This is a genomic window from Paraburkholderia sp. WS6, assembly GCF_030464835.1.
Classification (GTDB): domain Bacteria; phylum Pseudomonadota; class Gammaproteobacteria; order Burkholderiales; family Burkholderiaceae; genus Paraburkholderia; species Paraburkholderia madseniana.
The window spans coordinates 1-114,603 of record NZ_JALQCK010000002.1 but is presented as its reverse complement, the minus strand read 5'-3'; the positions used below and the strand labels follow the sequence as shown (position 1 = coordinate 114,603).

Annotated in this window: 101 protein-coding genes and 2 pseudogenes (1 of these 103 only partly in view); 69 read left to right on the top strand and 34 right to left on the bottom strand. The window is 61.8% G+C overall.

Going from position 1 to position 114,603, the window contains the following annotated elements; all coding sequences use genetic code 11:
* A protein-coding gene (locus M0D64_RS03045) for a tetratricopeptide repeat protein (RefSeq protein ID WP_266256561.1) crosses the window boundary here: on the bottom strand, window positions 1-314 show its beginning. Its footprint begins 1,276 nt before the window's first position; the window shows 314 of its 1,590 coding nt (coding positions 1-314); its start codon is at window positions 312-314; its stop codon lies off the left edge, out of view.
* An 87-nt stretch (window positions 315-401) separates the two neighbouring features.
* Window positions 402-1,106, bottom strand: a complete 705-nt coding sequence (locus M0D64_RS03040) for a helix-turn-helix transcriptional regulator (protein ID WP_266256560.1) — start codon at window positions 1,104-1,106, stop codon at window positions 402-404.
* Between the two features lie 156 nt (window positions 1,107-1,262).
* Here M0D64_RS03040 and M0D64_RS03035 point away from each other — a divergent pair, with 156 nt between their 5' ends.
* The 4 genes from M0D64_RS03035 to M0D64_RS03020 all read left to right on the top strand — a co-directional run bounded on the left by M0D64_RS03035 (window position 1,263) and on the right by M0D64_RS03020 (window position 6,986).
* Window positions 1,263-2,642, top strand: coding sequence for an MFS transporter (locus M0D64_RS03035; RefSeq protein WP_266256559.1), 1,380 nt, complete (start codon window positions 1,263-1,265; stop codon window positions 2,640-2,642).
* Window positions 2,643-3,246: 604 nt separating this feature from the next.
* Window positions 3,247-4,617 carry a group II intron reverse transcriptase/maturase gene (gene ltrA, locus M0D64_RS03030; protein ID WP_266256558.1) on the top strand — a complete coding sequence of 457 codons (1,371 nt, stop codon included), beginning with the start codon at window positions 3,247-3,249 and terminating at the stop codon, window positions 4,615-4,617.
* A 529-nt stretch (window positions 4,618-5,146) separates the two neighbouring features.
* Window positions 5,147-5,551, top strand: coding sequence for a nuclear transport factor 2 family protein (locus M0D64_RS03025; protein WP_266242450.1), 405 nt, complete (start codon window positions 5,147-5,149; stop codon window positions 5,549-5,551).
* Between the two features lie 19 nt (window positions 5,552-5,570).
* On the top strand, window positions 5,571-6,986 hold the full coding sequence (locus M0D64_RS03020) for an FAD-binding oxidoreductase (protein WP_266256557.1): 1,416 nt from the start codon (window positions 5,571-5,573) through the stop codon (window positions 6,984-6,986).
* A gap of 104 nt (window positions 6,987-7,090) precedes the next feature.
* On the opposite strand, the gene M0D64_RS03015 is transcribed toward M0D64_RS03020, so the two are convergent.
* Entirely contained in the window at window positions 7,091-7,927 is an 837-nt protein-coding gene (locus tag M0D64_RS03015) for an IclR family transcriptional regulator (RefSeq protein ID WP_266256556.1), read from the bottom strand.
* 218 nt (window positions 7,928-8,145) lie between these two features.
* Between M0D64_RS03015 and M0D64_RS03010 the strand changes: the two genes are divergently transcribed.
* The 4 genes from M0D64_RS03010 to M0D64_RS02995 all read left to right on the top strand — a co-directional run bounded on the left by M0D64_RS03010 (window position 8,146) and on the right by M0D64_RS02995 (window position 14,194).
* On the top strand, window positions 8,146-9,807 hold the full coding sequence (locus M0D64_RS03010) for a GMC family oxidoreductase (protein WP_266256555.1): 1,662 nt from the start codon (window positions 8,146-8,148) through the stop codon (window positions 9,805-9,807).
* Window positions 9,808-10,013: 206 nt separating this feature from the next.
* Window positions 10,014-11,318: an MFS transporter gene (locus tag M0D64_RS03005; protein ID WP_266256554.1), complete on the top strand. Its 1,305-nt coding sequence runs from the start codon at window positions 10,014-10,016 to the stop codon at window positions 11,316-11,318.
* 144 nt (window positions 11,319-11,462) lie between these two features.
* Window positions 11,463-12,452 carry an AAA family ATPase gene (locus M0D64_RS03000; protein ID WP_266256553.1) on the top strand — a complete coding sequence of 330 codons (990 nt, stop codon included), beginning with the start codon at window positions 11,463-11,465 and terminating at the stop codon, window positions 12,450-12,452.
* A complete protein-coding gene (locus tag M0D64_RS02995; RefSeq protein ID WP_266256552.1) occupies window positions 12,452-14,194 on the top strand; it encodes a cobalt chelatase in 1,743 nt (580 codons plus the stop codon). Before M0D64_RS03000 ends, M0D64_RS02995 begins: the two co-directional genes overlap by 1 nt.
* Window positions 14,195-14,222: 28 nt before the next feature.
* Here M0D64_RS02995 and pta read toward each other — a convergent pair whose 3' ends face one another.
* From pta to tauA, 6 genes are all read right to left on the bottom strand, one after another.
* On the bottom strand, window positions 14,223-15,260 hold the full coding sequence (gene pta, locus M0D64_RS02990) for a phosphate acetyltransferase (protein ID WP_266256551.1): 1,038 nt from the start codon (window positions 15,258-15,260) through the stop codon (window positions 14,223-14,225).
* A 160-nt stretch (window positions 15,261-15,420) separates the two neighbouring features.
* Window positions 15,421-17,223 (bottom strand): sulfoacetaldehyde acetyltransferase, encoded by a 1,803-nt coding sequence (xsc, locus tag M0D64_RS02985; protein WP_154563284.1) that lies wholly within the window; start codon window positions 17,221-17,223, stop codon window positions 15,421-15,423.
* A gap of 169 nt (window positions 17,224-17,392) precedes the next feature.
* Entirely contained in the window at window positions 17,393-18,850 is a 1,458-nt protein-coding gene (gene phnY, locus M0D64_RS02980; protein ID WP_266256550.1) for a phosphonoacetaldehyde dehydrogenase, read from the bottom strand.
* A gap of 104 nt (window positions 18,851-18,954) precedes the next feature.
* A complete protein-coding gene (locus M0D64_RS02975) occupies window positions 18,955-19,875 on the bottom strand; it encodes an ABC transporter permease subunit (protein ID WP_154563280.1) in 921 nt (306 codons plus the stop codon).
* A complete protein-coding gene (locus M0D64_RS02970; protein ID WP_154563278.1) occupies window positions 19,868-20,683 on the bottom strand; it encodes a taurine ABC transporter ATP-binding protein in 816 nt (271 codons plus the stop codon). Before M0D64_RS02970 ends, M0D64_RS02975 begins: the two co-directional genes overlap by 8 nt.
* Window positions 20,684-20,715: 32 nt before the next feature.
* Complete coding sequence (gene tauA, locus M0D64_RS02965) at window positions 20,716-21,774, bottom strand: taurine ABC transporter substrate-binding protein (protein ID WP_154563276.1); 1,059 nt, start codon at window positions 21,772-21,774, stop codon at window positions 20,716-20,718.
* A 299-nt stretch (window positions 21,775-22,073) separates the two neighbouring features.
* Between tauA and M0D64_RS02960 the strand changes: the two genes are divergently transcribed.
* Window positions 22,074-23,600: a PLP-dependent aminotransferase family protein gene (locus tag M0D64_RS02960; protein ID WP_266256549.1), complete on the top strand. Its 1,527-nt coding sequence runs from the start codon at window positions 22,074-22,076 to the stop codon at window positions 23,598-23,600.
* A gap of 12 nt (window positions 23,601-23,612) precedes the next feature.
* Here M0D64_RS02960 and M0D64_RS02955 read toward each other — a convergent pair whose 3' ends face one another.
* Together M0D64_RS02955 and M0D64_RS02950 are read right to left on the bottom strand one after the other, a co-directional pair.
* Window positions 23,613-24,365, bottom strand: coding sequence for an IclR family transcriptional regulator (locus tag M0D64_RS02955; RefSeq protein WP_074288001.1), 753 nt, complete (start codon window positions 24,363-24,365; stop codon window positions 23,613-23,615).
* A 146-nt stretch (window positions 24,366-24,511) separates the two neighbouring features.
* A complete protein-coding gene (locus M0D64_RS02950) occupies window positions 24,512-25,276 on the bottom strand; it encodes an IclR family transcriptional regulator (RefSeq protein WP_097393753.1) in 765 nt (254 codons plus the stop codon).
* A 201-nt stretch (window positions 25,277-25,477) separates the two neighbouring features.
* Here M0D64_RS02950 and M0D64_RS02945 point away from each other — a divergent pair, with 201 nt between their 5' ends.
* The 4 genes from M0D64_RS02945 (at window position 25,478) to M0D64_RS02930 (ending at window position 31,215) form a co-directional block, all read left to right on the top strand.
* On the top strand, window positions 25,478-26,923 hold the full coding sequence (locus tag M0D64_RS02945) for an aldehyde dehydrogenase family protein (RefSeq protein ID WP_266256548.1): 1,446 nt from the start codon (window positions 25,478-25,480) through the stop codon (window positions 26,921-26,923).
* Window positions 26,920-28,599, top strand: coding sequence for an AMP-binding protein (locus M0D64_RS02940; protein ID WP_266256547.1), 1,680 nt, complete (start codon window positions 26,920-26,922; stop codon window positions 28,597-28,599). The genes M0D64_RS02945 and M0D64_RS02940 overlap by 4 nt, the downstream gene beginning before the upstream one ends.
* Before the next feature lie 155 nt (window positions 28,600-28,754).
* Complete coding sequence (locus M0D64_RS02935; RefSeq protein WP_171926663.1) at window positions 28,755-30,137, top strand: MFS transporter; 1,383 nt, start codon at window positions 28,755-28,757, stop codon at window positions 30,135-30,137.
* A 166-nt stretch (window positions 30,138-30,303) separates the two neighbouring features.
* Complete coding sequence (locus tag M0D64_RS02930) at window positions 30,304-31,215, top strand: NAD(P)-dependent oxidoreductase (RefSeq protein WP_266256546.1); 912 nt, start codon at window positions 30,304-30,306, stop codon at window positions 31,213-31,215.
* Between the two features lie 160 nt (window positions 31,216-31,375).
* On the opposite strand, the gene M0D64_RS02925 is transcribed toward M0D64_RS02930, so the two are convergent.
* Both M0D64_RS02925 and M0D64_RS02920 read right to left on the bottom strand, forming a co-directional pair.
* Entirely contained in the window at window positions 31,376-32,119 is a 744-nt protein-coding gene (locus M0D64_RS02925) for an SDR family oxidoreductase (RefSeq protein WP_266256545.1), read from the bottom strand.
* 50 nt (window positions 32,120-32,169) lie between these two features.
* Complete coding sequence (locus tag M0D64_RS02920; protein ID WP_266256544.1) at window positions 32,170-33,459, bottom strand: epoxide hydrolase family protein; 1,290 nt, start codon at window positions 33,457-33,459, stop codon at window positions 32,170-32,172.
* Between the two features lie 222 nt (window positions 33,460-33,681).
* Between M0D64_RS02920 and M0D64_RS02915 the strand changes: the two genes are divergently transcribed.
* The 3 genes and pseudogenes from M0D64_RS02915 (at window position 33,682) to M0D64_RS02905 (ending at window position 35,420) form a co-directional block, all read left to right on the top strand.
* Window positions 33,682-34,632: a GlxA family transcriptional regulator gene (locus tag M0D64_RS02915; protein ID WP_168436010.1), complete on the top strand. Its 951-nt coding sequence runs from the start codon at window positions 33,682-33,684 to the stop codon at window positions 34,630-34,632.
* Between the two features lie 115 nt (window positions 34,633-34,747).
* Window positions 34,748-34,834, top strand: a pseudogene (locus tag M0D64_RS44835) (dihydroxy-acid dehydratase); the annotation flags it as partial.
* A gap of 124 nt (window positions 34,835-34,958) precedes the next feature.
* Window positions 34,959-35,420 carry a VOC family protein gene (locus tag M0D64_RS02905; RefSeq protein ID WP_154567258.1) on the top strand — a complete coding sequence of 154 codons (462 nt, stop codon included), beginning with the start codon at window positions 34,959-34,961 and terminating at the stop codon, window positions 35,418-35,420.
* A gap of 91 nt (window positions 35,421-35,511) precedes the next feature.
* Here the strand turns inward: M0D64_RS02905 and M0D64_RS02900 are convergent.
* Together M0D64_RS02900 and M0D64_RS02895 are read right to left on the bottom strand one after the other, a co-directional pair.
* Window positions 35,512-35,709, bottom strand: a pseudogene (locus M0D64_RS02900) (LysE family translocator); the annotation flags it as partial.
* Between the two features lie 66 nt (window positions 35,710-35,775).
* The gene (locus M0D64_RS02895) at window positions 35,776-36,423 is read right to left on the bottom strand and encodes a VTT domain-containing protein (protein WP_054039163.1); all 648 of its coding nucleotides are present in this window, start codon (window positions 36,421-36,423) and stop codon (window positions 35,776-35,778) included.
* Window positions 36,424-36,559: 136 nt separating this feature from the next.
* Here M0D64_RS02895 and M0D64_RS02890 point away from each other — a divergent pair, with 136 nt between their 5' ends.
* Entirely contained in the window at window positions 36,560-37,087 is a 528-nt protein-coding gene (locus M0D64_RS02890) for a GNAT family N-acetyltransferase (protein ID WP_266256543.1), read from the top strand.
* Between the two features lie 20 nt (window positions 37,088-37,107).
* Here M0D64_RS02890 and M0D64_RS02885 read toward each other — a convergent pair whose 3' ends face one another.
* Complete coding sequence (locus tag M0D64_RS02885) at window positions 37,108-38,169, bottom strand: alkene reductase (protein WP_266256542.1); 1,062 nt, start codon at window positions 38,167-38,169, stop codon at window positions 37,108-37,110.
* A 93-nt stretch (window positions 38,170-38,262) separates the two neighbouring features.
* Complete coding sequence (locus M0D64_RS02880; protein WP_154567261.1) at window positions 38,263-38,565, bottom strand: helix-turn-helix transcriptional regulator; 303 nt, start codon at window positions 38,563-38,565, stop codon at window positions 38,263-38,265.
* Between the two features lie 525 nt (window positions 38,566-39,090).
* Between M0D64_RS02880 and katG the strand changes: the two genes are divergently transcribed.
* The 4 genes from katG (at window position 39,091) to M0D64_RS02860 (ending at window position 45,732) form a co-directional block, all read left to right on the top strand.
* Window positions 39,091-41,343, top strand: a complete 2,253-nt coding sequence (gene katG / locus M0D64_RS02875; RefSeq protein WP_266256541.1) for a catalase/peroxidase HPI — start codon at window positions 39,091-39,093, stop codon at window positions 41,341-41,343.
* Between the two features lie 432 nt (window positions 41,344-41,775).
* Entirely contained in the window at window positions 41,776-42,747 is a 972-nt protein-coding gene (locus M0D64_RS02870; protein ID WP_154564388.1) for an amidohydrolase family protein, read from the top strand.
* Window positions 42,748-42,769: 22 nt separating this feature from the next.
* A complete protein-coding gene (locus tag M0D64_RS02865) occupies window positions 42,770-44,239 on the top strand; it encodes an aldehyde dehydrogenase family protein (RefSeq protein ID WP_266256540.1) in 1,470 nt (489 codons plus the stop codon).
* A gap of 119 nt (window positions 44,240-44,358) precedes the next feature.
* Window positions 44,359-45,732, top strand: a complete 1,374-nt coding sequence (locus tag M0D64_RS02860; protein ID WP_266256539.1) for an MFS transporter — start codon at window positions 44,359-44,361, stop codon at window positions 45,730-45,732.
* A 149-nt stretch (window positions 45,733-45,881) separates the two neighbouring features.
* Here the strand turns inward: M0D64_RS02860 and M0D64_RS02855 are convergent, their stop codons facing one another.
* Complete coding sequence (locus M0D64_RS02855; RefSeq protein ID WP_266256538.1) at window positions 45,882-47,003, bottom strand: Crp/Fnr family transcriptional regulator; 1,122 nt, start codon at window positions 47,001-47,003, stop codon at window positions 45,882-45,884.
* On the opposite strand from M0D64_RS02855, the gene M0D64_RS02850 reads away from it, so the two are divergent.
* Both M0D64_RS02850 and M0D64_RS02845 read left to right on the top strand, forming a co-directional pair.
* Entirely contained in the window at window positions 46,944-48,596 is a 1,653-nt protein-coding gene (locus tag M0D64_RS02850) for an FAD-binding protein (protein ID WP_266256537.1), read from the top strand. The genes M0D64_RS02855 and M0D64_RS02850 overlap by 60 nt on opposite strands.
* Entirely contained in the window at window positions 48,593-48,922 is a 330-nt protein-coding gene (locus tag M0D64_RS02845; RefSeq protein WP_266256536.1) for a ferredoxin family protein, read from the top strand. Before M0D64_RS02850 ends, M0D64_RS02845 begins: the two co-directional genes overlap by 4 nt.
* 70 nt (window positions 48,923-48,992) lie before the next feature.
* Here M0D64_RS02845 and M0D64_RS02840 read toward each other — a convergent pair whose 3' ends face one another.
* The 3 genes from M0D64_RS02840 to M0D64_RS02830 all read right to left on the bottom strand — a co-directional run bounded on the left by M0D64_RS02840 (window position 48,993) and on the right by M0D64_RS02830 (window position 51,050).
* Window positions 48,993-49,838: an SDR family NAD(P)-dependent oxidoreductase gene (locus M0D64_RS02840; RefSeq protein ID WP_266256535.1), complete on the bottom strand. Its 846-nt coding sequence runs from the start codon at window positions 49,836-49,838 to the stop codon at window positions 48,993-48,995.
* A gap of 58 nt (window positions 49,839-49,896) precedes the next feature.
* Window positions 49,897-50,466, bottom strand: a complete 570-nt coding sequence (locus M0D64_RS02835) for a TetR/AcrR family transcriptional regulator (RefSeq protein WP_266256534.1) — start codon at window positions 50,464-50,466, stop codon at window positions 49,897-49,899.
* Window positions 50,467-50,585: 119 nt separating this feature from the next.
* Window positions 50,586-51,050 (bottom strand): MarR family transcriptional regulator, encoded by a 465-nt coding sequence (locus tag M0D64_RS02830; RefSeq protein WP_308101691.1) that lies wholly within the window; start codon window positions 51,048-51,050, stop codon window positions 50,586-50,588.
* Window positions 51,051-51,485: 435 nt separating this feature from the next.
* On the opposite strand from M0D64_RS02830, the gene M0D64_RS02825 reads away from it, so the two are divergent.
* The 4 genes from M0D64_RS02825 (at window position 51,486) to M0D64_RS02810 (ending at window position 55,736) form a co-directional block, all read left to right on the top strand.
* Window positions 51,486-53,135 carry an FAD-dependent monooxygenase gene (locus M0D64_RS02825; RefSeq protein WP_266256533.1) on the top strand — a complete coding sequence of 550 codons (1,650 nt, stop codon included), beginning with the start codon at window positions 51,486-51,488 and terminating at the stop codon, window positions 53,133-53,135.
* Between the two features lie 117 nt (window positions 53,136-53,252).
* Window positions 53,253-54,404 carry a porin gene (locus tag M0D64_RS02820; RefSeq protein ID WP_266256532.1) on the top strand — a complete coding sequence of 384 codons (1,152 nt, stop codon included), beginning with the start codon at window positions 53,253-53,255 and terminating at the stop codon, window positions 54,402-54,404.
* 150 nt (window positions 54,405-54,554) lie between these two features.
* The gene (locus tag M0D64_RS02815) at window positions 54,555-55,115 is read left to right on the top strand and encodes a YceI family protein (RefSeq protein ID WP_266256531.1); all 561 of its coding nucleotides are present in this window, start codon (window positions 54,555-54,557) and stop codon (window positions 55,113-55,115) included.
* A 36-nt stretch (window positions 55,116-55,151) separates the two neighbouring features.
* Window positions 55,152-55,736: a YceI family protein gene (locus M0D64_RS02810; protein WP_266256530.1), complete on the top strand. Its 585-nt coding sequence runs from the start codon at window positions 55,152-55,154 to the stop codon at window positions 55,734-55,736.
* A 105-nt stretch (window positions 55,737-55,841) separates the two neighbouring features.
* On the opposite strand, the gene M0D64_RS02805 is transcribed toward M0D64_RS02810, so the two are convergent.
* A complete protein-coding gene (locus tag M0D64_RS02805; protein ID WP_266256529.1) occupies window positions 55,842-56,405 on the bottom strand; it encodes a YSC84-related protein in 564 nt (187 codons plus the stop codon).
* 241 nt (window positions 56,406-56,646) lie between these two features.
* Between M0D64_RS02805 and M0D64_RS02800 the strand changes: the two genes are divergently transcribed.
* Entirely contained in the window at window positions 56,647-57,408 is a 762-nt protein-coding gene (locus M0D64_RS02800; protein WP_266256528.1) for a hypothetical protein, read from the top strand.
* A 106-nt stretch (window positions 57,409-57,514) separates the two neighbouring features.
* Here M0D64_RS02800 and M0D64_RS02795 read toward each other — a convergent pair whose 3' ends face one another.
* Entirely contained in the window at window positions 57,515-58,483 is a 969-nt protein-coding gene (locus tag M0D64_RS02795; protein WP_308101688.1) for a transporter, read from the bottom strand.
* Between the two features lie 207 nt (window positions 58,484-58,690).
* Here M0D64_RS02795 and M0D64_RS02790 point away from each other — a divergent pair, with 207 nt between their 5' ends.
* The 12 genes from M0D64_RS02790 to M0D64_RS02735 all read left to right on the top strand — a co-directional run bounded on the left by M0D64_RS02790 (window position 58,691) and on the right by M0D64_RS02735 (window position 72,793).
* Entirely contained in the window at window positions 58,691-58,975 is a 285-nt protein-coding gene (locus M0D64_RS02790) for a hypothetical protein (protein WP_266256527.1), read from the top strand.
* Between the two features lie 688 nt (window positions 58,976-59,663).
* The gene (locus M0D64_RS02785; RefSeq protein WP_266256526.1) at window positions 59,664-60,878 is read left to right on the top strand and encodes an ATP-binding protein; all 1,215 of its coding nucleotides are present in this window, start codon (window positions 59,664-59,666) and stop codon (window positions 60,876-60,878) included.
* A 5-nt stretch (window positions 60,879-60,883) separates the two neighbouring features.
* Window positions 60,884-61,519: a response regulator transcription factor gene (locus tag M0D64_RS02780; protein ID WP_266256525.1), complete on the top strand. Its 636-nt coding sequence runs from the start codon at window positions 60,884-60,886 to the stop codon at window positions 61,517-61,519.
* 242 nt (window positions 61,520-61,761) lie between these two features.
* A complete protein-coding gene (locus M0D64_RS02775) occupies window positions 61,762-62,148 on the top strand; it encodes a response regulator transcription factor (RefSeq protein ID WP_266256524.1) in 387 nt (128 codons plus the stop codon).
* 203 nt (window positions 62,149-62,351) lie between these two features.
* Complete coding sequence (locus M0D64_RS02770) at window positions 62,352-62,825, top strand: YMGG-like glycine zipper-containing protein (protein ID WP_266256523.1); 474 nt, start codon at window positions 62,352-62,354, stop codon at window positions 62,823-62,825.
* Between the two features lie 26 nt (window positions 62,826-62,851).
* Window positions 62,852-64,060 (top strand): efflux RND transporter periplasmic adaptor subunit, encoded by a 1,209-nt coding sequence (locus M0D64_RS02765; protein ID WP_266256522.1) that lies wholly within the window; start codon window positions 62,852-62,854, stop codon window positions 64,058-64,060.
* A 12-nt stretch (window positions 64,061-64,072) separates the two neighbouring features.
* The gene (locus M0D64_RS02760) at window positions 64,073-67,318 is read left to right on the top strand and encodes an efflux RND transporter permease subunit (RefSeq protein WP_266256521.1); all 3,246 of its coding nucleotides are present in this window, start codon (window positions 64,073-64,075) and stop codon (window positions 67,316-67,318) included.
* Between the two features lies 1 nt (window position 67,319).
* A complete protein-coding gene (locus M0D64_RS02755) occupies window positions 67,320-68,882 on the top strand; it encodes an efflux transporter outer membrane subunit (protein WP_266256519.1) in 1,563 nt (520 codons plus the stop codon).
* Window positions 68,879-70,177: a paraquat-inducible protein A gene (locus M0D64_RS02750; RefSeq protein ID WP_266256518.1), complete on the top strand. Its 1,299-nt coding sequence runs from the start codon at window positions 68,879-68,881 to the stop codon at window positions 70,175-70,177. The genes M0D64_RS02755 and M0D64_RS02750 overlap by 4 nt, the downstream gene beginning before the upstream one ends.
* Window positions 70,170-71,786 (top strand): intermembrane transport protein PqiB, encoded by a 1,617-nt coding sequence (locus M0D64_RS02745; protein WP_266256517.1) that lies wholly within the window; start codon window positions 70,170-70,172, stop codon window positions 71,784-71,786. Before M0D64_RS02750 ends, M0D64_RS02745 begins: the two co-directional genes overlap by 8 nt.
* Window positions 71,783-72,370, top strand: a complete 588-nt coding sequence (locus M0D64_RS02740) for a membrane integrity-associated transporter subunit PqiC (RefSeq protein ID WP_266256516.1) — start codon at window positions 71,783-71,785, stop codon at window positions 72,368-72,370. Before M0D64_RS02745 ends, M0D64_RS02740 begins: the two co-directional genes overlap by 4 nt.
* 84 nt (window positions 72,371-72,454) lie before the next feature.
* Window positions 72,455-72,793: a c-type cytochrome gene (locus M0D64_RS02735; RefSeq protein WP_266256515.1), complete on the top strand. Its 339-nt coding sequence runs from the start codon at window positions 72,455-72,457 to the stop codon at window positions 72,791-72,793.
* Between the two features lie 178 nt (window positions 72,794-72,971).
* Here M0D64_RS02735 and M0D64_RS02730 read toward each other — a convergent pair whose 3' ends face one another.
* A complete protein-coding gene (locus tag M0D64_RS02730; RefSeq protein ID WP_266256514.1) occupies window positions 72,972-74,978 on the bottom strand; it encodes a bifunctional DedA family/phosphatase PAP2 family protein in 2,007 nt (668 codons plus the stop codon).
* 141 nt (window positions 74,979-75,119) lie between these two features.
* Window positions 75,120-75,839: a glycine zipper 2TM domain-containing protein gene (locus M0D64_RS02725; RefSeq protein ID WP_154564349.1), complete on the bottom strand. Its 720-nt coding sequence runs from the start codon at window positions 75,837-75,839 to the stop codon at window positions 75,120-75,122.
* Window positions 75,840-76,044: 205 nt separating this feature from the next.
* Here M0D64_RS02725 and M0D64_RS02720 point away from each other — a divergent pair, with 205 nt between their 5' ends.
* Entirely contained in the window at window positions 76,045-76,524 is a 480-nt protein-coding gene (locus M0D64_RS02720; RefSeq protein ID WP_308101687.1) for a hypothetical protein, read from the top strand.
* Window positions 76,525-76,527: 3 nt separating this feature from the next.
* On the opposite strand, the gene M0D64_RS02715 is transcribed toward M0D64_RS02720, so the two are convergent.
* On the bottom strand, window positions 76,528-77,169 hold the full coding sequence (locus tag M0D64_RS02715) for a GntR family transcriptional regulator (RefSeq protein WP_266240263.1): 642 nt from the start codon (window positions 77,167-77,169) through the stop codon (window positions 76,528-76,530).
* Window positions 77,170-77,278: 109 nt separating this feature from the next.
* On the opposite strand from M0D64_RS02715, the gene M0D64_RS02710 reads away from it, so the two are divergent.
* The 10 genes from M0D64_RS02710 to dhaK all read left to right on the top strand — a co-directional run bounded on the left by M0D64_RS02710 (window position 77,279) and on the right by dhaK (window position 86,358).
* Window positions 77,279-77,755, top strand: a complete 477-nt coding sequence (locus M0D64_RS02710) for an OsmC family protein (protein ID WP_266256513.1) — start codon at window positions 77,279-77,281, stop codon at window positions 77,753-77,755.
* A 193-nt stretch (window positions 77,756-77,948) separates the two neighbouring features.
* Window positions 77,949-78,968 carry a LacI family DNA-binding transcriptional regulator gene (locus tag M0D64_RS02705; RefSeq protein WP_266256512.1) on the top strand — a complete coding sequence of 340 codons (1,020 nt, stop codon included), beginning with the start codon at window positions 77,949-77,951 and terminating at the stop codon, window positions 78,966-78,968.
* 114 nt (window positions 78,969-79,082) lie between these two features.
* Window positions 79,083-80,414, top strand: a complete 1,332-nt coding sequence (locus tag M0D64_RS02700) for an ABC transporter substrate-binding protein (RefSeq protein ID WP_154564341.1) — start codon at window positions 79,083-79,085, stop codon at window positions 80,412-80,414.
* Window positions 80,415-80,480: 66 nt separating this feature from the next.
* On the top strand, window positions 80,481-81,437 hold the full coding sequence (locus M0D64_RS02695; protein ID WP_154564339.1) for a carbohydrate ABC transporter permease: 957 nt from the start codon (window positions 80,481-80,483) through the stop codon (window positions 81,435-81,437).
* Window positions 81,434-82,387, top strand: coding sequence for a carbohydrate ABC transporter permease (locus tag M0D64_RS02690; protein ID WP_266240265.1), 954 nt, complete (start codon window positions 81,434-81,436; stop codon window positions 82,385-82,387). Before M0D64_RS02695 ends, M0D64_RS02690 begins: the two co-directional genes overlap by 4 nt.
* The gene (locus M0D64_RS02685; RefSeq protein ID WP_266256511.1) at window positions 82,384-82,578 is read left to right on the top strand and encodes a hypothetical protein; all 195 of its coding nucleotides are present in this window, start codon (window positions 82,384-82,386) and stop codon (window positions 82,576-82,578) included. Before M0D64_RS02690 ends, M0D64_RS02685 begins: the two co-directional genes overlap by 4 nt.
* Window positions 82,579-82,582: 4 nt before the next feature.
* On the top strand, window positions 82,583-83,686 hold the full coding sequence (locus M0D64_RS02680) for an ABC transporter ATP-binding protein (RefSeq protein ID WP_266256510.1): 1,104 nt from the start codon (window positions 82,583-82,585) through the stop codon (window positions 83,684-83,686).
* A complete protein-coding gene (locus M0D64_RS02675; protein WP_266256509.1) occupies window positions 83,679-84,725 on the top strand; it encodes an ABC transporter ATP-binding protein in 1,047 nt (348 codons plus the stop codon). The genes M0D64_RS02680 and M0D64_RS02675 overlap by 8 nt, the downstream gene beginning before the upstream one ends.
* Window positions 84,722-85,354, top strand: coding sequence for a dihydroxyacetone kinase subunit DhaL (gene dhaL / locus M0D64_RS02670; RefSeq protein WP_154564329.1), 633 nt, complete (start codon window positions 84,722-84,724; stop codon window positions 85,352-85,354). The genes M0D64_RS02675 and dhaL overlap by 4 nt, the downstream gene beginning before the upstream one ends.
* A 14-nt stretch (window positions 85,355-85,368) precedes the next feature.
* A complete protein-coding gene (gene dhaK / locus M0D64_RS02665) occupies window positions 85,369-86,358 on the top strand; it encodes a dihydroxyacetone kinase subunit DhaK (RefSeq protein WP_266256508.1) in 990 nt (329 codons plus the stop codon).
* 64 nt (window positions 86,359-86,422) lie between these two features.
* On the opposite strand, the gene M0D64_RS02660 is transcribed toward dhaK, so the two are convergent.
* A complete protein-coding gene (locus tag M0D64_RS02660) occupies window positions 86,423-88,099 on the bottom strand; it encodes an NRAMP family divalent metal transporter (RefSeq protein ID WP_266256507.1) in 1,677 nt (558 codons plus the stop codon).
* A gap of 136 nt (window positions 88,100-88,235) precedes the next feature.
* Window positions 88,236-88,379, bottom strand: coding sequence for a hypothetical protein (locus M0D64_RS02655; protein WP_154564325.1), 144 nt, complete (start codon window positions 88,377-88,379; stop codon window positions 88,236-88,238).
* A gap of 1,199 nt (window positions 88,380-89,578) precedes the next feature.
* On the opposite strand from M0D64_RS02655, the gene M0D64_RS02650 reads away from it, so the two are divergent.
* Entirely contained in the window at window positions 89,579-91,051 is a 1,473-nt protein-coding gene (locus M0D64_RS02650; protein WP_266256761.1) for a carbohydrate porin, read from the top strand.
* Between the two features lie 244 nt (window positions 91,052-91,295).
* Here M0D64_RS02650 and M0D64_RS02645 read toward each other — a convergent pair whose 3' ends face one another.
* Both M0D64_RS02645 and M0D64_RS02640 read right to left on the bottom strand, forming a co-directional pair.
* Entirely contained in the window at window positions 91,296-91,529 is a 234-nt protein-coding gene (locus M0D64_RS02645) for a hypothetical protein (protein WP_054039234.1), read from the bottom strand.
* A 65-nt stretch (window positions 91,530-91,594) separates the two neighbouring features.
* The gene (locus M0D64_RS02640; protein ID WP_054039235.1) at window positions 91,595-92,062 is read right to left on the bottom strand and encodes an Lrp/AsnC family transcriptional regulator; all 468 of its coding nucleotides are present in this window, start codon (window positions 92,060-92,062) and stop codon (window positions 91,595-91,597) included.
* 155 nt (window positions 92,063-92,217) lie between these two features.
* On the opposite strand from M0D64_RS02640, the gene M0D64_RS02635 reads away from it, so the two are divergent.
* Both M0D64_RS02635 and M0D64_RS02630 read left to right on the top strand, forming a co-directional pair.
* Window positions 92,218-92,847: a LysE family translocator gene (locus M0D64_RS02635; protein ID WP_154564321.1), complete on the top strand. Its 630-nt coding sequence runs from the start codon at window positions 92,218-92,220 to the stop codon at window positions 92,845-92,847.
* 194 nt (window positions 92,848-93,041) lie between these two features.
* Window positions 93,042-93,362, top strand: coding sequence for a YnfA family protein (locus M0D64_RS02630; protein ID WP_154564319.1), 321 nt, complete (start codon window positions 93,042-93,044; stop codon window positions 93,360-93,362).
* Between the two features lie 136 nt (window positions 93,363-93,498).
* Here the strand turns inward: M0D64_RS02630 and M0D64_RS02625 are convergent, their stop codons facing one another.
* The gene (locus M0D64_RS02625) at window positions 93,499-94,008 is read right to left on the bottom strand and encodes a DUF1993 family protein (protein ID WP_154564317.1); all 510 of its coding nucleotides are present in this window, start codon (window positions 94,006-94,008) and stop codon (window positions 93,499-93,501) included.
* A gap of 306 nt (window positions 94,009-94,314) precedes the next feature.
* On the opposite strand from M0D64_RS02625, the gene M0D64_RS02620 reads away from it, so the two are divergent.
* The 5 genes from M0D64_RS02620 (at window position 94,315) to M0D64_RS02600 (ending at window position 99,485) form a co-directional block, all read left to right on the top strand.
* Window positions 94,315-95,871: a protease pro-enzyme activation domain-containing protein gene (locus M0D64_RS02620; RefSeq protein ID WP_266256506.1), complete on the top strand. Its 1,557-nt coding sequence runs from the start codon at window positions 94,315-94,317 to the stop codon at window positions 95,869-95,871.
* A 223-nt stretch (window positions 95,872-96,094) separates the two neighbouring features.
* A complete protein-coding gene (locus M0D64_RS02615) occupies window positions 96,095-97,759 on the top strand; it encodes a S10 family peptidase (protein WP_154564313.1) in 1,665 nt (554 codons plus the stop codon).
* 253 nt (window positions 97,760-98,012) lie between these two features.
* The gene (locus M0D64_RS02610; RefSeq protein ID WP_266256505.1) at window positions 98,013-98,666 is read left to right on the top strand and encodes a hypothetical protein; all 654 of its coding nucleotides are present in this window, start codon (window positions 98,013-98,015) and stop codon (window positions 98,664-98,666) included.
* A 400-nt stretch (window positions 98,667-99,066) separates the two neighbouring features.
* On the top strand, window positions 99,067-99,213 hold the full coding sequence (locus M0D64_RS02605) for a hypothetical protein (RefSeq protein ID WP_266256504.1): 147 nt from the start codon (window positions 99,067-99,069) through the stop codon (window positions 99,211-99,213).
* Between the two features lie 5 nt (window positions 99,214-99,218).
* Complete coding sequence (locus tag M0D64_RS02600; RefSeq protein WP_154564309.1) at window positions 99,219-99,485, top strand: RNA-binding protein; 267 nt, start codon at window positions 99,219-99,221, stop codon at window positions 99,483-99,485.
* Between the two features lie 136 nt (window positions 99,486-99,621).
* Here M0D64_RS02600 and nadE read toward each other — a convergent pair whose 3' ends face one another.
* The gene (gene nadE, locus M0D64_RS02595; protein WP_266256503.1) at window positions 99,622-100,482 is read right to left on the bottom strand and encodes an ammonia-dependent NAD(+) synthetase; all 861 of its coding nucleotides are present in this window, start codon (window positions 100,480-100,482) and stop codon (window positions 99,622-99,624) included.
* 417 nt (window positions 100,483-100,899) lie between these two features.
* Here nadE and M0D64_RS02590 point away from each other — a divergent pair, with 417 nt between their 5' ends.
* The gene (locus M0D64_RS02590; RefSeq protein WP_266256502.1) at window positions 100,900-101,916 is read left to right on the top strand and encodes a L,D-transpeptidase; all 1,017 of its coding nucleotides are present in this window, start codon (window positions 100,900-100,902) and stop codon (window positions 101,914-101,916) included.
* 87 nt (window positions 101,917-102,003) lie between these two features.
* Here M0D64_RS02590 and M0D64_RS02585 read toward each other — a convergent pair whose 3' ends face one another.
* Window positions 102,004-103,563, bottom strand: a complete 1,560-nt coding sequence (locus M0D64_RS02585; RefSeq protein ID WP_266256501.1) for an AarF/ABC1/UbiB kinase family protein — start codon at window positions 103,561-103,563, stop codon at window positions 102,004-102,006.
* A 175-nt stretch (window positions 103,564-103,738) separates the two neighbouring features.
* Here M0D64_RS02585 and M0D64_RS02580 point away from each other — a divergent pair, with 175 nt between their 5' ends.
* Window positions 103,739-104,494: a DeoR/GlpR family DNA-binding transcription regulator gene (locus M0D64_RS02580; protein ID WP_266256500.1), complete on the top strand. Its 756-nt coding sequence runs from the start codon at window positions 103,739-103,741 to the stop codon at window positions 104,492-104,494.
* Between the two features lie 103 nt (window positions 104,495-104,597).
* On the opposite strand, the gene M0D64_RS02575 is transcribed toward M0D64_RS02580, so the two are convergent.
* Window positions 104,598-105,707, bottom strand: a complete 1,110-nt coding sequence (locus M0D64_RS02575) for a 2-aminoethylphosphonate--pyruvate transaminase (RefSeq protein WP_266256760.1) — start codon at window positions 105,705-105,707, stop codon at window positions 104,598-104,600.
* Window positions 105,708-106,082: 375 nt separating this feature from the next.
* Here M0D64_RS02575 and phnS point away from each other — a divergent pair, with 375 nt between their 5' ends.
* The 8 genes from phnS (at window position 106,083) to M0D64_RS02535 (ending at window position 114,293) form a co-directional block, all read left to right on the top strand.
* Entirely contained in the window at window positions 106,083-107,174 is a 1,092-nt protein-coding gene (phnS, locus tag M0D64_RS02570; protein WP_266256499.1) for a 2-aminoethylphosphonate ABC transporter substrate-binding protein, read from the top strand.
* An 88-nt stretch (window positions 107,175-107,262) separates the two neighbouring features.
* Window positions 107,263-108,363, top strand: coding sequence for a 2-aminoethylphosphonate ABC transport system ATP-binding subunit PhnT (gene phnT / locus M0D64_RS02565; protein ID WP_266256498.1), 1,101 nt, complete (start codon window positions 107,263-107,265; stop codon window positions 108,361-108,363).
* The gene (locus tag M0D64_RS02560; RefSeq protein WP_154564295.1) at window positions 108,341-109,285 is read left to right on the top strand and encodes a 2-aminoethylphosphonate ABC transporter permease subunit; all 945 of its coding nucleotides are present in this window, start codon (window positions 108,341-108,343) and stop codon (window positions 109,283-109,285) included. The genes phnT and M0D64_RS02560 overlap by 23 nt, the downstream gene beginning before the upstream one ends.
* Window positions 109,275-110,138 carry a 2-aminoethylphosphonate ABC transport system, membrane component PhnV gene (phnV, locus tag M0D64_RS02555; protein ID WP_266256497.1) on the top strand — a complete coding sequence of 288 codons (864 nt, stop codon included), beginning with the start codon at window positions 109,275-109,277 and terminating at the stop codon, window positions 110,136-110,138. Before M0D64_RS02560 ends, phnV begins: the two co-directional genes overlap by 11 nt.
* Before the next feature lie 93 nt (window positions 110,139-110,231).
* Entirely contained in the window at window positions 110,232-110,966 is a 735-nt protein-coding gene (locus M0D64_RS02550) for a phosphonate utilization associated transcriptional regulator (protein ID WP_266256496.1), read from the top strand.
* Window positions 110,967-111,023: 57 nt separating this feature from the next.
* Complete coding sequence (phnA, locus tag M0D64_RS02545) at window positions 111,024-112,280, top strand: phosphonoacetate hydrolase (RefSeq protein WP_266256759.1); 1,257 nt, start codon at window positions 111,024-111,026, stop codon at window positions 112,278-112,280.
* Window positions 112,277-113,728 carry a phosphonoacetaldehyde dehydrogenase gene (gene phnY, locus M0D64_RS02540; RefSeq protein WP_266256495.1) on the top strand — a complete coding sequence of 484 codons (1,452 nt, stop codon included), beginning with the start codon at window positions 112,277-112,279 and terminating at the stop codon, window positions 113,726-113,728. The genes phnA and phnY (M0D64_RS02540) overlap by 4 nt, the downstream gene beginning before the upstream one ends.
* A 4-nt stretch (window positions 113,729-113,732) precedes the next feature.
* The gene (locus M0D64_RS02535; RefSeq protein ID WP_266256494.1) at window positions 113,733-114,293 is read left to right on the top strand and encodes a phosphonate degradation HD-domain oxygenase; all 561 of its coding nucleotides are present in this window, start codon (window positions 113,733-113,735) and stop codon (window positions 114,291-114,293) included.
* Window positions 114,294-114,603 lie beyond the last annotated feature (310 nt).

The following is a 114,603-nucleotide window of genomic DNA, read 5'->3' as shown; positions in this document are numbered from 1 at the left end:
GCGTCGGGCACGTAGATATTTTCGATGACGGTCTCGCGTGCGGATACCAGCTTCCACAGCACGGCGCCGCCAAGGCATGCGCTGATCAGAAGCAGCAGGTTCAGCGAAACCATCCGCAGGTTGGTCGTGAAGGTTGCGAGCTTCGCGAGGCGGTCTTCGTGCGGGGTGCCCGCCTTCCCTGGCGTCGGCCCTGGTTTCTGCCCGGATTTCTGTTCTGGCTCGGGCCTTTGTCCCGTATGCGGCGGATCGGTCGGCTTGACCGCTTTCAGATGCGAGGGGCGATGAGCTCCGCGATGATGTTTCTGTGCGTGCACGTTGCCTCCCCTCGGTGAGCCGGCTTCTACAAAACGAAGCTGCGAGGCGAGGATTTAACAATTGGCGGCCTGTGTGGCCTGACGCATTTAGTCAGGTTCGTATGTCTCGCGCGCGATGCCGAAGTGCGTCTTGAGTTCATCCCAGCCGAGTGCCGTGACGGTCACCGACCGCGTGGTGGAGGACTTGCGCACCCAGCCCCATGCAAGAAAGGCATCCATCAGCCGTGCGCCTAACGGCCCCGCGACGTGAAACTGCCGCTCGGTCCAATCGAGACATTGGCGGGCCTGTTCCGTTTGGCCGACCGGCAGATCGCCGATATCGATGCCGAGTTGCTGCAGCCAAGCGCGGCCGGATGTGGTGAGCGCGTAGTGGCGCTCGCTCGCCTCGATGATGAAGCCACGTGTGAGCATGCTCTGCGTCACGGCGATGCTGATCTGGCCCGCCAGATGGTCATAGCAGCAGCGCGCGAAACGCAGCGCCTGCGCCGAGCGATTCGGCGTATTGCGCCAGGCCGGGGTGACCGGGCCAACCGACGCGAGGCTTTCAAGCACGTGCGAAACGTGCGCGCCGGCGAGCCGGTAATAGCGATGCCGGCCCTTGCTTTCCACGCTCAGCAAGCCGCCGTCGAGCAGCTTGGAGAGGTGCGAGCTGGCGGTCTGCGCGGTCACGCCCGCCGCTGCTGCAAGTGCGCCGGCCGACATGGTGCTGCCGTCGGCGAGCGTGATCAGCATCACCGAACGAACCGGTTCGGCGATCAGGTGTGCAACGCTCGAAATATTGTGCTGGCCCATTTGTTTGCAGCGTCCTTCATTGATGCGCGTTTGATGCCTGTTGGCAGGTGAAAAACCGTTCGCTTGTTCGCACTAACACTTCGATACAGCCCGAAGCATTCTCTGTGCCGGTCGCCGTATAGTCAACGGAGAACCGGGAAATAGGGGCTGAAACTCTTGAACGATGAACGTGAATATCAGAAGCGGGTATTGATCGCGACGAGCCTCAGCTACGTCATTGTCATACTGGATACGTCGATCGTAAACGTTGCGCTGGAGCCGGTTGCGGCCAGTCTGGGCTCGGATATCACCGGCCTGCAATGGGTCGTCAACGCTTACACGCTGACGTTTGCCAGCCTGCTGCTGAGCGGCGGCGCGCTAGGCGACCGGATCGGCGCGAAAACAGTCTATCTCGCCGGATTGCTGGTCTTCGCTTGCGCATCGGCGTTATGCGGATTGGCGCCGGATTTGCAGATTCTGGTAGTCGCGCGGGTATTGCAAGGCGTCGGTGCTGCACTTTTGGTGCCGTGTTCGCTGACCCTGATCAACCATGCTTTTCCGGTCGCACGGCAACGCGCCAGCGCGATCGGCGTGTGGGCCGGATGCGGCGGTATCGCGATGGCGGCGGGGCCCCTCGCCGGTGGTCTGCTGATTCACCTGCTAGGCTGGCGCAGCATTTTTCTGGTGAACGTGCCGATCGCGCTGATCGGCGCGTGGCTGACTACGCGTGTCGATTCGGTGCGGCCGGCCAGCTCGGACAGGTCGATGGATGTCGCCGGGCAACTGCTCGCCATCGTTGCGCTTGGCGCGTCGGTAGCCGTGCTGATCGAGGGGGCGAAGCTCGGATGGCAGGCGGGCGCGATACATGCGGGCGCGGCGATTGCGCTTGTCGCCTGGGTTGCATTCGTGCTGGTCGAGGCCAAACGCAAACAACCGATGCTGCCGTTGGGCTTCTTTCGTAGTCCAGTGTTTTCTGCCTCGGCATTCGTTTCGCTGATTTCCGGCCTGATTTTCTATGGCTTGTTTTTCCTGTTGAGTTTGTACTTCCAGTCTGCACGCGGATGGTCTCCGTTGCGGACCGGCCTCGCATTCCTGCCGTTGACCGTGATGGTGACCATCGGCAGCTTCGTGTCCGGCGCGTTGAACCGGACGTATGGCGTGCACCGGCTCGTTTGTGCTGGCTTCCTGCTGTATGCACTGGGTTTCGCCGGGCTCGTCGCGCTCGCGGACGATGCGCCGTATTGGCGTATTGCGCTTTGCTTTCCCGCGGTCGGTTTCGGGGCGGGGGTGATTTCGCCGGCGGCGACCGCCGCGTTGATGACCGCGGTAGACACGGCGCGTGCCGGCGTCGGGGCGGGTGTGCTCAACGCGAGCCGGCAGACAGGGTCCGCTTTTGGCGTCGCGATCTTCGGTGCGCTGATGAGTGCGATCCAGCCACTCGACGCGGGGATTCGCGTGGCGGTCTGTCTGGCGATTGGTTTGTCGCTGCTGGCCGCGCTGGTCTGGAGTCTCGCTTTGGCCGTGGCGACGCGTTATGCGGGCAGTGATGCCTGGTAAGCCGCGTGAACCGCAAAAGAGAGGCGCGCTGACCGCGTTGGGCGGTATGGGCGGTCCGCCGGCTCGAACATCTCGTGAGCGCTTTGCTGCTCTGTTCCCGGCTGGTCGCCCTGGTCACGTAAAAACAACCTTGCCCTATTCGCAGGAGCGGGTGCAATGCCCGCTCATGGCGTGCGCCGTGAAAAGGCGGCGCTTTTCCAGTGGGTGAAAGCCCCACCCGGCAACCGCTCCAGCCGGAAGCAACCGGAGCAATCGTGGAGGTAACGAAGCGGTTGAAGCCTTCGGTGAAGCGTGTCACGAAATACGGTGACAGCGCGAGTGTGCAGGCCGTAACGCGAGTGAACGCCGAGCAAGCCTCGAAAAGGACGATGCGCAGGCCGACCCGAGAGCCATGTCGGGGAAGGCTGATACGGCTGGGTGAATGAGCAGGCAGGACGCCCAGTCGCTGCGCCGGGGTAGTGGCGACAGCATGCACACAAGGGAAGCGCACGCAACACGGGAAGCCCCCTGGCGTGGTCAGGGATGACCAACCGGACGCCCGTGAGGGACAGGCCGGGCGCCTTGGGGTGACGGAGAGGCCCGTATTACCGTTGAAGCCGGTGTAATGCTGGTGGAGGGAAGGGGCCTCAGTTCAAGACAGACGCAATACGTAGTGAGGACGTGGAGATTGGGCAACCTATCAACTCCGATTCGTGTTCAGAAACTGCAGATGGCGTTACACGCGAAAGCGAAGGCAGAAGCCGGGTATCGCTTCTACGCGCTGTACGACAAGATCTATCGCGAGGATGTGCTGGCGCATGCGTACGCTCAGTGCCGCTCGAACAAGGGCGCACCGGGTGTCGATCGGCAGGACTTCGCGGAGGTCGAGGCGTACGGGGTGCAGAAGTGGCTCGGCGAACTGGCGCTTGCGCTCAGGCAGGAGACTTACCGGCCGGACCCTATCAGACGAGTGTTTATCCCGAAGGCCAATGGCAAGCTGAGGCCACTGGGCATCTCGACCTTGCGTGATCGGGTGTGCATGACAGCAGCAATGCTCGTGCTCGAACCGATCTTCGAGGCTGACCTTCCACCGGAGCAATACGCTTACCGCCCGGGGCGAAACGCCCAGCAAGCGGTGATCGAGGTGGAGGAGCGGCTGCACCGAGGGCAAACGGACGTTGTTGACGCCGACCTCGCGGACTACTTCGGAAGTATTCCCCACGCCGAATTGATGCTGTCGCTCGCGCGACGCATCGTTGATCGGCGAGTGCTGCATCTGATCAGGATGTGGCTGGAATGCCCCGTAGAAGAAACCGATAACCGAGGCCGGAAGAAACGTACGACGGAGGCCAAAGACAGCAGACGTGGCATTCCGCAAGGCTCACCCATCTCACCACTGCTGGCGAATATTTATATGCGCCGGTTTGTGCTGGCATGGAAGAAGCTCGGACTTCAGCGCAGTCTTGGCAGTCGCATTGTGACCTACGCGGACGATCTGGTGATCCTGTGCAAGAAAGGGAAGGCTGAGGAAGCCTTGTCACGAATGCGCGAGATCATGAGCAAGCTGAAGCTGACGGTCAACGAGGAGAAGACACGAATCTGCAAGGTTCCGGAAGGCGAATTCGACTTCCTGGGTTACACGTTTGGGCGGATGTACTCGGCGACGACTGGACAGGCCCGTATGGGCATGCATCCGTCGAAGAAGAGTATCCGGCGCATGGTTGAGAAGATCCACGCGCTGACCGCCGCTTCGATGACGTGGCTCGATACCACGGAGCTGATTGGCAAATTGAATCGCACGCTACGCGGCTGGGCGAACTACTTCAAGGTAGGCACGGTCAGTCGCGCATATCGGGCGCTCGATAGCTATACCAGCACGCGGTTGCGCCGGTGGTTGCGTACCAAGCACAAGGTAAGACGTCGCCGGGGCGGGAGCTATCCACCCTCGCACCTCTACGGGCACTTTGGTCTCGTTCGTCTACAAGGGCCTTGGTAGTGACTTGCCGTGTACGAAGGCGTGATGTCTTGTCCGAGAGCCGGATGCGGGAGATCTGCATGTCCGGTTCGATGAGCGGGTTGTGGAAACGGGGTTAAGGCTAGGATATTCGGGCACCGCCAAACGAAAGAGGCGGAAACAGACAAACCGAACCTAATGCTACCGCGCCACAACTCGACTCTACCCCTCATGTGGACCAGGCGATTCATTATCGCTGGTACTAGTGTACGGTGAAGCGCTGCCTCGAAAGCACACAAGTGCTGAACTAGCGTCAGCCTCGCGCCAGCTTGCCGCGATCATCGCGTCAAGCACGTCAAGCGCACTAAACCCACCAAGCCCACCAACGGCCCGAATCCGAAAACCCGGTTCCAGGCCAGTCAACCCGCGTCTCCCCGACACACGCTGCACCAGGCGAAACCAGCGCACTGGCCCTACCGTCGAGTGGTCACCAAACTTACACTTTTCCATAAGAGGTCGCCGCTTAGGCAAGCTCACGAGTCTCACCCAATTCACCAAGCAGGAGACATGCATGGCCACACCAGAAACGTCCGCATCGAAGGTCACCGCGGACACGCTCGCCGCATTTTCCGCCGCGTTCAATCGTCACGATGCGAACGCGCTAATGGGCTTCATGACCGAAGACTGTGTGTTCGACGCCGCCGGCGGAAGTGAAGTCTATGGCGCGCGCTTCGTCGGTCGCGACGCGGTGCGCGCGGCGTTCGAAACAGTCTTCAAGACTTTCCCGGATGCGCATTGGGGAAAGGGCCGTCACTACGTAATCGGCGAACGCGGCGTGTCCGAATGGGTATTCACGGGGACGCATGCGGAAGGCTGGCGCATCGAAGCAGAAGGGTGCGATCTCTTCGAGTTCCGCGATGGTCTGATCGCAGTCAAGCGCGCGTTCCGCAAGGAACGTCCGAAGCAGAACGTTTGACGCCGACGAGGAGCTTCTCATGGAGCCAAGTGTCATCACACGGGTCGGCGAAGGTCTGTCCGCAGGACGGGATAGCGCAACACAGTATGACCCGAGATACGACCCGCTGGTCTCGCCGGGACCGGGGCACGGCAAGCAATACGCGCCGACCTACTGGGCCGCGACCGCCGGCACGCCGCCACCGGACGATGGTCCGATCACGAAAGATATCGACGTGGACGTGGCGATCATCGGCGCAGGATATACGGGGCTTGCGACGGCGCTGTGTCTCGCGCGCGAGCATGGCATCAAGGCCGTGGTGCTCGAGGCCAACAAAACCAGTTGGGGCTGCAGCAGCCGCAATGGCGGACAAGGGCAGAATGCGTCGGGACGCCTGTCGCGTTCCCAATGGATCGAGCGTTGGGGTAAAGACGTCGCGTTGAAAATGCACGACGAGATCCAGGAAGGTTTCGACAACTTCAAGTCGCTGGTGGCCGAAATCGATTGCGATCCGCAGCCGGGTGGCCACTTTCTGATTGCGCACCGGCCGCGCATGATGGACAAACTCGCCGCCGAAGCCAAAGTCTGGAAAGACGTTTTCGGCTATCCGTCCGAGCTCATCGACCAGGCGACGTTGCGCCGTGAGTACGTCAACGATTGCGAGGCGGCCGGCGCGCTCCACGAACCCGAAGGTATTGGCATCCACGCGTTGAAGCTTGCGTATGGCTATCTGCGGCTCGCACGCGAAGCAGGCGCGCGCGTTCATCCGGCGAGCCCGGTGATCGGCTGGGAAACCATCAACGGCATTCATCATCTGCGCACGCCGGGCGGCATCGTGCGGGCCCGGTCTGTGGGTATCGCGACTGGCGCGTATACGGCGCCGGATCTTCATCCTTCGCTGACGGGCCGGGTGATGCCGATCCTGTCGAATTCGATGGTGACGCGTCCGCTCACGCAGCAGGAAATCGCCGCCTGCAATTTTCGAACGACGCAGGTGCTCACCGATACGCGCACGCTGCGTTTCTATTACCGCTTCCTGCCGGACAACCGGCTGCAGATCGGCAGCCGTAGCGCGATCACCGGTGCGGATGCGCCGAATCCGCGCCACTACGAGTTGCTCATCGAAGGGATGGGCCGCAAGTTCCCGGCCTTGCGCGGTGTCCAGATCGACTATTCATGGTGGGGTTGGGTGGATGTGAGCCACGACATGATGCCGCGCGTGTGCCAGCCGGATCCGAAGCAGTCGGTGTTTTACGCACTGGGCTACGGTGGCAACGGTGTGTCATATTCTCAGCAGGCGGGGCGACGCCTCGCCGAACGGATTGCGGGTAAAGGGTCGAAGCAGACGCTGCCGATCTTCACGTCCCCGTTACCCGGCCATCCGTTCGCGCCGTTCCGTCGTATTGGACAACGGATGCTCTACCAGTTGTATTTCCGGCGCGACGAGAAACCTTGAACGTGGCCTGCGTGCCGCGCCATCCGCGGCACGTTATTCGCCAGCCGTCGTGCGTCACTTGCGCGGCGTTCCCGTTCGCGCGATTCTGATCGGCCCCTCGATCTCTACTTCGTCGCGGCCACCGTCGTCGCCGCCGCAGGCTGAAGCAGCGGTCCGATGCGCACGGCGATCTCCTTGAGCTTCGGCACCGCTTTCAACAGATCCTCCAGGCTGGAACGCGCCGTGGGCGAATGAACGGCCAATGCCGCGAGCACACGGCCATCCTCGACGTTGCGCACCGGCACCGCGACCGCCACCATCCCGCGCACGAACTCCTCGTTGTCGACGCCGATGCCGCGCATGGCGAGGCGGTCGAGTTCCGCTTCCAGCAGATCGATATCGGTCAGGGTGCGATACGTCATCGATTTGAGCGGCAAGCGGCGGATGACAAGTCCGCGCTCGGCTGAGCTCATCTGCGAAAGAAACAGCTTGCCGCTGGCGGTGCAATGCAGCGGGACCCGCGTGCCCGGTTGCAAATGCAGACGCAAGGGTTCACTCGTCTCGACACGCTCGACGTACAGCACGGTATCGCCGTCGAGCACGGTGAGATTGCAGGTCTCGCCAAGCGACTCCACGAGCGTGCGCAGCAACGAACGGCACGCACGCGTAAACGTGCTGTTTGCGAGCGTGGTGAGGGCGAGTTGCGCGGCGCGCGGCCCGAGCGCAATCGCGCGATCGGCGCCGCGCGAGTCCGGCATGTGCGTGACATAACCGCGTGCTTCGAGCGACTCGATCAGGCGCATCAAGGTCGCCTTCGGAATCTGCAGACGTGAGGACAACTGGGAGAGTGAGGACGGTTGTCCGGCGGACGCAAGTTGTTCCAGCACGTTGAGCGCGCGCAGGACGCGGGTGTCGTCGGCGGGCTCGTGAGCGGGTGAGGGGAGATGCGTGGTGTCTCTCATTGTCCTTCCCGAAGCGGATGACGATAAATGCAGCCCGAACGGATCAGTGACAACCCGGATGAACGCGTGCGGACAGATTGAATAGTGAAACGAAAAAGTCGGTTTTCGTACCGGATTATTCAATCGTAACCGGATTTTCTTGAAGTCGAAACTGCCATCCAATAAATTGGGACGAAATGATCCGGTTTTAAAACAAAGGCAGCAGCACGGAGACATCAATGGTACGGAGTTTCGACTACGTGGTCGTCGGCGCGGGATCGGCCGGCTGTGTACTGGCCAACCGCCTCTCCGAGAATGGCCGTTACTCGGTATGCCTGCTCGAAGCCGGGCCGCCCGACCGCTTTCTGTGGATTCATATCCCGATCGGTTACGGCAAGACCATGTTTCATCCGGTCTACAACTGGGGCTTTTACACCGACCCGGATCCGAACATGAACGACCGCAAGCTCTACTGGCCGCGCGGGCGCACGCTGGGTGGCTGCAGTTCCATCAACGGGCTGATCTACATTCGCGGTCAGAAAGAGGATTACGACCACTGGGCCGCGCTCGGCAATCGCGGCTGGAGCTGGAAGGAGTGTCTGCCTTACTTCCGGCGGCTCGAACACAACGAACTGGGCGAGTCGCCGACACGTGGCCTGGACGGTCCGTTGTGGGCCTCCACGATCAAGCAGCGCCACGAACTCGTGGATGCATTCATCGCCGCATCGAATCGCCTGGGCGTCCCAACGGTCGACGACTTCAATCAGGGCGATCAGGAAGGGGTCGGCTACTATCAACTGACCACGCGGCGTGGCTGGCGTTGTTCGACGGCCGTCGCTTACCTCAAACCCGCACGCAGCCGTCCGAATCTGCAGATCGAGACCAACGCGCTGGCGTCGAAGATTCTCTTCGAAGGCACACGTGCTACGGGTGTTCGCTATGTGCAGCACGGCAGGGTTCACGAAGTGCGTGCGCACCGCGAGGTGGTGCTGACGGCAGGCGCGCTGCAGTCGCCGCAATTGCTGCAGGTGTCGGGCGTTGGGCCGGCAAAATTGCTCAATGAACTGGGTATTCCGGTGGTCGCCAATCGAGCCGGTGTCGGCGAGAACCTGCAGGACCATCTGCAAGTGCGCCTGACCTATGAAGTGACGCGGCCGATCACCACAAACGACCTGCTGCACTCCTGGACGGGCCGCGCGAAGATGGGGCTGCAATGGGCGCTGTTTCGCGAAGGGCCGCTGGCTGTCGGCATCAATCAGGGCGGCATGTTCTGCCGCGCGTTGCCGGATGAGGCGAAAACGCCGGATATCCAGTTCCACTTCTCCACGCTCTCCGCCGACACTGCGGGCGGCGACGTCCACGCATTTCCTGGCTGTACCTATTCGATCTGCCAGTTGCGGCCGGAGTCGCGCGGAAGTGTGCGGATCCGCACGAGCGACATGCGCGACGCCCCGTCGATCCAGCCGAATTATCTGGCAACCGATCTCGACCGCCGCACGACGGTTGCGGGTGTGCGTTTCGCGCGCCGCGTCGCCGCCACGGAGCCCATGGCATCGCTGATGAAACGCGAAGTGCGGCCTGGCCGGGAAGCACAAAGCGACGACGAGTTGCTGCATTTTTGCCGCGAATACGGCCAGACGATTTTTCATCCGTCCGGCACCGCGAAGATGGGCGTCGCGAGCGATCCGGGCGCGGTGGTCGACGAACGATTGCGCGTGTATGGCACGCAAGGTTTGCGGGTGGTCGATTGTTCGATCATGCCGGCGCTGGTTTCCGGAAATACCAACGTACCGATCGTGATGGTCGCTGAGAAGGCGTCCAGCATGATTCTTGAGGATGCTCGCGCCGGCGACCTTTCGGCTGGGCAAGTGCAATCGCGGAGCATGGAAGCGCAATACTGAGGCAACAGCGGACGCAAAAGCAGAAACAGCAACAACGAAGCGAAGTGGTCGCAAGAAGTAAAACGATCGCTACCTGACTCGCTGCATCCGAAGTCGATAAAAGCAGCGTGCAGGCGGCGGAATTCGTGCCCCAGGAGGAGACAGACAGGGGCTTAAATGTGCTGCGTTGCCGGGACGGCACGCGGCCATCCATTGGAGGAGGCGCTATGGCAATCGATAAGCGGGTTATCCGCCGCGTTGCATTCGCGAGCGTGATTGGTGCGACGGTCGAATGGTATGACTTTTTTCTGTACGGCGTCGTCGCGGGCATTGTGTTCAACAAGCTTTACTTTCCCGCTCACGATCCGCTCGTCTCGACCATGCTGGCCTACGGCACGTTCGCTGTCGGCTTCGTGACGCGGCCGCTCGGCGGCGTGATCTTCGGTCACTTCGGCGACAAGGTTGGACGCAAGTCCGCATTGATCTGCACGTTGATCATCATGGGGGTTTCGACGGCGGGCGTCGCCTTCGTGCCGACCTTCGATCAGATCGGCATCTGGGCGCCCATTCTGCTGCTCTTCCTGCGCGTGTTGCAGGGCATTGGGCTCGGGGGTGAGTGGGGCGGCGCGGTGCTGATGGCCTACGAATATGCGCCGCCGAACCGGCGTGGTCTGTACGCGAGCTTGCCGCAGATCGGTTTGTCGGTCGGCTTATGCCTCGCGTCGGGCATCGTCGCGGGCATTTCCCACCTGCTGCCGGAAGCGGCGTTTCTGTCTTGGGGCTGGCGGGTCGCGTTCGGCGCTTCGTTGCTGCTCGTGGTCCTCGGCCTCTACATCCGCATCAAGGTGATGGAGACGCCCGAGTTTCTCGCGCTCAAGCGCAACCGCCGCGACGTGAAAATCCCGTTCGTCGACATGATTACGCGCTACCGCAGTTCGGTGCTGCTCGGCATGGGCGCACGCTGGATCGACGGGGTGTTCTTCAACATCTTCGCGGTGTTCATGATCGGCTACCTCACGCAACGTCTTTCGATGAGTCGCACGGAAGCGCTCACCGGCGTGATGATCGCGGCGATGGTGATGTGCTTCTTCATCCCTTTCTTCGGCAGGATGTCGGACCTGATGGGACGCGCGCGGGTGTATCGCTGGGGCTCGCTGATCTGCGGCGCCTCGGTGCTGCCGGCGTTCTGGCTGATGGAGACGCAGGCCGGCAATACGCTGGGCGTCTGGCTCGGCGTGGTGATCCCGTTCGGCATCTTCTACGCGATGGTCTACGGTCCGGAAGCCGCGCTCTTTGCCGAACTGTTCGATCCGGAGGTGCGCTATACCGGCATCTCGTTCGTGTATCAGTTCTCGGGGATCTTCGCGAGCGGCCTCACGCCGATCATCGCGACGGCACTGCTGCGTCTCGACGGCGGCAAGCCCTGGTATGTGTGCGGCTACGTGATTCTGTCTGCGCTGCTCTCGGCATGGGCGGCGCGAGCGATGGAACGGCGCATGAAACCTTTCGACGGGATGGCGACCGTGCGTTGATGGTGCGGCCTGTGGGGTCGATGCAGAGAAAGCGCCGCCCAGGACGAGGGATTTTGTTTATAATAAAATGGAACAAAATGTACCGAAAAATGGAATGACCCGGCGGCGCCGAACGAACATCCCCACAGCGGGGAGGAGAATGAAGTGACTGATATCGTGACTGGCAAACCCGACAGAATGGTCGCTGTACGAACCGTTTTCGGCATCGATTCCAGCCTGATGGTGCCCGCTTTCAGCGAGCGCGACGACCACGTGCCGGAGATCGACGAGGTCTACCGCTTCAATCCGGAAGTGACACTGGCGATCCTGGCCGGCTTCAGCCGTGATCGCCGGGTGATGGTGCAGGGCTTGCACGGTACCGGGAAGTCGACGCACATCGAACAGGTTGCGGCCCGCCTCAACTGGCCGTGCGTGCGTGTCAATCTCGATGGCCATATCAGCCGCCTCGATCTGGTCGGTAAAGACGCGATCGTGGTGCGCGACGATCTGCAGGTCACCGAGTTTCAGGAGGGGATCGTGCCATGGGCATTGCAGCGCCCGGTCGCCCTGATCTTCGACGAATACGATGCGGGGCGTCCGGATGTGATGTTCGTGATCCAGCGCATTCTCGAGCGCGACGGCAAGTTCACGCTGCTCGACCAGAATCGTGTGATTCATCCGCATCCGTATTTCCGCATGTTCGCCACCACCAATACGGTGGGACTGGGCAATCTGAACGGTTTGTATCACGGCACGCAAGTGCTGAATCACGCGCAGATGGATCGCTGGAACGTGGTGGCCACGCTCAACTATCTGCCGCGCGCGGAAGAGGCCGGCATCGTGCTTGCACGCGTACCGGAACTGGCTGACGAGGCGGGGCGTGCGCTGATCGAGTCGATGGTGAGCGTGGCGGAACTCACCCGCAAGGGCTTTGCGAGCGGCGACCTGTCGACGCTGATGTCGCCGCGCACGGTGATCAACTGGGCGGAGAACTGCCAGATTTTCCGCGATCCTGCGATGGCGTTTCGCCTGACCTTCCTGAACAAGTGCGATGAAGCCGAGCGGTCGATCGTGGCGGAGTATTTTCAGCGCTGCTTTGGTACTGAACTCGAGGCCGCGGCCAAGGATGAAGACCACGCTGCGGGCATCCGCTGATGACATCGGACAGGCAAGCGACCCTCCGCGCTGAGCAGCGCGAGGCCCTGTGCGCAGCGACCGTGCGTGCTCTCACAGGCGACGCCGCGTTGCATTACCGCGAAGGCCGTTTGTGCCGCGACCTGCGGCCTTTGCCCCTGCATGCGCCGCATCTGCGCACCGATCCGCAGCAGGACGATTTCGCGTCCCTGCGTGGCGCCGCCGACGGCGCAGCCTTGCGACTCATGCACTCCGATGCGGCGCTGCACAGCCGGCTATGTCCGACGGACCGTGTCGAGCGCCTGGTATTTGAACTGCTCGAGCAACTACGTTGCGAAACACAGACGCCGCCCGGCATGCCGGGTCTGGTGCAGAATCTGCGCGATCGTTTCGAGGCTTGGTCGCTGGCTTTCTACCGCTCCGGACTCGCCGAAGACCACCTCGGCATCCTTCTGTACACCGTGGCGCAGATTGCGTGGTCGCGCCTGACGGGCTGGCCTGTGCTCGAACAAACCGAAGGCCTTATCGAAGCCACGCGCGCGGCGATCGCGCCGGTGCTGGGCGCCTCGCTGGCAGGTTTGCGCCGGCATCGACAGGAGCAGGGCGCGTTCGCTGTCCATGCGCTCGAACTGGCGAGGCTGGTGGGTGACATGATGCGAACCGCCCGCGCCGAGGCGCTGGACGATGCGCAAGATGACCCGCAGGAAAGCGACGACAAAGCGCCGCGCACAGCGTTCTCGCTCTGGTTCGACGTCGAGGACGACGAGTACAAGGACATGGCCGTTGCGCTGACCGGCAGAAGCCGCGTGCTCGAGGCCTCGGAGCAGGGTTATCGGGCCTATACCACGCGCTACGACCGCGAGATCGCACCAGGTGCGCTGGTCCGCAAAGCCTTGCTTGGCGAGTTTCGCGAGCGGCTCGACGAACGCGTCGCTGCCCAGGGCATCAACGTGGCGCGGCTTGCGCACGCGCTGAAGGCGGCGCTGGCGATTCCGCAACGCGACGGCTGGTCGTTCGGTGAAGAGCATGGGCGTATCGACGGGCGGCGTCTCGCCCAACTGGTTAGTTCTCCCGCTGAACGGCGTCTGTTCCGGCTGGAACGAAACACGCTCATGGCCGACTGTGTAGTCGGCTTCCTGATCGATTGCTCGGGCTCCATGAAAGCGCATATCGAGCCGGTGGCGATCATGGTGGACATCCTCACGCGCGCGCTCGACCAGGCCGGTGTCACTACCGAGGTGCTGGGCTTTACCACCGGCGCCTGGAACGGCGGCCGGGCCCGGCTCGACTGGCTGGCGCAGGGCCGGCCGTCTCATCCGGGCCGGCTCAATGAACTGTCTCATCTGGTGTTCAAGGACGCCGACCAGAGCTGGCGACGCGCCCGCGCCGACATTGCCGCGCTCTTCAAGGCAGACCTGTTTCGCGAGGGCGTGGATGGCGAAGCGGTCGACTGGGCGTGCACGCGCCTCGTCGCCCGTCCTGAGGCGCGACGGATTCTGATCGTGATCTCGGATGGCAGCCCGATGGATAGCGCGACGGGTCAGGCCAACGACGCCTTCTATCTCGACAACCACCTCAAGGCCGTCGTGGCGCGCCATGAGGCTTCGCGCGATGTGGAGGTGCTGGGCCTGGGCGTCGGGCTGGATCTCAGTCCGTATTACCGCCGTTGTCTGGCGGTGGACCTATCCGCGCCACCCGACATGAAGCTGTTCGCGGAGATCGTGGGTTGGATCGGCGCACGCGGGCCTGGCGGCAGGCGGTGACTGCTCCCGCGACCTGACCCCGAGTGGGTCACGACGCGAACGGTGTGGTGTGTGCGTCCAGCGGGGCTTCTGCGGTTTGCGCCTGCACGGCAGTCACCGCGATCACGTAGTAGATATCGTCGGCGCTGCAGCCGCGCGAAAGATCGTTGGCAGGTTTTCTCAGGCCTTGCAGCAAGGGGCCGATTGCCTTCGCATCGCCGATCCGCTCAGCCAGCTTGTAGCCGATATTGCCGGCTTCGAGACTCGGGAAAATCAGCACGTTGGCGTGTCCTTGAACCTGCGAGTGCTCGATCTTGCGCATGGCGATCTCGGAGACGAGTGCCGCGTCCAGTTGCACGTCGCCGTCGATCGCCAGATGCGGACGCTGTGCCCTCACCTGGCGCGTTGCTTCAACGACCTTGTCGACTGCCGCGTGCCGGGCGCTGCCGCTGGTCGAGAATGACAGCATGGCTACGCGCGGCTCCTCCATCAGCAGGCTTTGCGCGCTGTCGGCCGCCGCCATGGCAATCTGGGCCAGTTCGCCGGCGTCCGGGTCCACCACCAGCCCGCAGTCAGAGAAGATCAAGCCACCTTTGAGCGTGTGGAAGGGCTCGCACAGCATCATCAGAAAGAAACTCGATACGAGCTTGAAGGACGGATGAATGCCGATGATCTGGATCGCCGTACGGACCACGTCGGCGGTCGTGTGCACTGAGCCTGCCACCGAGCCGTCGGCGTGACCGAGCCGCACCATCAGGTTGGCAAAGCAGAGGGGCTTGAGGATTTCCTGCGTGGCTTCATCCGGCGTCATGCCTTTCTTGCTGCGCAGTGCGAAGAGCGCTTCGGCAAACGAGGGCGCGAGCGGCGAGGTTGCGGGATCCACCAGCTCCATGCCAGACAGTTCGATGTTTTGCTCGGCAGCGGCCGCGCGGATGCGCGCACTCGCGCCCACCAGCACGATGCGGGCGATGCCTTCACGCGTGGCGCGTTGCGCGGCCTCCAGCATGCGAAGATCCTCCGCTTCGCAGAGCACGATGCGTCTTTGCGAGGAGCGGGCGCGTTCGATGATGCGGTTGATGGCTTTCATGGCACTGGGCGGAAGTCATGGTTGGGGAGACGGGGGCAGCAAACGGCAAATGGCAAATGGCAAACAAAGAGGCCGGAAACGGCAGGGGAAGCCCCGTTTCCGGCCCGCCGGGCAGTGGGAACAAATCTCCCGCCGCCCGGACCATCAGACAGCGGACGGCTCAGACATAGTCCTTGTACTTGTCGAGCAGGCGCACCGGCTTGGCCAGCGCATCGCGGCGGAACGGATCGCCGAGCTCGCGGGTGCACATGATCTCGATGATGGTGGTCTTGCCCTGGTTCATCTGCGCATCGATCGCACGCTTGAGCGCCGGGCCGACGTCCTCGAGCCGGTCCACTGTGACACCCTCGGCGCCCATCGCACGCGCGATGCCCGCGAAGCTCTGGTTGTCGAGTTCACCGGCGACGAAGCGGCGGTTGTAGAAGTCGACCTGGTTTTTCTTCTCGGCGCCCCATTGCCGGTTGTGGAAGACCACCGCGGTGACCGGAATGTTGTGGCGCACGCAGGTCATGGTTTCCATCAGGCTCATGCCCCACGCGCCGTCACCGGCATAGGAGACCGCGGGGCGATGCGGGGCCGCGACCTTGGCGCCGATGATGGTGGGGAACGCATAGCCGCAGTTGCCCCAGCTCATCGCGGCGAAGAAGCTGCGCGGCTTTTTGAAGCGCAGATAGCTGTTGGCCACCGAGTTGATGTTGCCGATGTCGGTGGAGACCATCACGTCATCCGGCATGGCTTTTTCGAGCTCGCGCAAGACCTGGCGCGGGTGCAGATAGTCGCCGCCGCCGGGCGTGCGCTCGTCTTTCTGCTCCTCGATCATGTCCAGGCTGTAGGGGTCGCGCTCGTGAGTCCAGCCGTCGAGTTCCTTCTCCCATGCCGCCTTCTCCGCGGCGATCTGGCCGGCGCGTTCTTCACGCGAGGCGTCGCAGACGAGGGTGCGGCCTTCGAGGCGCTGCGTCAGTGCAACCGCGGCGGCCTTGGCGTCGCCGCAGATGCCCACGGAGATCTTCTTCACCAGGCCGAGCATCTTGTGATCGGCGTCGATCTGGATGATCCTGGCGTTCTGCGGCCAGTAGTCCATGCCGTGTTGGGGCAGCGTGCCGAACGGTCCCAGACGCGAACCGAGTGCGATCACCACGTCGGCGCGCTGGATCAGCTTCATCGCGGCCTTGGAGCCTTGATAGCCGAGCGGGCCGCACCACAGCGGGTGGTCTGCGGGGAAAGAGTCGTTGTGCAGGTAGCTGTTGACGACCGGCGCGCCCAGACGCTCGGCGAGCGCCTTGCATTCTTCGATCGCATCGGCCATCACCACGCCGCCGCCGGAGATGATGACCGGGAACCTGGCTTGGGAGAGCAGTTCAGCCGCTTCGTTCAGGCGTTGATCGCCGCCGGGGCCGCGGTCGAGGCGCTGCGGTTGCGGAATCTCGGCCTTGATCTGGCCGTAGAAGTAGTCGCGCGGAATGTTCAACTGCGTGGGGCCCATCTCGGCCAGCGCGCGGTCGAAGCAGCGGCCGGTGAATTCAGCCATGCGTGCGGGATGGGTGACGTGGCCCTGATACTTGGTGAACTCCTGGAACATGGGGAGTTGCTTCGCTTCCTGGAAGCCGCCGAGGCCAATGCCCATGGTGCCGGCCTCGGGCGTGATCATGACCACAGGGCTGTGCGCCCAATAGGCCGCGGCGATGGCGGTCACGCAATTGCTGATGCCCGGGCCGTTCTGGCCGATCACCACGCCATGGCGGCCCGACACACGGGCATAGCCGTCGGCCATGTGGCCGGCGCCCTGTTCGTGCACCACGGGAATGAGGCGAATGCCGGCGGGCGCGAAGATGTCCATGGCGTCCATGAAGGCCGAGCCCATGATGCCGAACATGTCGGTCACGCCGTTCGCGGCCAGGGTTTCGACGAAAGCTTCTGACGGGGTCATGGCCTGCGGGCCGCTGACAGGGGTGTGATCGCTCATGAGGGCTGTCTCCAATGTTTAATGAAACCGGAACAATTTGTTCCGAAAAGTGCTTATGTAAAATGTAGAGCATGCACCTGTGATGGTCAATAGGTGATGCAAAATAAACGGTACAAATTGTCTCGAAAATTGATGAATGTGATGCAAGGTGGAATGCGGGGAGAACGGCTCAATCCCACGGCAGCGAATAGGTCTTCACGTTGGTGAAGCTTTTCATCGCTTCCTGGACGCCTTCCTTGTAGCCAAGACCCGAATCCTTGATGCCGCCGAACGGCGTCAACTCGAGCCGGTAACCGGGCACCTCGCGCACGTTCACACTGCCCACCTGCAGTTCGGCGATAAAGCGCGTGATGTAATCGAGGCGATTCGTGCAGACGGAAGACGAGAGTCCGTAGTCGGTCGAATTGGAAATCCGGATCGCGTCGTCGATATCGCGAAAGCGGATCACCGGCGACACCGGCCCGAAGGTTTCGTATTTGACGAGCGGCATGTCCGGGGTGACGTGATCGACCACGGTTGGCGAATACAGCGCGCCGTCGCGACGATTGCCCACCAGAAGCTTCGCGCCGCGGCTGATCGCATCGTTCACCTGAGCTTCAAAGAATTTCGCTGCGGCTTCGTCGATGACGGTGCCCATGTCGGTCGCCGGATCGGCGGGATCGCCATAACGTATGGCGCGGGTTTTCTCCACGAGCAGTTCGACGAAACGGTCGGCCACCGCCTCGTGCACCAGAATGCGCTTGACCGCGGTACAACGCTGGCCGGAGTTCTTGTAGGAGCCGGAGACGGCGAGTGTGCTGGCTTCTTCCAGGTCGGCGTCTTCCATCACGATGATCGGATCGTTGCCGCCGAGTTCGAGCACCGCGCGTCGATAGCCCATCTTGCTGGCGATATATTTGCCGATCTGCACGCCACCCGTGAACGTGATCAGATCGACGTGCTCGTTCGTGATGAGTTCGTCGGCGATGTCTTTCGGGTCGCCGGTGATGACCTGCAGCATTTCCTGCGGCAGACCGGCCGCATAAAGGATGTCCGCGAGCAGGTACGTGGACAACGGCACTTTCTCGGAGGGCTTGACGACCATGCGGTTGTTGGTCGCGATGGAGGGCACGACTTTGTGCGCAACCTGATTCATCGGATGGTTGAACGGGGTGATCGCGGAAATGACGCCGAGCAGGGGATCTCGCTGGGTGTAGACGCGGCGCTTCTTGCCGTGCGGCGTGAGATCGCAGGAAAACACCTGGCCGTCGTCTTTGAGCGCCTCGTTGGCACCGAATGTCATCACGTCGGCGACGCGGCCTGCCTCGTACAGCGAGTCTTTCTTACACAGGCCGGACTCTGCGGTGATCAGATCGGCAATTTCTTCAGTACGCCGACGGACCATGTCTGCCGCAAGCAGCAGGATCTGCGAGCGCTCGTAGCGCGTCAGCCGCGCTCGATATTGGTGTGCCCAGGCAAAGGCGTGTCGCACGTCGGCAAGTGTCGCCTTGGGCACCGTGCCGACCAGTTCACCGTTATAGGGATTGAAGACTTCGATGATCTCTGCATGCCGGATTCTTTCTCCGCCGATGCGCAGCGCTTCATGACGAACCTGCGGCGACGGCCGGACTTTCTCGATCGAATTCATGCTGCGCTCCAGCGATAACAGACAGCTGAAGTATTGCGGCTGGCACCGCAAGCCGAGTAGTGCCAGCCGCCGCCAATCGCTGAGTCCACGCTGGCCTTCTACAATCACACCCGGCCTTTCCACGGCACCAGCACGCGCTCCATGTGGCGCATCAACAAGTCAAAGCACAAAGCAAAGAAGCCAATCACGACAATGCCCATGATCACCACGTCGCTGGCGAGGAACTCCGCAGCGTTGAGCACCATGAAGCCGAGGCCACTCGTCGACGCCACCATTTCCGCGGCAACCAGTGTCGTCCAACCGACGCCAATACCTATGCGCATACCCGTGAAAATCTCCGGCAGCGCGGATTTCAGGATCACATACAACACCACCTGCGTGCGCGAGGCGCCCATCGAATAGGCCGCATGAATCTGCTCGATCGACACGGAACGCACGCCGGATCGCGCCGCGATGGCGAGTGGCGCGAAGATGGCCAGGTAGATGAGAAAGACTTTGGAAAATTCACCAATGCCGAACCAGATGATGATGAGCGGCAAATAGGCGAGCGGCGGAAGCGGCCGATAGAACTCGATGGGTGGATCGAACATGCCCCGCGCAAAGCGCGAGACGCCCATCATCACGCCGATTGGAATCGCGGTCACGCAGGCGAGCGCGAAGGCGCCGAACACGCGCAGCAAGCTGATGCCGGTATGCTGCGCGAGCGTGGAACCGGCGAAACCCTCAGTGGCCACATACACGAACTTCGCGTATACCGCTTGCGGCGATGGCAGAAAGAGCGGTTTGATCCAGTGAAGGTTAGTCGCGACAAACCATAGTCCGACGAATAGGGCGACCGTCACGAGGCTCGTGACGATGCTGCTGCCCTGGCCGGGTACGCCGAATGTGTCGCCTGGCTTGGCGGGTTTCTTGGCAAGAAGTCGTGGACGTCGACCGGGTGTGCGTGGTGGCTCGACCGGCGTGTCGGATCCGAGCGGGGCCTGCTGGCCGTGCGCGAATGCATGAGCCCGTTTTGAACTAAACATGTGTCACCTCGGCTTCGGCGGCGTGCATTTTCTCGTCGCCGTAAATGATGCTGAGCACGCGTTCGCGCATCTCGATGAAATCGGGGCTCGACTTGATCGCGCGCGCGTCGCGTGTTTCGAGAAAACGTCGGTTGAAATCCAGCTCATAGGTGTGCGTGACGCGCCCCGGACGCGGCGACATCACGATCAGGTGGCTGGCCAGAAAGAGCGCTTCCTCGACGCTGTGCGTGATGAAGAAGAACATCTTGCTGGTCTTCGTCCAGACGTCGAGCAGCAGTTCCTGAATGGTTTCGCGGGTGAGCGCATCGAGCGCGGCCATCGGCTCGTCCATCAGCAGCATGGCGGGGTCGCAGGTCAGCGCGCGGGCGATGCCGACACGCTGCTGCATCCCGCCCGAGAGCTGATAGATCATGTGCTTGTGAAAGTCCTGCAAGCCGACCAGTGCCAGATTGCGCGTGGCGATCTCGCGCCGCTGCGTTTTCGGCACGCCCTGAAGCTTCAGGCCGAATTCGGCGTTGTCGATCACGTTGAGCCAGGGCAACAGGGCGTGCTTCTGGAACACCACACCACGGTCGGCGCCTGGACCTGCGATCGGCGAACCGCCGAGCAGCAGCTCGCCGCTGGTCGGCGCAATGAAGCCCGCCATAAGCGAGAGCAGGGTGGTCTTGCCACAACCCGATGCGCCGAGCGCGACGACGAAGTCGCCCGAGTTGATTGTCAGATTGATGTTGTCGAGCGCGTGTACCGTCTGGCCGGGCTTGCGGCCCGGAAAGACCACGCTCACATTTTTGACTCTCATGCTTTCCATGTTGCCTCCTGAATCGACAGAACCGGCTTACGTCATTTGAGTTTCATTGCCGCTTCGGCATACGCCGGGGTCACGAACTTCGAGTAATCGGGTAACACCGCGCTGATCTGTTTCTGATCCTTCAGGAAGTTGGCCGTGTCCTTCAGCGCGAAGGTTGCGCGGCCCGCGCTGCCACCGCCCAGCCATTGCGAGGAGGCCTGCTCCTGGAGCGTTGGGAAGGCATAGAGCGAGAGCGACGCCGGCACGTCGGCCGGCGAGCCGCCAATCATCTTCGCGATGGCTGCGGCCTGCGGCGAGGTAGCATTCCATTGCGCCGCATTCTTTCGATACTGATCGTCCGCGTCGGAAATGGCTTTCACGAGTTTTGCCATGAAGTCCTTATGCGCCTCGCCCCATTGGCGGTCGACGGCGATCCCGTCGAAGGTCGGTTTGCCGAGCTTCGACAGGTCGCCGGACGTAATCAGGACCTTGCCGCTCTTCTTCAATTGCGCGAGCGCCGGGTCCCACACGTAGGCGGCGTCGATATCGCCGCGCTCCCACGCCGCGACCAACTGGTTCGGCTGCATGTTGAGGATCTTCACCTCGGACGGATTGATGCCCCAATGCTGCAGCGCGAACATGGTGTGATAGTGCGTCGTCGAGACGAACGGCACGCCGATCGTCTTGCCCTTCAGATCGGCCGGTTTGGTGATGCCGGAGCCGTTGCGTACGACCATCGCTTCAGCCTGGTTGATGTTGTCCAGAATCCAGAAGAGCTGCAGGTCGAGGCCCTGGCTGACCGCCGCCGCGAGCGGGCTCGAGCCGATCACGCCGACCTTCACGTCGCCTGACGCCATGGCGGTCGCGACCTTCGCGCCGGATTCGAATTGCCGCCAGTTGATCTTGTAGCCCGTCTCTTTCTCGATCGAGCCGTTCGCGATCGCGACGACCCATGGGTCGACGATCTGTTGATAGGCTATTGTGACCTCTTTGTCCTGCGCGTGGCTGGCTGGCGCCACCGCGCAGGCGAGCGCGGCGAATGCCGCCACAGTCACGCGGCGCGTCAGATCGCCGAACCAGCGGGACAGCTTTTTGGGGTGATCGCTTTTCATCGTAGGTCTCCAGAATGGCCGTGTAGGTACGCGAATACACGTGAATCCAACGCCCGCCGACGGGGGCTTGTCCCAATCGCCGGCAATGGGATGATGCGAGTATCGTCAGTAATAAATGTTGCGGGTTAGGGCCAGACGTGGCTGATCGTTGAGTCCACACCGCTGCACCAGAATGGGCCGCCGCGCCGGTCCCGCCGGCAGCCGCCCGAGAGCGGCTGGCAGGCGTTTTTTTGCACGTCCACAATGCCGGTGTCCGCCTTCGTGCGGGCGGGCTCCGCCTATAAAAATCAGGAGAAAGCATGGCAAGTCGCACCTCGGTGGCCCTATGGACCCAGCGGTTCCAGCGTTCAGCCGAGTCGAACATGAGCCTCCAGGGCCAGATTCGCCAGATGCTGGTGGCCGCGATTCTGGACGGCCAACTGCTGCCGGATCACGCGTTGCCGTCCAGCCGGGAGCTGGCCGACCAGTTGAGTGTTGCCCGCAATACGGTCGTGTTGGCTTACCAGCAGTTGGTTGAGGAGGGCTATCTGATTTCGCGTGAGCGCAGCGGGCATTTCGTCAACCCGGCGATCCTCGAGGGGCGGCACGAATTTGCGCCGCTGCAGACGGTCCCCGGACAGGCGGCCAATGAGGCGCTTGCAAGGCCGGATTGGGACCAGCGCGTCAGAAGGCGGCCGTCCTTGCAGCGCAATATCGTCAAGCCCGGAAATTGGCTGAGCTACGAATACCCCTTTATCTACGGACAGTTCGACCAGTCGCTGTTTCCGACTAACGACTGGCGCGAATGCTGCATGAAAGCGCTGTCGGTGATGGAGATTCGCAACTGGGCGCCGGACCTGATCGAGCGCGACGACGATACGTTGATCCAGCAGATCCGCACTCGGGTGCTGCCGCGGCGCGGCGTGTTTGCAATGCCCGACGAAATCGTCGTGACGATCGGCTGCCAGCAGGCGCTCTATCTGATCGCGGATCTGCTCGCGAGCGAGCGGACCACGATCGGCTTCGAAAACCCCGGCTATCCGGATGCCCGCAATATCTTCGAGAACCGCAATGCGCGGCTGCAGCCGCTGCCTGTAGATAGCGGCGGCGTGCGCCCGGTCGAGGATGCCGAACTGCTCGCGCAGTGCGATTACGTCTATGTGACGCCAAGTCATCAGTGCCCGACCACGGCCACCATGCCCATCGAGCGCCGCCACGCGCTGCTGGAACAGGCGCAGGCCCATGACTTCGTATTGATCGAGGACGACTACGAGAGCGAAAACAACTTCTCAGGCACGCCGCATCCGGCATTGAAGAGCCTGGATACCGCAGACCGGGTGATCTATATCGGCAGTCTGTCGAAGACTTTTGCGCCCGGGCTGCGGCTGGGTTATATCGTCGGGCCGCGTGAACTGGTCCGTGAACTCCGTGCGCTGCGGCGCCTGATGGTGCGGCACCCGGCCGCCTATATTCAACGTGCATTTGCCACCTTTCTGGCGCTCGGACACCACGATGCGCTACTGCGGCGGCTCGCTCACGCCTATCGGGAACGCGCGCAGGCGTTGATGACGGCGCTCGACACCCACCTTCCGGAAGCGCGCTACCTGCCGGTCGGCGGCGGCGCGTCGTGCTGGGTCGAAGGGCCGCCGTGGCTCGATGCGACACAGCTTGCCGCGGACGCGCAGGCACATGGCATCCTGATCGAGCTGGGCCGGGTTTTCTTCATGACGGGACTGGAGCAGAACCACTGCTTCCGGATGGGCTTTTCGGCCATCAAGCTCGAAAAGATCGATGAGGGCGTGCGCCTGCTCGCGGAGCTCGTGCGCGCGCAGCAGCCCGAGGAATAGGCGGGCGGCGCGCTAGAACGTTTTAGCGAGCTGCTGAGCGGCTTCCTGCAGGCGCGGCACGAACTCGAGAGCGCGCGACAGCGGCGCCCGCGAGACCGGCGCATGAACGGCGATCGCCGCGATGCAGGTGTTGTTCTCATCCATCACCGGCGCGGCTACACACGCGATGCCGGCGACAAATTCCTCATTGTCGATGGCGATGCGCTTGTGCGCGGTGCGGTCGAGTTCCGCTTCGAGCAGTTCGGGGTCGGTGATCGTATTCGGCGTGAAGCGTTCGAGCTTCAGCGTGCGGACGAGGGCGCTGCGTTGTTCGCGCGGCAGCATGGCCAGCAGCAGCTTGCCGCTCGCGCTGCAATGTGCCGGTACGTGCGAGCCGGGCTTGAGATCGAGCCGCAACGGCCAGGGCGCCTCGAGCCGGTCGAGATACAGCACTTCGGTTTCGTGCAGCATCGTGAGGTTGCAGGTCTCGCCGAGATCGGCAACCAGATTCGACAGGATCGCATGCCGCAATCGGCGGGCACCCGAGTGCATCATGACGCCAAGACCGAGTTGCGCGAGACGCGGCCCGATCACGTAGGCATTCTTCTGACCGGGTTCGCGGATCACGAGACCACCGGCTTCGAGCGAAGCCAGCATGCGATGCAGCGAAGCCTTCGGCAAGTCGACGTCCTGGGCAATGTCGGCTAGCGACACCGGACCTTCGGCGCGGACGAGATGTTCCAGCAGGGCGAACGCGCGCAGGGTAGGAGTATCCGCTTTAGTCATGGTGCCGTTCCGGAAAATGGATCGGCGTCATTGTACCGCGCGCCTTTGTCGGCCATGGTTTTCGCCGGATTGGCGAGGATTCGGCGCGCAATTTCAGCGCAGATCATCCCGATTTTCGGAATGCGCTGCGGCGCGATATTCCAGCGCTACTGCCGGAAAGTCTTGGCGGTTTCCTCCGCGGCCAACCGCAGATCGGGCAGGAAGGCCAAAAGATCATCGAGCACGACCCTCCCGACGGGCGCCTGGACGGCGATGGCCGCGCAGGCTCGATTGCGATCCAGCATGACCGGCACCGCGATCGCGATGAGTCCCTGCAAATGTTCCTGATTGTTGATCGCGAGCTGGCGCCGCCGCGTGATGGTCAACTCCTTGCGCAACTCGCCGCGATCCGTAATCGTCCGCTCGGAATAAGCGCGCAGTGGCAAGGTTTCGATAACCCGTTCGCGCCGGTCTTTGGGAAGAAAGCTGAGCAACAGCTTGCCGCTTGCCGAACAGTGCAGGGGCACGTGCGAGCCCGGTTGAAGGTGCATGCGCAGCGGCCACTCCGTTTCCACCCGGTCCACATAGACCACGTCGTTGCCGGCCAGCATCGTCAGATTGCAGGTCTCGCCAATTTTTGCCACCAGTTGTTCAAGCAGGACATGGCGGGCAGCGGCTGGGCCCGCATGCATCAGCACATTAACCGCCAGCATGCGCACGCGCGGCGAGCACTCATACAGCCTGTCGCCGGCGCTGCGCGTGACCAGCCACGCATCCATCAACTGCACCAGAATGCGATGTACGGTCTGCTTGGGCAGTTCGAGGGCATGGACGAGATCCGTCATGGAAAGCGGGCCGCTTGCCTCAGCCAACGTTTCGAGTACGCGAAATGCACGTACGGCCGCCGCATTCGATTGATTCGAAGTCGCCACGCTGTCTCCGCGATGTCGTAGTTATAGGTTGGATTGTGCATCGGTCTGTTTAGTTTTCGGGACTATGGAAAGTCCCGAATTTCGCACTTTTCGATTCTGGCCCGCTCAGCGCAAGGGATAGTTCAAAAAACGGGACTCCGAAGCAGGTACGGCTCACTAGATTGGTACCAACGCCAATTTTTTCAGTCCGGAGTGAACCGTATGAACGTTAGGGCCACAGAAGCGGAAGCTACGCACGCTGGTACACATAGCGAAGTCGAACGTGTCGTCTCGTTACTGGTTGCACGTGCGCGCGCCGCACAGCGCGGATTCGAGGTCGCGGGGCAGGACGTGCTCGATGCCGCCACCGACGCCGCCGCGTGGGCGATCATGGAGCCCGCCCGCAACCGCCAACTCGCCGAGCTGGCGGTGCGCGACACCGGTCTCGGCAACGCGGACGACAAGTTCCGCAAGAACTATCGCAAGACGCTCGGTCTGTTGCGCGATCTGCGCGGGCAGAAGACTACGGGGGTGATCGCGCGTCATGACGCCACCGGCATCGTCGAGATCGCGCGGGCGGTCGGCGTGGTGGCGGCGATCACGCCGTCCACCAATCCGGCGGCCACGCCGATCAACAAGATCGTCAACGCGCTCAAATGCGGCAATGCCGTCATCGTGGCGCCTTCTCCGAAGGGCTATTCGTCGTGCGCGCTGCTGATCGAATTCATTCACGCGCAATTCGCCAAAGTCGGGCTCGCGGCCGACCTCGTCCAGATGTTGCCCGCGCCGATCAGCAAGGCGGCCACCGCTGAACTGATGCGGCAGTGCGATCTGGTCGTGGCGACCGGCTCGCAGGCGAACGTGCGGATGGCCTACGCCAGCGGGACGCCCGCGTTCGGCGTGGGCGCGGGGAACGTTGCGTCGATCGTCACCGCGTCTGCCGATTTGCACGATGCAGCGCACAAGATCGCGCGCTCGAAAACGTTCGACAACGCCACGAGCTGTTCATCGGAAAACAGCGTTGTGATCGAAGACGCGGTGTACGCGGACATGATGGCCGAACTGACCGCCTGCGGTGGCGTGATGTTCGACGCCGCGCAAAAGGCGCAATTGCAGGCCGCCCTGTGGTCGAACGGCAAGCTGGCGGCACGCTGCACCGCGCGCTCGGCCACGGCGATTGCACGCGCGGCGGGCCTCGACGACATCGCCGCACATGAGCCCGCTTTCCTGATGGTGGAGGAAACCGGTTTCGGCGCCGATTACCCGTTCTCGGGCGAGAAGCTCGCGCCGGTGCTGACCGTTTATCGCGCGCAAACCTTCGACGCCGCTGCCTACATCGTGCGCGGCATATACGGCTACATGGGCGCAGGACACTCGGTCGGCCTGCATTCCAGCGACTCGGGCCAGGCGGAGCAGCTCGGTTCAACGTTGCCGGTTGCGCGCGTGATCGTGAATCAGGCGCATTGCCTTGCGACCGGCGGCAACTTCGATAACGGCTTGCCATTCTCGCTGTCGATGGGATGCGGAACGTGGGGCCGCAACAATTTCTCGAGCAACCTCAACTTTCACCATTACCTGAACATCACGCGCGTGGCCTACCCGATCGAAGAGCGCGTTCCCGAACTGGATGACGTGCTCGGGGATTTTTTCGTGAGGTATGGCAAATGACGACGCCTCACACAATCCGTGCGTTGATCGACGCGCGTGCCGCGCAGTATCCCGACAAGCCGTTCCTGCTGGCGGCGCCTGAATGTGCTGAAGACGGCGGCGCCGCTACGCAGCGTCCCGACGTGCTGACCTTCGCGGAACTGCGCGACGACTGCCGGGCGCTCGAGACGGTTTTTCATGAAGCAGGCTTGCAGGCCGGCGATGTCGTGTCGGTCTTCATGGGCAACGGCATCCATACGGCAAGGCTGCTGCTTGCGGCGATGTACAGCGGGCTCGTCGCCAACCCGCTCAATCTGTTGTGCCAGCCGACCCAGTTGCGCTACATCGTGGAGCATTCGGACACGCGCATGGTCTTCGTTTCCGGCGAGACGCATGCGGCGATGTCGAGCGCGATTGCGGAGTTGCGCGAGCAGGGATTGACCCGCGACATCGCGTTGTTGCAGACGGCGCCCGATGCCGCTATTGCACCGATGCAGACCGCCGTCGAACCCGTGCTGGCGGAAACGGCGGTATCTATGGATGTGCACGCCAAACCGGCACAGCGCGTGTCACGTATGACATACGAGGCGCACGCGAAAAATGCAGACACCTGGGATACCGAAACGCCGTCAAGCAGTGGCCCGGCTGCAAGCGACGTAGCGCTGCTGATGTACACGTCCGGCACCACGGGCGCGCCGAAGGGCGTCCTGCTGGACCAGCGAAACCTGCTGGCCAATGCGCGCAACATCTCGCACGAACATCGGCTTGGGACTGGCGATCGCGTTTTCGCCGCATTGCCGCTTTATCACATCAATGGTCTCGTCGTGACGCTGCTTGCGCCGCTCTTTCATGGCGGCTCGGTGGTCATGGCGCCGCGTTTTTCCGCGCGCACCTACTGGCGCGATGTAGCGCGCCACGGTTGCACATGGATCAACGTGGTGCCGACGATCGTCGCGTATCTGCTCAATAACGACGAACCGTGCACGGTCGACCTGTCCGCGCTGAGATTCTGCCGCAGTGCGTCGGCGGCGCTGCCCGTCGATCATCACCGTGCGTTCGAGGCGCGCTTCGGGGTCGGCATCATCGAGACGATGGGCATGACAGAAACCGCCGCCCCCATGTTCAGCAATCCCTATGACCCGGCAAGCCGAAGAATCGGCAGTATCGGCCTGCCGTCAGGCGGCGAAGCGAAGGTGATCGACCGTGACGGCCGCGAATGCGCGCCCGACGAGTGCGGCGAACTGGTGTTGCGTGGCGAACAGGTCATGCGCGGCTATTACAAACGCCCGGGAGAAACGCGTGCGGCCTTCACCGCCGACGGCTGGCTGCGCACCGGCGACCTCGGCTATCGCGACAGCGACGGTTACTTCTACATCAACGGCCGTGCAAAGGAATTGATCATCAAGGGCGGTGAAAACATCGCCCCGCGCGAGATCGATGAGGCGTTGCTCAAACACCCCGGCGTGCTGGATGCGGCGGTGGTGGGCGTACCGGATACCGCTTACGGCCAGGAGATCGTCGCCTTCATCGTGCCTCGCATTTCAGAGGGGCCGGGCGCGCTCGACATCGCAGACCTGCGTGCGCATTGTCTGCGCGAACTGGGCCGCTACAAGACACCGAAGGAGTTTCGCTTCATCGCGGAACTGCCCCGTGGACCGTCGGGCAAGGTGCAGCGCCTGAAGCTCGTGCCTACCTGACGGCGCGTGTATCGGCATGCGTAGCAGCATGCCCGGATCGCGCTGGAAAGCAGAGGAGGGCGCGAGTCGAGGCGCACGCGGCGCGACGCGGTACGACGTACGGATCGAACGATCACAGACGCCCCCGGCGTCACATAAGAGACACAGGAGACAGCATGCAAACGCACAAGCGGCGTGTGAAGACGCGCCACATCATCCTGGCCGTCATGTGCCTGATGTATTTCATCTCGTACATCGACCGTGTGAATATTGCCGTGGCCGGCCCTATCATCCGGCACGAAATGGGTCTCACGACGGTTCAGCTCGGCCTCGTGTTCTCGGCTTTCGCTTATCCGTACGCGTTCATGCAAGTCATCGGCGGCTGGCTGTCGGACAAGTATGGGCCGAAGCTGGTGTTGACGGTGCTGTCGCTGATCTGGGGGGCGGCGACGCTCGCGACCGGCTTCGCCGGCAGTGTGGCAATGCTCGTCGCGCTGCGCTTCGCGCTGGGCATCGGCGAGGGCGGTGCGTTTCCGACGGCGACGCGCGCCTTTACCTACTGGATGCCGGTGGCGGAGCGGGGTTTCGCTCAAGGCATTACCCATAGCTTCGCCCGCCTCGGCGGCGCGGTCACGCCGCCGCTGGTGCTCGCGGTGGTGGTGGCGGGTGGCTGGCGCGACGCGTTCATTCTGCTCGGCGTGGCGAGTCTCGCGTGGACGGTGCTGTACCTCTGCGTCTTTACGAACTCGCCGGAGCAGAACCGTCGCGTGACGCCAGAGGAAACGGCCGAGATCGGCTATCGCGCCGGTGACTGCGAACGTGCCAAACGTGCGGCCACGCCGTGGCGCAAGCTGGTCCGTCGTATGTGGCTCGTCACGTTCGTCGACTTCTGTTACGGCTGGCTGCTGTGGGTCTATCTGACCTGGTTGCCTTCGTACCTGAAGGAAGCCCGCGGCTTCGATCTCAAACAACTGGCGCTGTTCACGGCGCTGCCGCTGCTCGCGGGCGTGATCGGCGATACCCTGGGCGGCGTCGTTTCGGACCGGCTCTACAAGCGCACTGGCCGGCTGCGCTTTGCGCGCTGCGCCGTGCTGGTGGTAGGTATGGGCGGCTCGCTCGTGTTTCTGCTGCCGATGGTGTCCGCGACTAATCCACTGATGGCGGTGCTGTACCTGTCGGCGTCATTCTTCTTTCTCGAGATCACGAATCCTGTGTTGTGGACCTTGCCGCTCGACATCGGCGGTCGCTACGCGGGCACGGCGGGTGGCATGATGAACACGGGCTTCGGCGTCGCCGGCATGATCTCGCCCGTCGTGTTCGGCTATCTGATCGAGACGACGGGCAGTTATAACGTGCCGTTCACGATTTCCGCGTGCTTGCTCGGGGTGGGGATCGTGGCCGCGTTTTTCATCGATCCGGCGAGAACCGTCGAGGCCGACGAGGAGCGCGAACGGCTCGAAGGCAGGCCGCTGGACAGCATGCCGGCGTTTCTCCAGGCGAGCGCCGCGGTGCGGCTGGAGCGGCATCATCTGCGCCGTCCGCTGCGCTGGTGGAGATAAGGTGTGCGGGCGTGATTGCGGCAATTTAGATAGACTGGGCGGCGTCGCCCGGCTCGATCGATTCTGTTTCGGGAGAGCGTCGCGGAGGCAAAGCGGCCGCCTCGTTGTCGTGCGTGCATACCTGCACCCGATCCACCGAACCGTGGCCACAAGCAACGGATAAAGAATGGAGACACCCATGAAAGTAGGATTCATCGGCCTTGGCGTGATGGGGCAGCCGATGGCGCTCAACCTCGCACGTGCCGGCACCGCACTGATCGTGTGGAACCGCACGCCGGACCGTTGCGCTGCATTGCGCGACGCAGGCGCGCAGATTGCGGACAGCGCCGCCGACGTCTTCCGGCAGGCCAGCATCGTGATCCTGATGATGGCGACCGATACGGCGCTCGACGCGGTGCTCGGCCGCCACACCGCGGATTTCGCAACGAACGTCGCACAGCACACGATCATGCACATGGGCACGACATCGGCCGACTATTCGCGCGACCTCGAAGCCGACATCCGCGCGGCAGGAGGGCAGTACGTCGAGGCGCCCGTCTCGGGTTCACGCAAGCCGGCCGAAGCGGGTCAACTGGTGGCGATGCTGGCTGGCGAGCCGGCAGCCGTCGAAGAAGTTCGTCCACTCCTCAAGCCGATGTGCCACGAAACGGTGATCTGCGGGGCGGTACCCGCGGGGCTTCTGATGAAACTGTCGATCAACACGTTCCTGATTCCGATGGTGACCGCGCTTGCCGAGGCGTCGCATCTTGCGCGACGCTACGGGCTCGACATGAAGCAATTCCAGGCCGTGCTCGACGCGGGCCCGATGGCAAGCAACGTTTCACGCGTGAAGGTCGACAAGCTCGTGAACGAGGATTTCACGGTGCAGGCCTCGATTGTCGACGTGCTGAAGAACAACCGGCTCGCGGCCGAAGCGGCGCGCCATGCGAATCTTGCGTCGCCGCTGCTGGATGTCTGCTTTGATCTGTACACCGAGACCGTTGAGTTGGGTCACGGTCAAGCCGATATGGCGGCCGTCGTGCACGCGATCGAAGCGCGCACCGAGGCGAAGGAAAGCGCAAAGGGCGCGCCCCAATAGGACCCGACCGGAGCTTGCCACGGGCATCGAAGCCGTCGAGCGACGTGGCGCTTCGCGATGCCGTTCGTCGCCTTCATATGATTCGATCACGTTCCTAAGTCCAAGTGGACCGGCAAATGCTTGCCATTCCACCCGGACGGATCGATACACGAAGAGCGAATCAGCTTTTGAACTTGTCGTTGAACTGCGTTACGAACGCCGATTCATTCGGACCGACGTTGTTGCGCATCGGTCGTGCAATCTCGACCAGTGCCTCGATTGAATCGGTGCTGAGTTCGCGCATGGTTTGCTCGATATACGGGGCAAGCGGCATGGCTCGTGGTTCGTTCCTGCTGTTCAGCAAGTCGGTCTGAACCCAGGGTGGCGCGATCTCAACCACGCGTACGGACGTATCTTTGAGCACATAACGTAGCGATTGCGTGTAGGAATGAATGGCCGCCTTGGTCGACGAATAGACACCGGCCATTGCCATCGGCACGAAAGCCAGAACCGACGAGACATTGATGATCGTCGCCTTGTCCTGCTGTTTCAGGTGTTCGACAAGCGCGCCCGTCATCCGTATTGGACCCATCAGATTGGTGCTCAGCGTCGACGTCAGCAGTGTTTCGTCAACCGGTGCGCCAAGATCGTCGATATGCATCACACCTGCATTGTTGATCAGCACGTTCAGCGATGGCCATCCGGCGACGAGTTCCTCGGCAACCGAAATGATGTTCTCCGGGTCGGTGATGTCGAGCTCGATCGCCTGCATGCCGGGGTTGGCCGCGATCGTCTCGTCGAGATTCGCGCGGCGGCGTCCGGAAATGATGACCTGATTGCCGAGTCGATGGAATGCTTCGGCGAGACCGCGGCCAATGCCGGAGCCGCCGCCGGTAATGAAAATGGTGTTGCCAGTCGTCTTCATCGATTGCTCTTGAGATAAATGGTTTTCATGCATGACTTGATTCGCGTCATTCAACGCAAGGACTTGAATGAAGCCCTGAGTTCTTCCGAGAAAAGCTGAGGCTGTTCCCAGGCCGCGAAGTGGCCACCCTTGTTCACTTCATTGAAGTAGATGAGCTTGTGGTAGCTGCGTTCAGTCCAGCTACGAGGCGCCTGATAGATCTCGCCGGGGAAGACCGTCACTGCCGCAGGGATCGAAATGTCGACCGCGTTGAAGTTGTTCGCATTGTTTTCCCAGTAGAGCTGCGCCGCGGACGTCGACGTGTTGGTCAGCCAATACAGCGTGATGTCGTCGAGCATCTCGTCCTTGGTCAGCGAGCGTTCGGGATTGCCGCCGCTGTAGGTCCAGTCCGCAAATTTGTCGTACATCCATGCTGCCTGGCCAACCGGAGAATCCGCAAGCGCGTAACCCACCGTCTGTGGACGCGTGACCATCATCGCTGCGTAACCGCCGCCGCGTGTATAGAGGCTGTCAAGTGACTTGTACGCGGCTTTCTCCTTGTCGGAAAGGCCGGCCGGCGGTGAGTCGCCCGCCTTCAGCGATTTCGCAACGTCCGGCGGTACCGTCGCCGGCATGTTGACGTGAATGCCGAGCAGTCCGGGTGCTTTCTGGGCGGCCATTTTGTCGGCGATCACGGAACCCCAGTCGCCGCCCTGAGCGACGTAGTGCTGGTACCCGAGGCGGCGCATCAGTTCCTCCCAGGCGCGGGCGATATGGTCAGGCGTCCACCCAGTGCCCTTGGGCTTGCCTGAGAACCCGTATCCGGGCATCGAGGGCAGGACCACGTCGAAGGAATCTTCCGCGCGCCCGCCATAGGCGACTGGATCGGTGAGAGGCCCGATGACTTTCAGTTCCTCGAATACCGAGCCGGGCCAGCCATGGGTCATGATCATCGGCAGCGCGTTTGGATTGCGTGAGCGTACCCAGATGAAGTGAATATCGACTCCATCGATTGTGGTGACATATTGCGGCAGTGCATTGAGCCTCGCCTCGGCCTTGCGCCAGTCGTAGCCCGTGCCCCAGTAGTTCACGAGGTCCTTCAGTCTGGCGAGTTGCGCGCCTTGAGATCGGTCGTCGACCGTCTCCTTGTCCGGCCAGCGGGTCGCCGCGATGCGTTTGCGCAGATCGGCGAGTTGGGCGTTGGAAAAATGGGCGTGGAACGGGCGGATCGCCGTATCGCCGGTCGATGCGGGTGCGGGCAATTCGTCAGCAGCAAGGACGGGTGGCGCAAAAGCGGCCGCAGTGAGAAAGCTCAGGCTAAACACGCGCGCCGTCAACGAGCCGAACGCGAGTTGACGCATGGATGAAATCGAGAACATATATACGTATGCCTAATTAAATGGGAGGTATAAGTCTGATCAAATGGAAGATCAACGAGATCGTGTCGCTACGGACGCGGTGTGCGCACAGCGCGTCCGCGTAACGCAACCCGTGCTCCCTACCGATATTTATACGGTCAATCGTTGATGGCTCAAAGGACGTATAAACTACGTTTTCAGGACGTGCTCGTTCGGGAGGCAGCCGTGCCGACTGTTGCGTTTGTGGTGTTCGACGGCTTCTATTCGATGGCACTCGTTGCGCAATCCGTGTTCGAGTTCGCAAACGTGGCGATCGGTGAACCGTTCTATCAGACGCTCAACGTTTCCGAAGCAGGCGGCCTGGTGCGCGCTTCGAGCGGTTTGACGGTCTTGACCGAGGCGATCGACGATCGCGTATTCGACACAGTCATCTTCGCCGGAAGCAACCCTGTCACCGTCGTACCGCCGCCAGGTGTGCTCGCGTACGTGCGTCGCAGCGCTGAGACCGCGCGGCGCACCGCTTCGATGTGCACGGGCGCGTTCGTGCTCGCGGAGGCTGGCTTGCTCGATGGCCGCCGCGCAACCACGCACTGGCACTATGCGCACGATCTACGCACCCGCTTTCCATCAATTACGGTGGACGAGGATCGGATCTTCATTGCGGACGGGCCGATCTGGACCTCGGCTGGCATGACGGCGGGTATCGATCTCGCACTCGCGTTGGTGGAGAAAGATCTTGGCGCCAAGGTCGCACGGTCGGTCGCGCGAAACCTTGTTGTCTATCATTGGCGTACAGGCGGACAGTCGCAGCACTCAGCGCTGCTCGAACTCGAGCCAAAGTCCGATCGCATTCAATCCGCGCTGACGTATGCGAAAAAGAACCTCAACGAACCACTTTCGGTCGAGCAATTGGCGGAGGTTGCGCGTTTGAGTCCGCGTCAATTTAGCCGCGCGTTTCGTGCGGAGACGGGACAGACTCCTGCAAAGGCCGTCGAGCGACTGCGCATTGAAACTGCGCGCTTGATGCTCGAGGAAAGCCGACACACGATCGATCAGGTCGCCAGCGCGACCGGGTTCTCCGATCCAAGGAGAATGCGGGAAGCATTCCTGCGTGTATTCGGGCAACCGCCGCAAGCATTTCGTCGCAGCGCACGCACGGTGACGGGCGCGCCGTGAGACCGTCCCCTCCCTACGTTTACATGCATCTCATGCCGGGTTTCTCCATGCCCAGGACCAAACCAGGCGATTCGCTCGCCGCACCGGCCACCTTGGCACCGCTTTCGGCACCATCGTGTTGCACGTGACGCCTGAGGCGGCCGTCGGTGGCCCGCTAGCCTATGTTCAAAACGGCGATCGTATCCGGCTCAGCGTCGCAACGCGAAATCACGCTGCTCGTGTCGGACTCCGAACTGGCACGCCGCGCGGCCGCCGCGCCCGCAGACGTACCGACGGCCGAACGCGGGTATCGGAAACTGTTAAAAGGTTTATAAAAGGAGGCAATCATGAACGAACCGTTTCATCGTCCTTCGCTGGGTGCTGCGGTGTACTACAAGGACCCGTTTGCCGCGCTCGACTGGCTCGAGAAAGCGTTCGGCTTCGAGCGTCAAATGGTGATCACGGAAAGCGACGGCCAGTTGGGCCACTCGGAAATGCGTTTCGGCGACAGCTACGTGATGATCTGCCGAGAATGGTCCGAAGACTCGGCGAGCCCGGCATCGATCGGCGGCAAGAATACGCAATCAGTGCACGTGCAATTGCGCGAGGGGATCGACGAACATTGCGCTCGTGCGCGTGCTGCGGGCGCTGTGATCACGCGCGAGCCGGCGGATCAGTTCTATGGCGACCGTGTCTACGCGGCGCGCGATCCGGAAGGGCACGTCTGGAGCTTCGGCCAGACGGTTCGCGAGGTGTCCCGCGAGGAAGCGGAGCGTGTGAGCGGCCTGAAAATCGAAGGGTGGGTATAAGCGATGGGACTGCCTGCCAGCGTCTCGCTCGACCGAACTCTGGCGGCACTTGCCGATCCAAACCGGCGTCAGGTGGTCGATCTGCTCAGCCCGCACGTGTGGCGAGCAGCGCCCAACCGAAGTCGACGGCCATCAATACGATCAGCATGGTGAGCGTGAGTTCGAACCACGCGACGGTGCCGATGCGCGACAGATCGATGATGGTCGGCAGCAACGCGAGGTAGAACATCATGATCTTCGGATTGCCGAGCGTCACCAGCAGGCCGGCGATGAACATGCGCCACGGCGAAGACGAGCAAAGCAGACAGCGACATAACGTTCCTCCACGAAATTCAGTGAGCACGCAACCATCGGCTTAGTGAGCGCGCAACCTCCGGTTGACAAAACGCCACACGGCGCTCACCAGCAGCGATCCGACACCGAGCGAGACGCCCAGCAGCACGATCGAACTCATATGATCGCGCACCAGCGGCACGTTGCCGAACAGATAACCGGCCGCCACCAGCGACACGATCCACAGCGCCGCGCCGGCGGTGACGAACGACACGAAACGCGCAAACGTCATGCGCGAAACACCGGCGACAAACGGCGCGAACGTGCGCACGACTGCAATGAACGGCGACAGTAAAAAGGTCAGGCCGCCGCGTGCTTCGTAAAACGCGTGCGCTTTGCGCAGTGCGTTCTTGTCGAGCCAGCGGTAATCGGCGGTATAGACTTTTTCGCCGATGGCACGGCCGATCGCATAGTCGACAATACTGCCGGCCACGGTGGCGGCGAACAGCACGGGGATCACGAGCCAGACGTTCAGCGCGCCGGTGGCGGCGAGACCGCCACAGATGAAAATCAGCGGATCGCCAGGCAAAAAGAACAGCGGCAGGAAACCGATCTCGACGAACACGACGAGAAACAGCATCGCGTAGACGGCCGTGCCGTATTGCACGATCAAACCGCTCAGGTGCTGGTCGAAGTGCAGGGCGACCTGCAGCACATGCATGAGATCCATCTTGGGTCGGAAGGGATTTGGATGTTCGGGATTTTAGTCCCGTCGTGACATGGGCACTTGTTTATTTCTCGGTGCTGATGTCAATATCGGGGCGTGTCTTCCTGAATCGCGCCCGAAAAAAATTTAAGAAACCCCTATGCAATACGCTTCCAACCTCACGTTCCGCCTTGCCGCGCCGCACGATGCGCACGCTATCCGTACGATCGAATTCGAGGCCGGCCAGCGCTTTGTCAGCGTCGGCATGACCGGCATCGCCGATGCACCGCCGATGGAGCTGGAACTCGTCCACCGCAAGATCGACGCGCAGCAAATCGTCGTTGCAGTGGATACTGATGAGACGTGTGTGGGGTTTGTGATGTTCGAGCCGCAGCCTGCGCGCTTCTATGTTCAGGAGCTCGACGTGCTGAGTTCCCATGCCGGGCAACGTATCGGCGCGGCGCTGATCGAGCAGGTCGCGCAACTCGCGCGTGCGCAACAGATAGCGCAACTCATATTGTCGACGTTTCGCGAGGTGCCGTGGAACGCACCGTACTATCGCCGGCTCGGCTTTCGCGATATCGAGGAGGCCGATCTCGATGCGGCACTCATCGCGCGGCGCGACGCGCATATCGCGCGCGGACTCGACGAATCGAAACGGGTGTTCATGCGGCGTGATCTTGCGTGACGCCGCATGAACCGAACGGCTTATTCCACTGCTTCCAGCGTCGGATAATCCACGTAGCCGGTTTCGCCGCGTGCATAGAACGTTGCCGGATTCGGCTTGTTCAACGGTGCATTCGTCTCGAAGCGGCGCACCAGATCCGGATTCGCGATGAACAGTTGACCCCATGCCACCGCGTCCGCTTCACCCGCGTCGAGCACGTGCTGCGCGGTTTCCTTGGTGAACTTTTCGTTCGCGATGTACGGGCCGCCGAATGCCTTCTTCAGTTGCGGGCCGAGGCGGTCGTCGCCGAGCGCTTCGCGGGCGGCGATGAACGCAATCTTGCGCTTGCCGAGTTCGCGTGCCACGTAACCGAAGGTCGCTGCCGGATCTGAATCGCCCATGGCGTGCGCGTCGCGGCGGGGTGCGAGGTGCACGCCGACACGGTTCGCGCCCCAGACGTCGATACAGGCGTCAGTGATTTCGAGCAGCAGGCGGGCGCGGTTTTCGATCGGGCCGCCGTAAGCGTCGGTACGCTTGTTGGTGCTGTCCTGCAGGAACTGGTCGAGCAGATAGCCGTTTGCGCCGTGCACTTCCACACCGTCGAAACCTGCTGCCTTCGCGTTTGCGGCGCCCTTGCGGAACACGTCGACCACACCGGCGATTTCATCGAGTTCCAATGCGCGCGGCGTCACGTACGGCCGCTCCGGACGCACCAGGCTCACGTGACCCTGGGCTGCGATGGCGCTCGGCGCGACCGGCAGTTCGCCATTGAGGAACAGCGGGTCCGAAATACGGCCGACGTGCCACAGTTGCAGGAAAATCTTGCCGCCGGCTGCGTGCACGGCGTTCGTGACGATCTTCCAGCCTTCCACCTGCTCCTGCGACCAGATGCCCGGGGTCTCGGCGTAACCGACACCTTGCGGCGTGACGGACGTGGCTTCGCTGATGATCAGGCCTGCCGTGGCGCGTTCTGCGTAGTACTTCGCCATCAGCGCGTTCGGCACGCGGACTTCTTCGGCGCGTTGGCGCGTGAGGGGCGCCATGATGATGCGGTTCGACAACGTGATGTCGCCAATCTGGAGCGGGTCAAAAAGAGTCGGCATATGAGTTCACCTTGGGTGGCGGGCGCGTGGCCCGGGCCTTAAAAAAACTGCACGATGAAATAAGCGAAAAACGCGGCGATGCGGATGAAGCGCTCAGAGCTCGGTGTTCATGTGCTCGAGAAAGGCTTGAATGACGGCCTCGTTGCGTTTGAAAAACACCCATTGCCCAACCCGCTTCGACGTAACGAGACCGGCGCGCTGCAACGCGGCGAGGTGCGCCGACACGGTGGACTGCGACAGGCCGCAGTGCGCGTCGATCTTGCCCGCGCACACGCCGTGATCGAGCGGGAGCTCCTGGTCGGAGAAATGCGCATACGGCTCGCGCAGCCAGCCGAGAATCTCCCGCCGTACGGGGTTGGCAAGCGCTTTGTGAATCGCGTCGATATCGAGCGTCATGTGGATCGGTTTTCAGGGCATCAACTTCAGGGCACCACCAACAGGCAGGCATGGCGCACGTTAGCGGCCATGCATCTGCATCGCTACAACACGAATCATATATCGGAATTTGACGATATGCTTGAAGCCATTACGGACTGTGGGGTCGATAGTTATGGACATACAAAAAGGTCCGCACTTTCCACGGCGCGGCAAGGAGCACGTCACTGTAAATATGAAAGGCATCTGTCACGTTATAGTTATGTTCTATCAATAGCATTGCAAAAATCGCATTCTGTTAATGGCCTCCCTCACATATATTTTTATGTGCAGTAGGCCTGCCGACGCGGGCCATCCCGGTCCAATACACGCAACGACGTCCTCATCGGACGAAGGCTATGCGTGCCGGGTGAAAGTGCCAATACATCAAAAAGAGCCCATCATGTGATTTCCCGACCGCCCGCCGGCGCTGGTTCGGCGATGCACCGTAGAAGCCAGGCGCCGTGGAAGAACTGGTAGTGGGTACATTCCCCAAGGAGATAGTGCATGTCAAACGATGCAAAGTGCCCGTTCAATCATGCCGCCGGAGGTGGCACGACCAACCGTGACTGGTGGCCAAAGCAGCTACGGCTGGATCTGCTTAGCCAACACTCCAGCAAGTCGGACCCGCTGGACAACGGCTTCAACTACGCCGAGGCGTTCCGGAGCCTCGATCTGGCTGCGGTGAAGAAGGATCTTGCGGCACTGATGACCGACTCGCAGGATTGGTGGCCGGCAGACTTCGGCCACTATGGTGCGTTCTTCATCCGCATGGCCTGGCACAGTGCCGGCACGTACCGCATCGGCGACGGCCGCGGTGGCGCCGGGCGTGGCCAGCAGCGGTTCGCGCCGCTCAACAGTTGGCCGGACAACGTCAGCCTCGATAAGGCTCGCCGCCTGCTGTGGCCGATCAAGCAAAAGTACGGCCAGAAAATTTCCTGGGCCGATCTGCTGATTCTTACCGGCAACGTCGCGCTCGAGACCATGGGCTTCAAGACCTTCGGCTTCGGTGGCGGTCGCGCCGACACCTGGGAGCCGGACCTGGACGTCTACTGGGGCAACGAAAAGACCTGGCTGGGCGGCGATGTCCGTTACGGCAAGGGTGCTGCCGGCAGTGACGACGAAGGCGTGGTCGTGGCCGATCCAGCACTGCACGGCAGCGAAGTCAGCCGCGACGACAACGGACGCAACCTGGAAAACCCGCTGGGCGCCGTGCAGATGGGCCTGATCTATGTCAACCCGGAAGGTCCCGACGGCAATCCTGACCCGCTCGCCGCGGCACATGACATCCGTGAAACCTTCGCGCGCATGGCCATGAACGACGAGGAAACGGTCGCGCTGATCGCCGGTGGCCACAGCTTTGGCAAGACGCACGGCGCCGGTCCTGCCGACAATGTGGGTCCGGTGCCCGAGGCCGCCGGCCTCGAGAACCAGGGGCTGGGCTGGAAGAGCAGCTTCGGCACCGGCAAGGGCGCCGACGCGATCTCCAGCGGACTGGAAGTCACCTGGACCACCACACCGACGAAGTGGGGCAACGGCTTCTTCGAGAACCTGTTCAAGTACGAATGGGAACTGACCAAGAGCCCCGCCGGCGCCAACCAGTGGGTCGCCAAGGATGCCGGCGAAACGATTCCGCACGCTTACGATGCCTCGAAGAAGCAGCGGCCGACGATGCTCACCACCGACCTCTCGCTGCGCTTCGACCCCGTCTACGAGAAGATTTCGCGGCGCTTCCTGGCCAATCCCGACCAGCTCGCCGATGCCTTCGCCCGTGCATGGTTCAAGCTCACTCACCGCGATATGGGACCGCGCGTCCGCTATCTTGGACCGGAAGTGCCCGCTGAAGAACTGATCTGGCAGGACCCCATTCCGGCGGTCGACCACGCACTGGTCAACGATCAGGACGTCGCCTCGCTCAAGCAGAAGATTCTGGCGTCAGGGCTGTCCGTTTCGCAGCTCGTGTCGACGGCGTGGGCGTCGGCATCCACCTTCCGCGGCTCGGACAAGCGCGGCGGCGCCAACGGTGCACGCATTCGCCTCGCTCCGCAGAAAGACTGGGTGGTCAACCAGCCCGAGCAACTGGCGAAGGTACTGAAGGTCCTCGAAGGGATCCAGAGCGAGTTCAACGGCGCACCGTCCGGCGGCAAGAAGGTATCGCTGGCCGACCTGATCGTGCTGGCCGGTAGCGCCGGCATCGAGCAGGCCGCAAAAAGCGCAGGCCATCCGGTGACCGTGCCGTTTGCGCCGGGACGCGCGGACGCCTCGCAGGATCAGACCGACGTGGAATCCGTCGGAGCGCTTGAACCCGTCGCCGATGGTTTCCGCAACTTTCTGAAGGGCAAGTACAGTGTCCCGGCTGAGGCGTTGCTGATCGACAAGGCGCAATTGCTGACCCTGACCGCACCCGAGATGACGGCGCTCATCGGCGGCTTGCGCGCCCTGAAGGTCCAGAGCGGGCAGGATTCACATGGTGTCTTCACCAAGCGGCCGGAAACGCTGACCAACGACTTTTTCGTCAACCTGCTCGACATGGGTACGGAATGGAAACCGGTCTCCCGGGACGTGTTTGAAGGGCGCGACCGCAAAACCGGCGAACTGAAGTGGACCGGTAGCCGCGTCGATCTGGTGTTCGGTTCACACGCCCAGTTGCGGGCGCTGTCCGAAGTCTATGCAAGCGAGGACGGGCAGGCGAAATTCGTTCGCGACTTTGTCGCAGCGTGGGTCAAGGTGATGAACCTCGACCGCTTCGACCTCGCCTGAGCGGGTGTGGGGGGCCGTCAGGGTTGCAACCCTGACGGGACTTTGCTCCACCTTGCGAAGGTAACTCTGCATGTCGCGGTGCGACTCCGGTTATATCGGAGTCGCACCGTTTTTTTTCGGCGCCCGTGCCATACCGTGCAGCCTGAGTGACTCGAACATTCGCGTCATTACATCAGCCTGCATGATCGTCCTTCCCCTTCCTTAGGCTTCGTAGCGGCCCACTTTGGTCAGCGGCTTGACCGTTGGGTTGCGTGCGGGTGCCAGTCAGTCGATTCAGGGTTTACGCGGTGCACATATATTTGAAAAATCAAGTACACTCGGTCTCAACATGTTTGAAAAATCAAATAAATTAGTTTCTGGGACAAACCCGTGTGATGCGCCTCATCTTCCCTTTGCAGATGAGGTTGCGATGCCTTGAATTGGAGCCGATCAATGAGAAACAAGATTGCACTTGAAGAACACTTTGCGATAGACCTCACTATCGAGCAGTCGAAAATTTATGCGCCTGCCGCCGTTTGGGAAATGCTGAAGTCCAATCTGATGGACATCGAGCAGCAGAGACTCGAGCGGATGGAGCAGGGCGGAACCGAGTATTCAATCTTGTCGCTCAACTCGCCCGGCATCCAGGGTATCCCGGACATCAAGCAGGCGATCGATGTTGCGCGACGGGCCAATGATGTCCTCGCAGAACATGTTGGCCGCCATCCATCCCGTTTGGGTGGATTTGCCGCGTTGCCTATGCAGGACCCCGAAGCGGCGGCACGTGAACTCGAGCGGAGCGTGAAGGATCTCGGATTCCACGGCTTCATGGTGAACGGCTTTTCCCAGGTGGGCGATGCGGAAAATGTCGTGTACTACGACGCCCCCCAGTACACCGATTTCTGGGCGAGCGCGGCGGCGCTCGGCAAGCCTTTCTATATGCATCCTCGCGATCCGTTGCCGTCCCGCGAACCGATCTACGACGGTTTTCCGTGGCTGACCGCGGCCACCTGGGCGTTCGCGGTTGAAACGAGCATTCACGCACTGCGGCTGATGACGTCCGGTCTCTTCGACCGCAATCCTGGGTTGCAGATGATTCTCGGCCATCTCGGCGAAGGGATTCCGTTCAACGTCTGGCGTGTCGACCACATTCTTCAAAAGGCACCACGAGGATTGCCCTGCAAGCGCAGCGTGGGCGAATACCTCAGGGAGAACGTCTACGTCACGACGAGCGGCAATTTCAGAACCCAGACGCTGCTGTCCACGATGCTGGAAATGGGCAGTGACCGGATCATGTATTCGGTCGACTATCCGTTCGAAACGCATGACGAGGCGTCCCAGTGGTTCGACACATGCTCGATCAGCGAAACCGATCGCGTGAAGATTGGACGGGAAAACGCACAGCGTTTGTTCGGTCTTGAATGATGCGAGGAATAGGAGAAATCGAATGTCCGTGACTGAATTGGCACCAGCAGATGTGTGGCGTAACAAAATCTATAGCGGCGGATGGAAGACCGGAGGCGCGGGGACAATCCCGGTGACCGAGAAGGCGACCGGCGCGGAAATGGGATCGATTGGCTGCGCATCGGTTGCCGATGTGTCCGCGGCCGCCGCGATCGCGACCGATGCGCAACGCGCCTGGGCCGCGACGCCGGGGCCTCAGCGAGGGGATGTGTTGCGCGAGGTCGCCCGTTTGCTGGAGGTGCACAAAGAGGAGATCGCCGTTCAGATTGTCCGCGAGACCGGGTCGATACGGCCCAAGGGGCAACTGGAGGTGAAGTTGGCGATACGCGAGATTCTCGAGGCTGCAGCATTGGGCAGCCAGCCAACCGGGATGATCACGACAAGCGACGTGAAGGAGCGGCGTAGCGTAGCGCGCAGAATTCCAATGGGCGTGGTCGGCGTCATTACTCCATGGAATTCCCCGTTCATTCTGGCGGCGCGCGCCATCGCTCCTGCGTTGGCCACCGGCAATGCAGTGCTGCTCAAGCCCGACCCGCAATCGCCGGTCAGCGGCGGTGTCCTGTATGCGCGGCTCTTCGAAGCTGCGGGGCTGCCCGAGGGGCTGTTCCATGTCCTCCCCGGTGCGGCGGAAACCGGTGACGCGCTGGTCCGGGATCCGCTTGTCAACATGATCAGCTTCACGGGATCCACGCGGGTTGGGCAGGCGATCGGCGCCGTAGCAGGCGGTTTGCTCAAGCGAGCGAGCCTCGAACTCGGCGGCAAGAATCCCTACATCGTGCTTGACGACGTCGATGTCGAAGCTGCGGCGAGCGCAGGAGCGTGGGGATCGTTTTTGCATCAGGGGCAAGTCTGCATGTCCGCGGGCCGGCATCTCGTTCATGAACGCATTGCTGACGCCTACATTGAAAGCCTCGTCAGGCGAACTAAGGCTCTATCGGTTGGCGACCCTTTCAAGGGCAATGTCCATCTCGGCCCCATCATCAATGAACGGCAGGCCGCGAACGTCGATCGCATCGTCGCGGAGTCTGTCAGCAAGGGCGCGAAGCTTCTCGCCGGTGGGACTCGCGCCGGGCTGTTTTTTAACCCGACCGTCTTGGTGGACGTCGCGCCGGGGATGCCTGCGTTCGAGGAAGAGATTTTTGGTCCCGTCGCCGCGGTGACCGTGTTCAAGAACGATGACGAAGCGGTAATGCTCGCCAATCAGAACCGGTATGGCCTGGTGGCGGCAGTGGCTTCTTCGGATTTGCGTCGCGCCCAGCGGATTGCGGACCGACTGCACGCCGGCATCGTCCACATCAATGATCAGACGGTCATGCACGAGGTGTTTGGTCCGATGGGCGGTCTGGGTTTGTCCGGCAACGGGCACAACTACAGCACCCTGACCAACATCGACCAGTTCACGGAATGGCAGTGGGTGACGAGCCGCGACGAACTTCCGGCTTATCCGTTCTAGAAAGCTGTTGTGCCGGGCTCGCCGCATACGGGCACGGATCCGCGTCGCCCGGCAACGTCGAGAAGACAGAAATGACCCATTGGCGCACGATTTGATGCGCAAACGGAGCGAGGTGAAGAGTGACCCCCGATACTGCACAGCGAGTGGAAGAGGCGCCTGCTTCGATCGTCGACATTGGCGCGTTGATCGATAGCCAGCCACTGAGCACCTTCCAGAAATGGATCATGGTGATGATCGGTTGCTCGGTGGTGATGGATGGGTTCGACGTGCAGACCATGGGTTTTGTCGCGCCTGCGATTGTCCGTGCGTGGGGCATCAGCCCGGCCGAACTCGGCCCCATCTTCGGTGCCGGTTTGCTGGGGATGCTCGCGGGCTCCATCGTTCTCGGCGCCATGGCCGATCGTGCGGGGCGTCGGCCGGTGCTCATCGGCGCGACTGTTTTCTATGGGCTATGCATGCTCGGTACCACCCTGGTTCAGAGTGTGCCGGATTTTCTTGTCCTTCGTTTCCTGACCGGTTTCGGTATCGGCGGCGTGATGGGTAACGCTATCGCGTTGGTCAGCGAATACAGTCCGCAGAAATATCGGGCGTCGCTGATGACATGGGTCTCGTGTGGCTTCACGGGTGGGGCAATTGCTGGAGGACTTCTCTGCGCAGCCTTGCTTCCGTCGATGGGCTGGAGATCGGTGTTCTTCGTTGGGGGCGTATTGCCGCTGCTCATTGCCGTCCCGATGGCCAGGTATCTGCCTGAATCGCTCCAACTGCTGGTGGTCAAACAGCGCAGCCTGGAAAGGGTGGCTCAGTGGCTTGGGCGAATCGCGCCGAACGTCCAGCTTGCGCCGGGGACCCGCTTTGCCGTTCGCGGGCAGCCGCAAGCGAAGGCCTCTGTTGGCGAGCTCTTTCGCCACGGTCGCGGCACGACTACGCTGTTGCTATGGGGGATCAACTTCGCGAACCTGCTTGATCTCTTTTTCCTGTCGAACTGGCTTCCGATGCTTTCCTTGCGAGTTGGCCACGGGGTGTCGACGGCTGTACTCATCGGCACCTCGTTGCAGATCGGCGGTACTGCGGGTGCGCTGCTGCTGGGCCCGTTGATGGACCGTTTCGGCTTCTATCGTGTCCTGGCGCTCAGTTTTCTGGTGGCGACATTTTCGGTGGCATCGGTTGGTCTTCCCGATCTATCAACGGGGTTGCGCTATGCCGTCGTGCTGATAAGCGGAATCTGCATCGTCGGTGGGCAGCCGGCGGTCAACGCGTTGACCGCGACGCTCTATCCAACCTCGCTGCGGGCCACCGGGGTCGGCTGGAGTCTGGGAATCGGCCGGGCAGGCTCAATTATCGGTCCTGTCGTGGCCGGACAACTGATCAGACTGCAATGGTCGAATACCGCGTTGTTTGTCGCGGCTGCGGTGCCCGCATTGGCATCGTGTCTGATGCTTGTTTTCCTTAGCCGCGCTTCGACGAGAAATCGGATCGATTGCGTTGAGTGTTAGTGGGTTGCGACAGATTTAGATAAAAGAAAAACAGCAAAGCACTGTCGTGTCAACGACAGATTGCCCAATCAGCCAACCTGGATAATGACCCCGTCGTCGTTCGAATACGACCGCGAAAGGTCGTACCGTTAGCGATCTGGTACGGCTGCTCAAGCGGGGCGGTGCGGCTCGAACGGTTCAATCGAATGGGCAGGTGGCTGCCTGACAATGGACTCGAGTTCGGCGGTATCTACCAAGGTGATCCGGCCGTACCGGATGCGCACGAGTTGCCGGTCTATGAACCAGCGCAGCTCCTTGTTGACGTGCTGGCGTGAGGCCATGAGCAGCGCAGCCAGATCTTCCTGCGACAGACGGATGCCGAGCGTCACGCCATCGTTATCAGTGTGGCCGTAGCGTTTGCCGAGTGCGAGTAAATGGCCGGCGAGGCGCGCGCGAAACGACATCAAACCAAGATTGCCGAGGCAGTCGTGAAGGTGGCGTGCACGCGTGGCAAGTAGCCGGAGCAGGCTTGCGGTGAGGGTTGGATCGCGTTCGAGTGCGGCGTTCAACGCATCTGCGGGAATGTGAAAAAGCCGGGTGAGTCCGCGCGCCCGCTGGTTGTGAATGGAGCGCTGATCGGTCATCACGGCGATGAGGTTGGCCAGCTCGCCTGGCGGGATGAACGTCTCGACGGCCCGAATGCCCTGAGCGCTTGGCCATCCCCATTCGAGCATGCCGGAAAGAATGATGTGGACATCCGTGCAGGGATCGTTGGCGAGATAAATCAGCTCGCCATCTGCATACGTGCGCAGATAGCCAGCTTCGACGAGGGCGTCGAGGACGGCTTCCGGCCACGCGCGCAGGGCTTCATGATTACGGAACGCAGTCCATATGATCTCCCGCTGCCTGCGTGACAGATCGCGGCCGCTCGACTGCAATGGCAGATTTGCCGCTGCTTTGGCGGAGATGTCTTCAGCGCGGTCGACCGGGGAAAGGTTTCGGGGTGAAGCTTGCATGCGGCAGTCCGGTTCGGAGTGTTTGAGGCGAGTATCGATAAACGCGAGCTGTGCGAATGAAATGTCTCGGGCGATTAACAATAAACGATAAACGCGTATCGCGGCATGGGTGAAGGGCCGCTTTAAGGACGTTTTTCTTGTGAATCGCCGGACGTCAGCCGGCGGGACGTTGGAACGCGAGCCGTTTGGATCTCGCCCTAATGGGAGAAGATTTACATGAGTCAACCGATTGTGAGCGGCGGCGCGCTGGACGATGCAACCGCAGCCACGCGTCATGATGTCGATGTGCTCGTCATCGGTGGCGGTCCGGCCGGCACCTGGGCCGCGATTAGCGCTGCAGCGAGAGGGGCGACGGTCGTGCTCGCGGACAAGGGCTTCTGCGGGACGTCGGGCGCGACGGCGCCGTCAGGCACCGCGATCTGGTATGTCTCGCCGCTGAGCGATACGCGAGAGCGGGCGAAACAGAGCCGTTTTGATCTGGGAGGCCAGCTTGCGGAACACGACTGGATGGATCGTGTCCTTGAGCAAACCTGGGTGAACGTCCACCAACTTGCAGAATGGGGCTATCCGTTTCCCGTCGACGAAAACGGCGAGGCGCAGCGCACATCGCTGCAGGGGCCGGATTATATGCGGCTGATGCGCAAGCGCGTGAAGGAGAGCGGTGCATGCATCCTCGATCACAGCCCGGCCCTCGAACTACTCGTGGATGGGGGGGGCGCGGTTGCCGGCGCGCGCGGCGTGCAGCGCCAGAGCGGGGAAACGTGGGTCGCGCGCGCGAAGGCCGTGGTGATTGCAACGGGCGGCTGCGCGTTTCAGAGCCGCGCGCTCGGCTGCAACGTGCTGACTGGCGACGGCCACTTGATGGCCGCCGAGGTGGGCGCGGAGATGTCCGGCATGGAGTTCTCGAATGCCTATGGTCTTGGTCCGGCATTCGCTTCGGTCACCAAATCTCTCTTCTATAAGTGGGCGACGTTCTACGACGAACAGGGCGTGAAGCTCGAGGGAGCGGGCTCGGCATTCGGGCGCAGCGTCATCGCGCGCGAGCTGCAGACGCGCCGTGTTTTCGCCTGTCTCGATCGAGCCGACGAACAGGTTCGCGTGTGGATGCGCACGGCGCAACCGAACTTCTTCGTGCCTTTCGACCGGCTGGGAATCGATCCCTTCACCCAGCACTTCCCGGTAACGCTCAGGTTGGAAGGGACGGTTCGCGGAACCGGTGGCCTGCATGTCACGGGCCGCGATTGTTCGACGTCGGTGGAGGGTCTCTATGCGTCAGGCGACGCCGCGACTCGCGAGATGATTTGCGGCGGGTTCACCGGAGGCGGCAGCCATAACGCAGCATGGGCGATGTCGTCGGGTTTCTGGGCGGGTGCCGGTGCTGCTGACCACGCGCTCGCGAAGCGTCGCGCCGGGGCCGGCATCGGCAGACTCTATTGCGCGGGCGATGTCGGCTTGCGCGACACGTCGCACAACACGTCCTTTGACAGCGCGAGTGTCGTGAAGGCCGTGCAAGACGAGGTGTTCCCCTATGAACGTAACTGGACGCGCAGCGGGGACCTGCTGGACGATTCGCTGGGCCGCCTCGACGCGCTGTGGGCGAGCTTGCGCACCAGCGCGCCGGCACGCGGCGCGCATCAGACCGTGCGTGCGCGAGAGGCGGCGGCGATGGTTGCGACCGCGCGCTGGATGTATCGCAGCGCGCAGGTACGTACCGAGACGCGCGGCATGCATCGACGCGCGGAATATAAGTCGATCGATGCCGGGCAGCGCCACAGGTTGATCAGCGGAGGTCTCGACGACGTATGGGTCCGCAGGAAGGAGGTGGACACGGGGTTGGTGCCGGCTGAACATCAAGGGGCCCATGCATGATCGAAATTTTGAGCGAATCGCGCTGCACGGGATGCAACATCTGCGTGCGCGCATGTCCCACTAACGTGTTCGAGGCAGTGGAAGGCGGCATTCCACGGATCGCGAGGCAGGACGACTGTCAGACCTGCTTCATGTGCGAGCTGTACTGTCCGGCGGATGCCCTGTTCGTCGCGCCGCAGGCCGATGCCACCGTCGCGGTGGACGAAGCACATCTTCCGCACGGTGTGCGCCTGGGCAGCTATCGCGAAGCACTCGGTTGGGGTCCAGGGCGCAGCTCTACCGCCGCGCTTGACGCAAGTTACGCACTACTGACGCCTATCCATTAATGAAAGACGGCAGCAATGCCATAGCTTCGACGCGACGCCGCACCCCTCGTCAGAGGGGTAGCGGCACCGCTCACTCGGGCACGAAGCCGGTCTTGCCCTCGAACATCACGGACTCTGCAATGTCCTTTTGCGCCTGCAGCGCGGCCAGACTCCTGGTGTAGCCGGCCTCCAGCACCGAATAGGCATCTCCGCCGAGGACGGTGCGCAGCGGCGGCTCCGGCATCTGGCTGACCGTATAGATGGCGTCGGCCATTTTCACGGGGTCGCCCGAAGCGTATGCGTCGCCATTCTCCGCGATCCAGCGGCGCAGCTTGCCAACCGCGCTGTCCTTGTATTCATCGAGTTCTGTGGTCCAGCGGATATTGGCCACGAAGCCGGTCTTGATGGAGCCCGGTTCGATGATGATGGTCTTGATACCGAACTCGGCGATTTCCTGGCTCACCGCTTCGGCAAAGCCTTCCAGGCCGAACTTCGCGGCGTGGTACAGCGCGCCTCCCGGGAAGGCCGCACGTCCGCCGACGCTGCTGACATGGATGAACGTGCCGCGTTTCTTTGCGCGCAACGCGCCGAGGAAGGCGCGCGTGACGTGAATTGGCGCCAGCAGATTCAACGCAATCTGCTGCTCGATATCGGCTTCGCTCATTTCCTCCATCGCGCCGATAACGGCGCCACCCGCGTTGTTGACGACCACGTCGACATCGGGATGGCGCGCTGCGGCGGCCCGAACCTGTTCGTGATCGGCCAGGTCGACTGACTCCACCTGAAGCAGATCCGGATAGGCCTGCTTCAACGCCTGCATCGCTTCGACACGGCGCACGGCTGCAACCACAGGATGCCCCTGGGCCAGTACTTTTTCCGTGAGGGCGAGCCCGAGACCGCCGGACGCGCCGGTAATGAACCACTTCTGACTTGACATGACACCGTTCTCCTTTCAAATAATGAGCGCGTACGCGCTCAATAATAATCGAAAATTTTTATACCGTGATTGCCCGCCAGGCGACATGAAAACCGAGTTGACGGTGACGTTCGGCGCTCTCGGGGTGCTTGTCGACGTACTCGATCGTCGTGTCGGCGATGTGCTCAATTATGGACGAAAGAAATGCGATCGAGGCGTCCACCAGTACGCCATCGCGCACGGCGTCCTCCATCATCTGGGACACCGCCAGAAACGGCCCCACTCCCTGTGCTCGTGTGTCGTCGAGTATGTGGCCGGAGGCCGAAAGCCGCGAGAGGGCGAACCGCCCAGCCGCATTGGCCAGCCCCCAATTCACGTAGCGCTCGAAGACGTGCTGCATGCGCTGCCGGTAGCCCGCATCGTGTGGATAATCCGGCATCACGGATCGCGCCAGATCCTGCTTCAGGTGCAGGTACAGTTCCTGGAACAAGGCGTCCTTGCTCTCGAAGTAGGTGAACAAGGTGCCTTCGGCCACACCGGCGCGCCGGGCGATGCCCGCTGTGGTGGCCAGCACGCCCTGTTCAGCAACGGTCTGCGTTGCGGACAGCAGCAGGGCGCCGCGTTTTTCCGGACTCAAAGGGCGTGCCATCGTGTGTCTGCATAAATATAGAGTGATTACGCGCTCAATTATAACTACTTTTTGGGATGAGTGCCGACCAGAAGACGGGACGAAGAATGACACTCCAGCCGCGAACGAGTCGAGTCAAGTCAAACAAGGTCATCAAGTGCGCCAGCGTTTTCGTACACCTTGAGCAGCATGGTGCGAAGAACCTGAACGTCGTTTGCCGTGAAACCGGTCAGTATCACCGACTCATGTTGCTTCGCGACCGGGACGATGCGCAGCGCCAGTTCGTCTCCCTTGCTTGTCAGGGCAATCCTGATTGATCGTCCATCCGTCGTGCTCTTCTCGCGCTTGACCAGCTCCTGGCTCTCAAGACGGTCAATGATCCTCGACAGCGCGGAAATATCCGATGTCGCGTGCACCGACAATTCAGACAAGGTCTGGTGCGGAACGTACAGCAGCGAGGCACAGACCCGCCACTCGCTGAGGTTCAGGCCGAACGGCTTCAGTGCCTTCGCGAATGCGTTGCCCATCCGGCCTCCGGCACGTGTCAACAGGAACGGAATCGCCTGCTCGAGTTCTTGTGGTCGCTTGGGTGTCTTCATGGTCATCGGTGGGTTGCGGGTTTACATGGGTACGTATATTTGAAAAATCAACTATACTCCACTTCAAATGTAGTTGAAAAATCAAATAAATGTTACCCGGGCGAATTCGGATAGTCAGCTTCCTTTCTGAGTGAGCAACGCGTCATACGCTGAACCAGGGCAGACGTGAGGGAGGAGTCGGATCAATCGAGCCTGGTTGGATATGAAAGGTTCAGAGTTGGTCCTTCAATAACTTCATTGGCATTGCTAATAAAAATAACAATTGTAGCGACGATTTACGCGCCGGGCTGATCCACAAAAAAATGGCGCCAAGGATGGTAAGTCCCGATCCGGACCAGGCGGCCATACGGTGCGATCTGGCCGGCCAGAGGGCGAAATCAGGTTGTGGCATAGCCCCGGCGCTGAGTCCGGCTGACATGGAATGGAAAACGGAGATCGGATTTGGAAACTCAAGTCATCATAGTCGGCGCTGGCCCGGTAGGACTGACACTTGCGATCGACCTTGGCAAGCGCGGCATAGCGTGTGTGCTTGTCGAGCAAAAGGCAGAGCCTCAGTTTCTGCCGAAAATGGAGCGTTGCAACGCGCGCACCATGGAGATCTTCCGGCGGCTTGATCTCGCGGACTGCATCCGGGCTGCCGGCATGCCCGAAGACGTCCCCATGGACATCCAGATCATCCGCTCCATGACCGAGCCTCCGATTCTGCGCTTGCCCTATCCGTCGGTGGCGGAGGCTCGCGCGCTCACGCACGAGAGCCACGACGGCAGCCTTCCGATCGAGCCCTATCAGCTCATCTCGCAGTACACACTGGAGCCGCTTCTTCTTGAGGTGGCCGAGCGATTGCCGGCGGTCACGGTGATGCGGAGTACGACGTTTCTGGAATTCACCGAGCAGGACGATGGCGTTCTGGTCGCGGTCAATGCCGCCGACGGTGTGAGAAGAACCTTGAAGGCCGCCTACCTCGTGGGCTGCGACGGCGGCGCGAGCCATGTACGCAAGCAACTGGGCATCCATCTGGAGGGCGAGGGCGATATTGCGCGATTGAGGCAGGGCCTGTTCTACTGCGAGCAACTCTACGAGCGGCTTCCGATGGGCAACGGGCCGAGCCGGGGGCGGCACTATCTGGTGGCGGGCGGGCCTCCCACTTTCATGATCATGCAGGATTCCACACGACATTGGACGGTCCATTCCGCCGTCGAGAGCGATGACGAGATGCGGCGGATGTTCGAGCGGATCATCGGCGATGCGTTGCCCTACGAGATGCTGTATTGCGCGGAATGGCGGCAGAATCTGCTGCTGGCCGAACGCTATGGAAAGGGACGGGTGTTTCTCGCAGGCGATGCGGTGCACCTCGTGATTCCTACGGGCGGTCTTGGCATGAACACCGGCGTTGGCGATGCTACCGATCTTGCCTGGAAGTTGGCCGCTACGCTGCAAGGGTGGGGCGGCCCGGGGTTGCTGGCCTCCTATGAAGCTGAACGGCGCCAGATTGGCGAGCGGGTCGTCGGCGCATCGCGCTACGCGTCGCTTGGATATCGCGCATGGTTGGCCGAGGTGCGCCCGGAGATCGGGGACGATACGCCCGCAGGGGCGACTGCTCGTACCCACCTGGCCGTTGTGGCGAACGTGGAGCAGCGCAAGTCGAACGAGATGATCGGCGCGGAACTGGGCTATCGCTATGTGGATTCGCCCATTATCGACAATGTACCGGGAGGGCCGCAGCACGATCTGCGGGCCTATCTTCCCACTACGTGGCCGGGCGCGCGGCTTCCCCATATGTGGCTCACCGACGGAAGCGCCATCCAGGACCGATTACGGCCGGAGCGCTACACGTTGATCGACGTCACGGGTGGGCATGATGCGAGCCCGCTTCTCGCCGCGTTCGAAGCGCTCGGCGCGCCGCTCGACGTGCTCGTGCTCGCGGATTCGGCGCTTCGCACCGTCTATGAGCGCGACCTCATCCTCGTGCGGCCCGACATGCATGTCGTGTGGCGCGGCGACCGGCTTCCGCAGGCCGTCGATGATCTCGCCGCGAAGGTGACAGGACATCGCGACATCAACCGCGCATTGGGTTCGATCAGCAGCCGCTGACCGAGCCGGCTGAATCGACGCAAATCAATATACGGTCAGCACGACGCTGCAGGCTCGACGCGCGACGGCGCAGGGGTGCCGTCGTCTTGAGATTTCAACAACATTGGAGACGAAAAAATGAGCGCAGGGTTGAATCGGGGCAGAGGTGGCCATTCATGGCACCGGCTATTTTGGTGGACGTTCTCGTCGCTTGCGGCGTGTGCGTCGGGCGTATCGCATGCGCAGAGCTCTGTCACCCTATATGGGATCATCGATACCGGCGTCGAATATGTGACGAACGTCGGTGCTAAAAAATCCAGCTCAGTGCACATGCCGTCTCTCACAGCCTCGCTACCATCGCTGTGGGGCCTTCGTGGCAAAGAGGATCTGGGTGGTGGTCTGAGTGCGGTTTTTGTATTGGAGTCGGGGTTTGCTCCCGGACAGGGCACGCTGAATCAAGGGGGGCGTCTGTTTGGCAGGCAGGCCTATGTCGGGCTTGCGGGGCGGTGGGGGACCTTGACCCTCGGGCGGCAATATTCGCAAATCTTCTGGGCGGTATTAACGGGCGACACGCTGGCGCCGAATATCTTTGCCGCCGCCGATCTTGACCCCTACTTGACCCAGCCGCGCGTTGACAATTCGATCGCCTATACCTTCACGTCGTCGGGACTGACTGTGAGCGCGATGTATTCACTGGGACGTGACGTGGCCGATAGTGCGCCGGCCGGAGGGTGCGCCGGCCAATCGCCGACTGACTGGCGGGCCTGCAAATCAATGTCCGCGATGGTGAAATATGACGCCGGGAAATGGGGTGCGGCAGCGGCCATCGATCGCAACTACGGTGGGGGCGGCACTGGCTCGCCCTTGCCACTTAGCTCGCAAACCGATACACGCGCCGTCATCGACGGCTACGTGAAGTTTGGCAATTCGACTTTCGGAGCGGGATTCCAACACCGGATCAATCACGGAGCACAGACGCCGAAAGTCTTCGACGCGACCAGCAACTATTGGTGGGTCGGTGGATCCTATTTGCCCGTTCCATATATTGCGCTTGACGCACAGTTCGGTCATATCACCGTGAGCGGCCACGACTTGGGGGGCTCCGTGATCGCAGCGCGCGCGATGTACTTCCTGTCCAAGGGCACTGCGGTGTACGTCACGGCAGGGCACGTGTTTAACCAGCGTAACGCAGCGTTCTCGATTGACGGTGGCGTGGTGCCGCCCGCTTCGACGCCATTGCCAGGCGTGAGTCAAACCGGTGCGATGGTGGGTATTCGACACCTGTTCTAAATGTCCTGCGGCCGCTCGATTGCATCGTGAGGATAACAACATGTTCTCTTTGAATACGCTATTCGCCATCGTTTATCCACACAGTTGATCGTGACGGCTTGCTCGCCCGCATGATCCATTTTCCAAAGTAGCAAGAGGCTCAAGACAGATATGAAACCCCGATTCCGTCAACTGATATTGGCCGCTACGGCTGCCATGTCGCCCTTTCTGGGTGTTGCGCATGCGCAGGTCGATACGTCGAAAAGCACAGTAACCGCCACCTCGAAGCAGATGAACGTGCCTGTCGACGGGACGTTCAGAAAGTTCACTGCGCAGCTCGTCTTCGATCCGGCCAAGCCGACGGCGGGCAGCGCGCAACTGACCATCGACACAGCCAGCTACGATCTCGGCGACCAAAGCTACAACCAGCAGGTGCGCGGCAAAGACTGGTTCGACACGGCGCAGTTTCCCAACGCCACATTCGTCTCGAGCACCATTGCACCGGCTGGCGGCAACCAGTTCAAGGTCAGCGGCAAGCTGACCATCAAGGGCAAGTCTGAAAACGTTACGGTGCCGGTCACCGTCACGCAGCAGGGTGCGACGCAAACCTTCGACGGCACTTTGCCGATCAAGCGTAGCCAGTTCGACATTGGCTCAGGCGAATGGAAAGACACGTCGGTCGTCGCCGACGAAGTGTCGATCAGGTTTCACATTGTTGAAGCCAAAAAGTAAGCAGCAAAACCGCTCAGACTCCCCAGGAGGATCACAATGAAGAAGCAACTTTTGGCCGTAGCGATCGCCGCTCTGGCAGCAAACACATCGTTCGGCGCAAAGGCAGCGGAGACCACGTATCAACTGGATCCCACGCACACGTACCCCAGCTTTGAAGCCGATCACTTCGGTGGCGTCTCGATCTGGCGCGGCAAGTTCAACAAGAGCAGCGGCACAGTGAAGATCGATCGCGAAGCCAGGACCGGCACGCTGGAAGCGACTATTGACATGGCGTCGGTGGATATCGGCAACGATACGCTGGATACGGCGTTGAAGAGCCCGAAATTCTTCGATGCCACTCAATTCCCGACCGCTGTCTATAAGGGCAAGTCGATGACGTTCAAGGGCGATGTGCCGGTCGAAGTGATCGGCGAGTTGACCCTGCACGGTGTGACGAAGCCGCTGAATCTGAAGATCGAGTCGTTCAAGTGCTTCCAGAACCCGCTGCTCAAGCGCGAAGTGTGCGGCACGGATTCGACCGCGAGTTTCGACCGGTCGGACTTTGGCGTTGACATGGGCAAGACTTACGGCTTCAGGATGCAAACGGTGCTGCACATCCAGGCTGAAGGTATCAAACAATAAGGCGGCATCGCCCAGTCATATGGGGCGATTTTCATCGGACCGCGATACCAGACAAGGCTCCTCACGCGCAACGTTCAGCTTGCGCGAGGGGAGCCGCACGCCGGATCACGGCGTGTATTTGGTGATTTTTTGCCCTTGCACGCCGAGACCTGCCATCAATCCTTGCTGACCGTAGATGAACGCATAGACGTCGGATTTCAGGGTCGTGGTGGTCATCGATTTGCCCATTCCCGCGTCCACGACCACCACGCTTGGGCCGACGCCGACTGACCATCCGTCGCTCGCGTTGAGGTAATTGATGGCTGAATCGCTCATCAGGAACATGGCTTCAGAAAAGGTTTGTCCGCCCGCTTGCAATCCCCAGGAGACTGCTCTCGCGGTGTAGTAGCCCATTACCGTTCCATCGGGGGCGAACATCACCCCCTTGCCGCCTTGCGCGCCGGCGATGAGCCCCACTTTCAGAATATCGGGGAATACCAGAACCGCTTTGGCCTGTTGCTGAATTTGTTGTGTCCGTGGCGCGTCGCTGACTAGTAGTTGTAGTGCGGCGCGTGCCTTCGCTTCGAGTTCCGGATCGGTTCCCGGCGTCGACGCTGTCTGCTGTGTCGAACATGAAACCGCCACCAGCAGAAGCGGCACCGCGAGGATAAGCCGAAGGTACTTGAACATGTTCGTGCTCCATTCAGGGAAATGACGTCACGGTGTGAACGCGGTTGGCGCGTCGGATTGTTCGCGGCCTCGAAGGGCGGTGATGGTGCGGCCCATACCGGTTGCGGGACGCTTCGACTGGAATAAATAGTGGTGTTGCGGGCACGTAAAGACAATTGGACCTTGGTCCAATTGCACGTTGCAGCGCGGAGCGCAAGATATCGAATCGCCACGTGCGCAACCAGAGACGGAGGACCGCAGGGTGAACCACCTCGTCGATGCGGCAGTCGTATTCGCGTGCGTTTTCGGCAGTGCGCTGCTTGGTTCGTATCTGCGCCGCGTGCTGCCACAGCACCACCTCAGCGATGAATCCACCGGTGTGGTCAAACTGGCGACCGGTCTTGTTGCAACCATGGCCGCATTGGTGCTGGGCCTGCTGATTTCGTCGGCAAAAGGCTCTTTCGACACCATGAATACGGAGCTTTTGCATAGCGCTGCCGCTATCGTTCGTCTTGATCGCGTGCTGGCCCACTATGGTCCGGAGACTCAGGAGATTCGCAGCGCGCTTAAACGCACAACCGAGGCTTCGGTTGCGGCGATGTCTTCCGGCGATCCCGCTCAACTGGCCAGATTGAGCAGCCCCGAAGCCGTGGCCCGCGGAGAAGCATTTCAGCGTCAAGTGGAGGAACTCTCGCCGCACACCGACACGCAGCGTCAATTGCAGGCGCGGGCGCTGCAAATCGTCGACGATGTATTAGCTACGCGATGGCTCGCGCTTCTTCAGCAAACGGGTTCGATTCCGATACCGTTGCTCGTGGTTCTGGTGTCGTGGCTGGCGATCCTCTTTGGCACGTTCGGCCTGTTTGCGCCTCGCAACGGCACGACGATAACGGCGCTCGTGATGTGTGCACTGTCGACTTCCGGTGCAATCTTCCTGATCATGGAAATGAATACGCCGCTCGGCGGAATAGTAAAAATATCTTTCGCACCGATGCGCGCGGCGCTCGATATTCTCGGGCATTAAGCATTAAACACTAGGCATAAAACACTAGGTAAAAGGCATTAGGTAGTGGGAATCAGGCACTGCGCTTTTTGCGAATCCGCTACACAACTGCATTGCCAGGCAGGGGTCAATTGAACCAGTGGTATTGAAGCGCGATCGAGATTGTCTGGAAGTTGCCGCCCACACGTGTCACCAGGCCGCGCGACCATGCGAGTTTGGCGGACCATTTCGCTGCCAGCGGGACGGACAGCGTGATGCCGTATCGTGCGCTGAGTTGGTAGTCCTGATCCTCGATACCGTTGACGTGGGTGCGTCCGCCCGTAAAGTAAGTAACATCCGCGGCAAGCCATAGTCTGGGGCGCCAGGTGTACCCGCCGTGCCATTGGAGAGTCGGCATGGGATCCTGGCTGCGCCGATGGCCGCCGAAAAAATCGTCGTTGTCAGTGAAAAGCCATACGCCTGCCGCAGCATCCATAAACCAGTTGCCGAATGGCTGGGAGAGCCCGATTTCGGGTTTGAACGACCAGCGGTTAGCGCCGATATTGATGAGACGGGTGGGTACGTACTGGCCCGTTGGCGCAACCACGCTTAGGCTGACACCGAGGATCGTGCTGGGGGTACGTCGCACGAATTCTTCCGGAGAGAGCGCCGGGTCGCCGAGCAGGTTTGCCGCGATCCTGAAGTGCACGTCGCCGAGACCCGAGCGGTATTGCTGCTGAAAAGCACCCTTCACGTCGCCGCTCACATTCGCGTTCGCATAGGGCACCGATACCGCGACACTCACGGTACGCCCCGCGACCCCGAAACTGTGCGAATAGCCCAGCGAAAAGATGTTGATATGTGCCTGCACATTGGTGATTGGCAACGATGGATCGAACGATACGTCGCCGCTCGATCGCGCGTAGTCGAATACCGCGAAATTGGTCCCCACCGGCACGGCAGAATAGGCGCGCGGCTCCATCTCCTGTGCGTGAATCGACGGTGCGGACATCGAGCACAGCAGAGCGGAGCCGAGCCACGCGAACCGAAAGTGCCATGATTGCGGGACTGTGCGATTCGAATCGTTCGATGCATGCGGCATGGTGGTCAAATCCACTTCTCTTGTTGCCTGATGTGCCGGACGACACGTTGCAAGTCCGCGCGTCAGCGTTGAGCCAATGCTTCCGTTGCGGAGTCGCCTCCATGAGGCGGCTGAAATGCTGCTGCCTGCAATAGGACCAAGGTCCAATATGCATGCGAGCGGATGGGGCTAATCTGGAAGTTGTGGGAGGCGTAGCTGTGCCTGCTGCCTCAGGAGACGACCATGAAAGTGTTGTTCGTGTTGATAGCCTTTGCGCTGTCATCCAATGTATTCGCGGAGTGCACCACTAACGCGCGAGGTATGACCGAATGCAATAACGGACAGGCGGCCGGCGGCTATAACCCGAACACCGGCAATGCGTGGAGGGCGCAAAAGAATCAGAACGGTGTCACGACAACAACGACGAGCAAAGGCGGAGAAGCCAAGACCAAAAACGGTAAGGGCGTATATAAGAGTCCGAGCGGAAAGACCTGTTATCGCACAGCCAATGGTCAAGGGTGCAATTGATGAGGTGTGAAACTGTGCTGCCAATCGATGAAGCACATGGGCGGTCGCACTTTGGTCACATTCATCGGCGGACCGAAATATGTGCAAAAGAAATACCTCAATTACGTTTACATGTTTAACCGTCCGTACTACGATTAATTTTGCCGGTTGAAAGCGCTCCGCTGATGTAACTCCTACCGGTGCACTCGTTCCGCATGCGCCCACAGACAGAGCGTGTCTTCGTCAACTAGTTAACTGTCTGAAGACACGATGAGCCTGCTGTTCAAGAGGCGCAGTCTCGCGCCGATGTTCAGCAAGACTTTTGGCAACCAATCTCGCGGTGCCGAATCTTTGAGGCCGTTCGGACATGAGCATCGTCATGCCTGCTGTCGTCATTTTGCAAACCGCGATTATTCTCGGGTTGCTGGTGCTTGGATTGCGACATCGCGCATCTGCGGCGTTCAGCAGTGTTAATCCGCCAATTGACGGAGCGAATTCTCGCGACTGCGGGATGCCCAGTGAGCATGCGGCGCATTCAGCGCATCTCGAACTGGCGGATAAAGCAGCTCTACACGATTCCTTAAATCATCCCCGTCAATCGGAATGGCTCCGTCCCGAGAAATTTCTCAACCCTCCCGCGGTTTCCGGTGCGCCAGACAGCGGTCTACCGGCGTCGCGTGCGAGACGGCGTTTTACGGATCGGATTCGCATGATGGCCTCCGCGAGAACCGCGCGCAGGAAGACTTATGATGACGTCGCGCGAGCGGTGCTCGCGCACGATTCACACGCTGACGATGACAATAACGATCAGGTGAGCGGTGAGCATTATTTCCGTGAAGTACTGACGTTATTACCGTTAGCCACGCTGATGCTCGACGGGCGCGGCGTGATGGCAATGGTCAATCCGCAAGCGGATCGGCTCTTCGGTTATGACTGTGATGAGTTGCAAGGCAAGCCGGTGGAAATGCTGGTTCACGCGCTGCGTTTCGACAGCCACGCGTCACGCTGGGATGCTCCCCCAGCCACGCAGCAATTGTGCAGGTTCTTGCCGCTGGACGATCTATGCGCGCGCCGTAAGGACGGCACCGAGTTTCGTGCCGACATCGACCTGTGTGCATTTCGTTTCGAAGGTGAAAACGTCACGCTCGCATTCATCATCGACAAGACGGACCGGTATGAGTTACGCCGTCAGCGCGCGGATCTTGCGCATCTGACACGCGTATCGACCATGGGACAACTCGCTTCCTCGCTGGCGCATGAGTTGAATCAGCCGCTTACCGCGATACTCAGCAACGTGCAGGCTGCGCAGCGTTTCATGATGGCCGATCCGATCGATCTGGCCGAGTTGCGCGATATTCTTAACGATATTGTCCAGGACGATTACCGGGCCAGCGAGGTGATCCGGCGGATTCGCGCGGTCGTCAAGAAGGGCGATCTCGAGGTGATTCCTCTCGACCTCGCCGGCGTGATGCGCGATGTGGTGGCGCTGGTGCATAGCGACGCGATCGTGCGCGGTACGCGCGTGACGCTCGATATCGACTCGACATTGCCGCCCGTGCGCGGCGATCGGGTTCAATTGCAGCAGGTCATGCTGAATTTGTTGCTGAATGCGTTCGATGCGATGAATGAGGTCCCACCCGTCGACCGTATGGTGTGCGTCACGCTCAAACCGGCCGACAACGGCATGGTGTTGATCGCTGTTCGCGATCGGGGCCATGGATTGACCGCCGATAAGCTGGACAAGATCTTTAAGCCGTTTTTTACATCAAAACCCCAAGGGCTCGGTTTGGGATTGTCGATCAGCCGTTCCATCATCGACATGCACCGCGGGCGACTATGGGCCGAAAACAACAACGATCGAGGCGCGACATTCTACGTGGCATTGCCGGTTGGCGATGCCACGCCGGAGGATAAGTCGCGATAAAGGCCATGACTGAATCCGATTCGCTTGTCTTCGTCGTCGACGACGACGATTCCGTGCGCCGTGCGTTGGCGCGTCTGCTCCACTCCGCAGGTTACCGTGTCGAAGCATACGGCAATGCCCGCGCGTTTCTCGAACGGTTGCGCGAGGTCGATTCTCCGGCCTGCCTGATTCTCGATGTGCAATTGCCTGACCTGGACGGGCTGGCATTGCAGCGCGAACTCAAGGCGATGCTACCGATCATTTTCGTCACCGGTCATGGCGATATCGCCATGACAGTGGGCGCGATGAAAGCGGGGGCGACCGATTTTCTGACAAAACCTGTGAACGATTGCGATCTGCTCCGCGCGATCGAAGCCGCTTTCGAACGCGTTGCAGAGACCCGCGCTACGCGCTGCGAGCTGGATGCGATCCGTGGCCGGCTGGACAAGCTCACACCGCGTGAAAAGGAAGTCATGGCGCTCGTGGTCACGGGCCGTCTGAACAAGCAGGTGGCAGGCGAGCTTGGCACGGTCGAGAAGACCATCAAGGCTCATCGCGCGCGCGTGATGGCGAAGATGGAAGTCACTTCGCTGGCCCAGCTCGTGCGCGTCGCGGACAAAGTCGGTCTCGGCGGCGCGGGCGAAACCCACGTTTCGCGCTGAAGTCATTGCAGTCCGTTAGCAGCAGTGTGGCCCGATTCGAGGCCTGCTCAGGTGCGTGCGTCGCCGAAGGGCTACTCGCCGGTCCATGCGCGGTTCGCTAGCGGCTCGCACCCGGTCCGCACCTGATCCGTGCTCGATCGACACGGGACCAAGGTCCAATATCCGTGAACCTTTCTGCCTCGTAGGCTTTCGTCTGGGGGAGTGCGCTGACTCGCGTATTCCCGGACACCGGACTACTCTCCATGGGAAAACTCAAACCATTCGTTGTCGTCGTCGATGACGATGAATCGGTGAGCCGGGCGATCAAGCGATTGCTTCGCTCCATCGGGATCGCCGCCGAAACGTTCTCCAGCGGCGATGCGTTCCTCGACGTTCTCGCCTCGATGCCGTCGTATCGACCCGACTGCGTCATTCTCGACGTGCAGATGCCCGGGCTCAATGGACTCGAAGTCCAGCGGCGCTTGGCCGGCAATGGCATACCAGTAATCTTCATTACCGCACACGACGAGATCGGCGTACGCGAGCACGCGCTCGCAGCCGGTGCGGTTGCCTGGTTGCGCAAGCCTTTCAACGACGAACTGTTCGTGAAGACGGTGCGCGCCGCGCTCGACGGTGTACCGCCTGTCTGACGAGCAATTGCATAGCCCTGTAACGCGAATTCGTGCGCTATGGGACCAAAGGCCAATTGCTATCGAACGACGCGAAATCCAATAATTGACTCGACTGATCAGGGGCGAAGATGGCGCCCCGGGTCGGGATCGGGCGCACGGATAGTCGCAAACACGGCGCCCGCTGAAGGATTGTCTTCGGAAAAATTGAACGGAATCTGACCATGCTATCGATCGTGCGAGGGCTGACGGGTATGTTTGTGCTGACGCTGGCGTGTTCGGCGGCCGCGCAGCAGCCCATCATTTATCCGGCGAAAGGCCAAAGCGCGAGTCGGCAGCAAACCGATACCGCGGAGTGCCAACTATGGGCGAAGCAGACGACCGGTGTTGACCCGGTCGCGATTGCTCAACAGTCCGCTCAACCTGGCGCTGCACCCAAGCAAGGCGGAGCGGTCAAGGGCGCAGCGGGCGGCGCCGCCGTGGGCGCGGCAGTGGGCGCCATCGCGGGCAATGCCGGAAAGGGCGCGGCAATCGGTGCGGTCACCGGAACAGCGGCCGGCGGCGTGCGCCAGCGCCGTGCCAACCAGGCCGAGGCTGCGCAGCAGCAAGCGAGTCAGCAACAGACGTCGCAGCAGATGGCGACCTTCAACCGGGCAGTGGCTGCTTGCATGACCGGCCGCGGCTACACGGTTCAGTAGACATCGATCGGGACGGGGAGACAGCCATGAGCAGAAACCGTCTAGGTCTTGCGATTGCCGGGCTCGCCGCGCTTGCGCTGTGCGCCGCCTGTCACAAAGCCGCTACGCTGCCCACCGCCGGAGCGATCGAGGTCACCGTGATGCCGGTGGTGCAGAGCGACACCCCAGTCGATTTCGAATACACCGCGCAAACGCAGAGTTCTCGCGAAGTCGAGATTCGCGCGCGGGTGGACGGCTTTCTCGACAAGCGGCTCTATACCGAAGGGCAATTGGTTCACGCCGGACAGACCCTCTTCCAGATGGACGCAAAGCCTTTTGACGCGGCGTTGCAAACCGCCAGAGGCCAGCTCGCCCAGCAGCAGGCGCGTCTAACCGTCGCGAAGGCGAATCTCGCGCGCGTGATTCCGCTCGCCGCACAAAATGCGTTGAGCCAGAAGGATCTCGACGACGCAACCGGCAATGAAAAGCAGGCGGAAGCCGCGGTGATCGCAGCTCAAGGACAGGTCCAAACCGCCCAGTTGAATCTCAGCTACACGACCATCAAGTCGCCGCTCACCGGTTTGTCCAGCTTCGCGAGGCAACAGGACGGCAGCTTTGTCACCGCCTCGGCTTCGGGCTTGCTGACCTATGTCTATCAACTCGATCCGATGTGGGTCAACTTCAGCGTTTCAGAAAATGAGTTGTTGAAGTTCCGCGAAGAGATCACGGCGGGCCGTTTGCGGTTTCCGGCCAATGACGACTTCGAAGTCACGGTGATCATGGCGGACGGCACCGAGTTTCCTAACCACGGTCGTATCAGTTTCGCCAATCCCGCCTTCAGCACGGCGACCGGCACGTTCCTCGTACGGGCGTCTTTCGCGAACGAGAAAGGCCAGTTGCGTCCCGGCCAGTTCGTGCGGGCGCGCGTGTCCGGCGCTTCCCGGCCGAAGGCGATTCTCGTGCCGCAACGCGCGGTCTTGCAGGGAGCGAAAAGCCACTTCGTGTGGGTGGTCGACAACGACTCCAAGGCGCATCAACGTGTCGTGGAAGTGGGCGAATGGCATGGCGACGACTGGTTCATCACCGAGGGGTTGCAACCGGGCGAGCGGGTGGTGGTAGACGGCGCGATACGCGTGGCCGCCGACGTGCCGCTGAAAATCGTCGCAGCGCCAGCCGCGCATGCGGCGGCCTACGTGCCGGGAGTCGGGGGGAGCAGTTCGACGGGACATCCGTCCGACACGACCGCCGCGCAGTAGGGGACACGCGACATGAATATCTCCCGTTACTGCATCGACCGCCCGATTTTTGCGTCGGTGATTTCGATTGTCATTACGCTCGGCGGCGCGGTGGCGATGTTCAACTTGCCGATCGCGCAGTATCCGGATGTCACCCCGCCGCAGATCACGATTTCCGCCAATTATCCCGGCGCGAATGCCGACGTGGTGGCCAACAACGTGGCCGCGCCGATCGAGCAGCAGGTGAACGGCGCGGACAACATGATTTACATGAACTCGTCGAGTTCATCCACCGGCAATCTGACTGTCAACGCGTACTTCCAGATCGGCACCAATCCGGAACTGGCGCAGGTCGACGTACAGAACCGCGTGAACCTCGCGCTGCCGCAACTGCCCTCTTCGGTGCAGTCACAGGGCATTCAGGTGCAGAAGAAATCGTCGGCGTTCATGATGGTGATCGCCATCTATTCGCCGGGCGATCGCTACGACGCGACGTATATCGCCAACTACGCGAATATTTACGTGCTCGATGCGCTCAAGCGCATTCCCGGTGCGAATCAATCGTCTATCTTCGGCACGCCGGACTACGCGATGCGTATCTGGCTCAAACCCGACCGCATGGCACAACTCGGTATTACGGCCGGGGATGTGCAGAGGGCGGTCTCCAACCAGAACCAGCAATTCGCTGTAGGCCGCCTCGGTCAGTCGCCAACGGGCGCGCCAGTCGAACAGTCGTTCGCCGTCACCACCACAGGCCGGCTGAGCGAGCCTGCGGAGTTCGACAACATCATCATCCGCGCGGCCAGCGGCGACGCCGCCATCGTGCGCCTCAAGGACGTCGGCCGCGCCGCGCTGGGCCAGAAGGATTACTCGATCCGCAGCCGCTACCAGGGCAAGGCGGCTACCGTCATCGCGGTGTATCAGCAGCCGGGCGCGAACGCGCTCGACGTGTCCAAACAGGTGCGTGCCACACTCGAGGAAATGAAAAAGACCTTCCCACAGGGTCTCGAATACGACATTGCGATGGACACGACCGAGTTCACGCGCGCGTCGATTTCCGATGTCGTCCATACGTTTTTCGAGGCTCTCATACTGGTCGTGATCGTGGTGTACGTGTTCCTGCAGAGCCTGAGGGCCACACTGATCCCGGTTCTGGCGGTGCCGGTTTCGATCATGGGCACCTTCATGGGCATGCTCGCGCTCGGCTTCTCAATCAATATGCTGACCCTATTCGGCATGGTGCTGGCCATCGGCATCGTGGTGGACGACGCGATTGTCGTGATCGAGAACGTCGAGCGGAATATGAACGTCCACAAGCTGAGTCCGAAGGACGCCGCGAGGCGCGCGATGGACGAAGTGGCCGGCCCGGTTGTCGCGATCGTGCTCGTGCTGTGCGCGGTGTTTGTGCCGGTGGCTTTTCTCGGCGGCATTACGGGACAGTTGTACAAGCAGTTCGCCATCACCATCGCGATCTCGGTCATTTTCTCAGGCGTCGTTGCACTGACGCTGTCACCGGCGCTGGCCGCCTTGCTGCTGAAGCCCGGCCATCATGAGAAGAAAGGCTTCTTCAAGTGGTTCGACCGGAACTTCGAGAAGATGACCGACAGCTACACGTCCATGGTCAAACTGGTGATCAAACGCTTCGTGGTTGCGCTGCTGCTGTTTGTCGGCATGGTAGCGCTGGCGGTGATCATGATGCGCACCATTCCGACCTCGTTTCTGCCGCCTGAGGATCAAGGCTATCTGCTCGGCGCGGTCATCATGCCGGACGCGGCGAGCCTGGATCGAACCGGCGAGGTGTCGGAGCGCGTGACCGATTACTTCATGAAACAGCCTGCGGTAAGCAGTGTGACGACCGTCGACGGTTTCAGCCTGCTCGACAGTCAGAACAAGAATAACGCCAGCACGTTCTTCATCGGCTTCAAGAGTTTCGATGAGCGCTACAAGTTCGCCAATATCAAAACCCAGAACGCGAAGGCGGTGTTGATCGACGCCTACAAGAACCTTTCCACTGTCAAAGAGGGGATCATCCTGCCGGTCAATCCGCCCTCGATTCCGGGGCTCGGCACGACGGGCGGCACCGAGATGTGGATTCAGAGCAAGGGCGATGCGACCACGTCGCAGTTGGCCGGCGTGGTGGACGACTTCGTTGCGAAGGCGAAAAGCCGGCCGGAACTGGCGCGTGTCACGTCCACGTTCAATGCGTCGTCGCAACAGTTGCTGGTGGACGTGGATCGCGACAAGTCGGAAACGCTCGGCGTGCCGATCGAAGAAGTGTATAGCGCGATGCAGACGATGTTCGGCTCGCTCTACGTCTCGCAGTTCAACCGTTCGAGCCGGTTGTGGCAGGTCATCCTGCAGGCCGAACCGCAGTACCGTCTCACACCGCAGGATCTGAACCAGCTTTACGTACGCAGCAAGACCAACAACATGGTGCCGCTGAAGGCGGTGGTGAACTCGAAGTACGTCACCGGCCCGGATCTGATCACGCGTTTCAACAATTTTCCGGCGGTCAAGATCACGGCGAATGGCGCGCCTGGCTACAGCTCCGGGCAAGTCATCAACGCGCTGGAGGAAGTGGCCGACCAGGTCATGCCGACGGGCTACGGCGTCGGCTGGAGCGGTGAGGCGTACGAGGCGCGGCAATCGGGCGGCACCTCGGGGCTCGTGTTCGTGTTTGGTCTCGTGATGGTGTTCCTGATTCTCGCCGCGCAATACGAGAAGTGGAGCCTGCCGTTCGGCGTGCTGCTGGCGGTGCCGTTCGCGTTGTTCGGGGCGCTGCTCGCAATTCTTTTGCGCGGCCTTGAAAACGACGTGTATTTCCAGATCGGCTTGACCATGCTGGTGGCGCTCGCCGCCAAGAACGCGATTCTGATCTTCGAGTTCGCGGTGCTCAATCGCGAAGCGGGCGAGTCGGTATACGACGCGGCGGTCACGGCGGCAACCGAACGCTTGCGGCCGATCGTGATGACTTCGCTCGCGTTCATTCTCGGTTGCGTGCCGCTTGCCATCGCGCTCGGCGCGTCGGCCAACAGCCGGCATTCGATCGGCACCGGTGTGATCGGCGGCATGCTCGGCGCAACGGTGATCGCGGTGTTCTTCATTCCGATGTTCTTCTACGTGCTCGAAACCATGTCGGAAAAGAGCGGCGGCAAGAAGACGCCGGGAGCGAGCGGCGGGTCAACTGCGGCAGATGATGCGGGGCCGGTTGCGCCGATTGCGCCGGCAGGTTCCGGCGGTCCTACTGTCACGCCGTCCGCACGACGCGAGGGCGACTGACATGAGAGGCACTCCGTTCCGGCTGCGTCTCGCGCCCGCGTTGCTGCTCGTAACAGGATTGAGCGGTTGCCTGTTCGGTCCCGACTACGTGCGCCCGAACGTGGAGACGCCCGCGAACTTCCGTTTCGAAGCAGGCGAAACTACGGAGGTCGCCAATACGCCGTGGTGGGAACAGTTTCAGGACCCCGTTCTGAACGATCTGATTCTGGCCGCGCTCACGGACAACAAGGATGTGAAGATCGCGGCAGCCCGCGTCGACCAGTTTCTCGGTCAGTTCGTGACGACGCGCTCGGCGCTTTTTCCGCAGATCAACGCCGGTTTCGACGCGTCCCGCCAGCGTGTTTCACAGGCCGGGCCGACGCCGTTGCCTGCGGGCTTCGGTCCTGTCTACAACGCGTTTTCGGCGCCGTTGTCGGTGGCGTGGGAACTGGACCTTTTTGGGCGCGTGCGTCGAGAGACCGAATCGGCGCGTGCGAGCCTGCTCGCGAGCGAGGAGGGCCGTCGCGCGACGATTCTCTCGCTGGTTGCTTCGGTGGCGACTGCTTACATCAATCTGCGCGATCTTGATCAGCAACTGGCGATCGCCAAGGCGACCACCGACAGCCGCGCCGGATCGGTCAAAGTATTCCAGGCGCGCTTTTCCGGCGGCGATGTCTCGCAGATGGAACTCGCGCAGAGCCAGTCCGAATATGAAGCCTCGCTCGCGACGATTCCGCAACTCGAAACGCAGATCGCACAGCAGGAAGACGCGTTGTCGGTGCTGCTCGGCCACAACCCTGGCCCGATATTGCGCGGCCGTGAGCTGACCGAACTGGTGCAGCCCGTGGTACCCGCCGGCCTGCCGTCCGATCTGCTCGAGCGTCGTCCCGATCTGCTGCAGGCCGAGCAAAACCTGGTCGCCGCGAATGCCTTGATCGGCGCGGCGCGCGCGCTGTATTTTCCGCAAATCTCGCTGACCGGTCTGTTCGGCTCGACGAGCGGACAGTTCTCGAAACTGTTCACCGGGCCTGCGCGCGTCTGGTCGTACGCCGGTTCGTTGACGGTGCCGATCTTTACGGCGGGTAGCATCAGCGGTCAGGTCAGTCAGGCGGAGGCGCAGCAGCAACAGGCGCTGATCCAGTATCAGCAGGCTATCCAGACCGCGTTCCAGGAAGTCGACGATGCGCTCATCGCGCTGCAGAAGTCGCGCGAGCAACTGGTCGTGCAGGCTCGCCAGGTGGACTCGCTGCGCACGTATGCGCGGCTCGCACGGCTGCGTTTCGAAGGCGGCTATACGAGCTATATCGAGGTGCTGGATGCCGAGCGCAGTTTGTTCAATGCGCAGCTTGGCTACACGCAGACCAATGGCCTGGTGTTCAACTCGCTGATCGGTCTCTACAAGGCGATGGGCGGCGGCTGGGTTGTGCAGGCCGAGGCGATGACCGGGCGAGTGATGGGGCAGAAGGCGGTGGCACAGTTGGCCAGTCAGTCCGGCGATCAGTCAGGGACTCAGTCGACGAATCCATCAGCGAATCCGTCAGCGACTCCGACAACCACGGCGCCCGGCGCGGAGCAGCCTAAATGATCACCGCCACGACAAACGAGGCAAACGAGGCCGGTCCGATTCCCCTCGTCGCCTGCCACGAATGCGATCTGCTGCAGCGCGAATCCGCGGTGCCGCCCGACGGCACGCTGCGCTGCTGCCGCTGTCACGCGGAACTCTATCGCGCGCATCCCGACAGCACCGACCGGGCGCTGGCCTTCACGCTGACCTGCGTCGTGCTGTTCTTCATCAGCAATCTGTATCCGATTGTCGGACTCGCGGTGAACGGCGATCTCGTCGAGACGACATTGCTCGGTGCGGTTCGCGTACTCTACAAAGACGGCATGTGGCCAATCGCGGGTCTCGTGCTGGCGACCACCTTCCTGATGCCGTTGATGCAGATGACTGCGATGGCTTATCTGCTGGTGCCGTTGCAGCTGAACCGCCGCCCGTATCACGCCGACTTTGTGTTTCGCCTGATGCATCTCGCGCAACCGTGGGGCATGACCGAGGTGCTGATCCTCGGCATGCTGGTGGCTCTCGTGAAGCTCGCGCACATTGCGAGCGTGGTGCCTGGTGTCGCGCTCTGGTCGTTCGGCGCGCTCATGCTGCTGCTGGCGGCGGCCGGCTCCGCCTTCGATCCACACGCACTCTGGCGGCGCATGGGCAGCTTCGACGATGCGGCTTCGAAGACGGAGGCGGCCGCCGCCGCGTCCGCCCACACCGCGCTGCGCTGCGGCATGTTGAGTTGCCATAGCTGCGGCCTGCTGGTGAAGTCGACGGCTCATGTGCACGGTGCAGCATGCCCGCGCTGCGGCGCTCATTTGCATGCACGCAAACCCGACAGCATCGCGCGTACCTGGGCCTTCCTGATTGCCGCCATCGTGATGTATATCCCGGCGAATGCGCTGCCCGTGATGAATACCAGTTCGCTGTTCGGCTCGGAGAAGGACACCATCATGAGCGGCGTGGTTTATCTCTGGACCTCAGGCTCATGGCCGCTCGCCGTGGTGGTGTTCATCGCCAGCGTGGCGGTGCCGATGCTGAAGATCCTGGCGCTGATCTACCTCGTGATCTCCACGCAGCGGCGCTCGGTCATGCTCCTGCAGCAACGAACCCGCATCTATCGTCTGGTGGAGCTGGTGGGCCGCTGGTCGATGCTCGATATCTACGTCATCACCATTCTTGTCGCGCTCGTGCAGTTCAACGCGCTGGCCACGATTCAGGCGGGACCCGCCGCGGTTGCGTTCGGCTCGGTAGTCGTGCTGACGATGTTCGCGGCCATGTCGTTCGACCCGCGCCTGATCTGGGACGCGACGGAGGATCATCATGTCTAGACCTCCCGGGCCACCGGAGCTTCCCGAAGCGGTAGCGACGCGTCGCTCGCGCTGGCGCATGCAAGTCGTGTGGCTGGTGCCGCTGGTGGCGGTACTGATCGGCGGCTGGCTCGCGGTCAAGGCCATCCTGGAACAGGGGCCGACCGTCACCATCAGTTTCGAAACCGGTGAGGGGCTCGACGCTGGCAAGACCAAACTCAAGTTCAAGAACGTGGATATCGGCGTGGTCAAGAGCGTCACGTTGTCGCGCGATCACCGCAATGTGGTCGCCACCGCCGAGCTCACGAAAGACGCCACGGGTCTTCTGGTGGACGACACGCGTTTCTGGGTCGTGCGTCCGCGGATTTCGGGCGGCACGGTGTCGGGCATCGGCACCTTGATCTCCGGTTCGTTCATCGGCATGGACGTGGGCAGCTCGCCCAAGTCACGGCGCGACTACGTCGGGCTCGAGTCGCCGCCGGTGTTCGCGAGCGGCGTGCCGGGGCGTGAGTTCGTCCTGAAGGGCGACGACATGGGGTCGCTCGATATCGGCTCGCCGATCTATTTCAGGCGCTTGCAGGTCGGCCAGGTCACATCGTACAAGCTCGATGACGACGGTAAAGGGGTGACGATGCATGTGTTCGTCAACGCGCCGTACGACAAGTACGTGCAGAACGACACGCGCTTCTGGCAGGCGAGCGGTGTCGACGTCTCGCTCGATGCGACAGGTGTGAAGGTCAATACGCAATCGCTGGTGGCCATTCTGATCGGCGGCCTTGCTTTTCAGTCGACTGACAACGCGGTTGATGGGCCAGAGGCGAATGCCAGCACCGAGTTCACGCTGTTCTCTGACAAGACCGAGGCGATGAAACGCCACGACACTATCATCGATAACTACGTGCTCAATTTCAAGGAGTCGGTACGCGGCTTGACGGTTGGCGCGCCGGTCGATTTTCTCGGCATCGTGGTAGGCGAGGTCTCAGGGATTCGTACACGGTTCGATCCCGTAACGAAACAGTTCAGCATTCCGGTCGAGATCAAGGTGTTTCCAGAGCGATTTACGTCGCGCTTCGCGTCAGGGAAGACCGGCGGCAGGCTGACCACCGACGCCGATCGGCAGCAACTTGCGCAAACGCTCGTCGATCATGGCCTGCGGGCCCAACTGCGCACCGGCAATCTGCTAACTGGCCAGCTATACGTCGCGCTCGACTTCTTCCCCAATGCAGCCAGCGCGAAGGTCGACTGGAGCACGAACCCGCCCGCGATGCCGACGGTGCCCGGCGGCCTGCAATCGCTTCAGGACTCGGTGACGGCGCTCATCGCCAAGCTGAACAAGATTCCGTTCGAAGCGATCGGCAACGATGCGCATCAGACCCTGCGCGATGCGGATGCATTGCTCAAGCGGCTGGATACCGAGGTCGCGCCGCAAGCGGCTCAAACGCTGGCCGCCGCGAAGACCGCGCTCGACTCGGCGAATAACGCGCTGCAGCCTGACTCCGCGCTGGCACAGAACACCGGCGACGCAATGAAGGAACTGGCGCGTACGGCGGCGGCTTTCCGCACGCTGGCGGACTATCTCGAGCGCCATCCAGAGGCACTGATCCGCGGCAAGCTGGAGGATAAGAAATGATGCGCCCATCCTTAATCGTAGCAGTGGCGTTGGCGCTCGCCGCGTTGTACGGTTGCGCTTCGTCGCCCAAGTCGGACTTCTACACGTTGAGCCCGGCGGCCGCGCAGACGGACATGCCGCCTGCAGCGCCGATTGCTGTCCTGATCACGGTGGTGACCGTGCCCGATCTCGTTGACCGGCCGCAGATCGTGGTGCGTTCCGGTGACAACAAGGTGGATATCGACGAATTCGCCCGCTGGGCCGATCCTTTGAAAAGCCAGATCCCGCGCGTGGTACGCGCCGACCTCGGGCAGTTGCTGAACAGCCCGCTTGTCTCCACCTATGCGATCGGCGGCGATCCGGCGTCGGCTTACCGGGTTCAACTCGACATCCAGCGCTTCGATGCGGCGCTTGGCGACGCGGTGACGGTTGACGTGTTGTGGTCGGTCGCGTCGCCGGGGAAAAAGCCGGTGCTAAGCGGCCGAAGCACGGTCCACGAGCCTTGCAGCGGCGCCGGCTTCGATGGTGTGGTCGCGGCATACAGCAGGGCGCTCGGAACGGTGAGCCGCGATATTGCCAGCGCGATCCGCCCGGCGTCGCCTTGATGGGCGGTCGGGGATGACGCCGCGCGTAGGTCAGCATGGGTGAACTGGGCCCTTGGCGGCGCGTCGCGACACTGGAGAAATATCGTGAAACGCGTGGAAAACTTATGTTGTAACGCGGTCCTCCTCAGCTTGGCGCTGATGGTTTGCACGGGTGCACTCGCTCAATCCGCAGTGGCGGGGTTGATCGAACAACAACATTGCATGTTCTGTCATACCACCGAAGGGGCCGATCTGGCGCCGTCATTCCCCAAGATCGCACAACGCTATCGCACGTCGCCAGGGGCGAGTGTCATGCTGGAAAAGAAGCTGCTGGCCGGCGGAAAACCTCACTGGGGCGATATCACCATGCCGGAGGCCGATCCGGTTCCACCGCTTTCAAGTGACGATGCCCACGTGCTCATTCAGTGGGTGTTGCATCAATAGAAGGGGCTGCCTGCGTCGACCGGCATGTGCGAGTCGAATAGCGCAGGTTATCCACAGAAAATGTTCATATCCTTGTGGACAAGTCCTGGCCAAAGCCGCCAAGTGATTGAGCGCAGAGCGATTTCCTGATCGGTACGGCGAACCCGCACATCCAGGCAGACCATCGGCAACGCGCCGCTCATTCCACCGGCGAGGCCAGCAGCGACACCGGCACGCCTTGACAACTCACCCTGGCCACGAGCGCCGCGCCGAGATCGGCGCTTGCTCTAGTGTGCGCATCGAACGACGACTCTTCCTTGTCGACTCGCAGAATGTTAATCGGCCACGATGCCCGGGCGAGCCGTTCGTGCGCAAAGGACCCGACCCACAGCGGCGTGGCGGACGCGCCGTTCTCCACGGCATAGCCGCTCGGCCAGAAACGCAGGACGTCGCGTTCGTCGCGCGTGTCGCCGGGGCGCATGAGGACCAGCGACGAAGGCACGCCGTTGTTCAGCTTCGGCAATACCGGCAGCGATGTCGCCGCGACGTTCGGCGAGGCAAGCGAGAGCAGGCTGCGCGCCGACAGGTCCGTGCCCTCGATCCATCCCTGGGCGCGCAGTTGCCCCCTGATCGAATCGAGGTTCGACACCCATTGCAGCGTGAGCGGTTCCTTGTGGTCGCCGCCCATGTCCGAGCGATAGCATGGCAGTCTTTTCCACAGCGACACTGTCCACTGCGCTTGCGTGACCAGCACGGGCTGCGGGTGAGGCATGTGGTCCGGCGCCGCTGCCAGGGGATTGACGCTCAGTTGCACGCCCACGCTCGCGAGCATGACCACCAGAACCACGACCGGCATGAAACCGCGTGAGGGCGGCACTTCCGGATACCGTAATATTGCCGTCAGCGAGACGATGGCCACCCAGACGTATGCGAGCGCGGCACCGCCGATCGCGTCGGAGACCCAGTACCTACCGAAGTAAAGTCCTGCGAGCGCGACCACGATCACGACCACCATGCTCGCGGTCGCCACGAGCAAACCTTCCAGCATGCCGACCCGTCGCACGAGCAGGAACGCGAGGAAGCCGTAGACGATCACCGTCGCGGCGACGTGATTGCTCGGAAACACGTACGCGTCGGACAGGAGTTCATTGGGCGGCGCGCGGTGCATGGCGAACTGCAGGGCGAAGATCAGCAATTGGGAAAACACGACCGCGGCGAGCCAGTAGCCGATGGCGCGCCAACGCCGCTCGAGCAGCATCCACACCACCACCGTCACGACCACCGCCGTCAGCGTGAAGACGCTGCCGAGTGTCGCAACGCCTGCAAGGACCGTGTCGCTCCATGGCGTGCGCACCGATTGCAGGAAGTGATAGACGGACAGATCGACACTGACCAGCGGATCGCCGCTGACGACGTCGTCGAGCACGCCGAAGAAGAGCGCACCCGCCGCGAGCACAACCAGCGACGTCAACACGATGCTGCTGGCATCCGGCTGTTCGGGGTCGAGCAGCCGCCGCGCGAATCGGCCGAACGGGCCTGGGTGGCGGCACGCCCAGCTTCCCAGGTAGCGTCCCGCCGCGCTCGACCACGCACTGGCATGCGAGACCAGGAACTCCATCGCGCGATAGCTCAGCCAGACGATGCCCACCAGCAACGCGATGATGACAACGAGGCGGAACGACACCGCGCCGGCCAGCAGCACCGAGGCGCCGAAGACCACGCCCGGCAGGATATGCGCGGGAGCCCACAGCAGCGCCGACAGTACATTCATGCCGTAGAAGCGCAGCGGCGTCATGCCCAGCATGCCTGCCACCACCGGCACGATCGCTCGTAGTGGTCCGACGAAGCGGGCGAACACGACACCTTTGGCACCATGTTTCTGAAAGAAGCGGTGGCCGGCGTCGAGTATCTGCGGGTGGGTGCGGAACGGCCAGAACTGGACGATCCTGTCTTTGTAGCGGCCACCGATCCAGAAGCTCATGCCGTCCCCGGCGATGGCGCCGGCGATCGCCCACAGGAACACCCAGCCGAGGCTCAGTGAGCCGGTGCCGGCCAGTGCGCCGGCGAGGAACATCGCAGTGCTGCCCGGGATGAAGGTGCCGATGACGGCGACGGCCTCCAGGAAGGCCGCAAGAAAGACGACCGTGAGCATCCACGCCGGATGGCCGGCAAGCAGATGCAAAAGGTGGATGTAGGCGTGCTCCATCGTGCGCGATCAGCCGTTCTGGCGTAACGGTTGATCATAACGCGCACGGCGCTGCGCCACATTTTTGCCAACCGGCATCGGGCGACATGCCGGCGCACAATCTCACGAAGCCGTCAGCACATCGCCAGATGCGTTCGCCCGTTATGAAGCCGTCAACGAATCGCCGGATACGTGGACCCGCTCGCCGATCTGGACGTCCGGCTGCGTCGGGTAGCTGAAGTTGCGGTAGCTGCCGTCCTGCATACGCACCTGGACCTGATACGTGGTCTGCTTGCGCACGGCGTGCTCGATCCCGTTGCCGGCAAGACCCCCGCCGACAGCGCCTGCGATGGTGGTGAGAATCTTGCCCCGTCCACCGCCGATCTGATTGCCGACGAGGCCGCCGGCGACCGCGCCACCCAGCGCGCCGAGCCCGGTGGTCGGCTCAGGCGCCTGCACCGTGTTGATGGCGACGACTTCGCCCGCATAAGGGTCGGCGACCGGCCTTGCCGGCGCGGGTTCATAGGGTGCCTGGTAGCCCTGATTGTTTGCGTACCTCGGTGTCTCCGCGGCGGGCGTGCTGTGCGTGTGATGCACGCGCGGCCGTGCCGGTGCGGCTTGCTGGACCGTTTGCTGGGCCGTCTGCTGAACCGGTTGCTGAACCGGGGCCGCCTGGGGCGCGGCGACCGGAGCGCTGGCAACCTGCGCGGCGACCGTGGTGGCCGGCTGCGCGGGCTCGGTAACGGCGTGCGAGGTAGGCAGAAGGCCAGTCATCGCCGCGATGCCGGTGGCGCTCGCGAGGATGACGGCCACGGCTGCGCCGGCGACCAGGGGGTGGATACGGCTGCGCTGCGAATTACTGGAGGTGAGGTTCGTGTTCATTGCGGGCTCCGCGGGTAGATGCCTGCAATAACGCGGCAGCAGCGCGGCCGGTGGACGCCAGACGCACGCTGCTTTGTAAGCATTTGTACAAATTGCCGACGAAGATGGGCCGGTCAGATTTCGTCGGTAAATTCGTCGAGGAAGCGCTGCAGACGATTGTGGCGAATCTTCGCCAGACGCGCGCCGGTTGCTGTCTGGAAACCGGATGCTTTCAGCGATGAACAAAAGTGGCTGGCGGGCGGTCTTACCGTTTGACCGGGTTCCTTTGCGAGCGTCGTTGGCTCGGCATCGCTACGATGTGCGGGAAACATGGGTCGGGCAATTCGACGGCATGATGGAGTGGGCTATGAAAATCGTGACAAAAACCATGTTGGCCGCGGCGCTGATGATGGGGCTGACGGGCGTGGCTTGCGCTCAATCGGCAAACCTTAACGCCAATGGTATGGTCGGTTTGCAGGCAGGTGGGATGAATGGCGCAGGGCAGGGAACGGGTTTGGGGGCGGGCGCGGCCGGGCTGAGCCCAACGCCAGGCTTGGGCACCCTGGGCCACGCCCCAGCGATCGGAGGAGCCGGCGGCACTGGATCCGGCCCGGCGCTCAACAACATGCGGGCGAACGGCACCAGCCTGAATATGAGCCCGGATCCTCGCGCACCGAACGTGACGGGAAAAGCGTTCGGACAGTAGTCGTCACTCAGCCCGAACCAGTTGCAGAACGATGCGCTTCGCCGACTTGAGATGTTCCGCCGTCATCGATCGCGCGAGGCGTGCGTTACCGGTCTCGCATGCTTCGAGAATCTTGAGATGCTCGTCCTGGAACGCCGGTGTGTCGGCGAGCAGCGTGCTTTGCAATCGCTCGTAGCGCTCGACCTGAGCGCGCAGCTCGCGGATCGCTTTCAATTGCCGGCTGTTTGCACACGGCCGGTATAGCAGTTCATGAAATTCGCGATTCAGTTCACCCTGTCTTTGCGCGGTATCGGCATCTCCCAGAAGCCGATGAACGAGTTCGGCGCGGGATAACGTCTCACTGTCCATGCGTTTGACCGCGTGGAAAATGGCGTCGCCTTCGAGCAAGATGCGCAGGCCGTAAATCTCGTCCAGGTCCGACTCGGTCAAGGTGCGCACGACCGCCCCGCGATTGCGCATGAGTTCGACCAGTCCTTCGCCCTCGAGCTTTTGTATGGCCTCTCTCATCGGCACCCGGCTCACGCCGAAGCGATCGGCGAGTTCGCGCTCGACCAGCCGTGCGCCATCCTCCAGTTCGCCGGTCGCGATCAGTTCGCGTAGTGAGGCGGCGATGGCATCGGCCGTCGAATCCAGTTTGTGGTCCATGTGCGTCGAGTTCCTGTCGTTTGGAATAATGGTATACCAAAACGGGTGCGCGCATTTAGAATGCGCCTGTTGCGAAATCAAATCCGGGTCAACAGCGAAGGAGATTGGCATGGCGTACGGCGAGCACAAATACGCGGTATCGGTGCAATGGACAGGCAACCGCGGCAGCGGCACCTCGGGATACCGTGAATACGGTCGGGACCACATCATCGCTGCGGGAAACAAGCCTGACATTCCCGGGTCATCGGACGCCGCATTTCTCGGCGACGCGAACCGGTGGAACCCGGAAGATCTGCTGGTCGCCTCAGCGTCCGCCTGTCACAAGCTCTGGTATCTGCATCTTTGTTCGGATGCGGGCATCGTTGTTTTGAGCTATCGCGACAACGCGGAAGGCACGATGCTCGATAGTCCGGAGCAGGCCCGCTTTTCACAGATCGTTCTGCGGCCGCACGTCGTCATTCAGGCAGGCGGCGACCTGGAGCTGGCTGGGCGTTTGCATCATACGGCCCATGAGAAGTGCTATATCGCGAACTCGGTCAACTTTCCGATTCTGTGCGAACCGGCTATCGAGACGGATGGGAACTGACGCTTGTGCGGTGCAAGTGATTCAGCATGGCGAGCGTTCGGCATCGCATTGCCAATTGCTTCACACCTTCATGTGCGCCGCACCATGCCATCAAAAATGATGGATTTATCGAAGTAAAAAAACTTGCATTTCGTACAGAAAAAGCTACCTTCATAAAACAAAACGACTTCTGGCTCGGCACCGGAGGAGACACATGCCGGCTACACGTATGATGATTGCGCGTCGTGCGGGCGTTAGCGTGGCCACGGTCGATCGTGTGTTGCGCGACGATCAGGCCGTGCGTCCGGAAACTGCCGAGCGCGTTCACCTTGCGCTGGCCACGCTGCGCGACGAACGCGCGAGTCGCGGCCGCCCGGCGAAGGCCGGTTCGTTTCGCGTCGCCTTTGTGCTTCCCCAGATCAACTCGCGCTTTCTCGATCATGTCGAGCGCGGTATCGCGCTCTCCGCCAGCTTCTTTCGCGAACACCGCATCATCCCTTCGTTCTATCGCTGCGATTTTTCCAGTCAGCGCGACACGGCCACATTCGCCGAACAGGTGGCCAGCTACGACGCGCTCGTGCTCGTGCCGCTCGACTATCCATGGGTAGAACGTCTGATCGAAGACATGAGCGCGGCGAACGTGCCTGTCGTCACGGTGTTCTCCGATCTGCCGTCGAGCCGCCGCGCCGCGTATGTCGGCGTCGATAACCGGGTCGCCGGTCGTACGGCCGGTTTGTTGATGGGCAGATTTCTCGGTTCCCGCATTGGCACGGTGGCGGTGCTTTCCGCCTCGTCACGCCTGCATGATCAACTGGAGCGGCGCACTGGTTTTTCGCAGGTTCTGGAAGAGGACTTTCGCAATCTGCGCTGGATCGCCGAGCCCGATTTCGCCGAAGACGACGACGGTGCGGGTCTCGCCGCTCAGGGTTTGCTGGCACGCCATCCGGATCTGGTCGGCGTCTATGCGACGGGCGGCGGCATCTCCGGGATTGCCGCGGCATTGCAGGAATCCGGCGACAAGGCCCGTCTGGTTGTGATCGGCCATGAATGCACCGCGGAGACCCGCAGCCAGCTCACCGAACGCGCGATCGATGTGATTCTCGATCAGGACGTGCGAGGCATCGTGCACTGGGCCGGCCTTGCCGCGATTAATTTTCTTAACGACGTGCGTGGCGCGCTCGCCATCCCAACGCCGGAAACCCGAATTTATCTTCGTGAGAATGCGCATGCCTGAAGCTCGCGACACGCGGATTGCCGTCTGAATCCGCTGGAGCCGAAACGCGGTGCCCGGCGCATGGGCGCTGTTCCATATCAGGTTGGAGACCCGAGAAAGACAAGGAGAAGACACATGTTACGTCTTACGTCAGCAAGGGTAGTGGCGGCAGCCATCGTATCGCTGGGATTCGGCATGGCGACGGGCGCGCAGGCGCAGGGCAAGCAGTTGACATTATGTTGGGCGGCATGGGATCCAGCCAACGCACTCGTCGAACTGTCGAAAGATTTCACGAGCAAGACCGGCATCAAGATGAAGTTCGAGTTCGTGCCGTGGACCAGTTACGCCGACCGCTTCATCAATGAACTTAATTCGCATGGCAAACTATGCGATCTGATCATCGGCGATAGCCAGTGGATTGGCGGCGCGGCGGTTAATGGGCACTACGTCAAGCTCAACGATTTCTTCGTGAAGAACAAGATATCGATGGACGACTTCGTGCCGGCGACCGTGGTCGGTTATTCGGAGTGGCCGAAGAATACGCCGAACTACTGGGCATTGCCGGCAATGGCCGACGCGGTCGGCTGGACATATCGCAAGGACTGGTTCGCGCGCCCGGAGTTGCGCGCGGAGTTCAAGCAAAAATATAAACGCGAACTCGAACCACCCACCACGCTGGATGAGCTCAAGCAAACCGCCGAGTTCTTCCAGGGCCGCAAGATCGACGGCAAGACCGTGTACGGCGCGTATATCTTCACCGAGCGCGGTTCCGAAGGCATCACGATGGGCGTGACCAACGCGCTCTATAACTTCGGCTTCGAATACGAAGACCCGAAGAAGCCTTATCACCTGGACGGCTTCGTCAATTCACCGGGCGCGATCAAGGGGTTGGAGTTCTATAAGGCGCTCTACAAGTGTTGCACGGCACCGGGAATGACCAACGCGTACATGCAGGAAGGACTTGACGCGTTCAAGTCAGGCCAGGTGGCGATGCAGATGAACTGGTTTGCGTTTTTCCCGGGACTCTATAAAGACCCGAACGTCGGCGGCGACAAGATCGGGTTCTTCGTCAATCCGCGTGAGTTGAAGCAGTTCACACAGTTGGGCGGGCAGGGCATCTCGGTCGTTTCGTACTCGGATCATAAAGACGACGCGCTCGAGTACATCAAATGGTTCGCGCAGCCGGATGTCCAGAAGAAATGGTGGCAATTGGGCGGTTATTCGGCGGCGAAGTCGGTGGTCGATGCCCCGGACTTCCCAAAGAGCGCCCCGTTTGCACCGGCCTTCCTGAAGTCGATGGCGATCGTGAAGGACTTCTGGGCGGAACCCGCTTACGCAGAACTGCTGCTCGACATGCAAAAGCGCGTGCATGATTACGTGGTGGCCGATAAGGGCACGGCCAAGGAAGCGCTCGATCTCCTGGTCAAAGACTGGAACAAGGTCTTCAAGGCCGAAGGCAAGAACTAGCGCGTTTCCCGACTGGACCGGCGCCGCCTGCACGGATTGCCGCCGGTCCGCTTAAAGGAGTCAGGCATGTTGGCAAACAAGCCTTTTCCGTCGGCTGGGCTCGAGTCAGGCGCACGGGCGCGCGTGAGCACGCGCCTGGCCGGGCTATCGGACCGAACCATTGCGTGGCTGTTCATTCTTCCGACGATCCTGCTGCTGCTCGCCATCAACATCTTCCCGTTGATCTGGGCATTGCGTCTCTCGTTCACGAATTTCAAGTCGAATATGCCGAGCGTGCCGGCGCACTTTGTCGGCATCGACAACTACGTCGATATTCTCACCGACGAAGACATCTGGTACGCCATGCAAGTCACGGCGCGTTTCGTGTTCTGGTCGGTCGGACTGGAGGTGCTGCTCGGCTTCGGCCTCGCGTTGCTGATCAACCGGCAGTTCCGCGGGCATAGTTTCTGGACCACGTTGATCCTGCTGCCAATGATGCTTTCGCCCGCCGTCGTGGGCAATTTCTGGACCTTTCTGCTGCAACCGCAAACGGGTCTTTTCAACGATATCGTCAGCTTCTTCACGGGCATTGCTCCCGGGTCGTTCCAGATGATCGGCGACGTCTCGCTTGCACCGTGGACCATCGTGATGGTCGATACGTGGATGTGGACACCTTATGTGATGCTCATCTGCCTCGCGGGTCTGCGTTCGATTCCCGACTACATCTACGAAGCGGCGGAAGTGGATCGCGCCACGCCATGGCGGCAGTTCTGGTCGATCACGTTGCCGATGACCTTGCCGTTCCTGATGCTGGCGGTGCTGTTTCGCGGCATCGAGAACTTCAAGATGTTCGACATGGTGAACCTGCTGACTTCCGGCGGACCGGGTTCGGTAACCGAAACCGTGTCGATCACGCTAAAGCGCGCCGCATTCGAGAAGTGGCAAACCGGCTATTCGTCGGCGCTGGCCATCATTCTCTTCGTGACGGTGTTCGGTGCGGCGAACATCTATGTGAAGGCACTCAACCGGGTGAAACAACGATGAGACCGACTGCCAGTCAATACTCGGTGGTGGCGTCGTCGCCGCGCGCCAAGCGCTTCGCCGCCGCGGCCGTCATCACGTATGCATTGCTCGCCACCTTGCCGATGGTCTGGATCTTCCTGACGAGCTTCAAGACCCAGGAAGACGCGATCGCCTATCCGCCAGTCGTGCTGTTCCAGCCGTCCATGGAAGGCTACGTGAACCTGTTTACGATCCGTTCGCGGCAGACGCCGGAATTCATCGCCAGTCTGCCGCCTGCGCAAACCTGGTATGAGCGCGACGTGCGCAAGCGCAGCATGGTGATCGCGGGTCCGTCGAAGGTGTTGCCGCGCTTCGTCAATTCGCTCGTGATCGGATTCGGTTCGACTTTCCTCGCGGTGTTTCTCGGCACGCTCGCGGCGTATGCCTTTTCGCGTTTCAAAGTCCCCCTCGCCGACGACCTGCTGTTTTTTATTCTGTCGACTCGCATGATGCCGCCGATAGCGGTCGCGATTCCGATCTACCTGATGTATCGCGCGTTGGGCCTGAGCGACAGCTATGTCGGCATGATCGTGCTTTATACGGCAGTGAATGTCTCGTTGGCGGTGTGGCTGCTGAAGGGCTTCATGGACGAGATTCCGCGCGAATACGAAGAGGCGGCGCTGGTAGACGGCTACACACGTCTGCAGGCCTTCGTCAAAGTCGTGCTGCCGCAGGCAATCACCGGCATTGCGGCAACCGCGATTTTCTGTCTGATCTTCGCGTGGAACGAGTATGCGTTCGCGTCTTTGCTGACGAGCGGCGATGCGCAGACCATGCCGCCGTTCATTCCGTTCATCATCGGCGAAGGCGGGCAGGACTGGCCCGCTGTTGCGGCGGCGACCACGCTATTCGTACTGCCGATTCTCTTCTTTACTGTCGTGCTGCGCAAACATCTATTGCGCGGTATCACATTTGGAGCGGTGCGCAAATGAAACGTGATTTCGTTCTCACGCAGGGGCGCTGGCTGCGCCGCAGCTATAGCGAAACGGCCTCCACCGTGCTGATCGGCACCGGCATGGCGATGCTGGTTCAGCCGTTTTCGCTGGCGCTGTTCACGTGGTCGTTTCCGGTCATTCTGGTGGGTGCACTTGCGTTCCTCGTGACGAGCCATTTCCCGGAATAGCGCCATGTCGACCATCGTGCTTGCCAACCTCCATAAACGTTTCGACGATTTCGTCGCGGTGCGCGGCACCAGTCTGACGATCGATGCGGGACGCTTTGTCGTACTGCTCGGTCCGTCGGGCTGCGGCAAGACCACCACGCTGCGGATGATCGCCGGGCTCGAGTTGCCGACCTCAGGGCAGATTCTGATCGACGGCGAAGACGTGACGGCGCTGCGTGCACGTCAGCGCGATATCGCGTTCGTGTTTCAGATGTTCGCGCTGTATCCGCATATGACGGTGCGCAACAACATAGCGTTTCCGCTGAAGAACGAGCATGTGTCGCGCAAGGAAATCGCGACGCGGGTCGATGCGGTCGCACGCATGCTGCGCATCGAGGACATTCTCGATCGCAAAACAGGCGGCCTGTCGGGCGGTGACCGGCAGCGCGTCGCCCTCGGCCGCGCGATCGTGCGGCAGCCGAAGGCTTTTCTGATGGACGAGCCTCTTGGGACGCTCGATGCGGACTTCCGCGAGCTGATGTGTCTTGAACTGCGCAAGCTGCATAACGCGCTCGCGGCAACGACGGTTTATGTGACGCACGATCAGAGCGAAGCAATGGCGATGGCCGACGACATTGTCGTGATGAACAAGGGCGAAGTGCTGCAAGCCGGGCCGCCACATGAGATTTATCATTTTCCGGCCACCGTGTTCGTCGGCAACTTTATCGGCAGTCCGCCGATGAATTTCCTGCCGGTCGATCGCGGTGTCGATGCGGGTAGCGAAGCGGTACAACTTCACGGCGCCCCAGTGCCGGTGCCACGTTGCGAGGCGGCGGCCGAGCGTGTTCTGCTTGGCATTCGCCCGGAGCATGTGGTGCTCGACGAGCGCGGCCCACTGCGCGGCAAGGTCATCGCCGATGAATATCTCGGCTCGCATCAGGTGCTGGTGATTGAGACCGCGTTGGGCGTCGTGCGCGTGCGGGCGGGCAAGGACGACGGTTTGCCTGCCGGATCGCCGGTCGGTTTGTCGTTTCGCAAGGAGCGCACGCTGCTGTACGACGCGCAATCGGGCCGCCTGCTGCCACGCGCCGCTCAAACGATTCCCGCATACGGAGAGGCTCATGGCTGAAATCCAGTTGCGCAATGTATCGAAACGGTTTGGCGACATCCGCGCTGTCGACGATCTTTCGATCGACGTCGATGATGGCGAGTTCATCGTGTTGCTTGGGCCGAGCGGTGCAGGCAAGACGACTACGCTGCGTCTGATTGCCGGGCTGGAACGACCGGATACCGGCGATGTACTGATCGATGCCGCCATTGCTACGGGCGTGCATCCATCGGATCGCGACGTCGCGTTTATCTTCCAGCAATACTCGCTCTATCCGCATCTGACTGTGTTCGGCAATCTGGCTTTTCCGCTGCGCTCGCCAAGAAGGCGCAGCAGCGAGACCGAGGTGCGCGCGCGAGTCCACGCGGTGGCCGAGATGCTGCATATGGAATCGAAGCTCGACAATATGGCGACACACCTCTCAGGCGGCGAAATGCAGCGCGTGGCGATAGGGCGTGCGCTCGTGCGGCAACCCAAGGCATTTTTGATGGACGAACCGCTGTCGTCGCTCGATGCAAAGCTGCGCGAAGAGTTGCGTATCGAACTCAAACGCCTGCATCGCACGATCGGCGCAACGATTGTTTACGTTACGCACGATCAGGTTGAAGCGACGACGCTCGCGGATCGTATCGGCATTCTCGAACATGGGCGTCTGGTACAGCTCGGCACGCCCCGCGAGGTATACGGCAATCCGGTTTCGCTCAGTGCAGCGCAGCGGCTGGGCTCTCCGCCGATCAACCTGCTGCCGCCGGCGCTGTTCGATTCGGCGCACATGCCGGCGGGTACGGCCACAGTGGCAATCCGTCCCGAAGACGTGGTGCTGCATGACGGCGACACGCGGGATCAACGCGATGTTTCAGGTGCACAGGACGCATTGAATCTGAAGGTGCTCGAATATTCGCCGCTGCGGCACCTGCTGATCCTCGATCGCGCGGGAACCGCCGTCGTGGCAACGACAGTGGCGGAGCGCAATTTCACGCCCGGGCAATCGGTCGGCGTTTCGCTGCCGGCGCGCAGTCTTTTATATTTCCGAGCCGACGGCAGGAGGATAGCGACATGAACGGCAAAACGGTCATGGCGTGCATCGACGCCGCATATGCGTCGCTGAAGGAACATACCGACGAGATCGCTTTGCTCGACCAGCAGATCGGCGATGGCGATCACATCTTCAATCTGCTGCGAGGCATGGAGGCCCTGCTCGCTGTGAGGTCGGACATCGAAGCCGCAGCATTCGGCCCCGCGCTGGAAATCGCGGCATCCAAGGTCCTTTCGACGGTGGGCGGATCGTCGGGGCCGTTGTTCTATTCGCTGCTGAGCGGCATGTCTAAAGCTTCCGAACGGCATGCACCGGATACAGCGGGTTTTGCGCACGTTTTTGCCGCGGGGGTCGAAGCGGTCGGTCAACGCGGCAAGACCGGCGTCGGCAGCAAAACGATGATGGACGTCCTGATCCCGGTCGCGAAGCGCTTCGACGAACTGGCCGCACAGGGCGCGACATCACAAGAGGTGCGCGATGCGTTGCCGCGGGTCGCGGAGGAAAACATGCTCGCTACCCGCGATATGCTGGCGACCAAAGGGCGGGCGTCGTTTCTCGGCGAACGTTCGCGTGGACACATCGATCCGGGAGCGCGTTCGAGTCAGATCATGATTGCGTCGGTATGCGCGCGACTGGCGCTTCATAACGAGTGAAGGAGCGAGAGACCGTGAAAAAATTCATCAATGATGTGGACGATTTTCTCGCCGAGAGTCTGGCGGGGTTCGCCGCTGCGCACAGCGACCTGGTCGTGCTGAACAATGAGCCGGTGTTTGTGCGTCGCAAGGCGTTGAAGCCCGGCAAGGTTGCGCTGATTTCGGGTGGCGGCTCTGGCCATGAGCCTCTGCACTCAGGCTTCGTCGGCTATGGGATGCTCGATGCGGCCTGTCCGGGGCAGATTTTCACGTCGCCGACACCCGATCAGATGATGGCCGCAGCAAGGGCTGTCGATACCGGTGCCGGCGTGCTTTTCATCGTGAAGAACTACTCCGGTGACCTGATGAACTTTGAAATGGCGTCGGAGATGTCCGAGGTGCCGAATGCAATGGTGCTGATCAACGACGACGTGGCCGTGGAGAATTCGAGTTACACGACAGGGCGGCGCGGCGTGGCCGGCGCGGTGATCGTCGAGAAACTGGTTGGCAGTATGGCGGAGAGCGGCGCGGATCTCGAGCAATGCAAGGCCTTTGGCGACCGCATCAACAAGCGCACCGCGTCGATGGGTGTGGCGTTCACCAGTTGCACGGTGCCGGCGGCCGGTACGCTAACGTTCAAAATCGGCGACGACGAGATCGAAGTGGGTGTCGGCATTCATGGTGAGCCTGGGCGTCGGCGCGCGAAGTTCGCACCCGCTGACGCGATTGCGGGCGAGTTGCTGACGGCGATTGCTGAAGATCTGAAGCCGGCGGCAGATGCTGAATTACTTGTGCTCGTCAATGGGCTCGGTGGTACGCCGCTTGGAGAACTGTATCTGCTCTTCAATTCCACGCGTACGTGGCTCGAGCAGCGCGGGCTGAATATCGGCCGGGTGCAGGTAGGCGCGCTGACGACTTCGCTGGAGATGGCCGGTGCATCGATCACACTGTGCGTGCTCGACGATGAGATGAAGCGCCATTGGGACAGCGCAGTGCATACGCCGGGACTACGCTGGGGCGTGTAATGCGAAGGTCTGCCGTTTGCCCGCCGCTCACCGGAGTAACCGTGAGCAGGCGGGCAGCATTGGTTTAATGCAGCAACGTCATCTGCACGACCTTCACGACAACGAGTGCGACCGCCACGATCAGATAGCCGCGCAGCACGCCCATCCAGATGCGTTTGGATAGCGTCAGTTGCGGTGCCGGCAGTTCTTCCAGGGGTGGCATGCGCCACATATTGCGTGCTTCTTTCGAAAACTGCTGCTCGCCAGCTGAAGCCTGGGCGACCGCGGAAGCCGCTGTATCCGTCGATGCGAGCCGCAGCCTGCGAACCGTCACGGTTGCAGCGTAGCCGACCACGGCCAGTAGCGTGCCGCCGGCCAGTACTTCAATGATTGCTTCGCTGGTAATGTCCGGATACATCACCGATGCAGTCAGGATGATTGAGAGCATGACGAGCACCCAGACAACTGCGCCTGTAAAGAAGTTGAGCTTCTTCGAGTTCACCCACGGACCAAGAACCGCACGGTCGTTGCACAACAGCAGCAGAAATACGGTCGCGCTCGGGAGCAGCACGCCTGCGAGCGTCTGCACGGCTTCAGTCAGAAGACCGAGCGGGCTGCCGGGAATCAGGACCAGCGTCGCTGCGGCCGCGATGATGCCGAAGTAGACGACGTAAAAGCCCTTCGCGTCCGTCACGCCGCGATGCAGCGAGTGGCGAATCTTGAACACGTCGCCGATTGCGTAAGCGGTGGAGAGCGAGACCGCGGCCGCGCCAATGATGCAGGCGTCGAGCAGAGCAACCGCGAAGAGAACCGCGGGTGTGCGGCCGGCATATTTTTCGAGGCTGGCGATCACGCCGCCGGCATCCGTGAAATTGCCGAACTCGGGTTTGCCTGCGAACAGTGCAGAGCAGAACGAGATCATGGCCACCGCGCCGATCATCACGAATACGATGCCGATCCACAAGTCGGCTTTCTCATACTTCATGAAGCGCGGCGTGATGCGTTTATCCACGATATAGCTCTGCTGGAAAAACAACTGCCACGGCGCGACAGTGGTGCCGACAATGCCGATCACGAGCAGCATCACATCGCTCAGTTTCGAATTAGCGGGCCAGTTCGGAATCAGGAAGTCGTGCGCCATCTGGCCGACCGGCGGATGAATCGACACCAGTACGGGCACCAGCAACAGGCTCAACAGACAGAGCGCGACCGCAAAGCGCTCGAAGCGCCGGAAGTTGCCCGTACTGACTGCGGCCATTGTCACTGCGGCGGCGATGCAGACCCCGGCCACTTTCGAAATGCCGAAGAAATCCAGCACGAACGTGATGCCGATGAACTCGGTCACGATAGTGAGCGCGTTCAGGATGAACAGGTCGACTACGCTGAATGCCCCCCAGAACTTGCCGAAGCGCTCGAAGATCAGCCGGGCATGGCCGACGCCGGTCACGGCGCCGAGACGCAGCACCATTTCCTGATTGACGAAGAGAACGGGCACTAGCAGCAGCATGGTCCACAGCAAGGTGGTGCCGTAATTCTGTCCCGCTTGCGTGTAGGTGCCGAAGGCGCCGGCGTCGTTGTCGCCGACCATCACGATGAGGCCGGGCCCAAGGATCGCAAGCAGCGTTCGGATGCGGGCCCACCAGTTGTTGCGAGGCGCGGTATCGTGGTGCGCGATGGTGCCGAGCGCGCCTTTGATGTCGCCGAGATGGGCTTCGTCGAGAACGGCGCTGCGTGGCGGTGAGACATTGATTGGAGTGGACATTTTTGGCCGCCTGAGTAGATGTGGTTTGTATGCAGTGGCGCGTCTTCGGAATCCGCAGCACGAGTGTCGTCGAATGGGGTCGAGCGACGGCGGCGCATGCGGATCGCGAAGGCGTGCGGGTGCTGACAGTGCCTAATTACGAAGCCGGGTTCGAGATGAGCGCTTTGACGCGCTGCCAGGACACGGCGAGCCAGTGCGGCTTGATGCTGTGAAGCGCGAGTGCAGCGTCGCTGTGAATATGCGCTTGCTGCAGGGTCGGTACGAGGACGGCGATGTACATGGTGTTTCTCCGGGGCGTATGGCTTGACGCGGGTTGCGGAAAGCCAGCAGACACGGAGCGCGGCCGGCACTATGCGCGCGGCGGCGAACCTCTGCTTGCTTTCCTCAGGCAAATGAAAAATTGCGTGGCAATTGAGCGGCATAAGGGATAACTGTCACTGTCCGGCATGGCGGCTCCTTATCGGTTTTGTTTATCTGCGTTGCTTATCGACGTTGCTAATCTGCGTTCGTTAAGTACGTGCTCGTCCACGCGCTCGGCCGCGCCGGAATTCGAACAGATCGAACCGGCGTGAGCGAACGCTGCCGCGAGTGGATGCTCGCGACGCAATGCCATATGGTTGCGGGACGTGCATAAGCACGGCGCGGCCGAATGGCGCTAGTTAAGGTGCACGGGGTGAGTTACTGCGGCGCGCACCGTCTGCCTGCTGGCGAGACGGCGGCTGAGAAAAAGAGAGCGCGGGCGTCGGGCCGGTCAGGCAGTGAAACTGTTCGAAAATCGACTACTGCTGGTGTCCAAGGCAATGGCCCCGTTTGTGATGACTGGCGAATTTTATGCACTCCCGCAAGCAGAAGTCAACATGCTTCGTTAAGCGAAGCAAATATTCTTTTTTTATGCGTGCGGCAACGCACTTCGCTATTGTTGGCAAGGTTGAGTCTTTCAGAAGTGACAGGAAGGACAGGGGAATGAAGGGCGCGGATGCAGCGGTGGATAGGGCAACGGCGGGGCAACGGCAGGGGCAGGTGACGCGCTCGCCAGCAAATTCGGAGTGCGATCTCTTTTGTGTGATTTTTACTTGCGATTTTATAAGTGTGCCGAATACAATCCGCCCGTCTCAGCAAAAGGAGTCCCCCGTGGACACATGCTCCAGTAGTGGAAGTCCGATGCCGGTCTACGCCGGCGCAGTATCCGCGAGTTAGCAGCAGGATTACTCCTTCGCCGCTAACTCGCTCCGTTCGGGTTAGCGCGCTTCTTCAGTGACCGGTTCCAGCCGGTCTGCCAGTCGCACGCTCCCTCTGTTTGATCGGTATCGCATTGTTTGCGAGACCCGGTCACGTCTTCGTACATCGCCCGGTTTTGCCGGACCCGATGGGAGTGAGCTTATGTTCGTCAAATCGTTGTCGTATCGTTCTTTGGCGCGCCGCGCGCGCGGCGCTCAGACTTGTCTCGCGCAGAAAGTCCCTGAAAGAGCGGGGTGGTGGATGTCGGGTGGCCACGTCGGGCTGACGTTTCTGTTGTCGGTCGGCGTGGCGCCGTCCGTGCTGGCACAGACGCCGATAGTGGATCCGGTGCCCGCCTCGGATCAGGCGCCTGCCGCAGTTCAGTCTCCGGCCGCAGGGCAGACGTCTGCCGCTGAGCAGACCCCTGCCGCGCCCACCGGACTCTGGGAACGTTCGAATCTGCTCGACGACATGGGCGGGCTGCGCCCCTGGCTCGGCAACTACGGCGTGACCTTCAACCTGCAGGAAACCAGCGAGTATCTGAACAACCTGTCGGGCTGGGTCAAACGAGGCGGCGCTTACGATGGACTGACCCAGTTCGGTATCGTCGTCGACACGGAAAAAGCGGTGGGGCTGCCGGGTGGCACGTTCAATGTCTCGGCATTGCAGATTCACGGCAGCAATCTGAGCCAACGGAATCTGCAGACCCTTCAAAGCGCGAGCGGTATCGAGGCCGAGGACACGACGAGACTATGGGAGCTCTGGTATCAGCAATCCCTGATTGGCGGAAAAGTGGACCTGAAGGTCGGGCAGCAGAGTCTCGACCAGGAATTCATGGTGAGCCAGTTCGCGACGCCGTTCGTCAACGCGACCTTCGGCTGGCCTGTGTTGCCGTCGGTCGATATGCCGGCGGGCGGCCCGGCCTATCCGCTGTCGTCACTTGGCGTGCGATTGCGCGCCAGGCCTTCGGATGCATGGACTGTGATGGCCGGTGTCTTCGGCGGCAATCCGGTGGGCAGCGAGACGGGCGACCCACAGCAACAGAACCGCCACGGCACGAATTTCAATCTGCGTGGCGGCGCGTTGTTCATCGGCGAGGTGCAGTACGCCATCAACCAGCCTGCGGCGAATCCCTCGGGTACGCAGGCAGCCGGTCTGCCTGGCACCTACAAGCTGGGCTTCTGGTACAACACGCAAAAATTTGCGGACCAGCGTTTCGACAGTGCCGGTTTGTCGCTGGCGAATCCGGCGAGCAGTGGCGCGCCGGCGAGTCACCGGGGCGACTACAGCTTCTACGCAGTGGCCGATCAGACGGTCTGGCAACGGGGCGGGGACAGTCCGCAGTCGGTGGGTGCCTTCGCGAGAATCATGGGCGCGCCAGGTGATCGGAATCTGGTGGACCTCGGTGTGAATGCGGGTGTAGCACTCAAAGCGCCGTTCAAAGGGCGCGACAACGACGTTGCTGGATTGGCCGTCGGTTACGCGAAGATCGGCTCGCGTGCTCAAGGGCTCGCGAGCGATACCGCCTCGCTGACGACACCGGGCTATCCGTCGCGCAGCGCCGAGACTGTCGTCGAGGCGACCTACCAGTATCAGGTCGCACCGTGGTGGCAGTTGCAGGCGGACTTCCAATATGTGTTCCGGCCGGCGGGCGGTATTCCGGATCCGGGCAATCCGTCCCAACGCGTCGGTAACGAAGCGATCGTCGGGTTGCGGACCAATATCGTTTTCTGAGTGGACCGCCGGCCGTTTCAACGCGCTTCTGGACGCAGTGGCACGTTGAAGCCCCCAGAACCGGGTAGGGGGATGGGCGATGGGGCGTTGTGGGAATTCCAGTTCCATGACGTCAATACGCAACTAACGGTCAAGCCCGGCCGGCCGCTCCGGATAACGCGACGCCCGCCTCGGTGGAAACTGAAGACGGCCACCGCGCGCGTCCTACGCAGCAGCTATGCAGTGAAGAGACCGGCTATGCCACTCACCGATTGCCGTCAAGCAGATCGCCAAGCAATTCGTCGAATGCGGCCTGGGCGTCTTCGAGTTCCTGCAACGCAGCGTCGAACGTTTGCAGCGCGAACTGCGAAGGCTGGCCGCTGCCGGCCGGCGGGAATTGCGATTGCAGCGACGCGAAGGCCGCCTTTACCCGCGTGGTTGCAGTCAAGACGCGCTCCATCGCGGCTGATTCTTCGGCTCTCGCCTGTTCGTGATCCATGAAAACTCCGTGCTCGTCTGGTCGGCTCGCGCCGTATCAAATGCGTGACTATGCCACGTCCGCAGTCAGGACAGCGGCAGGCCGCCGTTAGCCTTGATTTCCCGGAGTGACAACGCCGATTCCACCGACGTCACGCCCGGCAGGCTGCGCATCTCGTCGCGCATGAACGTGCCGTAGTCGTCGAGATCGCGCGCGACCACCTGCAGAATATAGTCGGCGCTGCCCGACACGTTGTGGCACGCCAGAATTCGCGGGATTGCCTGGACCTCGCGTTCGAAACGGGTGGCGACCGCGCGGTCATGCACGGCAAAACGCACATAGACGAACGCGACGACGCCGAGGCCGAGGGCGGAGCGCGAAAGCATCGCGCGGTACTGATCGATATAGCCGTCGTTTTCGAGGCGCTTGAGGCGGCGGGCGCAAGGCGTCTCGCTCAGGCCGACCATGTCGGCGAGCCGTGCATTCGACATGCGGCCGTCGTTCTGCAGCGCGGCGAGGATCGCGCGGTCTGTTTTATCGAGGTCGGTTGTCATGGCTTTGGGGTGTTGACAGTGCGTTGGCGGAAAACATGGCTCGGGAGTGGAATATTAGCGTATTCCTTCAAAGATGAGGCTGCTGCTCCTGTATTTCACCAGCAAACCCTCCGCCGACGACGGCAAGATAGAGCCCTTGAAAACAAGAGGCTTCTATGATTTCCGCACACCTTCTGGTCGTCTATATCGCTGCGTTGTTTGTGGTTTATGCCGTGCCTGGGCCCGACATGGCGCTGGTTCTGCAGACCAGCATCGGACGCGGCGTGCGCAGTGGCTTCGCCGCGGCTGGCGGCCTTGGGGTGGCGCGGGCCACGCACGTCACATTGTCGGCATGCGGGGTGGCGGCGCTGTTGCGCAGTGCGCCCTGGTTGTACGACGTGGTGCGTTACGGTGGCGCGGTTTATCTCGCGTGGGTTGGTATCCAGATCTTCCGTTCACCTGTATTCGCATTGCCCGAAGGTGGTGTGATGGGCGCCGAGTCGCGGCCGTTGCGGACCGCTTTCGTCAAGGGCTTGCTGACCAATCTGCTGAACCCAAAAGCACTGTTGTTCTGCTCGGTGTTATTGCCGCAGTTCGTGCGTCCTGTAGCCGGACCGGTTGCGCTGCAGATGGTCGAACTAGGTTTGGTGCTGCTCGCCATCGGCGCATGTTTCGACATCGCGTACGCGATTGGCGCGGCGCGCATTGCCGGCTGGATGCGGGCTCATCCTCTCGCGCAGACACTGCAGCGTTGGACTTTCTCAGCGGCGCTGATCGGCTTTGCGTTGCGGCTTTCGCTGGACTGACTGACTTCCGGACTTCCGGACTTGCGGATGTCGGCACACGGTGATGCGATGCCCACGACAGGTAGCGAATAGAGTGGCGCGACGCGACGGTCCACGCATGCATCATGCCCGCGCGCTAAGTGATTGTGTTAATAAAGCCGATAGACAGCCGCGTACCGTCCCGCGGCAACACAACCGCTCGCTTCTATCTGTCGATGAAAACTTTTCTGCTTTATGCCGTGACCGCCATCGCCGAGATCGTTGGGTGCTATTTGCCCTGGCGTTGGCTGAAGGAGGGGGGCTCCATCTGGCTGCTGGTGCCCGGCGCGCTCAGCCTCGCATTGTTCGCCTGGCTGCTGACGCTGCACGGCACCGCCGCAGGCCGCGTATATGCGGCTTACGGCGGTGTGTACGTGGCAGTGGCGATCGTGTGGCTATGGGGCGTCGACAAAGTGCGCCCCACGCTGTGGGATGCGGCCGGTGTGGCATTCACCCTGGCCGGCATGGCGATCATCGCGTTCCAGCCGCGTGTTTGACGCCGCACGTGTACTGCTCGTGTTCGTACGCGCTTCATGAGCGGTTCATGCGCCGGTTCGCACGCTGCCGATGTGCGGCTCATGTGCAGTTCATGTCGCAATCACATGGCACTCACGCCACAGCGCATACGCCTTCTTACTTGATGCCGCCCAGATAGTCGAGCTTGCCAAGTTCGACACCGTTGTGACGCAGAATGTCGTACGCCGTCGTGACGTGAAAATAAAAATTCGGCAGCACGAAACCGAGCAGATATGACAGCCCCGTGAACTCGATCGGGCCAACGCGCATTTTCAGTGTGATCGGACGTTCTTCAGATCCGTCGATCTGTTGCGGATTGAATTCCTTCAGATAATCAATCGTCTTTTGAAGGCGAGCATCGAGTTCTTCGAAGGTCTGTTCGACGTCGTCGTACTTCGGCGCTTCGACGCCGGCCAGACGGGCGGCGCAGCCCTTCGCCGTGTCGCTCACGATATAGACCTGGCGCAATAGTGGCAGCATGTCCGGCGCGAGCCGCGCGTTCGTGAGCACGGACGGGTCGATCTGTTTCTCTGCAGCGTGCGCCTCGGCCTTGCCGAGGATGACTTGCAGGTTAGTCATGCCGCGCACCAGCACGGGCAATGATGCTTGATACATCGAAATTGACATGGGGTTCCTCTGATTCTTCGATCGTGCGCGCGGGTGGCGCGCGAGGCGCTGCAACGGCTGGATTGCCGCTTCAGCATGATAGCGCGGGTGCTGCGCGATGCGCATTGATCGAACGCGGCGTTAGCCATTCGGACAACTGCCGCGCACGCCGGAACTGTGTTCGAATGCATGGGTCGGACGATTTGGCGAAGTTCTTGAAACAGCAATCCGCCGCTGGCCACGCGGCGGTGAGTTCGTGCAGGCGCGTGCCGTGCCTGGGGTCTGCTTTGCGGCCCGCGCCGTCACGCTAACAGGAGAATCGACACCATGGTCAATAGACAACCGCTGCCGGGAAGCGAGCGCACGGCGGAACAAGGTTCGACAGTCGTTGGGCAATGCGATCCGGCAGAACGGATCGAGGTTTTCGTGATGCTGCGCCGTCAACACCAGGCGCAGTTCGACGCACTGATGAGCAAGATCGAAGCGGGCGACCCGAGCGTCAAACCTCTATCGCGGGAGGCCTTTGCAAGAGATTACAGCGCCGCTCCGGACGACATCGCCAAGGTCAAAGCCTTTGCAACTGCACACGGCCTGACGGTGGTGCGGGAAGATCCGGCAGCGCGCCAGGTGGTGCTGAGCGGCACGATCGCGCAGTTCCAGACCGCCTTTGGCGTCAAGCTGGAACACTACCAGCACCACACGGCGGGCCAGTTCCGCGGCCGCACCGGCACGATCAGTGTGCCGGACGATTTGCACGGCATCGTGCAAGCCGTGCTCGGCCTCGATAACCGGCCTCAGGCGCGGCCGCACTTTCGCATCCGGCCGCCGTTCCAGCCGGCCAAAGCGCATCAGGCGTCCTTTACGCCGCTCCAACTCGCGTCCTTGTATCAGTTTCCGCAGGGCGACGGCAGCGGCGAATGCGTCGGCATCATCGAACTTGGCGGCGGGTTCAACACGTCCGACCTCACGAGTTACTTTGCGAGCTTGGGCGTTGCTTCACCCAAGGTGAAATCTGTCGGCGTCGATCAGGGTAGCAATCAGCCGAGCGGCGACCCGAACGGGCCCGACGGCGAAGTCACGCTCGACATCGAGATCGTCGGTGCGATTGTGCCTGGCGCGACGATCGCGGTCTATTTCACACAGAACAGCGACGCCGGTTTCATCGATGCAGTAAGCCGAGCGGTGCATGACGCGACTAACAAACCCTCGGTCGTCTCGATCAGTTGGGGCGGCCCGGAGTCGAACTGGACCAGCCAGTCGCAGCAGGCGTTCAACAGTGTGCTGCAAACGGCGGCAGCGCTCGGTGTGACGGTCTGCGCGGCGTCGGGCGATAGCGGCTCGAGCGATGGTTCCAGCGGCGATCAGGTCGACTTTCCTGCGTCGAGCCCTTACGTGCTGGCATGTGGCGGCACGAGCCTGACCGCGTCGGGCACATCGATTTCGCACGAGGTGGTGTGGAACGACGGCGCACAGGGCGGCGCAGGCGGCGGTGGCGTGAGCCGGACCTTTCCGGTGCCGGTGTGGCAACAGGGTCTGTCGGCCACTTCATCGAGCGGCGCGAAGACGGCGCTCAGCGGGCGCGGCGTGCCGGACGTCGCCGGCGATGCATCGCCCATCACCGGCTATAGCGTATTGATCGACGGCACGCAGACGGTGGTCGGCGGCACCAGCGCGGTTGCACCGCTGTGGGCGGCGTTGATTGCGCGGATCAACGCGGCGAAGGGGCAACCGGCCGGTTTCATCAACCCCAAGTTGTACAAGGCGCCGGCCGCGTTCAACGACATCACCCAAGGCAACAACGGCAGCTTCGCCGCGTCGCCAGGCTGGGATGCGTGCACGGGGCTCGGCAGTCCCAATGGTCAGAAGGTGGCGGCGGCACTATAGTCTGATGAGTCGCGGTTCAGTTCGGAACGCGCCTCGCTGATTGCCGGCTCCGGCGCTCACCGGCTGTCCGCGCTTGGTCCCGGTGCGTTGCGTTCTGGCCGCAGGCGGTACGGTGCTTGCCTTCAGGAGACGCAGGCAACGCAGGACACACGAGTGACATCAAGAGACATCGAGACACATCAAGAGAGACACACCAAGACTTTAACGAATCCATGGAGCGATCATGACGAACACCGAGTCAGCTTCCGTTAGTCCGCAGTCGTCACACAACACGCATGCTTCGCCCGCGACGGCCGCCGCCGGCACGTCGCACAAAGCCGGAGATCAGCCGTTCTTCGACCCGGTCGCGTATGGCAACGGTCCGGACGATTCCGTCACCGATACCTCGGAAACAGCCGCGGTGACGCACCATTCGACCACGATCGGCGGCCAGAAGATCAACTACACGGCGACGGCGGGTCACCTCGTCATTGTCGACCCAAGCAGTTCGCAGCCTGAAGCCAAGATGTTCTACGTCGCGTTCACGCAGGACAACCAGAAGGAGGAAACCCGCCCGGTAACGTTCTTCTACAACGGCGGCCCGGGTTCGTCTTCGGTGTTCGTGCTGCTGGGCTCGTTCGCGCCGCGCCGCATCAAGACATCGATGCCGGGCTTTACGCCGCCCGCGCCATATTCGATGGAAGACAACCCGGACAGCCTGCTCGACAAGAGCGACCTCGTCTTCATCAACCCGGTCGGCACCGGCTACTCGGCGGCCATTGCGCCGAAGACGAACCGTGCCTTCTGGGGTGTCGACCAGGACGCCGACTCGATCAAGCAGTTCATCAAGCGCTTTCTCACCAAGAACAATCGCTGGAATTCGCCGAAGTACCTGTTCGGCGAGTCTTACGGCACGGCGCGCAGTTGCGTGCTGGCGTACCGGCTGCACGAAGACGGCGTCGATCTGAACGGCATCACGCTGCAATCGTCCATTCTCGACTACACGCAATCCGGCAACCCGGTCGGCGCGTTGCCCACAACCGCGGCGGATGCGTGGTATCACAAGAAACTCGGCATTGCGCCGCGGCCAACCGACCTCGGCACGTTTGCCGAAGAAGTGGCGCAATTCGCGCGCACCGACTATCTGGCGGCGCTGCGCAAGTTTCCGACGACGGATTCCGCAACGGTCGAAAAACTCAGCGAATACACCGGTATCGACAAAACCACCTTGCTCGCCTGGAGCCTTGACATCGCGTCGTACGACAGCCGCGGCAATTCGCTGTTCCTGACCACGCTGCTGAAATCGCAGGGTCTCGCGCTCGGCGAATACGACGGCCGCGTGACGGCGATCAACACCGGCATCGCCGGCAAGATCGACCCGAATTCCGGCGGCAACGATCCGACCATGACGGCGGTGACGGGCGTCTATACGACGATGTGGAACGTGTATCTGAATGAGCAGTTGAAATACACGTCGAATTCGGCGTTCACGGACCTCAACGATCAGGCATTCCAGTATTGGGACTTCAGCCATATCGATCCGACCGGCGCGCAGAAGGGGCTCGACGCGAAGGGCAACATCATTCTGTACACCGCCGGCGACCTTGCCGCCGTGATGGCGCTCAATCCTGACCTGAAGGTGCTGTCGGCGAACGGTTTCTTCGACTACGTCACGCCGTTCTATCAGACCGTGCTCGATCTGCAGCAAATGCCGCTTGTCAGCCAGCAGGTCCGGCAGAATCTGTCGGCGCGTTTTTATCCGTCGGGACATATGGTCTATCTCGACGGTGGTTCGCGCACCGCGCTCAAGGCGGATCTCGCGAAGATGTACGACACGACGGTGTCCAATACCCAGGCGCTCTTCCGTATCCGCGCCTTGCAGGCTCGGGTGGTGCAAAAGGCGAAGTAGCTTGCGGTTGCGCGGTGCCTGAGCCGTGCCTGGACGCGGCTCAGGCAACTGCGCCGCCTTTGTACCGTGTGTCGACACGGTCCTGCCACGTGTATTCGTGCACGCCAGGACCGCGCTGGCGTTCACTTGCGAGCGCCTTGGGGCGCATCTTCACTAACCTGCGTCTGTATGCCTTTTTCGCGCAAGGATTTTGAATGTGTTTTAATTAGTCTGCGAATTGAACTATTGCGCGCCGCTGCCGGCGCGCCAACGAATGAACGCAGGCATTGCAGACGGGCGCCGCATCATCTATCACAGCGACGCAACCAGCAGGACATACCAGACGGTTCCGCCGACGCCTGCGCGCCGGTGGAGTGCGGCGCGTCCCGGCCGCAAGATGCGTCTTGCGTTCCTGCTTGGTTTCACCGCGATATTCGCCTTGCGCGTCGGTGAAGTCCAGGCTCAGGATTCAGCGATGCTCGACGAGCGCGTCACGCAGGAGTCGGTCGGTGAAACGATTTGCCGACCCGGCTATGCGGACACGGTTGCACCACCGTTCGACGAGTTGATGGCCCACAAGGACCGCATGCTTGCCGCGCGCGGCATCACTGCCGACAACGGTCCCGCTTTCGCGCTGGACAGGCGCGTGCCCATTGTGCTCGGCGGCTCGCCGAACGCACCCGCCAATCTCGATCTTCTGCCGTGGGCAGGCCAGCAGGGCGAGCGTCGCAAGGCGCGCGCCGCGGTCATGCTCAAACGCTGCGTTTGCGAAGGGAAGCTGAGTCTCGCGGAGGCGCAAGCCGCGATTGTCGGTAACTGGTCGGTGGTCTATTCGGGCTTTAGCCAGACGTCTTGCGATGTGAGCCGTCTCGATGTCGCAACCGGCGACAGCAACGGACGAGGCGACGGTCGCGACAGCGTGCCATGAGGCCGCCTGTCTCCGACGGCGTCGACGCTTCGTCCGCGGTGCTGGTTCACGTGCCGTAAGGCAAGAATGCATGGTGGGTGAGCGCGGCGAACGTGCAAGCGGCGGACTGATCCCGACGATCAGCCCGCCCTTTGCGCACGTCCCCCGCAGGATGCCGCTGGCGATGCATGCCGCTGTCCGGTGCGGCCCGATTTTTGCGCCCAGCGTCCGCGTCTGGTGCGTGTACCGGGCCTGCACCACTGAATGAACATGTGTTTTGCTATTTTTATCGCTGCTTATTCAGGTACAGTGCATTAACGGAAGTTTTTCGTAGGTCCGTTTTACGACATTGTGTCGCGTCGCTTTTGTTGTCGATTGTGGCTATCCTGAAAACAGGACGAAATTCGAAGGGGAGATTTAAATGATTGCCTTCTATCTGACATTGGCTGCTGTGGGTGCCGCCGGCGCCGCCTTGATCCGCCAACTCGCGGCTACTCAGGCGAAACAGCGTGCAGCGCTGCGCCCGGTGCGAGTGCAGGCTGCGGATCGCAGCGCGCGCCGAGGGTAGGCGGCATGAACCTGATCGTGCGCAATATCGCGGAATCGTGCAGCGAGCAGGAAGTGCGGGAATTCCTCAAGCGTGAGCTTGGGCATTACGCGAAACACGTCGAGGTGGTCGACGCCGGAAAACCCAGCGCCTACGCTACTGTCGAGTTAAACGCGGAAGTGCCGTATGTGGGCGAGGTGATCGCGCGGCAGATTCACGGCAAGCATTTGGGCGGCCTGACGCTCGAGGCCAGTGCTGATCTGTTTAGTGACGACACACCGCCTGCTCACTGAGTCTGTCGCAACCGCGTTTGCCGATTGCTTCGAATGCGCCGCGTGGGGAGAACGCGCTGCGTCAGGCGCAAATTCCTGACGGGCATCCTCCCCGCGCATTCTGGTTGTTACTTCCCTTTTCTTTACTTCCCTTTTCTCATTCCCCGCCTGTCTTCACTGGCCAATCGAACGGCGTGTAGGGCAGCGCCCGCTTGTGCCGCGTGACGTCATAGAAGCGCAGGACCGTTGCGCGCGCCGCGTCGCTCACCGGTTTGCCTTCCAGAAAGTCGTCGATATCATCGTAAGGGATGCCGTATGCGTCTTCGTCAGGTCGTTGTGGACGCAACATTTCCAGGTCGGCGGTCGGTACCTTGTGCGCCAGCGATTCGGGTGCGCCCAAGGCTTTGGACAGTGCCCGCACACGACGTTTGTTCAGGCCAGTGAGCGGCAGCACATCGGCGCCGCCGTCGCCGAACTTCGTGAAAAATCCCATCACCGATTCGGCCGCGTGATCCGTGCCGATCACCACGCCCGCCCGTGCGCTGGCTACCGCGTATTGCGCGATCATTCGCTGGCGCGCCTTGATATTGCCGTGGACGAAATCCTGCTGGGAGTCGTCGTTAAATCGCACACTGCTGTTATCCAGTGCGGCGAGCATTGCATCGGCGGCGGGTTTGATATCGATGATGAGATTTTCGTCCGCGCGAATGAAGCTCAAGGCCTGCTGCGCGTCGGCTTCATCTTTTTGCACGCCGTAGGGCAAACGGATCGCGACGAAACGCGCGTCGTAGTGTTCGGCGCGCAGCCGCTCGACCGCGAGTTGTGCAAGCCGACCAGCGGTAGTCGAATCGACGCCGCCGCTGATGCCTAGCACGTAAGTTTTCAGGCCGTTGCTGCGCAGATAGTTCGCCAGAAAGGCGACCCGGCGCTCGATTTCCTGTGCGGCGTCGAACTCGGCGGCGACATGCATTTCCGCTGCGATGCTTGCCTGGCGTGCGGCTGGGTCTTGTTGCGTCATGTTCCTCTTTCCTCCATGTGCGGTAACGCGAGTGTCGACCACGAACGCTCGCGCGGATTGCACGAGCGACCGGTCCACGAACGAGCCGATTCCGCGAGCATGTCGTGACGAATCGGTTTCGCGGTTTTATCGCGGATATTGGCTTTCAATTCACTTCGCGCTGCTTTTAAGACCGCGGCGCAGAGCGTCGAATATCGGTTGTTAATACGGTGATATGGGTGAATTAGCCGAGTCTTCATCGACAGATGCCAATGTGCTTAGTAACATCCTCGTTCCGAGCGCCGCCGTGAGCCGGCGAGCAATCAATAATAATCAGGTTTGCTCAAATACGCGATGAACTACCCCAATTGGCCTCGCCAGCCTGCACCGGACCGCAGTACTTCCGCATCGGTAGATCGTCGAAGCGAAGTGGTGTGTATGTCGGATTTACGCTTCGTGCCGAGTTTCGCGCGCGCCGTTGGTTCAGTGCGCTATCTGGCGCGCGTGTTTGCGGCTGTCTTTTGCGCGGCGTCATGTGGCGCCGCTATCGCGGCGTCGGGCACAGCCTCAGCCTCGGCTTCGGGCAGCACGTCTGCCCGGCCGCCGGCATCCGTAGTGGCGAACCGCCCGGCGCGCGCGGTCGACGCGTCTGCGGTTGCCGCGCCCGATGCGGCCGGCGTGATCGACCCGCGTCGCGCGTTTCTGCTGCGGGACGTGTTCGCGCAAGACGTCACGCGTCGGCTGAAAGTGCCGGCCACGGAGCAGCGCGCCTATGCCGACCGTCTGCAAACGGCGCTCGGCGAGCACATGCTCGGCAGCCTGTCGGGCGAGTATGTCGTGCTGGTCGATCGCAACGCGAACGTGCAGGCGCTGTTCATCTATTTCCGGGCAGCGCCGTCCGACAGTTGGCAGATGATCGGCGCTTCGCCGGTCTCGACGGGCCGGCCTGGCGAGTACGACCACTTCATCACGCCGCTCGGCGTGTTCGAACATACGCCGTCCAACATGGACTTTCGCTCGGAAGGCACGCTGAACGAGAACCACATCCGCGGCTACGGCAAGCGCGACATGCGGATCTTCGACCTCGGCTGGGCGCAGGGCGAACGGGGTTGGGGCAAGGGTGGCATGTCGCAGATGCGTTTCCAGATGCACGCCACCGATCCGGACCGGCTCGAGCCGCTGCTCGGTATTCGTCATTCGAAGGGCTGCGTGCGGATTCCTGCTTCGCTCAATGCGTTTATCGACCACTACGGCATTCTCGACGCTGAATATGTCGCGCTCGTCGAGTCCGGCAAATCGCTGTGGGTATTGAAAAGCGATCGCCAGGTGACGCCGTGGGCGGGGCGCTACATCGTCGTGGTGGATTCGGCGCGCAAGAGTCGCCCGGCCTGGGCGCCAGCCCCGGGAAGCAAGGTGCGCGCGAAAGTGCCGGCCGGCGCCGACACAGCGGATTAGGCGGCGGGTTAAGCGGCGGGCGAGGGTGCTGAGCCGATATCGAACTGCCGGGACGCAAGACGCGCGTCTTGTTCGAAGCTGCAATCATCACCACATCAGCAATACCGTCCCCGCGCCGAGTACTCCGCCGCACACCGCGCACGCCCACAGCAGCACACGCGTGCGCCGATATTCACGGCTGATATCCAGCATCAACTGTGCATTCTGCTGCGGGGTGCGGGCGCGATCGTGCTCATGCTGCAGATAGCGCACGGCCAGTTGCGGCACGCGCGGCAGCATATGCGCCAAATGCGGCAACTCGCGCGAGATGCGCTTGATCCAGCCGCGGTGATCCATGTCGCGCCGCGCTATGCCCGCCAGCACGCCGCGTGTGACATTCCACGTATCGACGCCTGGATGCAGCGCACGCGCGAGCATTTCCGCCTGCTGGAACGAGCGCTGGGCGGTGGCGAGCCGCCCGGACACGGCGCCGTCGAACGGATGCACGGCGTGCAGCAGATGATGAAAGAGCGAACCCGCCGAGCGGTCCTCCGGCGCGGCTGCGAAGTGCGCTTCGGCGCGCGTGCGCAACTCGGCTTCGAGCATCTCCTTGCGCGTGTCGTCGGACACATGACCGGCGTCGCGATGCAGTTCGGCGAGCCGGCCGTAGTCCTGGTCGAAGAGGGCAGTCGCGCCGTGTACGAAGAATTCGCGCTCGCCGGTCGACAGACTCGACATGATCGAAAACTCCGCCAGCACGAGACGTCCCAGTGTGTCCGGTTCGATGCTCACGCGCACCTTGCGCGCATCGAGCGTCGCGTGAAAGAAGCCGTGCTCGAATGCCTGTTCAGTCACCACCTCGACGATATGCGCGGCCAGCGGCGCAAGCTTGACGTGATGCAAATGCAGGCCGGGCAGGTCGCTGGCGGCCAAGGTGCTGACGCGTTGCATCGTCAGCGTCTGGTTGGTGCACAGGTCCCAGATCACGACCGGCACGACGATGCGCCGGTCGCCGTCGAAATGATGGCCGGTCTGGCTCAGATTGGCGGCTTCGGCACGCAGATCGAAACGGCGCAGGATTTCGTCGGTGAAGGTCTGCGCCAACGTACGCAGTTGCAGGCGGCGGGCCGAGCCGGAAAATTTCTCCAGCCAGCGCGCGACCCAGCGCAGAAGCGCGAGTTCGTCGCCGATCTGTTGCAACTGATCAGCGCGCACTAGCTTGATGGCCACTTCGCTATGGCCGTTGACCGGCACGATGAGCCGCGCGAAGTGCGTCTGTTCGGCAAAGCCGCCGCGCACCGGCACCAGATCGACTGCGCTGAAGATCGTGGCGAGCGGCCGGCCGAATGCGCGTGCCAAAGCCTGTTCGGATTCCTGCGGCGGCAGCGGGGCTTCGAGATGATCGATTGCGTCGATGGCATCGTGCAGGGTGCCGGTCGCGAGTTCGGGCCGCTCGACCAGGGTCTGCGCGAAGCGGCTTGCGAGCGGCCCGAGCGCGGGCAGCACGCCGTGCAGGCTCGCGCCGCTGCGCCCGGCCGCGTGCACGCGGCCGATCAGCTCGATCATCCAGTGCAGTTTGTGGTCGGATGGGGCGGCAAGCCAGATCAGGCGTGCGCCATAACGCAACGCGTGGAACAGCAGCAGTAAACGGCGAAACAGTGGCGGCATCGGCAGTTCGGTTGGCGGACTACGCGGCTTCGACAGGCGTCGGCGCGCGGCCAGGGCGTTCAGGTTAGCAGGTAAGCGCCGTAAGAGGAGCATCCCCGCGCCACGCGTAATACAATACCGCGGCCTTCTCCAATCGTGGCGAAACCCAAGCGTGCCGGCTCCCGGCCTCCAATAGATGCTCGCAGAACAACGTCACCAATACATCCTGGCGCAAGTCGCCAAAACCGGCGCGCTCTCGGTCGCTGAACTGGTGCGCGAACTGAATGTGTCGCGCGAGACGATCCGCCGCGATCTGAATGCACTGGCCGGGCGCGGTCTGCTCGTCACGACCCACGGCGGCGCGCTATCCAGCGACCGGCGCGAGCCCGACCTCGATACGCGAGAAGCCGCCAACGCCGGCGCCAAGCGGGCCATCGGCGAACGCGCGGCCGAGTTCGTGCCGGACGGCGCCTCGCTGATCATCGATTCGGGCAGCACCACCCAGGCGGTGGCCCGGGCGCTGCTCGACCGGCATCGCCTGTCCGTCTATACGAACGACTGGCGTATCGCGCTGCTGCTTGGCCGCCGCAACGATAACCGCGTGACGCTGCTCGGCGGCGAACTGTCGGATATCGAAGACGCCACCTTCGGCCTCGACACGGTCCATCAGTTGACGCAGTACCACGCCGACTTCGCCTTCATTGGCGCGGGCGGCATTTCGCCGGACGGCTACCTGACCGACTACAGCCGCATGGCCGCCGAAGTGCGCAGCCGTATGATCGCCGCCGCCGACACGGTGGTGGTCGTCGCCGACCACTCGAAGTTCGGGCGCGTGACGCCGGTGCGCATCAACGGTATCGAATCGGCGCGCTATCTGGTCACCGAATTGGCGCCGGAGAAGGCGCTCGGCAAGGCGATCACGGTGCATGGGCCGGAAATCCTGATCGCCTGAGCGGCTGCGCCCACGGAGCACCCGAGCGGCTGGCGGCCTGGGCGCGTGAGCGAGCGCCCCACGTACCTGCGCACCACGGCCGCTCCGCGGCATCCACGTCACTTCACTTCACGCGAATCCCAAGCCATTTCAGCGCACGGTCGATCGCGGCGACCGCGTTACGCAGTTCGTTCGCATCGATCGCGCCGATGCAACCCACGCGGAACGTGTCCACTTGCGTCAGCTTGCCGGGATACAGCACGTAACCCGCCTCGCGCACCGCGGCATAGAAGTTTGCAAAATTCCACGCGGGGTCGGCCGGCGCGTAGAACGTGACGATCACCGGCGCCTGCACATCGGGTTTCAGAAACGGTTCGAAGCCGAGCGCTTTCATGCCGCTTACCAACGCCGCACAGTTCTGCGTATAGCGCGCGCCGCGTGCCGCTTGTCCCCCTTGCGCGATGAACTGATCGAGCGCCTGACGCAAAGCCGCGACCACATGAGTCGGCGGCGTGAAACGCCACTGCGTCGTCTTCTCCATATAGACGTATTGATCGTACAGATCCAGCGCGAGCGACGGCGAGCGTCCTTCGCTCCGCTCCAGCACGCTGCGCCGCACAATCACGAATCCCATGCCCGGCACGCCTTCCAGGCATTTGCCGCTCGCCGAGATCAGCGCGTCGATGCCGCCGCGCCGTAAATCGATCGGCAGCGCGCCGAACGAACTCATCGCGTCGACGATCAGACTTTTGCCGTGCCGCTGACACACCGCGGCGATATCGTCGAGCGGATTGAGCAGGCCGGCGCTCGTTTCCAGATGGACTTGCGCAACGTGAGTGATACGCGAGTCGCGATTCAGGGCGTCTTCGATGGCGGCCGCGCTGACCGGTTCGTCCTCGCGCAGCGTCAGTTCCACATAAGCGATCCCCATTCGCTGCAATATTCGGATCAGACGGGCACAATACGCGCCGTTGTTCGGAACCAGCACGCAGCCTTGACGCGGCACCAGCGTGCCGAGCGCCGCTTCGACCGCGAACGTGCCGCTGCCTTGAAGCGGCACGCATACATAGTCACTTTCACCATGTACGATTTTGACCAGGTCAGCGCACACGCTATGGGTCATACGGTTGAAAGCGGCGTCCCACGAGCCCCAGTCACGCAGCATCGCCTCGCGGGTTTGCAGCGAAGTGCTCAACGGGCCCGGGGTCAACAGGATCGGATCGTTTCCAGGAATCACAGAGCCTCCGTCATCAGATGAATGTCCGTCGCCCGGGGAGGGTGACGAAAGGATTGATTTGGATATTATTGGCGAATTGTGTCAATTGTTGGAATTCGACAGAATGGTCATGGCGTTGTCATGGAAACCTGTGATCCTTGCCGTGCCCGTTCAGGCATGGCCGGCAGCGCGAGTGTCATAGATGAGCTGTAAGTCAGGCTGGAGAAGAAGCGGCAAAGTTGTCGGCAATCTGCAATCCGCGCGAATTCAGGCGAAACTGCACGGCAACTGGCTGCGGGCAACACGCAAGCGGCGCGGCGCTACCGCCGTTCAATCACAACAGGTATCGGGATATCCCGACCGTCTGGTTTTTTGCCTTTCGGAGAGAGCGACATGACAAAGACGAATTCCCTTCACGCCACGGCTGGCCTCGCACGCAAACTGTTGCCGGCGCTGATCGCCGCGGCAGCATTCGGCGGCACGGCGATGCAGGCCCATGCGGCTGACGCAGTGGTGCTGTACACCGCCGACGGCCTCGAAAACCTCTATAAGGATGTGCTGCCGGCCTTCGAAAAGAAGGAAGGCGTGAAGGTCAACATCGTCACGGCAGGTAGCGGCGAAGTGGTGAACCGCGCCACCATCGAGAAGGATCAGCCGAAGGCCGACGTGATCGTCACGTTGCCGCCGTTCATCCAGCAAGCCGACCAGAGCGGCCTGCTGCAGGCTTATCAGAGCGCCAACTACAAGAACGTGCCGGCGATCGCCAAGGCGCCGAACGGTTCGTGGGCGACTTTCGTGAACAACTACTTCTCGTTCGCGATCAACCCGGACGTCACGAAGAACCAGCCGAAGACCTTTGCCGACCTGTTGCACCCGGACTACACCGGCAAGGTCGCCTACTCGAACCCGGCTACGGCTGGCGACGGTATGGCCGTGATCATCCTGACCACGTCGCTGATGGGCGAAGACAAGGCGTTCGACTATCTGAAGAAGCTCGAAGAGAGCGCCAAGTTCCACACCAAGGGCACGGGCTACCTCGACGTGCTGCTCTCGCGTAACGAAATCGCCTTCGCCAACGGCGACCTGCAGATGGATCTGGACGATGCAGCGAACGGCGGTCTGTCGCTCAAGCCGATTTTCCTCGCAGCCAAAGCCGGCGATAAGCCGACCACCTTCCAGTTGCCGTACGCGATCGGCCTGATCAAGAACGGCCCGAATCAGGCAGAAGGCAAGAAGCTGATCGACTACCTGATGTCGACCGACGTGCAAGCCAAGGTGCCGGATATCTTCGGCATCCCGGGCCGCACGGACGTGCCGCTCGCCGGCAAGAACGGCGAAGCAGTCAAGAAGGCGATCGCCGGCGTGACGCTGATCCCGGTGGACTGGACGCAAGTGATGGCGAAGAAGGCTGACTGGACGGCACGCTGGAAGAGCGACGTGATCGGTTCGTCGGGCAAGCAGATCGAAGTCGTCAAGCCGAAGTAAGCCGGACCGTTCGCCATTGAGTCAGGCGGCGCCCTCGCATTCGTGCGGGGCGCCGTATCAGCATTAATCCAGTTGGAGGATGAACCCGGTGAATACGGCCAGTCTTGCTCACCCAGGCGCGCTCGGCGCCTCACCGGACGCGCTCGACGGCGCGCGTTCGAACACGCCGGGCGGCGTGCAGATCGACCATCTGACGGTGCGCTTCGGCACGCGCACCGTGCTCGACGATCTGTCGCTGACCATTCAGCGCGGCGAGTTGCTCACCGTGCTTGGTCGCAGCGGTTGTGGCAAGACCACGCTGTTGCGCTTCATCGCCGGGTTCATCGAAGCGGACGGACTGTCGGGCACCTTGACCGTCGCCGGTCACGACCTGACGCACGTGCCGCCGCATAAGCGCAATCTCGGCTTGCTGTTCCAGAGCTATGCGTTGTTCCCGCATTTATCGGTATTCGACAACGTGGCTTTCGGGTTGCGTGCGCGCCGCACGCAGTCGAAGGATGTCGCGCGACGTGTCGCCGACGCGTTGAAGCTCGTGCAACTGGGCGACGCCGGGCATCACATGCCGGCGCAATTGTCGGGCGGCATGCAGCAGCGCGTGGCGCTCGCGCGTGCGCTTGTGATCGAGCCCGATGTGTTGCTGCTCGACGAACCGCTTTCCGCACTCGACGCCAATCTGCGCGCCTCGGTGCGTTCCGAACTGAAGGCGCTGCACGAGCGTCTGCCGAATCTGACGATCGTCTGCGTGACGCACGATCAGGACGACGCGCTGGTGCTGTCCGACCGCACGCTGCTGATGCGCGAAGGCCGCATCGCGCAACTCGGCACGCCGCAACAGTTGTACGACACGCCGAACGACGGTTTCGTCGCGCGTTATCTGGGCGCGGCCAATCTGTTGCCGCCGCAGGTCGCATTCGGCATGGACGACGTGCGCTACAACGAGCGCGAGCGGGTGGCCTGTCTGCGTCCGGAAGCGCTGCGTATCGTGCCGCTTGGCGAGGGGCAATTGCACGGCGCGATTACGTCGGTCGAATGGTACGGCGCGGTGTTGTCGGTGTCGATCGCTCTGGACGCGATGCCTAACGAGCCCGTGCTGGTCACCATGCAGCGTGGCCACGGCATGATGCCGGAGAAGGGCGCGCGTGTTTCCCTGCGTTATGAGGCTGACGATGTCGTCCTTATCAACCCCTGATACCCCAAATTCGATCAGCGAAGCCGCTGCCGATGCCCGCCGCAGCGCGAGTGCGGCCTCGCACACGGCGGCGGTGAAGCGACGCGAACGCGCGGCGCAATGGCACCTGCTGTTCCTTGCGGTGGTCGTGCTGGGTCCGCTGGTGATCTATCCGCTTGTACGTCTGGTGCTGTTGAGTTTCACGGGCCCGCACGGTTTGAGCCTGCAGGCCTACTCGGCGTTTTTCGGCAATCCGGAAACGCGCGGCGTAGTCGGCACCACGCTGTGGATTCTGTGTGTGAGCGCCGGGCTCGCATCGTTGCTCGGTATCGGCCTCGCGTCGCTATTGTTCTTCAAGCCGTTTCCCGGCGCGCGCATGGTTACGCGTTTTCTTGAGCTGTTCGTCGCGTTCCCGTCGTTTCTGGTCGCGTTCACGCTGATCTTTCTGTACGGCTCGCAAGGCTCGGTCAGCATCGCCTTGCAGCAGCTGTTTCATCTCGAGGCGCCGCCGCTCAATTTCCTGTTCGGCGTGGGCGGCGTGATTCTCGCGGAAGTGGTCTTCTACGCGCCGTTTGTCGTGCGTCCTACGCTGGCGTCGTTCGCCACGCTCGACATGCGTCTGATCGAAGCCGCCCGCAGTCTCGGCGCGAGCGGCTGGATGGTTGCATTCAAGGTGATCCTGCCGCTCGCGTGGCCGGGCATCGCCGCGGGCACGATCCTGTGCTTTCTGCTGACCTTGAACGAGTTCGGCATTCTGCTCGTGCTCGGCAGCGCGCATCTGATTACGCTGCCGGTCGCGATCTACAGCTCGGCGACCGTCGACCTGGATCTGCCGACCGCCGCCGCCGGCGCGGTCGTGATGCTGATCATGTCGTTGTCGCTGTACGCGTTGTACCGCCAGGTCAACCGTCGCAAGGTGAAAGGAGCGGGCCATGGCCGTTGAACTCGACCCAACCGTTTTGCCGGTTATGCACAAGAAGGCGCGGCCGGTGCGCCGCAGTCTGCCGGTACGCATACTCGGCAGTCTGTTTCTCGGCTTTGCCGCGTTGCTGTGCTTCTGGCTGTTCGTCCTGCCGGTGCTGGTGGTCGCGCTGTCGAGCGTGGCCGGGCACTGGTCGGGCACGATCCTGCCCGACAGCCTCAGCACGCGCTGGTTCGAGCGCCTCGGCTCCAGCGACTTCGACGCGCTGACGACGAGCCTCGCAATCGGCATGGGCGTTGCCGTGCTCGGCACGATTCTCGGACTGTGGCTGGCACTGGCGCTCGAAGGCCGTGACCGGCGCGGTCTCGGCGCGTTCGTCGACACCATCGCGATGATGCCCAACGGCGTGCCGAGCGTGGTGCTCGGGTTGGCCGTGCTGATCGCGTACCACAAGCGTCCGCTCGATCTGTCGAGCTCGGCGGCCATCGTCGTGTTCGTGCAGCTCGCGCTGGTGCTGCCGTTCTGCTACCGCTGCGCGGCCGCCGCGTTGCGTCCGGAATTGACCATTCTGCGCGAAGCGGCAGCGAGCCTGGGTGCGCCGCCGTCGATGGTGCTGCGCCGCGTCGTGCTGCCGCAACTGGTGCCGGCAATACGCGCGAGTCTCGCACTCGGCTTCGCGCTTTCGCTCGGCGAACTCGGCGCCACACTCACCGTGTACCCGCCGGGCTTTGCGACGGTGCCGATCGTGGTAGTCGGGCAGGTGGAGCGCGGGTATTACCTGCCGGCCTCCGCGTTGTCGCTGATTCTGCTGATGGTCTCGCTTGCTGCGCTGCTGCTGATCGCGGCGCGTGTCCCGCGCCGTCGGGTGGACTGACGGGCACCTTCTGATTGTTGTGTTTGCGTGCGCATGCCAGGCGGCGGGCACTCAAACGCGCAAACACATATCGATGTGGCGAAATTTGTCAAAATGACCGAATATATGCAAACTGCTTCTGTCGATCCGATTGAGGTTGTGCGCAGGCATTCGCTGACGACGCTGGTCCGCGACGAAATCGAACGGCACATCATCGAAGGGGCGCTCGCACCCGGCGACAAACTCAACGAAGCCGACTGGGCCGCGCGTCTGCAAGTGTCGCGCGGGCCGGTGCGCGAGGCGTTTCGCGCGCTGGAGCAAGCGGGCCTCGTGCGCACCGAGAAAAACCGCGGCGTGTTTGTGCGGACGGTGTCGCTGGCTGAAGCGGACGAGATTTATGCGGTGCGCGCGGTGCTTGAGGAAGCGGCGTGCCGGATGCTGGCTTCGCGTATCGATGCGCAGAAGCTTGCGGTGTTGCGTGAGTGGCTCGACGCGATGCGCGCCGCGCTCGATGCGCAGGATCACGATGCCTACGCGCGCGCCAACGTGGCGTTTCACGACGCGATCGTGGCGGCGTCGGGCAATGTGAAGCTGTACGAGACATATCGAAGGCTGGTGAGCGAATTGAGTCTGTTTCGCCGCGCCGCGCTGGTGGTGCATGCCGACGCGATGGAGCGCTCGCTCGCCGAACATCGTGCGATTCTGACGGCGCTGGCCTCGCGCGACGCCGAACATGCCGCGGCGCTGATGCATGCGCATGTGAACGGCGGCTTGCAGCGGGCGCGTGAGGCGTGCGAACCGGCGGGGCCGTTGGGCGCGGTGCAGATGTCGGCGGCATCGAACGATTGAGGCTGGCTGCAACGGATTGACCAGAGCACGCGTGCTCTCAACGGATGGAAGGTAATGATGGCAAACGCAAGCGAACGTACGATCGAAGTCAACGGCCGCAGTTACCGGCTGCCCTCGCAACCGACGGTCGTAGTGTGCGTCGACGGCTGCGAATACGATTACCTCGAAGCCGCGGTCGCGGCGGGCGTCGCGCCTTTCATCGGCAAGATGCTCAAGGGTGGCGCGGCCTTCAAGGGCGACTGTGTGATTCCGTCGTTCACCAACCCGAATAATCTCTCGATCGTGTGCGGTGTGCCGCCCTCGGTTCACGGCATTTGCGGCAACTACTTCTGGGACCCGGACGCGAACGGCGGCGAAGGCGCGGAAGTGATGATGAACGATCCGGCCTATCTGCGTGCGGGGACCTTGCTGGCTGCCGCTGCGGAAGCGGGCGCGGCGGTCGCCGTGGTCACCGCGAAAGACAAGCTGCGCCGGCTGCTCGGCTGGCAATTGAAGGGCATCTGCTTCTCGGCGGAAAAAGCCGACAAGGTGACGCGCGAAGAAAACGGCATCGATGAAGTACTCGATCTGGTCGGCTTGCCGGTGCCTGATGTGTATAGCGCGGGTTTGTCCGAGTTCGTGTTCGCCGCCGGCGTGCGGCTTGCTGAAACCCGCAAGCTCGACCTGATGTATCTGTCGACCACCGATTACATCCAGCACAAATGGGCGCCGGGTACCGAAGGCGCGAATGCGTTCTACGCGATGATGGATGGCTACCTCGCCAAACTCGATGCGCTCGGCTGGGTGATCGGCCTCACCGCCGACCACGGCATGAACGCCAAGCACGATCCGAAGACCGGCGAGCCGAATGTGATCTATCTGCAGGATGTGCTTGATGAATGGCTTGGTGCTCGCCGCGCCCGTGTCATCTTGCCGATTACCGATCCCTATGTCGTGCATCACGGCGCGCTCGGTTCATTCGCGACGATTTACCTGCCGCACGATGTGAGCGTTACGCAGGTGATCGAACGGATCGGCGGATTGCAGGGCATTGAAGTCGTGCTCGACAATCGCGCCGCGTGCGAGCGCTTCGAGCTGCCGAACGACCGCGTCGGCGATATCGTCGTGGTCAGTACCCGGCATGTGGCGCTCGGCACGCGTCGCGATGAGCACGATCTGTCCGGACTGACCGTGCCGTTACGCTCGCACGGCGGCATCTCCGAGCAGGAAGTGCCGTTGCTGTTCAATCGGCGCGTCGAGGGTTTGCCCTCCGGGAAACGGTTGCGCAACTTCGATATCTTCGACGTCGCGTTGAATCACGTGTCGTCATCATGAACGCCGTGCTGCGGGATCATCCGGCATTTCGGGCGGAAGCGCTGCGGCTTAAGGGCGAGCACGCGACGCGCTCGCGCACGCTCGATGTGTTCGATCCTTATACAGGGGCGCGGGTGGGCACGGTCCCGTTGGCGAGCATCGACGATGTACGCGCCGCGTTTGAATACGCCGCCGCCTATCAAGCGAAGCTCACGCGCTACGAGCGCTCGCAGATTCTCGAGCGCGCTGCGGCGTTGCTGCGGGAGCGGACCGAGGAGGCCTCGGATCTGATTTCGCTCGAGTCGGGTTTGTCGAAACAGGATTCGCGCTACGAGATCGGCCGCGTCGCCGATGTGTTCAAGTTCGCCTCGATCGAAGCCCTGCGCGACGACGGGCAGAGTTTTTCCTGCGATCTCACGCCGCATGGCAAGAAGCGCCGGGTGTTTTCGCAGCGTGAGCCGCTGGCGGGTGTGATCGTCGCGATTACGCCGTTCAACCATCCGATGAACCAGGTCGCGCACAAGATTGCGCCGGCTATTGCCACCAATAATCGTGTGGTTCTGAAGCCGTCGGAGAAGGTGCCGTTGTCGGCGTTTTTTCTGGCGGACATTCTTTATGAAGCGGGTTTGCCGGCACCGATGCTGCAGGTGCTGACCGGCGATCCGCGCGAAATCGCCGACGAACTGATCACGCATCCTTTGGCCGATCTCGTCACTTTCACCGGTGGCGTGGCGATCGGCAAATACATTGCGGCGAAGGCGGCTTACCGGCGCGTTGTGCTGGAACTGGGCGGCAACGATCCGCTGATCGTACTCGAAGACGCCGATCTCGATCGTGCGGCGACACTGGCCGTGCAGGGTTCGTATAAGAACTCCGGGCAGCGGTGTACTGCAGTCAAACGGATGCTGGTGCAGAAGAGCATCGCGGCGGATTTCACCGATCTGGTCGTGGAGAAGACGCGCGCATGGACCTATGGCGATCCATTCGACGCGTCGAATCAGATGGGCACCGTGATCGACGTCGCTGCAGCGCAACTATTCGAGGCGCGTGTGAACGAGGCTGTGGCGAGTGGCGCGCGCTTGCGCATCGGCAATCAGCGCGACGGCGCGCTTTATTCGCCGACCGTGCTCGATGGCGTCGACCCGTCAATGACGCTGGTGCGCGAGGAAACGTTTGGCCCGGTGTCGCCGATCATTACCTTCGATACGCTCGACGACGCTATCCGTATCAGTAACGGCACGCCGTTCGGCTTGTCGTCCGGTGTGTGCACGAACCGGCAGGACGCGATCACGCGCTTCATCAATGAATTGCGCGTGGGAACAGTCAACGTGTGGGAAGTGCCGGGATACAGGATCGAGTTGACGCCGTTCGGCGGCATCAAGGATTCCGGGCTTGGCTATAAGGAAGGTGTTCAGGAAGCGATGAAGAGCTTTACCAATCTGAAGACCTTTTCATTACCGTGGGAGTAAGAACGTGGCATTGAGTCTGAACGACATCCGTTCGTTATATGAGCAATACGGCAAGCTCGCATATAGCGGTGAGCCTGTGACGCAGCTTGAACATGCGCTGCAAAGCGGCGCACTGGCGGAAGAGGCGGGTGCCGACGATGAACTCGTCGCCGCCGCGTTTTTGCATGACCTCGGCCATCTGCTGAATCTGCAAGGCGAAACGCCGACCGAGCGGGGCATCGACGATCTGCATCAGTATTTCGCGCTGCCGTTCTTGCGGCCGGTGTTGTCGGACGCGGTATTGGAGCCGATCCGCTTGCACGTCGACGCCAAACGCTGCCTCTGCGCAATCGACGATGCGTACTTCGGCCAGCTTTCCGCCGATTCGGTGCGGAGCCTTGAATTGCAAGGCGGCATCTTCAGCAAGGAAGAGGCTGAGGCGTTCCTGCAGAAACCCTACGTGGAAGACGCATTGCGTCTGCGTAAATGGGACGATCGCGCAAAAGAAGAGAACCGTGCGACGCCGGGGCTCGATCATTTTTTGAGCGTAGTCGAGCGCGTGATGCAGAAGCACGTGACCACGTGAACGAGGTGGTTTTCGGTTGAGCTTCGGGTGAGCTTGTTGTGCCACTCGTTTTCAATTCTCGCGCCATTTCTGGCGCAGTCCATGCGTATCAAAATAACGCTTGCAAGGGGCCGTCCGGCTCGCTAGAATCTCGCTCTTTCGTGCTTCGGACACCGGGGCACGGGGAGCGGGAGAGCCAGCAGTGGCAAGGCTTTGCGCGATGTGGGCGGGTTCAGGAAGTTAGAAAAACCTGTTGACGGCGTAGCGAAAGTTCTTCATAATCTCGTTTCTCTGCTGCTGATGCAGCGACGCAGAACGAAGCGGTGCCGGG

What these genes read in the sequence shown, in the direction of transcription:
- M0D64_RS02740 (WP_266256516.1), top strand. Translation starts at nt 71,783, where the DNA reads ATGATGCGCCCATCCTTAATCGTAGCAGTGGCGTTGGCGCTCGCCGCG.
- M0D64_RS03025 (WP_266242450.1), top strand. Translation starts at nt 5,147, where the DNA reads ATGGCCACACCAGAAACGTCCGCATCGAAGGTCACCGCGGACACGCTC.
- M0D64_RS02650 (WP_266256761.1), top strand. Translation starts at nt 89,579, where the DNA reads ATGTCGGGTGGCCACGTCGGGCTGACGTTTCTGTTGTCGGTCGGCGTG.
- M0D64_RS02685 (WP_266256511.1), top strand. Translation starts at nt 82,384, where the DNA reads ATGAAACGTGATTTCGTTCTCACGCAGGGGCGCTGGCTGCGCCGCAGC.
- M0D64_RS02925 (WP_266256545.1), bottom strand. Translation starts at nt 32,119, where the DNA reads ATGAAGACGACTGGCAACACCATTTTCATTACCGGCGGCGGCTCCGGC.
- M0D64_RS02730 (WP_266256514.1), bottom strand. Translation starts at nt 74,978, where the DNA reads ATGGAGCACGCCTACATCCACCTTTTGCATCTGCTTGCCGGCCATCCG.
- M0D64_RS02690 (WP_266240265.1), top strand. Translation starts at nt 81,434, where the DNA reads ATGAGACCGACTGCCAGTCAATACTCGGTGGTGGCGTCGTCGCCGCGC.
- M0D64_RS02655 (WP_154564325.1), bottom strand. Translation starts at nt 88,379, where the DNA reads ATGTACATCGCCGTCCTCGTACCGACCCTGCAGCAAGCGCATATTCAC.
- M0D64_RS02975 (WP_154563280.1), bottom strand. Translation starts at nt 19,875, where the DNA reads ATGTTTAGTTCAAAACGGGCTCATGCATTCGCGCACGGCCAGCAGGCC.
- tauA (WP_154563276.1), bottom strand. Translation starts at nt 21,774, where the DNA reads ATGAAAAGCGATCACCCCAAAAAGCTGTCCCGCTGGTTCGGCGATCTG.
- M0D64_RS02630 (WP_154564319.1), top strand. Translation starts at nt 93,042, where the DNA reads ATGAAAACTTTTCTGCTTTATGCCGTGACCGCCATCGCCGAGATCGTT.
- M0D64_RS03020 (WP_266256557.1), top strand. Translation starts at nt 5,571, where the DNA reads ATGGAGCCAAGTGTCATCACACGGGTCGGCGAAGGTCTGTCCGCAGGA.
- M0D64_RS02750 (WP_266256518.1), top strand. Translation starts at nt 68,879, where the DNA reads ATGATCACCGCCACGACAAACGAGGCAAACGAGGCCGGTCCGATTCCC.
- M0D64_RS02835 (WP_266256534.1), bottom strand. Translation starts at nt 50,466, where the DNA reads ATGGCACGCCCTTTGAGTCCGGAAAAACGCGGCGCCCTGCTGCTGTCC.
- katG (WP_266256541.1), top strand. Translation starts at nt 39,091, where the DNA reads ATGTCAAACGATGCAAAGTGCCCGTTCAATCATGCCGCCGGAGGTGGC.
- phnA (WP_266256759.1), top strand. Translation starts at nt 111,024, where the DNA reads ATGGCAAACGCAAGCGAACGTACGATCGAAGTCAACGGCCGCAGTTAC.
- xsc (WP_154563284.1), bottom strand. Translation starts at nt 17,223, where the DNA reads ATGAGCGATCACACCCCTGTCAGCGGCCCGCAGGCCATGACCCCGTCA.
- M0D64_RS02620 (WP_266256506.1), top strand. Translation starts at nt 94,315, where the DNA reads ATGGTCAATAGACAACCGCTGCCGGGAAGCGAGCGCACGGCGGAACAA.
- M0D64_RS02695 (WP_154564339.1), top strand. Translation starts at nt 80,481, where the DNA reads ATGTTGGCAAACAAGCCTTTTCCGTCGGCTGGGCTCGAGTCAGGCGCA.
- M0D64_RS02590 (WP_266256502.1), top strand. Translation starts at nt 100,900, where the DNA reads ATGTCGGATTTACGCTTCGTGCCGAGTTTCGCGCGCGCCGTTGGTTCA.
- pta (WP_266256551.1), bottom strand. Translation starts at nt 15,260, where the DNA reads ATGAAAGCCATCAACCGCATCATCGAACGCGCCCGCTCCTCGCAAAGA.
- M0D64_RS02865 (WP_266256540.1), top strand. Translation starts at nt 42,770, where the DNA reads ATGTCCGTGACTGAATTGGCACCAGCAGATGTGTGGCGTAACAAAATC.
- M0D64_RS02960 (WP_266256549.1), top strand. Translation starts at nt 22,074, where the DNA reads ATGGCAAGTCGCACCTCGGTGGCCCTATGGACCCAGCGGTTCCAGCGT.
- M0D64_RS02930 (WP_266256546.1), top strand. Translation starts at nt 30,304, where the DNA reads ATGGAGACACCCATGAAAGTAGGATTCATCGGCCTTGGCGTGATGGGG.
- M0D64_RS02905 (WP_154567258.1), top strand. Translation starts at nt 34,959, where the DNA reads ATGAACGAACCGTTTCATCGTCCTTCGCTGGGTGCTGCGGTGTACTAC.
- M0D64_RS02850 (WP_266256537.1), top strand. Translation starts at nt 46,944, where the DNA reads ATGAGTCAACCGATTGTGAGCGGCGGCGCGCTGGACGATGCAACCGCA.
- M0D64_RS02945 (WP_266256548.1), top strand. Translation starts at nt 25,478, where the DNA reads ATGAACGTTAGGGCCACAGAAGCGGAAGCTACGCACGCTGGTACACAT.
- M0D64_RS02720 (WP_308101687.1), top strand. Translation starts at nt 76,045, where the DNA reads ATGCTTTCAGCGATGAACAAAAGTGGCTGGCGGGCGGTCTTACCGTTT.
- M0D64_RS02600 (WP_154564309.1), top strand. Translation starts at nt 99,219, where the DNA reads ATGAACCTGATCGTGCGCAATATCGCGGAATCGTGCAGCGAGCAGGAA.
- M0D64_RS03005 (WP_266256554.1), top strand. Translation starts at nt 10,014, where the DNA reads ATGGCAATCGATAAGCGGGTTATCCGCCGCGTTGCATTCGCGAGCGTG.
- M0D64_RS03015 (WP_266256556.1), bottom strand. Translation starts at nt 7,927, where the DNA reads ATGAGAGACACCACGCATCTCCCCTCACCCGCTCACGAGCCCGCCGAC.
- M0D64_RS02765 (WP_266256522.1), top strand. Translation starts at nt 62,852, where the DNA reads ATGAGCAGAAACCGTCTAGGTCTTGCGATTGCCGGGCTCGCCGCGCTT.
- M0D64_RS02810 (WP_266256530.1), top strand. Translation starts at nt 55,152, where the DNA reads ATGAAGAAGCAACTTTTGGCCGTAGCGATCGCCGCTCTGGCAGCAAAC.
- M0D64_RS02935 (WP_171926663.1), top strand. Translation starts at nt 28,755, where the DNA reads ATGCAAACGCACAAGCGGCGTGTGAAGACGCGCCACATCATCCTGGCC.
- M0D64_RS02845 (WP_266256536.1), top strand. Translation starts at nt 48,593, where the DNA reads ATGATCGAAATTTTGAGCGAATCGCGCTGCACGGGATGCAACATCTGC.
- M0D64_RS02870 (WP_154564388.1), top strand. Translation starts at nt 41,776, where the DNA reads ATGAGAAACAAGATTGCACTTGAAGAACACTTTGCGATAGACCTCACT.
- M0D64_RS02940 (WP_266256547.1), top strand. Translation starts at nt 26,920, where the DNA reads ATGACGACGCCTCACACAATCCGTGCGTTGATCGACGCGCGTGCCGCG.
- phnS (WP_266256499.1), top strand. Translation starts at nt 106,083, where the DNA reads ATGACAAAGACGAATTCCCTTCACGCCACGGCTGGCCTCGCACGCAAA.
- nadE (WP_266256503.1), bottom strand. Translation starts at nt 100,482, where the DNA reads ATGACGCAACAAGACCCAGCCGCACGCCAGGCAAGCATCGCAGCGGAA.
- M0D64_RS02955 (WP_074288001.1), bottom strand. Translation starts at nt 24,365, where the DNA reads ATGACTAAAGCGGATACTCCTACCCTGCGCGCGTTCGCCCTGCTGGAA.
- M0D64_RS02625 (WP_154564317.1), bottom strand. Translation starts at nt 94,008, where the DNA reads ATGTCAATTTCGATGTATCAAGCATCATTGCCCGTGCTGGTGCGCGGC.
- phnY (WP_266256495.1), top strand. Translation starts at nt 112,277, where the DNA reads ATGAACGCCGTGCTGCGGGATCATCCGGCATTTCGGGCGGAAGCGCTG.
- M0D64_RS02790 (WP_266256527.1), top strand. Translation starts at nt 58,691, where the DNA reads ATGAAAGTGTTGTTCGTGTTGATAGCCTTTGCGCTGTCATCCAATGTA.
- M0D64_RS02770 (WP_266256523.1), top strand. Translation starts at nt 62,352, where the DNA reads ATGCTATCGATCGTGCGAGGGCTGACGGGTATGTTTGTGCTGACGCTG.
- M0D64_RS02890 (WP_266256543.1), top strand. Translation starts at nt 36,560, where the DNA reads ATGCAATACGCTTCCAACCTCACGTTCCGCCTTGCCGCGCCGCACGAT.
- M0D64_RS02645 (WP_054039234.1), bottom strand. Translation starts at nt 91,529, where the DNA reads ATGGATCACGAACAGGCGAGAGCCGAAGAATCAGCCGCGATGGAGCGC.
- M0D64_RS02755 (WP_266256519.1), top strand. Translation starts at nt 67,320, where the DNA reads ATGAGAGGCACTCCGTTCCGGCTGCGTCTCGCGCCCGCGTTGCTGCTC.
- M0D64_RS02895 (WP_054039163.1), bottom strand. Translation starts at nt 36,423, where the DNA reads ATGGATCTCATGCATGTGCTGCAGGTCGCCCTGCACTTCGACCAGCAC.
- M0D64_RS02775 (WP_266256524.1), top strand. Translation starts at nt 61,762, where the DNA reads ATGGGAAAACTCAAACCATTCGTTGTCGTCGTCGATGACGATGAATCG.
- M0D64_RS02785 (WP_266256526.1), top strand. Translation starts at nt 59,664, where the DNA reads ATGATGGCCTCCGCGAGAACCGCGCGCAGGAAGACTTATGATGACGTC.
- M0D64_RS02675 (WP_266256509.1), top strand. Translation starts at nt 83,679, where the DNA reads ATGGCTGAAATCCAGTTGCGCAATGTATCGAAACGGTTTGGCGACATC.
- M0D64_RS02725 (WP_154564349.1), bottom strand. Translation starts at nt 75,839, where the DNA reads ATGAACACGAACCTCACCTCCAGTAATTCGCAGCGCAGCCGTATCCAC.
- M0D64_RS02560 (WP_154564295.1), top strand. Translation starts at nt 108,341, where the DNA reads ATGTCGTCCTTATCAACCCCTGATACCCCAAATTCGATCAGCGAAGCC.
- M0D64_RS02970 (WP_154563278.1), bottom strand. Translation starts at nt 20,683, where the DNA reads ATGGAAAGCATGAGAGTCAAAAATGTGAGCGTGGTCTTTCCGGGCCGC.
- M0D64_RS02700 (WP_154564341.1), top strand. Translation starts at nt 79,083, where the DNA reads ATGTTACGTCTTACGTCAGCAAGGGTAGTGGCGGCAGCCATCGTATCG.
- M0D64_RS02745 (WP_266256517.1), top strand. Translation starts at nt 70,170, where the DNA reads ATGTCTAGACCTCCCGGGCCACCGGAGCTTCCCGAAGCGGTAGCGACG.
- M0D64_RS02640 (WP_054039235.1), bottom strand. Translation starts at nt 92,062, where the DNA reads ATGACAACCGACCTCGATAAAACAGACCGCGCGATCCTCGCCGCGCTG.
- M0D64_RS02680 (WP_266256510.1), top strand. Translation starts at nt 82,583, where the DNA reads ATGTCGACCATCGTGCTTGCCAACCTCCATAAACGTTTCGACGATTTC.
- dhaL (WP_154564329.1), top strand. Translation starts at nt 84,722, where the DNA reads ATGAACGGCAAAACGGTCATGGCGTGCATCGACGCCGCATATGCGTCG.
- M0D64_RS02840 (WP_266256535.1), bottom strand. Translation starts at nt 49,838, where the DNA reads ATGTCAAGTCAGAAGTGGTTCATTACCGGCGCGTCCGGCGGTCTCGGG.
- M0D64_RS03040 (WP_266256560.1), bottom strand. Translation starts at nt 1,106, where the DNA reads ATGGGCCAGCACAATATTTCGAGCGTTGCACACCTGATCGCCGAACCG.
- M0D64_RS02550 (WP_266256496.1), top strand. Translation starts at nt 110,232, where the DNA reads ATGACCGAATATATGCAAACTGCTTCTGTCGATCCGATTGAGGTTGTG.
- ltrA (WP_266256558.1), top strand. Translation starts at nt 3,247, where the DNA reads ATGCTGGTGGAGGGAAGGGGCCTCAGTTCAAGACAGACGCAATACGTA.
- M0D64_RS02880 (WP_154567261.1), bottom strand. Translation starts at nt 38,565, where the DNA reads ATGACGCTCGATATCGACGCGATTCACAAAGCGCTTGCCAACCCCGTA.
- M0D64_RS02710 (WP_266256513.1), top strand. Translation starts at nt 77,279, where the DNA reads ATGGCGTACGGCGAGCACAAATACGCGGTATCGGTGCAATGGACAGGC.
- M0D64_RS02760 (WP_266256521.1), top strand. Translation starts at nt 64,073, where the DNA reads ATGAATATCTCCCGTTACTGCATCGACCGCCCGATTTTTGCGTCGGTG.
- M0D64_RS02885 (WP_266256542.1), bottom strand. Translation starts at nt 38,169, where the DNA reads ATGCCGACTCTTTTTGACCCGCTCCAGATTGGCGACATCACGTTGTCG.
- M0D64_RS02995 (WP_266256552.1), top strand. Translation starts at nt 12,452, where the DNA reads ATGACATCGGACAGGCAAGCGACCCTCCGCGCTGAGCAGCGCGAGGCC.
- M0D64_RS02805 (WP_266256529.1), bottom strand. Translation starts at nt 56,405, where the DNA reads ATGTTCAAGTACCTTCGGCTTATCCTCGCGGTGCCGCTTCTGCTGGTG.
- phnY (WP_266256550.1), bottom strand. Translation starts at nt 18,850, where the DNA reads ATGAATTCGATCGAGAAAGTCCGGCCGTCGCCGCAGGTTCGTCATGAA.
- M0D64_RS02610 (WP_266256505.1), top strand. Translation starts at nt 98,013, where the DNA reads ATGAACGCAGGCATTGCAGACGGGCGCCGCATCATCTATCACAGCGAC.
- M0D64_RS02585 (WP_266256501.1), bottom strand. Translation starts at nt 103,563, where the DNA reads ATGCCGCCACTGTTTCGCCGTTTACTGCTGCTGTTCCACGCGTTGCGT.
- M0D64_RS02855 (WP_266256538.1), bottom strand. Translation starts at nt 47,003, where the DNA reads ATGACGCGTGGCTGCGGTTGCATCGTCCAGCGCGCCGCCGCTCACAAT.
- M0D64_RS02580 (WP_266256500.1), top strand. Translation starts at nt 103,739, where the DNA reads ATGCTCGCAGAACAACGTCACCAATACATCCTGGCGCAAGTCGCCAAA.
- M0D64_RS02615 (WP_154564313.1), top strand. Translation starts at nt 96,095, where the DNA reads ATGACGAACACCGAGTCAGCTTCCGTTAGTCCGCAGTCGTCACACAAC.
- M0D64_RS02820 (WP_266256532.1), top strand. Translation starts at nt 53,253, where the DNA reads ATGAGCGCAGGGTTGAATCGGGGCAGAGGTGGCCATTCATGGCACCGG.
- M0D64_RS02605 (WP_266256504.1), top strand. Translation starts at nt 99,067, where the DNA reads ATGATTGCCTTCTATCTGACATTGGCTGCTGTGGGTGCCGCCGGCGCC.
- M0D64_RS02830 (WP_308101691.1), bottom strand. Translation starts at nt 51,050, where the DNA reads ATGACCATGAAGACACCCAAGCGACCACAAGAACTCGAGCAGGCGATT.
- M0D64_RS02920 (WP_266256544.1), bottom strand. Translation starts at nt 33,459, where the DNA reads ATGCGTCAACTCGCGTTCGGCTCGTTGACGGCGCGCGTGTTTAGCCTG.
- phnV (WP_266256497.1), top strand. Translation starts at nt 109,275, where the DNA reads ATGGCCGTTGAACTCGACCCAACCGTTTTGCCGGTTATGCACAAGAAG.
- M0D64_RS02780 (WP_266256525.1), top strand. Translation starts at nt 60,884, where the DNA reads ATGACTGAATCCGATTCGCTTGTCTTCGTCGTCGACGACGACGATTCC.
- M0D64_RS02705 (WP_266256512.1), top strand. Translation starts at nt 77,949, where the DNA reads ATGCCGGCTACACGTATGATGATTGCGCGTCGTGCGGGCGTTAGCGTG.
- M0D64_RS02635 (WP_154564321.1), top strand. Translation starts at nt 92,218, where the DNA reads ATGATTTCCGCACACCTTCTGGTCGTCTATATCGCTGCGTTGTTTGTG.
- M0D64_RS02715 (WP_266240263.1), bottom strand. Translation starts at nt 77,169, where the DNA reads ATGGACCACAAACTGGATTCGACGGCCGATGCCATCGCCGCCTCACTA.
- M0D64_RS02815 (WP_266256531.1), top strand. Translation starts at nt 54,555, where the DNA reads ATGAAACCCCGATTCCGTCAACTGATATTGGCCGCTACGGCTGCCATG.
- M0D64_RS02660 (WP_266256507.1), bottom strand. Translation starts at nt 88,099, where the DNA reads ATGTCCACTCCAATCAATGTCTCACCGCCACGCAGCGCCGTTCTCGAC.
- M0D64_RS03010 (WP_266256555.1), top strand. Translation starts at nt 8,146, where the DNA reads ATGGTACGGAGTTTCGACTACGTGGTCGTCGGCGCGGGATCGGCCGGC.